81 protein-coding genes and 2 pseudogenes (1 of these 83 running past the window's edge) are annotated in these 90,344 nt (G+C 67.3%); 45 read left to right on the plus strand and 38 right to left on the minus strand.

Features of this window, described 5'->3' with window-relative positions; all coding sequences use genetic code 11:
* The 9 genes from MKP05_RS07715 to ubiU form a co-directional block, all read right to left on the minus strand.
* Positions 1–296, minus strand: partial view of a hypothetical protein gene (locus tag MKP05_RS07715; protein WP_240567776.1) — the 5' portion only. It extends 187 nt beyond the left edge of the window; only the first 296 of its 483 coding nucleotides appear in the window; the start codon lies at positions 294–296; its stop codon lies beyond the left edge, outside the window.
* The gene (locus tag MKP05_RS07720) at positions 293–598 is read right to left on the minus strand and encodes a nucleotidyltransferase domain-containing protein (RefSeq protein WP_240567777.1); all 306 of its coding nucleotides are present in this window, start codon (positions 596–598) and stop codon (positions 293–295) included. Before MKP05_RS07720 ends, MKP05_RS07715 begins: the two co-directional genes overlap by 4 nt.
* Before the next feature lie 121 nt (positions 599–719).
* Positions 720–1,466 carry an anaerobic ribonucleoside-triphosphate reductase activating protein gene (locus tag MKP05_RS07725; protein ID WP_240567778.1) on the minus strand — a complete coding sequence of 249 codons (747 nt, stop codon included), beginning with the start codon at positions 1,464–1,466 and terminating at the stop codon, positions 720–722.
* Positions 1,463–1,594, minus strand: a complete 132-nt coding sequence (locus tag MKP05_RS21755) for a hypothetical protein (protein WP_276316550.1) — start codon at positions 1,592–1,594, stop codon at positions 1,463–1,465. The genes MKP05_RS07725 and MKP05_RS21755 overlap by 4 nt, the downstream gene beginning before the upstream one ends.
* A gap of 102 nt (positions 1,595–1,696) precedes the next feature.
* Complete coding sequence (locus tag MKP05_RS07730) at positions 1,697–2,416, minus strand: anaerobic ribonucleoside-triphosphate reductase activating protein (RefSeq protein WP_240567779.1); 720 nt, start codon at positions 2,414–2,416, stop codon at positions 1,697–1,699.
* A gap of 46 nt (positions 2,417–2,462) precedes the next feature.
* Positions 2,463–2,627, minus strand: a complete 165-nt coding sequence (gene nrdD / locus MKP05_RS21760; RefSeq protein ID WP_110284225.1) for an anaerobic ribonucleoside-triphosphate reductase — start codon at positions 2,625–2,627, stop codon at positions 2,463–2,465.
* A 41-nt stretch (positions 2,628–2,668) separates the two neighbouring features.
* Positions 2,669–4,408 (minus strand): ribonucleoside triphosphate reductase, encoded by a 1,740-nt coding sequence (locus MKP05_RS07735; protein ID WP_338072343.1) that lies wholly within the window; start codon positions 4,406–4,408, stop codon positions 2,669–2,671.
* Positions 4,409–4,609: 201 nt separating this feature from the next.
* A complete protein-coding gene (locus MKP05_RS07740; RefSeq protein WP_240567780.1) occupies positions 4,610–5,521 on the minus strand; it encodes a U32 family peptidase in 912 nt (303 codons plus the stop codon).
* A gap of 8 nt (positions 5,522–5,529) precedes the next feature.
* Positions 5,530–6,525: a ubiquinone anaerobic biosynthesis protein UbiU gene (gene ubiU / locus MKP05_RS07745; protein ID WP_240567781.1), complete on the minus strand. Its 996-nt coding sequence runs from the start codon at positions 6,523–6,525 to the stop codon at positions 5,530–5,532.
* Positions 6,526–6,723: 198 nt separating this feature from the next.
* Here ubiU and MKP05_RS07750 point away from each other — a divergent pair, with 198 nt between their 5' ends.
* Positions 6,724–7,152 (plus strand): globin, encoded by a 429-nt coding sequence (locus tag MKP05_RS07750; protein ID WP_240567782.1) that lies wholly within the window; start codon positions 6,724–6,726, stop codon positions 7,150–7,152.
* A 71-nt stretch (positions 7,153–7,223) separates the two neighbouring features.
* Here MKP05_RS07750 and MKP05_RS07755 read toward each other — a convergent pair whose 3' ends face one another.
* Complete coding sequence (locus MKP05_RS07755; RefSeq protein ID WP_240567783.1) at positions 7,224–7,841, minus strand: hemerythrin domain-containing protein; 618 nt, start codon at positions 7,839–7,841, stop codon at positions 7,224–7,226.
* Between the two features lie 62 nt (positions 7,842–7,903).
* On the minus strand, positions 7,904–8,560 hold the full coding sequence (gene ytfE / locus MKP05_RS07760; protein ID WP_240567784.1) for an iron-sulfur cluster repair protein YtfE: 657 nt from the start codon (positions 8,558–8,560) through the stop codon (positions 7,904–7,906).
* A gap of 153 nt (positions 8,561–8,713) precedes the next feature.
* On the opposite strand from ytfE, the gene norR reads away from it, so the two are divergent.
* From norR to MKP05_RS07795, 7 genes are all read left to right on the plus strand, one after another.
* Positions 8,714–10,258, plus strand: a complete 1,545-nt coding sequence (gene norR, locus MKP05_RS07765; protein ID WP_240567785.1) for a nitric oxide reductase transcriptional regulator NorR — start codon at positions 8,714–8,716, stop codon at positions 10,256–10,258.
* Positions 10,259–10,462: 204 nt separating this feature from the next.
* On the plus strand, positions 10,463–11,167 hold the full coding sequence (locus MKP05_RS07770; protein ID WP_338072346.1) for a succinate dehydrogenase iron-sulfur subunit: 705 nt from the start codon (positions 10,463–10,465) through the stop codon (positions 11,165–11,167).
* Between the two features lie 36 nt (positions 11,168–11,203).
* A complete protein-coding gene (locus MKP05_RS07775) occupies positions 11,204–11,383 on the plus strand; it encodes a hypothetical protein (RefSeq protein WP_240567787.1) in 180 nt (59 codons plus the stop codon).
* Positions 11,384–11,419: 36 nt separating this feature from the next.
* Complete coding sequence (locus MKP05_RS07780; RefSeq protein ID WP_110284221.1) at positions 11,420–12,037, plus strand: TetR/AcrR family transcriptional regulator; 618 nt, start codon at positions 11,420–11,422, stop codon at positions 12,035–12,037.
* Positions 12,034–13,401, plus strand: a complete 1,368-nt coding sequence (locus MKP05_RS07785) for an efflux RND transporter periplasmic adaptor subunit (protein ID WP_240567788.1) — start codon at positions 12,034–12,036, stop codon at positions 13,399–13,401. The genes MKP05_RS07780 and MKP05_RS07785 overlap by 4 nt, the downstream gene beginning before the upstream one ends.
* A complete protein-coding gene (locus tag MKP05_RS07790; RefSeq protein WP_240567789.1) occupies positions 13,398–16,490 on the plus strand; it encodes an efflux RND transporter permease subunit in 3,093 nt (1,030 codons plus the stop codon). The genes MKP05_RS07785 and MKP05_RS07790 overlap by 4 nt, the downstream gene beginning before the upstream one ends.
* A gap of 106 nt (positions 16,491–16,596) precedes the next feature.
* The gene (locus MKP05_RS07795) at positions 16,597–16,989 is read left to right on the plus strand and encodes a ribonucleotide reductase subunit alpha (RefSeq protein ID WP_240567790.1); all 393 of its coding nucleotides are present in this window, start codon (positions 16,597–16,599) and stop codon (positions 16,987–16,989) included.
* An 86-nt stretch (positions 16,990–17,075) separates the two neighbouring features.
* Here MKP05_RS07795 and hmpA read toward each other — a convergent pair whose 3' ends face one another.
* The 3 genes from hmpA to MKP05_RS07810 all read right to left on the minus strand — a co-directional run bounded on the left by hmpA (position 17,076) and on the right by MKP05_RS07810 (position 19,943).
* Positions 17,076–18,245, minus strand: coding sequence for an NO-inducible flavohemoprotein (gene hmpA / locus MKP05_RS07800; protein WP_240567791.1), 1,170 nt, complete (start codon positions 18,243–18,245; stop codon positions 17,076–17,078).
* Positions 18,246–18,348: 103 nt separating this feature from the next.
* The gene (locus MKP05_RS07805) at positions 18,349–19,566 is read right to left on the minus strand and encodes a cytochrome D1 domain-containing protein (RefSeq protein ID WP_276316552.1); all 1,218 of its coding nucleotides are present in this window, start codon (positions 19,564–19,566) and stop codon (positions 18,349–18,351) included.
* A gap of 23 nt (positions 19,567–19,589) precedes the next feature.
* Positions 19,590–19,943: a c-type cytochrome gene (locus MKP05_RS07810; protein ID WP_240567792.1), complete on the minus strand. Its 354-nt coding sequence runs from the start codon at positions 19,941–19,943 to the stop codon at positions 19,590–19,592.
* Positions 19,944–20,290: 347 nt separating this feature from the next.
* Between MKP05_RS07810 and MKP05_RS07815 the strand changes: the two genes are divergently transcribed.
* The 16 genes from MKP05_RS07815 to MKP05_RS07890 all read left to right on the plus strand — a co-directional run bounded on the left by MKP05_RS07815 (position 20,291) and on the right by MKP05_RS07890 (position 35,337).
* Positions 20,291–22,012, plus strand: a complete 1,722-nt coding sequence (locus tag MKP05_RS07815; RefSeq protein ID WP_276316553.1) for a nitrite reductase — start codon at positions 20,291–20,293, stop codon at positions 22,010–22,012.
* A 57-nt stretch (positions 22,013–22,069) separates the two neighbouring features.
* The gene (locus MKP05_RS07820) at positions 22,070–22,549 is read left to right on the plus strand and encodes an AsnC family transcriptional regulator (RefSeq protein WP_240567793.1); all 480 of its coding nucleotides are present in this window, start codon (positions 22,070–22,072) and stop codon (positions 22,547–22,549) included.
* Positions 22,546–23,097: a siroheme decarboxylase subunit beta gene (gene ahbB, locus MKP05_RS07825; protein WP_240567794.1), complete on the plus strand. Its 552-nt coding sequence runs from the start codon at positions 22,546–22,548 to the stop codon at positions 23,095–23,097. Before MKP05_RS07820 ends, ahbB (MKP05_RS07825) begins: the two co-directional genes overlap by 4 nt.
* The gene (locus MKP05_RS07830) at positions 23,078–23,551 is read left to right on the plus strand and encodes an Lrp/AsnC family transcriptional regulator (protein WP_240567795.1); all 474 of its coding nucleotides are present in this window, start codon (positions 23,078–23,080) and stop codon (positions 23,549–23,551) included. Before ahbB (MKP05_RS07825) ends, MKP05_RS07830 begins: the two co-directional genes overlap by 20 nt.
* Positions 23,526–24,092, plus strand: a complete 567-nt coding sequence (ahbB, locus tag MKP05_RS07835) for a siroheme decarboxylase subunit beta (RefSeq protein WP_181422071.1) — start codon at positions 23,526–23,528, stop codon at positions 24,090–24,092. Before MKP05_RS07830 ends, ahbB (MKP05_RS07835) begins: the two co-directional genes overlap by 26 nt.
* A gap of 2 nt (positions 24,093–24,094) precedes the next feature.
* Positions 24,095–25,318, plus strand: a complete 1,224-nt coding sequence (gene nirJ / locus MKP05_RS07840; RefSeq protein ID WP_240567796.1) for a heme d1 biosynthesis radical SAM protein NirJ — start codon at positions 24,095–24,097, stop codon at positions 25,316–25,318.
* Positions 25,319–25,332: 14 nt separating this feature from the next.
* A complete protein-coding gene (gene cobA, locus MKP05_RS07845) occupies positions 25,333–26,181 on the plus strand; it encodes a uroporphyrinogen-III C-methyltransferase (protein WP_240567797.1) in 849 nt (282 codons plus the stop codon).
* Positions 26,178–27,749, plus strand: a complete 1,572-nt coding sequence (locus MKP05_RS07850) for a cytochrome D1 domain-containing protein (RefSeq protein ID WP_338072344.1) — start codon at positions 26,178–26,180, stop codon at positions 27,747–27,749. The genes cobA and MKP05_RS07850 overlap by 4 nt, the downstream gene beginning before the upstream one ends.
* A 137-nt stretch (positions 27,750–27,886) precedes the next feature.
* On the plus strand, positions 27,887–29,065 hold the full coding sequence (locus tag MKP05_RS07855; protein ID WP_338072345.1) for an NnrS family protein: 1,179 nt from the start codon (positions 27,887–27,889) through the stop codon (positions 29,063–29,065).
* Positions 29,066–29,270: 205 nt separating this feature from the next.
* Complete coding sequence (locus MKP05_RS07860) at positions 29,271–29,663, plus strand: SirB2 family protein (RefSeq protein ID WP_240567846.1); 393 nt, start codon at positions 29,271–29,273, stop codon at positions 29,661–29,663.
* A gap of 96 nt (positions 29,664–29,759) precedes the next feature.
* On the plus strand, positions 29,760–30,080 hold the full coding sequence (locus MKP05_RS07865; RefSeq protein WP_240567799.1) for a carboxymuconolactone decarboxylase family protein: 321 nt from the start codon (positions 29,760–29,762) through the stop codon (positions 30,078–30,080).
* 235 nt (positions 30,081–30,315) lie between these two features.
* Positions 30,316–30,768: a c-type cytochrome gene (locus MKP05_RS07870; RefSeq protein WP_240567800.1), complete on the plus strand. Its 453-nt coding sequence runs from the start codon at positions 30,316–30,318 to the stop codon at positions 30,766–30,768.
* A gap of 39 nt (positions 30,769–30,807) precedes the next feature.
* Positions 30,808–32,163, plus strand: coding sequence for a cbb3-type cytochrome c oxidase subunit I (locus MKP05_RS07875; protein ID WP_240567801.1), 1,356 nt, complete (start codon positions 30,808–30,810; stop codon positions 32,161–32,163).
* 53 nt (positions 32,164–32,216) lie between these two features.
* On the plus strand, positions 32,217–33,029 hold the full coding sequence (locus MKP05_RS07880; RefSeq protein ID WP_240567802.1) for a CbbQ/NirQ/NorQ/GpvN family protein: 813 nt from the start codon (positions 32,217–32,219) through the stop codon (positions 33,027–33,029).
* A gap of 105 nt (positions 33,030–33,134) precedes the next feature.
* Positions 33,135–35,084, plus strand: coding sequence for a nitric oxide reductase activation protein NorD (locus MKP05_RS07885; protein ID WP_240567803.1), 1,950 nt, complete (start codon positions 33,135–33,137; stop codon positions 35,082–35,084).
* 10 nt (positions 35,085–35,094) lie between these two features.
* Positions 35,095–35,337: a hypothetical protein gene (locus MKP05_RS07890; RefSeq protein ID WP_240567804.1), complete on the plus strand. Its 243-nt coding sequence runs from the start codon at positions 35,095–35,097 to the stop codon at positions 35,335–35,337.
* Positions 35,338–35,392: 55 nt separating this feature from the next.
* Here MKP05_RS07890 and MKP05_RS07895 read toward each other — a convergent pair whose 3' ends face one another.
* From MKP05_RS07895 to MKP05_RS07955, 13 genes are all read right to left on the minus strand, one after another.
* The gene (locus MKP05_RS07895; RefSeq protein ID WP_240567805.1) at positions 35,393–35,719 is read right to left on the minus strand and encodes a hypothetical protein; all 327 of its coding nucleotides are present in this window, start codon (positions 35,717–35,719) and stop codon (positions 35,393–35,395) included.
* 134 nt (positions 35,720–35,853) lie between these two features.
* A complete protein-coding gene (locus MKP05_RS07900) occupies positions 35,854–37,167 on the minus strand; it encodes an AAA family ATPase (RefSeq protein ID WP_240567806.1) in 1,314 nt (437 codons plus the stop codon).
* A 63-nt stretch (positions 37,168–37,230) separates the two neighbouring features.
* Entirely contained in the window at positions 37,231–37,410 is a 180-nt protein-coding gene (locus MKP05_RS07905) for a hypothetical protein (RefSeq protein ID WP_240567807.1), read from the minus strand.
* Positions 37,411–37,447: 37 nt separating this feature from the next.
* Positions 37,448–38,623: a beta-aspartyl-peptidase gene (gene iadA, locus MKP05_RS07910; protein WP_240567808.1), complete on the minus strand. Its 1,176-nt coding sequence runs from the start codon at positions 38,621–38,623 to the stop codon at positions 37,448–37,450.
* On the minus strand, positions 38,620–41,253 hold the full coding sequence (cphA, locus tag MKP05_RS07915) for a cyanophycin synthetase (protein ID WP_240567809.1): 2,634 nt from the start codon (positions 41,251–41,253) through the stop codon (positions 38,620–38,622). The genes iadA and cphA overlap by 4 nt, the downstream gene beginning before the upstream one ends.
* Complete coding sequence (locus MKP05_RS07920; protein ID WP_110284199.1) at positions 41,250–42,098, minus strand: cyanophycinase; 849 nt, start codon at positions 42,096–42,098, stop codon at positions 41,250–41,252. The genes cphA and MKP05_RS07920 overlap by 4 nt, the downstream gene beginning before the upstream one ends.
* A gap of 249 nt (positions 42,099–42,347) precedes the next feature.
* The gene (locus MKP05_RS07925) at positions 42,348–42,641 is read right to left on the minus strand and encodes a cytochrome C oxidase subunit IV family protein (protein WP_240567810.1); all 294 of its coding nucleotides are present in this window, start codon (positions 42,639–42,641) and stop codon (positions 42,348–42,350) included.
* Positions 42,642–42,672: 31 nt separating this feature from the next.
* Positions 42,673–43,242: a cytochrome c oxidase subunit 3 family protein gene (locus MKP05_RS07930; RefSeq protein WP_240567811.1), complete on the minus strand. Its 570-nt coding sequence runs from the start codon at positions 43,240–43,242 to the stop codon at positions 42,673–42,675.
* Positions 43,239–43,679: a DUF4870 family protein gene (locus tag MKP05_RS07935; protein WP_240567812.1), complete on the minus strand. Its 441-nt coding sequence runs from the start codon at positions 43,677–43,679 to the stop codon at positions 43,239–43,241. The genes MKP05_RS07930 and MKP05_RS07935 overlap by 4 nt, the downstream gene beginning before the upstream one ends.
* 176 nt (positions 43,680–43,855) lie before the next feature.
* Entirely contained in the window at positions 43,856–45,238 is a 1,383-nt protein-coding gene (locus MKP05_RS07940) for an MFS transporter (protein WP_240567813.1), read from the minus strand.
* A gap of 229 nt (positions 45,239–45,467) precedes the next feature.
* A complete protein-coding gene (locus tag MKP05_RS07945; protein ID WP_240567814.1) occupies positions 45,468–47,096 on the minus strand; it encodes an MFS transporter in 1,629 nt (542 codons plus the stop codon).
* 279 nt (positions 47,097–47,375) lie between these two features.
* Positions 47,376–48,041 carry a two-component system response regulator NarL gene (narL, locus tag MKP05_RS07950; RefSeq protein ID WP_240567815.1) on the minus strand — a complete coding sequence of 222 codons (666 nt, stop codon included), beginning with the start codon at positions 48,039–48,041 and terminating at the stop codon, positions 47,376–47,378.
* A gap of 6 nt (positions 48,042–48,047) precedes the next feature.
* Positions 48,048–50,000, minus strand: a complete 1,953-nt coding sequence (locus MKP05_RS07955; RefSeq protein ID WP_240567816.1) for a type IV pili methyl-accepting chemotaxis transducer N-terminal domain-containing protein — start codon at positions 49,998–50,000, stop codon at positions 48,048–48,050.
* Positions 50,001–50,180: 180 nt separating this feature from the next.
* Here MKP05_RS07955 and MKP05_RS07960 point away from each other — a divergent pair, with 180 nt between their 5' ends.
* The 10 genes from MKP05_RS07960 to MKP05_RS08005 all read left to right on the plus strand — a co-directional run bounded on the left by MKP05_RS07960 (position 50,181) and on the right by MKP05_RS08005 (position 62,453).
* Positions 50,181–51,479, plus strand: a complete 1,299-nt coding sequence (locus MKP05_RS07960; protein WP_240567817.1) for an MFS transporter — start codon at positions 50,181–50,183, stop codon at positions 51,477–51,479.
* Between the two features lie 218 nt (positions 51,480–51,697).
* Complete coding sequence (locus tag MKP05_RS07965; protein ID WP_240567818.1) at positions 51,698–55,465, plus strand: nitrate reductase subunit alpha; 3,768 nt, start codon at positions 51,698–51,700, stop codon at positions 55,463–55,465.
* On the plus strand, positions 55,462–57,018 hold the full coding sequence (narH, locus tag MKP05_RS07970; RefSeq protein ID WP_240567819.1) for a nitrate reductase subunit beta: 1,557 nt from the start codon (positions 55,462–55,464) through the stop codon (positions 57,016–57,018). The genes MKP05_RS07965 and narH overlap by 4 nt, the downstream gene beginning before the upstream one ends.
* Entirely contained in the window at positions 57,011–57,781 is a 771-nt protein-coding gene (narJ, locus tag MKP05_RS07975) for a nitrate reductase molybdenum cofactor assembly chaperone (protein ID WP_240567820.1), read from the plus strand. The genes narH and narJ overlap by 8 nt, the downstream gene beginning before the upstream one ends.
* Positions 57,782–57,793: 12 nt before the next feature.
* Positions 57,794–58,477, plus strand: a complete 684-nt coding sequence (gene narI, locus MKP05_RS07980; protein WP_240567821.1) for a respiratory nitrate reductase subunit gamma — start codon at positions 57,794–57,796, stop codon at positions 58,475–58,477.
* Between the two features lie 176 nt (positions 58,478–58,653).
* On the plus strand, positions 58,654–59,475 hold the full coding sequence (locus MKP05_RS07985; RefSeq protein ID WP_240567822.1) for a peptidylprolyl isomerase: 822 nt from the start codon (positions 58,654–58,656) through the stop codon (positions 59,473–59,475).
* A gap of 13 nt (positions 59,476–59,488) precedes the next feature.
* Positions 59,489–60,061 (plus strand): molybdenum cofactor biosynthesis protein B, encoded by a 573-nt coding sequence (gene moaB / locus MKP05_RS07990; RefSeq protein WP_240567823.1) that lies wholly within the window; start codon positions 59,489–59,491, stop codon positions 60,059–60,061.
* On the plus strand, positions 60,058–61,323 hold the full coding sequence (locus tag MKP05_RS07995; protein WP_240567824.1) for a molybdopterin molybdotransferase MoeA: 1,266 nt from the start codon (positions 60,058–60,060) through the stop codon (positions 61,321–61,323). The genes moaB and MKP05_RS07995 overlap by 4 nt, the downstream gene beginning before the upstream one ends.
* On the plus strand, positions 61,283–62,026 hold the full coding sequence (locus tag MKP05_RS08000) for a Crp/Fnr family transcriptional regulator (RefSeq protein ID WP_240567825.1): 744 nt from the start codon (positions 61,283–61,285) through the stop codon (positions 62,024–62,026). The genes MKP05_RS07995 and MKP05_RS08000 overlap by 41 nt, the downstream gene beginning before the upstream one ends.
* Before the next feature lie 22 nt (positions 62,027–62,048).
* Positions 62,049–62,453, plus strand: a complete 405-nt coding sequence (locus MKP05_RS08005) for a putative zinc-binding protein (protein ID WP_240567826.1) — start codon at positions 62,049–62,051, stop codon at positions 62,451–62,453.
* Positions 62,454–62,576: 123 nt separating this feature from the next.
* Here MKP05_RS08005 and MKP05_RS08010 read toward each other — a convergent pair whose 3' ends face one another.
* The 5 genes from MKP05_RS08010 to MKP05_RS08030 form a co-directional block, all read right to left on the minus strand.
* Positions 62,577–62,741 carry a hypothetical protein gene (locus MKP05_RS08010; protein WP_181422070.1) on the minus strand — a complete coding sequence of 55 codons (165 nt, stop codon included), beginning with the start codon at positions 62,739–62,741 and terminating at the stop codon, positions 62,577–62,579.
* Positions 62,738–64,093, minus strand: a complete 1,356-nt coding sequence (locus tag MKP05_RS08015; RefSeq protein ID WP_240567827.1) for an amidase — start codon at positions 64,091–64,093, stop codon at positions 62,738–62,740. Before MKP05_RS08015 ends, MKP05_RS08010 begins: the two co-directional genes overlap by 4 nt.
* Entirely contained in the window at positions 64,083–65,504 is a 1,422-nt protein-coding gene (locus MKP05_RS08020) for a TRAP transporter large permease (protein ID WP_240567828.1), read from the minus strand. The genes MKP05_RS08015 and MKP05_RS08020 overlap by 11 nt, the downstream gene beginning before the upstream one ends.
* A complete protein-coding gene (locus MKP05_RS08025) occupies positions 65,501–66,112 on the minus strand; it encodes a TRAP transporter small permease subunit (protein WP_240567829.1) in 612 nt (203 codons plus the stop codon). Before MKP05_RS08025 ends, MKP05_RS08020 begins: the two co-directional genes overlap by 4 nt.
* A 135-nt stretch (positions 66,113–66,247) precedes the next feature.
* Complete coding sequence (locus MKP05_RS08030) at positions 66,248–67,399, minus strand: TRAP transporter substrate-binding protein (RefSeq protein ID WP_110284179.1); 1,152 nt, start codon at positions 67,397–67,399, stop codon at positions 66,248–66,250.
* A gap of 327 nt (positions 67,400–67,726) precedes the next feature.
* Between MKP05_RS08030 and MKP05_RS08035 the strand changes: the two genes are divergently transcribed.
* Positions 67,727–69,796 carry a prolyl oligopeptidase family serine peptidase gene (locus MKP05_RS08035; protein WP_240567830.1) on the plus strand — a complete coding sequence of 690 codons (2,070 nt, stop codon included), beginning with the start codon at positions 67,727–67,729 and terminating at the stop codon, positions 69,794–69,796.
* Here the strand turns inward: MKP05_RS08035 and MKP05_RS08040 are convergent.
* On the minus strand, positions 69,793–70,248 hold the full coding sequence (locus tag MKP05_RS08040) for a thioesterase family protein (protein WP_110284177.1): 456 nt from the start codon (positions 70,246–70,248) through the stop codon (positions 69,793–69,795). The genes MKP05_RS08035 and MKP05_RS08040 overlap by 4 nt on opposite strands.
* A 238-nt stretch (positions 70,249–70,486) precedes the next feature.
* Here MKP05_RS08040 and MKP05_RS08045 point away from each other — a divergent pair, with 238 nt between their 5' ends.
* Positions 70,487–70,726: a hypothetical protein gene (locus MKP05_RS08045; protein ID WP_181422069.1), complete on the plus strand. Its 240-nt coding sequence runs from the start codon at positions 70,487–70,489 to the stop codon at positions 70,724–70,726.
* Between the two features lie 417 nt (positions 70,727–71,143).
* Here MKP05_RS08045 and MKP05_RS08050 read toward each other — a convergent pair whose 3' ends face one another.
* Positions 71,144–72,052: a LysR family transcriptional regulator gene (locus MKP05_RS08050; protein ID WP_110284175.1), complete on the minus strand. Its 909-nt coding sequence runs from the start codon at positions 72,050–72,052 to the stop codon at positions 71,144–71,146.
* Positions 72,053–72,196: 144 nt separating this feature from the next.
* On the opposite strand from MKP05_RS08050, the gene MKP05_RS08055 reads away from it, so the two are divergent.
* The 9 genes and pseudogenes from MKP05_RS08055 (at position 72,197) to MKP05_RS08095 (ending at position 84,191) form a co-directional block, all read left to right on the plus strand.
* Positions 72,197–73,330, plus strand: a complete 1,134-nt coding sequence (locus tag MKP05_RS08055; protein ID WP_240567831.1) for a 4-oxalomesaconate tautomerase — start codon at positions 72,197–72,199, stop codon at positions 73,328–73,330.
* 64 nt (positions 73,331–73,394) lie between these two features.
* The gene (locus MKP05_RS08060; protein WP_240567832.1) at positions 73,395–74,513 is read left to right on the plus strand and encodes a Bug family tripartite tricarboxylate transporter substrate binding protein; all 1,119 of its coding nucleotides are present in this window, start codon (positions 73,395–73,397) and stop codon (positions 74,511–74,513) included.
* A 77-nt stretch (positions 74,514–74,590) separates the two neighbouring features.
* Positions 74,591–76,540, plus strand: a complete 1,950-nt coding sequence (locus tag MKP05_RS08065) for a tripartite tricarboxylate transporter permease (protein WP_240567833.1) — start codon at positions 74,591–74,593, stop codon at positions 76,538–76,540.
* A 76-nt stretch (positions 76,541–76,616) separates the two neighbouring features.
* On the plus strand, positions 76,617–79,364 hold the full coding sequence (gene acnA / locus MKP05_RS08070; RefSeq protein WP_240567834.1) for an aconitate hydratase AcnA: 2,748 nt from the start codon (positions 76,617–76,619) through the stop codon (positions 79,362–79,364).
* 488 nt (positions 79,365–79,852) lie between these two features.
* Positions 79,853–80,110: pseudogene (locus tag MKP05_RS08075) on the plus strand (transposase); the annotation flags it as partial.
* Between the two features lie 211 nt (positions 80,111–80,321).
* Complete coding sequence (locus MKP05_RS08080) at positions 80,322–81,080, plus strand: sulfite exporter TauE/SafE family protein (RefSeq protein ID WP_240567835.1); 759 nt, start codon at positions 80,322–80,324, stop codon at positions 81,078–81,080.
* A gap of 149 nt (positions 81,081–81,229) precedes the next feature.
* On the plus strand, positions 81,230–81,643 hold the full coding sequence (locus MKP05_RS08085) for a PPC domain-containing protein (RefSeq protein WP_240567836.1): 414 nt from the start codon (positions 81,230–81,232) through the stop codon (positions 81,641–81,643).
* A 115-nt stretch (positions 81,644–81,758) separates the two neighbouring features.
* Positions 81,759–82,681 (plus strand): annotated as a pseudogene (locus tag MKP05_RS08090) (GTP-binding protein).
* A gap of 172 nt (positions 82,682–82,853) precedes the next feature.
* Positions 82,854–84,191, plus strand: a complete 1,338-nt coding sequence (locus MKP05_RS08095; RefSeq protein ID WP_240567837.1) for a serine hydrolase — start codon at positions 82,854–82,856, stop codon at positions 84,189–84,191.
* A gap of 419 nt (positions 84,192–84,610) precedes the next feature.
* On the opposite strand, the gene MKP05_RS08100 is transcribed toward MKP05_RS08095, so the two are convergent.
* The 4 genes from MKP05_RS08100 to MKP05_RS08115 all read right to left on the minus strand — a co-directional run.
* A complete protein-coding gene (locus tag MKP05_RS08100; protein ID WP_240567838.1) occupies positions 84,611–85,585 on the minus strand; it encodes a tetratricopeptide repeat protein in 975 nt (324 codons plus the stop codon).
* A 16-nt stretch (positions 85,586–85,601) separates the two neighbouring features.
* Positions 85,602–88,892 (minus strand): hypothetical protein, encoded by a 3,291-nt coding sequence (locus tag MKP05_RS08105; RefSeq protein WP_240567839.1) that lies wholly within the window; start codon positions 88,890–88,892, stop codon positions 85,602–85,604.
* The gene (locus tag MKP05_RS08110; protein WP_240567840.1) at positions 88,889–89,716 is read right to left on the minus strand and encodes a DUF4123 domain-containing protein; all 828 of its coding nucleotides are present in this window, start codon (positions 89,714–89,716) and stop codon (positions 88,889–88,891) included. Before MKP05_RS08110 ends, MKP05_RS08105 begins: the two co-directional genes overlap by 4 nt.
* Positions 89,701–90,344 (minus strand): bacteriophage T4 gp5 trimerization domain-containing protein (locus MKP05_RS08115; protein WP_439108972.1); only part of this gene is annotated, 644 nt, incomplete at its 5' end. The genes MKP05_RS08110 and MKP05_RS08115, both read right to left, overlap by 16 nt.

Below are 90,344 nucleotides of genomic sequence, written 5' to 3' on the forward strand. Positions count from 1 at the left end.
AATCCCAGCTTTTCCAGACGGTTAAGCTTGTCGATCATCGGGAGGTCTTCGAAGGGTTCTTGGAGATAGTCCAGCACCGAAGGGAGCAACCTGGTGCCGATAGCATCCTGAAGCTTGCCGAAACGAAGCACGAACTGGTCGAGATCCTGGATGCCTTCGTCGTCCATGGCGGCGAGCCCTCTTCCCGACAGCGGCAGCCGTTCCTGCAACGAGCGGAGTGCATGCCTGAGATGATGCAGATGTTTCCGGCATTGGCGCCAGGCATCCTGGAGGCGTTGCTGGGCGATATCGGTCATAGCGGCACACCCGTGCGCTCGGCGACGGCGAAGATCGGAGGATGCTCCCCGCGCCCCGGATAGTCGATGAGCAGATCGATCTTCTGCTCGCCCAACCTCTGCTGCACCTTGACCTGGAACTGGATCTCGGCCCTGACGATCTCGTCGACATCGGTCATCTCGGTCTCGATGAGCAGATCGATGTCGCCGCCGCGAGCTGTGTCATCGGCGCGGGAACCGAACAGATAGACGCGAGCCCCGGGGCCAAAGCAGTTGGCCACGGTCTGGCGGATGATCTGACACTGGTGCTTCGAAAGGCGCATCCCGAATCGTCCGCGGTGGATATCGTTACGGCCAGCTTAGCATAGGTCGGACTGCCGCCGGCCGGCGCCCGAGGCGGTGTCGTGGGGGGCCATGATGGCCCGGGAAGCGGAGTAGCAGGTCCTAGCCGCGCAGCTCGATATGCGCGAAGTGGGGACGCAGCCGCCGGACCAGGGTCTCCAGGGTCTCCCGGGAGGGGGCATCGGCCACCGGCCGGCAGTAGTCGGGATCACGGCAGCGCTCGAGGCGGGCCAGCTGGATGGCGTAGTGGCGCACGCCGCAGTCGGCCAGGGTCATGGCCAGTCGCTCCAGGGCCTCGAGGCTGAAGTCGCGCCAGTGCACCGTGGTGCGGCACTCGAAGGGGGTATCGCCCTCCAGCAGCAGCGAGAGGCTCCGGGCGTGGCGTTGCCAGATCCGCTCGCGGCCGGCGATGCGGTCGAAGTCGGCACCGCGCCCCTTGGTGTCCAGCGCCACCCAATCGAGTTGTGGCAGCAGGGCCTCGAGCCGCTCGGGATAGGGGCCGGCGGTGTGCAGCCCCACCGCCAGGCCCAGCGCCCGACAGGCCTCGGCGGCGGCCGGCAGGTCGGCGTGCAGGGTCGGCTCGCCGCCGCTGAACACCACCGCATCGAGCTGACCGCTGCCGGCGGCCAGCAGGGCCTGGAGGCCCTCCCACTCGCCGGGCTCGCCGCGGCGCGGGGTGGTCATCTCGCCGGTTTCGCAGTAGCCGCACTGTAGCGGGCAGCCCTGCAGATAGACCACGGCGGCACGCCGGCCCGGAAAGACTCGGGTGTCCAGGGCGGTGAAACCTGCTACCGGCAGGCGGATCGCCGGGGGCGACTCGGGGGCGAGGGGGATGATCCGGGCGCTCATATGACGTTCCCCGCTCGGCTGTGGTCCATGCCCGGGCGACCGTGCCAGTAGCCGTCCCAGCTCTCGGCGGCCTGGTCCACGGCGCGCTTCAGGGCGGGCAGGTTGCCGGCGGGGCAGACGAGCTCCATGGCGGACTCCTCTCGATGAAAACCCGACCATGCTAGTCGACCATTCGCCGGCGGCCCTTGACGCGGGTCATGGCGAGGCGGGATTGGGCGGCCGGCGGTGGCTCAGCGGCGCAGGATCAGGCTCTCGAAGGCCGGCCGCAGGCCCTCGACGAGGGCGTCCAGGGCCGCCGTGCCCGGGGCGCCTGGGACCGGTGCGGCGTAGGCGCCATCGAGGCTCTGCCCGGGGCGGGCGATCTGCAGCGCATAGCGGGTCACGCCGCGCTCGGCCAGGCTCAGTGCCAGCCGCTTCACCGCCGCCAGGTCGAAATCGCGCCAGTGCACGGTGGTGCGGCACTCCAGGTCCACCCCACTCGCCAGCAGCAGGGCCAGGCTGCGCCCGTGTGCCGCCTGGAGGCCGGGGCGGCCGCAGATCCGGTCGAAGGTCTCGGCGTCGCCCTTGACGTCCAGCCCCACCCAGTCGAGCCAGGGCAGCAGCTCGGCCAGGCGATGGGGGTAGACCCCGGCGGTGTGGAGCCCGACCTTGAAGCCCATGGTGCTGGCCTGGGCGATGGCGGCGGGCAGGTCGGGGTGCTGGGTCGGCTCGCCGCCGCTGAACACCACGGCCTCGAGCAGGCCGCGGCGACGCGCCAGGAAGTCGCGGACCGCCTGCCACTCCTGCGGATCGCCGCGTCGCGGGGCGAGCATCTGGGGGTTGTGGCAGTAGCCGCAGCGCAGCGGGCAGCCCTGCAGGAAGACCACGCAGGCCAGGTGGCCCGGGTAGTCGAGGGTGGTCATGGGCGTCAGGCCGGCCACCGGTAACCGGATCGTGTTGCTCTCGGACATGGCGAAACTTCCGGGCCGGGCATCCGTGGATGCCCGGCGTTGCGGGTCAGTGGCTCGAGGCCTGCTCGGTGAAGTGGCGGCGCTCGCGATGCTCGGCGCGCTTGCCGAGGTTGAACTGGCTGACCGGGCGGTGGTACCCCATCACCCGGGTCCAGACCTCGCAGCGCTGGCGACGCTCGGTGGGCAGGGTGTCGTGGTGTGCTTGGCTCATGTGATGCTCCTTCGTGCTTCGGGGGTGGGGGGAATGGCGCCTCAGGCCGTGGCATCGGCCGTCGAGGCCTGCTCTGCCAGCAGGGCGTCGTCGCACCTGGGGCAGAATTCGTGTTCGCCGGCCAGGTAGCCGTGTACCGGACAGATCGAGAAGGTCGGTGTCACGGTCAGGTAGGGCAGGCGGAAACGGGACAGGGCGGTGCGCACCAGGGTCCGGCAGGCCGCAGCGCTGGACAGCTTCTCGCGCATGTAGAGATGCAGCACGGTGCCGCCGGTGTAGCGGGTCTGCAGTGGGTCCTGGTGGATCAGCGCCTCGAAGGGGTCGTCGGTGTGACCCACCGGCAACTGGCTGGAGTTGGTGTAGTAGGGCGCCTCCGGCGTGCCGGCCTGGAGGATGCCGGGATAACGGGCGCGGTCCTCCCGGGCGAAACGGTAGGTGGTGCCCTCGGCCGGGGTGGCCTCCAGGTTGTAGAGGTGCCCGGTCTGCTCCTGGTACTCCTGCATCCGCCCGCGTACGTGGTCGAGCACCTCCAGGGCCAGTTGCTGCCCTTCCGGGTCGGCGATGTCATGGGTGTCGTCGCTGAAGTTGCGCACCATCTCGTTGAGGCCGTTCACGCCGAGGGTCGAGAAGTGGTTGCGCAGGGTGCCGAGGTAGCGCCGGGTGAAGGGGTAGAGGCCGCCGTCCATCCACGCCTGGATGCGTTCCCGCTTGAGTTCCAGGCTGTCGCGGCCCAGCGCCAGCAGCCGGTCGAGCTCGTCGAGCAGCCCCGTGCGGTCGCCGGCGAAGCGATGGCCCAGCCGCGCGCAGTTGATCGTCACCACCCCCAGCGAGCCGGTCTGCTCGGCGCTGCCGAACAGGCCGTTGCCGCGCTTGAGCAGCTCGCCGAGGTCGAGCTGCAGGCGGCAGCACATGGAGCGCACCATGTGCGGCTCCAGGTCGGAGTTGAGGAAGTTCTGGAAGTAGGGCAGGCCGTACTTGGCGGTCAGCGCGAAGAGTCGCTCGGTATTGTCGCTCTCCCAGTCGAAGTCGCGGGTGATGTTGTAGGTGGGGATCGGGAAGGTGAAGACTCGCCCCTGGCGATCGCCGGCCTCCATCACCTCCAGGTAGGCGCGGTTGATCAGGTCCATCTCGGCCTGTAGCTCGCCGTAGGCGAAGGGCTGCTCCTCGCCGCCGATGACCGGCACCTGCCGGCGCAGATCCTCCGGGCAGACCCAGTCGAAGGTCAGGTTGGTGAAGGGCGTCTGGCTGCCCCAGCGCGAGGGCACGTTGAGGTTGTAGATGAACTCCTGGATGGCCTGTTTCACCGCCGGGTAGTCCAGTGCCTCCTTGCGCACATAGGGCGCCAGGTAGGTATCGAAGGAGCTGAAGGCCTGGGCGCCGGCCCACTCGTTCTGCAGGGTACCGAGGAAGTTGACCATCTGGCCCAGGGCGCTGGTGAGGTGTCGGGGCGGGTCACTCTCGGCGCGGCCGGGCACGCCGTTGAAGCCCTCGATCAGCAGGGTGCGCAGCGACCAGCCGGCGCAGTAGCCGCACAGCATGTCGAGGTCGTGGATATGCAGGTCGCCCCGGCGATGTGCCTCGCCCACCGCGGCGGGGTAGACCTCGTCGAGCCAGTAGTTGGCGATCAGCTTGCCCGAGACGTTGAGAATCAACCCGCCCAGGGAGTAGCCCTGGTTGGCGTTGGCGTGGACGCGCCAGTCGGTGCGCTTGAGGTACTCGTCGACCGTGGCGGCGACAGCGACGCGATGCTTTTCAGTTTGACCGTTAGTAGAGGGGGGCACTGCGATCTCCCTATATATGCCATCTTTTTAACTATAAGACACTATATATTGTGTTTTGCAGGTTGGGGACTGACGAGATGGCGGGAGATGACCCAGGTCAGAAAAAGGGCGGGTAAGGATGTGGGTGGGTTGCGTCACCAACGAAAACGGGCTCCACCCGAGGTAGAGCCCGTAAGAGGCTGGCCGTGCCGTTGGCCGGGATCAGCCGGCGCGGGTGTTGTCCATGCCGGGACGGCCATGCCAGTAGCCGTCGCAGATCTCGGCGTCGACCAGGGCCAGCGGGTCGGGGGGCGGAAGCGCACCGCGCCGGGCCGCATCGAAGGCGGTGACCACCTCGGCCATGCCCTCGGCGCGTGGGCTCAGCCGTGCGATCCCGACGCCCATCCCGGCCATGCCCGGGATCTCGTGGCGCAGGTCCTGGCAGGCGCCGGAGAGGGTCTGGATGCCGTTGAGGGTAAACACCTCGCGGGATTCCTGGGAGCGCAGCGCCAGGCCCTCGGGGTACTGCTGGCAGACGAACCGGCAGCGGTCCTTGGGCTTCTGGTGGCGGCGCGCGGTGAAGCAGCGCGACGACCAGGCCAGCGGCAGGTGGCCGTAGGCGAACACCTCGCAGGGCTGTCCGAGGCCCTGGTCGCGGCAGTCGTCGAGCAGACGCGCCAGGTCGGCGCGGGACATCTCCACCGGGGCCTGCCAGCACTGCATGCCGGCGTGGGCCAGCACGGCCAGGGTCGCCGGGTTGTAGAGGTTGAGCGCCGCCCCGGCGACGAAGGGCAGGCCGGCCGCCGAGTGCCGCTGCACCGCGCTCTGGTCATTGGCCTCGACGGTGAATTCGCCGTTGTCGCACAGCCGGCGCAGGTCGCGCAGGTCGGCCTCGGACTCGATCAGGGTCTGGCTCGCCAGCACCACCTTCTTGCCGCTCTGGGCCAGCTCGCGGCCGATGCCCAGCCAGTCGTCGAGCTTCATGTCGCGGCGCCGCGAGCAGACCGATTCGCCGAGGGTGACGATCTCGATCGGCCAGTCGGCGGCCTCGCGGTAGAAGTCGGCGTAGCGCTCGCGGGTCCAGTAGAAGAGCACCGGGCCCAGCGACAGCTTGAGGGTGTCGGGGGTTGGCATGGGGCCTCCTATTTCCAGCGGCGCTCGTAGGCGCCCAGGGTGGTGGTGGCGCCCTCGGAGACCTCGCCGAGGCCGGCCATCCAGGCGGGGTCGGGGTGGAAGCGTTCGGGGCTACGCTCCAGGCGGTCGAGCGCCTGGCGCCAGATGCCGGCGACCTTCGACACATAGGCGGGGCTGCGCTGGCGGCCCTCGATCTTCACCGCGCTGATGCCGAGCTCGGCGAGCTCCGGGAGCAGCGCCAGGGTGTTGAGGCTGGTGGGCTCCTCGATGGCGTGGTAGGTCTCGCCGCCGACTTCGAAGCGCCCCTTGCACAGCGTCGGGTAGCCGGCCCGTTCGCCCTCGGCGTAGCGGTCGATCAGCACGCCGCCCAGGCGCGACTCCAGCCCCTCGGGGGTCTGTTCCCAGCGCACCTGGGCCGCCGGCGAGCAGACGCCGCGGGTGTTGGGCGACTCGCCGGTGAGATAGGACGACAGGTAGCAGCGCCCCTCGGCCATGATGCACAGGCTGCCGAAGGCGAACACCTCCAGCTCCACCGGGCTCTGCCTGGCCAGGTCGCGCACCTGGGTGATCGACAGCACCCGCGGCAGCACGGCGCGCTTGATGCCGAACTGCTCGTGGTAGAAGTGCAACGCCTCATGGCTGGTGGCCGAGCCCTGCACCGACAGGTGCCGGGGAAGGGAGGGATGGCGGCGGGCGGCGTAGTCGAGCAGGCCCATGTCGGCCAGGATCAGGGCGTCGACGCCCAGCTCGACGGCCTGGTCCACGGCGCGGGTCCACAGCTCCCAGCCGTCGGGCTGTGGATAGGTATTGATGGCGCAGAACACCCGCTTGCCGCGGGCGTGGGCATAGTCGATGCCTTCCCGGGCGCGCCGGTCGGTGAAGTTCAGGCCGGCGAACTGGCGGGCGTTGGTGGTGTTCTGGAAGCCGAAGTAGACGGCATCGGCCCCTTCGTCCACGGCGCGCTTCAGGGCGGGCAGGTTGCCGGCGGGGCAGACGAGCTCCATGGCGGACTCCTGTCGATGAAAACCCGACCATGCTAGTCGACCATCCTTGCCTGGCCCTTGACTGGCGTCATGGTGAGGAGGCATTCACGATTGGCGTGATCCAGGTCATGCCGGGGCCATGAGGAGGACTCCTGACGAGGCCTTGCGGGAGCCTCTGGCCTAGTCTGGGTATAGACACGCGCACCATGCGAGGTGGTCATGGACATTGAACGCCTGTTCGACGCGAGTTACGTGCGGGTACTGAGCCGAGAGGTCGAGGGACGGGCGTTCTTCGTGGCCTTCTATGAGCGCTTTCTCGCGGCTTCCCCCGAGGTCGCAGAGAAGTTTCGCCATACCGACATGGCTCGCCAGCAAGCCATGCTGAAAAAGGCCTTCTATCACCTTCTGGCGTTCTACGCGTCGAGCCATGCCGACTACTACCTGCAGGAGGTAGCGATCAGCCACGATCGCGCGCACCTCGACATACGTCCCGGGCTGTATGACCTCTGGCTAGAGACCCTGATCGACACGGTTCGAACCTTCGACGAGCAGTTCGATGACGAGGTGGAGCTGGCCTGGCGGCTGGTGATGACGCCGGGCATCGTCTTCATGACGTTCCATTACGACCGGGGTGTCCGCTCCAATTAGACCCGTGCCACGAGCCCCCCATGGGCGGTGCCCATGGGGGGCCGATGCGGTGGATTCATTTGATGGCTGAATCAAGAAGAGTGGGCCGGCCTGGCATCGCAGAGCGGGCAGAAGTCGGCCTGTTCGCCGTGGCCCAGGCGCAACCCAGTGTGGTGATCGGCGATCTGCCGGTAGAGCAGCTGAAAGCTCGGGCTGCCCTCGGCGGGGCTGTCCAGCGGGATTCCGGACGTCATGCCGTCAAGCTCCCCGGCAGGGACCTGTCGCTCGATGAGTGGGAAAATGTGCTGGTTTTCAGTATGCAGGTGGTGGTGGTAGAGCTCGCTGAAGGCTTGGCCCAAGTTGAGCAGGTTGGCGTCAGCCTCGGCGTCTGGCGTCTCGTCCGCCATTCGGTGGAACGCCGCCTCGAGTTCGCGGCCGTAGGTCGTGATGCGTCGGTGCTCCTCGACCAGCACCTCGAGGGTGTCGCGGCTGTCGGGATGGCGCGCGGCGAGGCGCTCGAAGAGGGCATCCTCCACCCGGTGATGCCACTCCTCAGGCTGCCGGGTGAGGTAGTGGCAAAGCCGTGCCAGCAGTCGGTAGTCGGGGATCTCCTCGCAGGCCGCGATATGCAGCTGGCGGTCGAGGATGCAGAGCAGCGCCTGGTAGCGGTAGTGGTCGACGTGCAGGCGTTCGAGCAGGATGGCTTTCATGGTGGCCTCCCAGGTGCGTCGCCGCCAATGCCGACGACGCGCCGTTCTCGGTGTGGCCGGGCTTAGCCGGCACGTTCGAACAGCAGGTTGTTCTCCAGGTGGATGTGTTGCATCAGGTCGTCGCGGAACTCGCGTAGCCCGGTGTAGAGGGCGCGCCAGGTGGTGCAGGCCCCCTTCGGCGGGGTGATGTCGTCGGTCAGCATCGCCAGCCTTTCAAGGTGCTCGCCGTGGTCGTCGTGCTCGTGGCGCATCACCGCGATGGGGCCCCGGGCCTGGGTGCCCATGCCCTGGCGAAGCATCGGGAAGAGGATCTGCTCCTCCTTCTGCATATGGCTCTCCATCTCCTGGTGGAGCAGCATGAGGAGATCGGCCAGGCCGTTGGGGCAGGTGACGCGCTCGCCATGGACCTGCTCGACGCGGCGGGCCATGCGCACCAGCTCGGGCAGCTGCTGGCGGTGGATATCGTGGTAGCGGGTGAGGATATGCCTGATCAGCTCCTCGTTGCTGGCCGACTGCCAGTCGCGCTCGTCGCTCGCGCCCGCCGGCAGCGCCTCGAGCTCGGCGACCAGGGCCTCGGGCGCCAGACCAACGCGATCGGCGGCCTCGCGCAGGCTGATACGGCCGCCGCAGCAGAAGTCGATATTGTGGTCATGGAAGACGCGGGTGGCACCGGGCAGGGTCAAGGCGGTACGACCGACGCTCTGTTCCAGCAGGCTCATGGTGTGGACTCCTCGATGAAGTTGGATGGCATTCTTGATAGGCAAGGGGCGTGCCAGGTTGCGAGCGCCCGTCTCTTGCGGTAATACCGGCTTGAGGGTGAAAATTACCCGGTTAAAATCGGGTAAATAGAACCCAGAAAGGTAAATATCACCATGCTTGATGAGACCCTGCTGGCGGACCTGGTCGCCGACCTGCCCAGCGCCGTGCGCCTGCAGCGATTGACGTGCACCCTGCGCGAGGGCTTTCGCTGCGGCGCCGTCTGCCTGCTGCGCCTGGAGGAGAATGCGCTGGTGCCGGTGGCCGTGGATGGGCTGGTGCGCGAGGCGCTGGGTCGGCGCTTCGAGGTGGCCCATCACCCACGCCTGGCCACCATCCTCGCCAGCCGGCGCACCACGCTCTTCCCGCCGGATGCCAGCCTGCCGGACCCCTACGACGGTCTGGTGGAGCAGCAGCCTGGCCAACCGCTGCACGTTCACGACTGCATGGGCATCAGCCTGCACGTGGAGGCCGAACCCTGGGGCGTATTGACCCTTGATGCGCTGGAGGCGGGCACCTTCGATGCCGCCGATCGCACGGCCCTGGAGAGCTATGCGCTGCTGGTCGAGGCGGCGGTGCGGGTCAGTCGCCTGGAGCGGGACCTGCGCGCCCTGCGCATGGCGCAGCAGGACGGCAGCGTGGCCCTCGAGGCGCCCGAGGCGCGCGACATCCTCGGCCACAGCGTGGTGCTCCAGCGGCTGCTGCGCGAGCTGGACGTGGTGGCGGCCTCTGACCTGCCGGTACTGCTGACGGGGGAGACGGGGGTGGGCAAGGAGCTCTTCGCGCGTCGCCTGCACCGGCGCTCCGCCCGCCGCGCCGCGCCGCTGGTGCAGGTCAACTGTGCCGCGCTGCCCGAATCCCTGGCCGAGAGTGAGCTGTTCGGCCACGTGAGGGGGGCCTTCTCCGGCGCCACCGCCGGGCGTGCCGGCCGCTTCGAGGCGGCTGATGGTGGCACCCTGTTCCTCGACGAGGTAGGCGAGTTGCCGTTGCCCGTCCAAGCCAAGCTGCTGCGTGCCCTGCAGGAAGGCGAGGTGCAGCGCCTGGGCGAGGACACCCCGCGCTGCGTCGACGTGCGGATCATCGCCGCCACCAATCGTCGCCTGGCCGACGGGGTGCGCGATGGCCACTTCCGCGCCGACCTCTACCACCGGCTGTCGGCCTACCCGGTGGCGATCCCGCCGCTGCGCGAGCGGGGAAGCGACGTGCTGGTGCTGGCCGGCCACTTCCTGGAGATCAACCGCACCCGGCTCGGGGTGCGCAGCCTGCGCCTCTCGCCCGCGGCCGAGGAGGCGCTGCTGGCCTACGCCTGGCCGGGCAACGTGCGCGAGCTCGAGCACGTGATCAGCCGCGCGGCAATCAAGGCCCTCAGCCACGGGGCGCGGCGCGACGATATCATCACCCTGGAACCAGCCTGGCTCGATATTCCCGGCCGTGCGGAGGTGTCCAGTGGCGCATGGGAGAGACCGGAGATGTCGGACGAGATTGCGCCACCGACGCTGCGTGAGCGAGTGGAACAGGCTCAGCGCCAGGCGATCCGCGAGGCCCTGGCCGCCTGCGACGGGCGCTGGGCGGCGGCGGCCAGGCGCCTGGAGGTGGACGCCAGCAACCTGCACAAGCTTGCCAGGCGGCTGGGGCTCAAGGCCGGGGGCGGGACACGCTGAAGGCCGACTTGATCCTCCTGACCTGACGGCTACCCTGTAAGAAGCAAAATATATACATCTTGATGCCCGTGCGTTGGTTCTGGCGGTTCACGGCAGTGGGTGGTCGCCACAGACGGGAGGAACTGAAATATGAACATGGGTCGTATCGCATCGATTTTCCTGATGCCGACCGGACGCCTGATGCCAGCCGGGGGCTAGCCCATGATCAAGGTGCATCTCTATCGCTATCATCCCGAGCAGGACGACCTGCCGAGAATGGCAACCTTTGAAGTCGAGGAGCGTTTTCGCCAGGCCATGGTGCTCGACGTCCTCGAGCACCTCAAGCAGCAAGATCCCACCCTGGCCTATCGGCGCTCCTGCCGGGAAGGGGTGTGCGGCTCCGATGGCATGAACATCAACGGCAAGAACGGCCTGGCCTGCATCACCCCGGTGGAAGCGGTGCTGGGTGACTCCGACACCCTGACCCTGCGTCCGCTGCCCGGCATGCCGGTGATCCGTGACCTGGTGGTGGACCAGTCGCTGTTCTTCCGGCAGTTCGAGAAGATCCGGCCCTGGCTGATCAACGACGACCCGCCCTCCGCCATCGAGCGTCTGCAGAGCCCGGAAGACCGCGAGAAGCTCGACGGCCTCTACGAGTGCATCCTCTGCGCCTGCTGCAGCTCGGCCTGTCCCTCCTGGTGGTGGAACCCGGACAAGTACATCGGCCCGGCCGGCCTGATCCAGGCCTACCGCTTCCTGATCGACAGCCGCGATACCGCCACCGACGAGCGCCTGGCTGAGCTCGACGACCCCTTCAGCGTGTTCCGCTGCCGCCAGATCGCCAACTGCACCTGGGTCTGCCCCAAGGGGCTCAACCCCATGCGTGCCATCGGCCAGATCAAGGCGATGCTGCTGGCGCGCGGCAGCTGACCGCAGTGATGCGATACCCACCGCAGGAGGTGCGAGATGGCCTTTCGACAGGTGAAAGATCTGCTCGAATGGCTGCACGACTTCCATGATCGGCTGTTCGACCAGTACACGGGCCTGGCCAACCAGCAGCCGGATGAGCGAATGAGGGTGGCGCTGGTGTTTCCGGTCGACCGCGTCAGGTCTTGGCCACTGGCGCGGGAGAGTGTCGTGGCATAAGATAGTAATCAATTACTATCTTTTGGCGGGGCGAGCATGCCAGCGAAACGTCACCTCACCGCCGAGGCGCGCCGGGAACGCACCGTGGAGACGGTCATCGCGCTGTGTGCCCGCGACGAGCCGGCGACGCTCACCACCGGCGAGATCGCCAGGCAGATGGGCGTCACCCAGGGGGCCCTGTTCCGCCATTTTCCGAGCAAGGACGCCATCTGGGAGGCGGTGGTGGACTGGGTCGGCACGCGGGTGATGCAGCGGGTGGACGCCGCGGCGGCCCGTGCCGACACCCCCCTCGAGGCGCTGGAGGCCATGTTCATGGCCCATGTCGCCTTCATCGCCGAGCATCCCGGGGTGCCGCGGCTGCTGCTGGGACAGCTGCAGCATGCCCGCCCCACGCCGGCACGGCGCATGGTGCGGTCGCTGCTGTTTCGCTACCGCGAGCGGATCGCCGGCCTGCTCGAGCAGGCGCGCGCCACGGGCGAGCTGCGCGAGGGGCTGGATCTCGAGGCCGCGACGATGCAGTTCATCGGCACCATCCAGGGGCTGGTGATCCAGTCGCTGATGGCCGGCGAGGTCACGGGCACCCTCGACCAGGCGCCGCGTGTCTTCGCGATCTATCGCCACGGCATCGCCGCCGACGGGGAGGCGCGGACATGACCCCCCGGCTCCGTCGCCTGGGCCGCGCCGTCATGGTGCTGGCCGGGCTGGCGCTGGGCATCGGCCTGGCCGTGCTGTTCGTGGCCAACCGCCAGGCCCCCGAGCGTCAGGAGGCGACGACCTCCGCCACCCCGGTCAGGATTGTCGAGGCCCGGCCCCTGGACTTCCGCCTCGAGGCCCGCGGCCACGGCGTGGCCCGCCCCACCGAGACCTGGCAGGCGGTGGCCAACGTGGCCGGCCGGGTGGTGGAGCGCCACCCGGGACTCGACAGCGGTACGCTGCTGCGCGAAGGCACCCTGCTGGTGGCGCTGGACCCCTCCCGCTATGAGCTGGCCATCGCCGAGGCCGAGGCCGAGCTGGCCACGCTGGCCGCCGAGCAGACGCTGCTCGAGACGGAGGAGGAGAACACCCGTCGCCTGCTGACGCTCGAGCGGGAGCGGCTCGGCCTGACCGAGCAGGAGCTGGCGCGCCTCGAGCGGCTGGCGGCCCGCAACGCCGTCTCGCGCTCCCAGCTCGACGAGCAGCGCCGCGCGACCCTGGCCCAGCGCCAGGCCGTGGCGTCGCTGGAGAACCAGCTGGCGCTGGTCCCCGCACGCGGCCAGTCGCTCCGGGCCCAGGTGGAGCGGGCCAGCACGCGCCTGGCCCAGGCCCGACGCGACCTCGAGGACACCCGCTTCGTGGCGCCCTATGACCTGCGCCTCGGTGAGGTCGAGGTGGAGATGCACCAGTTCGTGGGGGCCGGCCAGCGACTGTTCCAGGCCGACAGCCTGGCGGCCGCCGAGGTCGAGGCGCATGTGCCCTTCGCCCAGATGCGACGGCTGCTGGGCGTCGTGTCATTCCCGGAACTGCCCGAGGGGGCCCTGGATCTCGGCGAGCGGCTGGACTTCTCGGAGATTCGCGCCAAGGTGGAACTGGTCGGGACCGGGGACGTGGCCTGGACGGGGCGCGTGGTGCGGGTGGCCAGTGGCCTGGATCCCGCCACCCGTACCGCCCGGGTGGTGGTGCAGGTCGATCATCCCTATCGCGATGCCCGGCCACCCGATCGACCCCCGCTGCTGCGCGACATGTACACCCGGGTGACGCTGTCGGCCGCCGACGCCACTCCCAGGCTGGTGGTGCCGGCCGCGGCGGTGCATCGCGGCGAGGTCTACCTGGCGAACGGCGACGACCGCCTGGAGCGTCGCCCGGTCGAGGTCGCCTTCGAGCAGCACGACCTGGCGGTGATCGCGGCGGGGCTCGCGCCGGGGGAACGGGTGATCGTCGATGACCTGCAGCCGGCGATCGCCGGCATGGCGCTGGCGCCGCGGCATGATGATGCCCTGGCGCAACGGCTGCGGGCGCTGGCCGCGGGAGAGCGGCCATGATCCGCTGGTTCGCTGGCCATCCCACCGCCGCCAACCTGCTGCTGCTCCTGCTGCTGGCCGCCGGCCTGTTCGTCGCCCCCGGGCTCAAGCGCGAGACCTTTCCCGACTTCCGCGCCGTCGAGGCGAGCATCGAGGTGGTCTATCGCGGCGCCAGCGCCGCCGATGTCGAGGACGCCGTCTGCCGTCGGCTGCACGATGCGATCAAGGGCATCGATTTCCTCGACGAGTTCGCCTGCGTGGCCCAGGACAACCTGGCCAGCGCCACGGCGACCATGGAGGCCGGCGGCGACGCGATCCGCTTCATCAATGACCTGGATACCGAGGTCGATGCCATCACCGACCTGCCGGCCCGCGCCGAGCGTCCGGTGGTGCGCGAGCGGCACCGCAGCGACCTGGTGGCGGCGGTGGCGGTCCGGGGCGACATGCCCCTGATCCAGCTGGAGGACTATGCCCTGGCCCTCGAGGAGCGGCTGATGACCCTGCCCGGGGTGGCGGGCGTGGCCATCCAGGGCATGTCGCAGCGGCAGTGGCAGGTCGAGGTGCCCCGCGACGTGCTCGGCCAGCATGGCCTCTCGGCCCGCGAGCTGGCGGCACGGGTGGCGCGGCAGAGCCTCGACATGCCGCTGGGCACCCTGGAGACCCGCGACCGCGACATCCTGCTGCGCTTCACCGACCAGCGGCGTTCGCTGCGCGAGCTGGAGAGCCTGGTGGTGGTCTCCGACGCGGCGGGCGGGGAGCTGACCCTGGGCGACATCGCCACCCTGACGGAAGTCGGCGAGCATCCCGAGGAGCGGATCCGCTTCAACGGCGAGCCCGCCCTGGTGCTGGAGGTGAGCAAGACCCTGCGCGACGATGCCCTGGACGTGATGGATGACCTCACCGCCCTGGTCGAGGCCGAGCGGACGCGCTGGGATGGCGGGGTCCGGCTCGACCTGACCCGGGACATGACCGGCATCGTGCGCGACCGGCTGCGGATGCTGGTAAGCAACGGCCTGCTGGGCCTGGCGCTGGTGCTGCTGGTGATGAGCCTGTTCTTCCGGCCACGGCTGGCCCTGTGGGCGGTACTGGGGCTGCCGGCCGCCTTCATGGGGGCCTTCCTGGTGATGGGCCTGACCGGGTTGTCGCTCAACATGATCACCCTGGTGGCGCTGCTGATGGCCATCGGCATCGTCATGGACGACGCCATCGTCATCACCGACAACGTCGCTGCCCACGCCCTGGAGAGCGCCTCGCCGCTCGAGGCGGTGGTGGCGGGGACCCGCCAGGTGCTGCCCGGGGTGCTGTCGTCGTTTCTCACCACGGTGGCGGTGTTCGCGCCCCTGTCGTTCCTCGCCGGCGAGCTGGGAGCGGTGCTCGAGGTGCTGCCGGTGGTGCTGATCGCCGCCCTGGCCGCCAGCCTGGTCGAGGCCTTCTGGATCCTGCCGCATCACCTGAAGGGCAGCATCTCGCGGTTGGGCGAGGGGCATGACTCGCGTTTCCGCACCGTCTTCGAGCGCGGCTTCACCGGGTTCCGCAAGCGGGTGGGGCGTGTCACCGACGCCGCGATCCGCTGGCGCCATGCGGTATTGGGCGGCGTGCTGGCGATGCTGCTGGGGTCGGTCGGCTTCATGGCCGGCGGCCATATCGGCCGCGAGGCGATTCCCGACATCGACGGCGACGTGCTGGAGGCGCGTATCCTGCTGCCCCAGGGCACGCCCCTGGCGCGCACCGAGGCGGTGGCCGAGCGGGTCGAGGCGGCGATGTGGCGCCTCGACGAGCGCCTCACCCCCGACCAGCCCGGCGGCGCCCCCCTGGTCGAGGCGATCCAGGTGCGCTTCAACCACAACCCCAGCGCCCGCGAAGCTGGGGCCCATGTGGCCACGGTGATGGTCGACCTGCTCACCGCCGAGCGCCGGCGGGTCGCCCTGGACGAACTGACCGAGGCCTGGCGCGAGGAGATCGGCCGGATCGGCGGCCTGCAGAGCCTGATCATCCAGGAGCCGGGGCTCGGGCCCGCCGGGTTGCCGGTGGAGGTACGCCTGCAGGGCGAGGACCTGGAGGCCCTCGGCGCCGCGGCGCGGGAGCTGGGCGAGCACCTGGCCGGCTACCGCGCCGTCTACAACATCATCGACGACCTGCGTCCGGGCAAGCCCCAGCGCTCCTTCGCCCTGGCCGAGGGCGCCCACGGCCTGGGATTGACCGCCGAGGAGGTGGCCTCCCAGCTGCGGGCGGCGCTGCTCGGCGAGATCGCCGACACCCAGCGCATCGGCGACCGGGACATCGAGATCCTGGTGCGTCAGGCCGCGGAAGACCGCGACAGCCTCGACGACCTGCTCGACCAGACCATCACCCTGCCCGACGGCAGCCGGGTGCCGCTCTCGGTGGTGACCGAGGTGGCCGAGCGGCGCGACTGGGCGCGCATCACCCGCATCGACGGGCGGCGCACGGTGACCGTGGAGGCCAACGTGGATGCGAGGCTCTCCAGTGGCCAGGCGATCGTCGACGACCTGCGGGGCGGCTGGCTGGAGGGCTTCCGTGCCCGCCACCCCGGGGCCGAGGTGAGCTTCGAGGGGCAGGTGGCCAGCGCCGCCGAGACCGGCGGTTCCATCGCGCGCGGCCTGCTGGCCGGGCTGGTCGGCATCTTCGTGATCCTCTCCTTCCAGTTCCGCAGCTATGTGGAGCCGCTGATCGTGATGGCCGCGATTCCGCTGGCCTTCCTAGGTGCCATCTGGGGCCATGTGATCATGGGCTACTACCTGTCGATGCCCTCGCTGGTCGGCGCGGCGTCCCTGGCCGGCATCGTGGTCAACAACGCCATCCTGCTGATCCTCTTCATCAAGGAGCATCGCGAGGCGGGGCTCGATGCGGTGGCCGCCGCCGGCCAGGCCAGTCGCGACCGGCTGCGTGCCATCCTGATCTCGTCCTCCACCACCATCGCCGGGCTGCTGCCGCTGCTGGCGGAGACCAGCACCCAGGCGGCGGCCATCAAGCCGCTGGTGATCTCGGTGGTGTTCGGCCTGCTCACCTCCACCGTGCTGGTGCTGGTGGTGATTCCGGCGCTCTACGTGCTGTTCGACGACCGGGGGTGGACGCGACAGCCGCAGCGTTGATCGCCGGCCCCTCCCGGCCGTGCCTTCCCGACTTTCCCCTTCCCGCGAAGGGGGGCGGCCCGTTACGCTGCCATTTCCCCCCTTGCCATCAGCCGAAGGAGGCCCCGTGGCCATTTCCAGCTTTGCCGACCTGCTCGAGGAGGCGCGTCGTCAACCCGATCCGCAGCGCCTGCTGTTCGTCTGTACCCGCGCCGAACTGCCGGACCACCCCAGCGAGGAGCAGCGTCGCCGCTTCGAGCAGGGCGAGGGCGGGGTGCTGACCCCGATGCTCTGCGTCGACAAGACCCCCGATGAGCTCAGCGACATGGCGGCGCTGGTGGCGGAGTCGGAAGCGACCGATGTCGAGTGGGACATCGTCTTCGTGGCGGCCATGGCCGACCAGGGCGGTCCGGAACTCGCCGAACGGCACCTCCAGCGCATGGTGGAGTCGCTGAAGATGGGCAGCGTCGATCAGTTCCTGGCCTTCGACCGGGCGGGAGAGGTGGTGGGGTTCCAGTGAACCGGGCGTTCACCCGGTGCCAAGAAGCACGGGGCCCGGACGCCATGCGTCCGGGCCCCGTGCGTATGCATGCCGACGGGAGTCGATCAGGCCGCGTCGAGGGGGCGTGAGGGGCCGAAGTGCTCGTAGTGGCGGCGCTCGTCGGGCACGCCCAGTTCGGCCAGGGCGCGGTCCACGGCACTCATGAACCCCTGGGGGCCGACGAAGTAGCAGCGCGCGCCCTCGGGCAGGACACGGGCCAGCAGCTCGCGGTCGACCCGGCCGTTGTGGTCGGCGCCATCGCCGCGCTCGTGCACCGTCACCGTCTGCAGCCGTCCGGGGTGCTCCGCCGCCAGGGCCGCGACCTCGTCGGCGAAGGCGTGGTGCTCGGTGTCCAGGGCGGCGTGCAGGTAGACCACCCGGCGCCCCCGGGCCAGGGCATGGCGCGCCAGGGGCAGCATGGGGGTCTGGCCGACCCCGCCGCTGGCCAGCAGCAGCGGTTCGTTCCCCTCCGCCAGGGTCAGGTCGCCGGCGGGCGGCAGGAGCTCCAGGGTATCACCCACCTGCAGGACGTCGTGGAAGTGGCGGCTCGCCCGGCCGTCCGGCTCGCGCTTGATGGAGAGACGATAGCTCCTGCCGTTGGGGGCATCCGACAGGCTGTAGTGGCGATGGACGGGCTCGCCGTCGATGACCAGTCGCACGCCGATGTACTGGCCGGGCTGATGGTCGGCGACGGCACCGCCATCCTCGGGCTCCAGCACGAAGGAACGGATCACCGCGCTCTCCTGCCGGGTCGCGGCGATACGGAAGCGCCGCTTGCCGCGCCAGCCGCCCGGACGCTGCGCGAATTCCCGGTAACGATGATCCTCCAGCTCGATCAGCAGGCCGGCGAGCTCCTCATAGAGCGCGCTCCAGGCCGCGGCGATCTCCGGGGTCACCGCCTCGCCCAGCACCTCGCCGATGGCGGCCATCAGGCACTCGCCGACGATGGGGTACTGCTCGGGCCGGATGTCCAGGGAGACGTGCTTGCTGACCACCGTGGCCAGGGTGTCGCGGGCCTTCTGCGGGTCTGAGCGCAGTTGCACATAGGCCAGCACCGCGCCGGCCAGGGCGCGGGGCTGACCACCGCTCTGCTGGTGGGCGTCGTTGAACAGCGGCTTGACCTCGGGGTAGCGGTCGAACATCAATGGATAGAAGCGCTGGGTGATGGCGTCGAGGTGGTCGGCCACTACGGGGGCGGTGGCGGCGATCAGTCGTTCCTGGTCCTGGGTCAGCATGGGGCTCCTCGGGGGTCTTGTAAGATTCATTGCAAATGCATCTTATAGCCGAGCATGGCGGATATCACCCCCTCTTGGGTGCGACAACTCGTCGCACTCGGCGTTACAGCCCGATGCGGTGGGCCCGGTGGGTGAAGAAGATGCCGCTGGGTGACTCGGCCGGCAGGGTCGCCAGCTCCTCGAAGGTGCGGGTGTCGTAGACCTTGACGTGGCCGCTGTCCCGGGCCGAGATCCAGATGTGCTCGCCACGTGGAGTGAACTCCGTGTGCAGGATCGACTCGCCCGGCGAGAGGGTCTCGATCACCTCGTGGCGGCGGGTGTCGATCACCTGGACCACGTCGTTGTGCGGATGGGCGAAGGTGACCCACACCTGCTGCTCGTCGGGGCGGCTCATCACGAAGATCGGCTGGCCCTGGACCTCGATGCGATCACTCAGTGTCCAGTCACGGGTGTCGGCCACCAGCACCTCGTGGCGGCCCACCGCCGGGAAATAGGCCCGGTCGCCGGCCATGGCCCAGCCCTCCAGGTGCGGCATCTTGTAGACCGGCAGGCGCTCCTCGCCGCGGTCGTAGTCCGGCAGGATGCGCTGCGCCCCCGCCTCCGGGTGCCAGAGGTCGAGCAGGGCCATGCCGTCCTCGCCGAACAGGCCGGCGATGTAGTAGCGGCCGTTGGGCGTGATCAGGGCGTCATAGGGCAGGCTACCCACGTCGCGGTGCTTCTCCAGCACCGGTTCGTCGCCGGACGGGTCCAGCACCCAGATCTCGCCGGCCTCGAACAGGCTGAACACAAAGCGGTTGCCGGGGGCATCCACCAGGCCCACCACCTTGGCCCGGTCGCTGGTGCCGTCGGGCTTCTCGTAGGTGGCCGGCAGGTCGACCATCAGCTCCAGGGTCGCGGTATCGAAGACCTTCACCCCGCCCGGCTCGTAGTTGGCCACGGCGACGAAGCGGCCGTCCTGGGAGATGGCGCCGCCGATGCTGTTGCCCGACTGGACGATGCGCCCGTCGACCTCGCCGGTGAGCAGGTCGAGCCGGGTCAGGCCACCGTCGCGGCCGAAGACGAAGGCGTGACGGGCGTCGCGGGAGAACTTCACCGAGGCGTGGGAGAGATCCCCGAAGCCCTCGACGTGGCGCAGCACCGCCTTGCGGGTGGTGTCGACCAGCGCCACGCTGCCGGTGGCGCGCTCGATCACCACGCCGAGGTCCCCCGTGCCACGCAACTCGATCTCCCCCGCGGCCGGTTCGGCAAGGCTCTGGCCGGCGACCAGCAGGGCCAGGGCAACGCCGGCGAGCAGTGACTTGAGCAAAGGCAAAAGGGGCATGGCGGGTCTCCTGTGCCGAGAGATCAGTCTTTATCCAGCGTTTCCAGCCGGTTGTCGGTCTGCAGGTGGTCGGCCAGCCAGCGGGCGTCCGCCTCGCTGATCAGCGCCTTCCAGCCGGGCATGGCGCTGCCGGGGATGCCGTGCAGGATGACATGGCTGAGCGCATCCGCACCGAGCGCCTGCATGCGATCGCGGGGCAGTGCCGGCCCCAGGCCGCCGCGCAGCGTCATGCCGTGGCAGGAGCCGCAGTCCTGATAGAGCAGGGTCTCCAGTTCCGCCTCCCGGGCCGGGTCGATGGCAGACTGTTCCGCCGCGGTGGCCGGGCCGGCGAGCGGCCAGAGGGCACAGAGCAGCGCGAGACGATGGCGGCGAAGCATGGGGGGTTCCTCGGGTCGGTAGCGACCGGTGTCGTCGGGGCCCAGTGTCGGGCCCGCGGCTCCGGCTCGCCTTGACCGGCGTCAATGGAGCGTGCGACGGGTCGATGAGGATCAAGCTTTCCGGCGTCTGGCAACGTGTCTTTGGAGGTAGGTCGAGCTCGCGTTGACGCACGTCAAGGGGGAGTGCGAAAGCGGGGTGGGAGATGCAAAAGATGCATGAAAAATGACTTTTACTGGCCCAGTCTTGCTCCGAGAGTGCGGCGCCGGACCCCCGGCCACCCCCGCCGACAACAAGAATGTCACCGCCTGGCGATGCTGCTTTCGTGGATCACGACAGAGGTGGAACGATGATGAAGAAAGACGGGTATCTCAAGCCCCTGGCGGTGGCGGTAACTACCGTCGCCCTGGGAATCGGCGCGGCCCAGGCCCAGCACGCGGAAGATGAATCGAAGACCGCCTATCAGGGCTCGTCCTCGAGCGTGGATCCGGGGTCGGCCAAGGTGGTACGCACGCCCGGCGCGCCGGACCTGACCGACGAGGAGTTCGAGACGGCCAAGGAGATCTATTTCCAGCGCTGCGCGGGCTGCCATGGCGTGCTGCGCAAGGGGGCCACCGGCAAGCCGCTGACCACCGATATCACCCAGGAGCGCGGCCTGGATTACCTCAAGGTGTTCATCAACTACGGCTCTCCGGCCGGCATGCCCAACTGGGGCACCTCCGGCGACTTCACCGAGGACGAAGTCGAGCTGATGGCCAAGTACATCATGCACGAGCCGCCGCAGCCGCCGGAATTCGGCATGCCCGAGATGAAGGAGACCTGGGAGGTGCGGGTTGCTCCCGAGGATCGTCCCACCGAGCAGATGAACGACCTGGACATCGAGAACCTCTTCTCGGTCACCCTGCGCGACGCCGGCCAGGTCGCCCTGATCGATGGCGACTCCAAGGAGATCGTCAAGGTCCTCGACACCGGCTATGCGGTGCATATCTCGCGCATGTCCGCCTCCGGCCGCTACCTGTTCGTCATCGGTCGCGATGCCAAGGTCGACATGATCGACCTGTGGATGGAGGAACCGGAGATCGTCGCCACCATCAAGATTGGCATGGAGGCGCGCTCCGTGGAGACCTCCAAGTTCGAGGGCTACGAGGACGACCTGGCCATCGCCGGCGCCTACTGGCCGCCCCAGTACGTGATCATGGACGGCCAGACCCTGGAGCCGAAGAAGATCGTGGCCACCCGCGGCATGACCGTCGACACCCAGGAGTACCACCCGGAGCCCCGCGTGGCGGCCATCGTGGCCTCCCACCAGCACCCGGAGTTCATCGTCAACATCAAGGAGACCGGCAAGGTCCGCCTGGTGAACTACGAGAACCTGGATGCCCTCTCCACCGTCGAGATCGACACCTCCCGCTTCCTGCACGACGGCGGCTGGGATGCCTCGGGTCGCTACTTCCTCACCGCAGCCAACGAGTCCAACCAGATCGTGGTCATCGACGCGCAGGAGCGTGAGCTCGAGGCCATCGTCGACGTGGGCAAGATTCCGCACCCGGGACGCGGCGCCAACTTCGTCGACCCCGAGTTCGGGCCGGTCTGGGCCACCAGCCACCTGGGCGACGCCACCATCCAGCTGATCGGTACCGACCCGGCCGGGCATCCGGACAACGCCTGGCAGGTGGTGCGCACCCTGGAGGGTCAGGGCGGCGGCTCGCTGTTCATCAAGACCCACCCGGAGTCCGACAACCTCTATGTCGACACCGCCCTCAACCCGGGCGAGGCGATCAGCCAGAGCGTGGCGGTCTTCGACATCAACGACCTGGAGGCCGGCTTTGATGTCCTGCCGATCGCCGAGTGGGCCGACGTGGGCGAAGGGCCGAAGCGCGTGGTGCAGCCCGAGTACAACCAGGCCGGTGACGAGGTGTGGTTCTCCGTCTGGAACACCATGGACGAGACCTCCGCAATCGTGGTCGTCGATGACAAGACTCGCGAGCTGAAGCACGTGATCAAGGACGAGCGCCTGGTCACCCCGACCGGCAAGTTCAACGTGATCAACACCCAGCACGACATCTACTGATCGGGAACCGGCGGCGGGTGCAAGCCCGCCGCCACCCGCCGCAAGTGAGCTATGCCGATGTATTGCCAAGTTCAAGACCTCGATGCGCTGGACCGTCGCCTCATTGACTGCTACCAGCGCGGCCTGCCGGTCTCCACCCGCCCCTTTGCGGCCGTGGCCGAACGACTGGGTTGCCCGGAGGCCGAGGTGATCGCCCGCCTCGAGCGCCTGCAGTCGCTGGGCGTGGTGAGCCGCGTGGGGCCGGTCTTCGACCATGCCCGGGCCGGCGCCAGCTTGCTCGCCGCCGTGGCCGTGGCCGAGTGCGATGCCTGCGCAGAACTCATCAACGCCGCCCCCGGCGTCAACCACAACTATGCCCGTGAACACGACTACAACCTGTGGTTCGTGATGACCGCGCCGGACGAGCCCGAGCTCGAGGCGCGGCTCGAGGCCCTGGAGGTCCGCCTGGGCGTGCCAATCCTGCGCCTGCCGATGCTGGAGGGCTTCCATATCGACCTGTCCTTCCCCATTCCCTGGGCCGAACTGGAGCGCACATGAACACCGCGACCCCGCTGTCCCTCGAGGCCGCCCGCTCGCCCGGCGAGCCGGATGCCCACCGCCGCCTGCGTGCCCTGCTCGAGCAGGGGCTGCCGCTCACCCCCCGGCCCTGGCAGGCCCTGGCCGAACAGGCCGGCATGGCCGAGGAGGAGGTGATGGCCTGCGTGCGCCGCTGGCAGGCCGAAGGGCTGATCAAGCGCCTGGGGCTGGTGGTGCGCCATCGCCGCCTGGGTATTCAGGCCAATGCCATGGTGGTGTGGAACGTGCCGGACGAGCGGGTCGCCCTGGTGGGCCGTCGACTCGCCCGGGAGACCGCGGTGACGCTCTGCTACCGTCGCCCGCGGCGCCTGCCCGACTGGCCCTACAACCTCTTCTGCATGATCCACGGCACCCGCCGCGATCGGGTGCTGGCGGAGCTCGCGGCCATCGTCGAGCGCCTGGGCCTCGATGACCTGGAGCACCGGGCGCTCTTCAGCACCCACGCCTACCGCCAGTGCGGCGGCCGCTATGCCCGGGAGGACGAGCCCCGTGACCGCCTTGCGCCCTGACACGGCAGCGCTGGACGCTGCCGATCGCCGGATCATCAGCCGCCTGCAGGAGGGGCTGCCGCTGGTCGAGGCCCCTTTCGCCACGGTGGCCGCCGAGTTGGGCATCAGCGAGGGCGAGCTGCTGCATCGGCTCGAGCTGCTGCTGCGTGACGGGGTGCTGAGCCGCTTCGGCCCCATGTACCACGCCGAGCGCCTGGGCGGCGGCCTGACCCTGGCGGCATTGGCGGTGCCCGAGGTCGACTTCGAGCGCGTCACCGAGGCGGTCAACGCCTTCCCCGAGGTGGCCCACAACTACCGCCGCGAGCACGAGCTCAACATGTGGTTCGTGCTGGCCACCGAGACCCCCGAGCACATCGCCGAGACGATCGCCGGCATCGAGGCGGCCACGGGCCTGCCCATCTACAACATGCCCAGGGAGGAGGAGTTCCATGTCCGTCTCCATCTGCCCGTCTAGGCCGGCCCGGGGTTGCAACGTCCAGCATCGCGACGCCCAGGGGCTGGACGCCGCCGACCGTGCCATCGTGCTGGCCACCCAGGCCGGCCTGCCGCTGGTCCCCGACCCCTGGGGCGCGGTGGGTCGCGAGGTGGGCATGAGCGGCGAGGCGGTGCTCGAGCGCATGCAGGCCATGCAGGAACGCGGGGTGATCCGCCGGGTCGCGGCGGTGCCCAACCACTACCGGCTCGGCTACGTGGCCAACGGCATGACGGTATGGGACGTGGACGACGCCCAGATCGACCGCCTGGGCCGCGAGGTGGCCGCCATCGAGGGCGTCAGCCACTGCTATCGCCGCCCGCGCCACCTGCCCCTCTGGCCCTATAACCTGTTCGCCATGCTGCATGGCCGCAGCTTCGATGAGGTCGAGCGCCAGGCGGCGGTACTGCGCGAGCGCCTGGGCGAGGCGTGCCGCGACCACCGCATCCTCTATAGCTCACGCATCCTCAAGAAGACCGGACTGCGGCTCGCCGTTCGTCCCGAGGATCCGCCCAGGAGGTAGCCATGTTCCGCGTCACCCGCTACATCAAGTCGCTGATCGAGCCGGGGCCCCCGGGTCATGAAACAAGAGCGCCGGCCCGCAAGCCGCCGGGCCCGGTGGTGATCTGGAACCTGATCCGTCGCTGCAACCTGACCTGCAAGCACTGCTACACCACCTCGGCGGATATCGACTTCGCCGGCGAGCTCTCCACCGCCGAGGCCCATGCGGTGCTCGACGACCTGCACGCCTTCCGGGTGCCGGCGCTGATCCTCTCCGGCGGCGAGCCGCTGATGCGCCCGGATATCTTCGCGCTCTCCCGCCGCGCCCGGGAGCTGGGCATCTACACCGGGCTCTCCACCAACGGCACCCTGATCACCGAGGCGAACATCGATGCCATCGCCGAGGTCGGCTACGACTACGTGGGCATCAGCATCGACGGCCTGGAGGCCACCCACGATGCTATCCGCCGGCGCCAGGGGGCCTTCCGCGAGTCCATGCATGCGGTGAAGCTGTGCAAGGTGCGCGGCATCAAGGTCGGCCTGCGCTTCACGCTGACCCGCGAGAACGTCGAGCAGCTCGGCGACATCCTGGCGCTGCTCGACGAGCACGACGTCGACAAGTTCTACCTCTCGCACCTCAACTACGGCGGACGCGGCCGGCGCCACAGCAAGCAGGACGCCTGGTACCGCATGACCCGCGACGCCATGACCCGGCTCTTCGACCATTGCCGAGACGAGCTCTCGCGGGGCGTGGAGCGGGAGTACGTCACCGGCAACAACGACGCCGACGGCCCCTTCCTGCTGATGTGGGCCCGCGAGCGCTTCCCCGAGCAGGCCGAGGCCCTGGAGCGGCGCCTGGTGAACTGGGGCGGCAACGCCTCCGGGGAGCATATCGCCAACATCGACAACCTGGGCAACGTCCACCCCGACACCTTCTGGTGGGACCACGACCTGGGCAACGTGCGCGAGCGGCCCTTCTCGGCGATCTGGCGCGACACCCGCGACCCGCTGATGGTCGGCTTCCGCCAGCGCCCGCGACCGCTCAAGGGGCGCTGCGCCGAGTGCCGCTACCTGTCGATCTGTAACGGCAACACCCGGGTACGCGCCTGGAAGGTCACCGGCGACCCCTGGGAGGAGGATCCGGGCTGCTACCTGACCCACCGCGAGATCGGGGGCGAGGGCGCCGGGGAGCGCCGCATCACCGCTCCCTTCGATCCCATCCAGGCCGTCGAAATCCAGTCAGGCTGACGAGGAATTCCGCCATGCCGTCACGTCGCGTTTCCTATGCTCTGGCCGAGGCGCCCCTGGCGCCCGGCGAGGTGGCCATCGTCGGTGCCGGGCCCGGCGCCCCCGGGTTGCTGACCCTGCGGGCCCTGTCGCTGCTCGAGCAGGCCGACTGCCTGGTCTTCGACCGCCTGGTCTCCCGGGAGGTGCTGGCCCTGGCCAGCCCCGGGGCCCGGCGCTTCTACGTGGGCAAGGCCTCGCGCTGCCATGCCCTGACCCAGGACGAGACCAACGCCCTGCTGGTGCGCCTGGCCGGGGAGGGCAAGCGGGTGGTGCGGCTCAAGGGCGGCGATCCCTACATCTTCGGGCGCGGTGGCGAGGAGGCCGAGGTGCTGATCGACCACGGCATCGGCTTCCGCGTGGTGCCGGGGATCACCTCCGCCCAGGGCTGCGCCGCCTATGGCGGTTTCCCGCTGACCCATCGCGATCACGCCCAGAGCGTCACCTTCGTCACCGGCCACTGCAAGGGCGACGGCGACCTGGCCCTGGACTGGTCCTCCCTGGCGGTGCCCCACCACACGGCGGTCTTCTACATGGGCCTGGCCAATGCCGGGCTGATCAGCCGGCAGCTGCAGGACCACGGCCTGCCGGCCAGCCACCCGGTGGCCCTGGTGGAGCGGGGCACCACCCCCGAGCAGCGCCGGGTGATCACCTGCCTGGGCGAACTGGTCGAGACCCTCGAGCGCGAGGGGTTGAAGCCGCCCACCCTGATCGTGGTGGGCGAGGTGGTGCGCCTGGCCGACACCCTGGCCCAGCCGGCCCCGAAGGAGGCGACCTTCGCCGAGGGCGAGACCCTGGAGCTGGCGCGGGAGCGGATTGCCCTGTGAAGCGAGACGATTTCCTCCGGACGTCCCTGCAGGCCCTGGTCGCGGCGGGGCTGATCACGGCCATGGCGGCGGCCGGTGCCGACGACACCCGGGCGCTCTACCAGGCCCAGTGCGCCTCCTGCCACGGCGAGGCGCGTCTGGGCGGCATCGGTCCGGCGCTGCTGCCGGGCAACCTCTCGCGGCTCAAGCCGGAGGCCGCCGAGGCGGTGATCCGCGACGGGCGCCCGGCCAGCCAGATGCCGGCCTTCGGCGAGCAGCTCGACGACGGCCAGATCGCTTCCCTGGCCGGGTGGATCTACCGCGAGCCCGAGGTCGAGCCCGGCTGGGCGAAGGAGGAGATCCTGGCCAGCCAGGTCGTGCGGCATCCCGCGGGCAGCCTGCCCGATGTGCCGCGCTTCGAGGCCGACCCGCTCAACCTCTTCATCGTGGTCGAGACCGGCGATCACCATGCCAGCCTGCTCGACGGCGACACCTTCGAACGGATCCATCGCTTCGAGACCCGCTACGCCCTGCACGGCGGTCCCAAGTACACCCCCGACGGGCGCCATGTCTTCTTCGGTTCCCGGGACGGCTGGATCACCAAGTACGACCTCTACAACCTGGAGGTGGTGGCCGAGGTGCGCGCCGGCATCAACATGCGCAACATCGCCGTCTCCGGCGATGGCCGCTACGTGATGGCCGCCAACACCCTCCCCCACAGCCTGGTGCTCTTCGACGCCCACAACCTCGACCTGATGAAGGTCTACCCGGTGGTGGGCGAGAGCGGCGAGAGCTCGCGGGTCAGCGCCGTCTACGCCGCGCCGCCGCGGGGCAGCTTCATCGCCGCGCTCAAGGACCTCGAGGAGGTGTGGGAGATCCCCTGGCCGCTGCCCACCGAGCCGGTGGTCGCCACCGGTCATATGGCCACGCCACTGGAGCAGCAACGCGGGCATGACACCCCCAGCTTCCAGGTGCGGCGCCTCCCGGTGCCCGACTACCTGGACGATTTCTTCTTCGATCTCGAGTATGAGCACGTCATCGGTGCCTCGCGGGGTGGCCAGGGCGGCATGGTGGTCAACCTGGACAGCGGCGAGAAGGTCGCCGACCTGCCCCTGGAGGGGATGCCGCACCTGGGTTCCGGCATTACCTGGGAGCACGAGGGGCGCCGGGTGATGGCGCTGCCGCACCTGGCCAAGGCGGCGGTGTCGATCATCGACATGAGCGACTGGTCGCTGATCAAGACCCTCGAGACCGACGGCCCCGGCTTCTTCATGCGCAGCCACGCCAACTCGCCCTACGCCTGGGTGGATGTCTTCTTCGGCCCCCACCGCGACCGGGTGCACGTGATCGACAAGGCCAGCCTGGAGATCATCGAGACCCTCACTCCCGAGCCCGGCAAGACCGCCGCCCACGTGGAGTTCGACCGCGACGGCGAGAAGCTGCTGCTGAGCCTCTGGGAGGACGACGGTGCGGTGATCGTCTACGACGGCGATACCCTGGAAGAGGAGAAGCGCATTCCCATGAGCAAGCCGTCGGGCAAGTACAACGTCTGGAACAAGACGCGCTATGAAGAAGGGACGAGTCACTGACGCCGGGGGCGTCGATAAGAAGCATTCTTGATGCCAGTCATGGTTTCCAGGAGGTGGCTGACGCAGAATGGGCATATCCAAGCGTTCCGGTCGGGTATTGTGCCATGCAGCCATCCTCTCTCCCCGCGAGTTCCTCCATGCTGACGCGCCTGCCGGTGGCCCGCCTGGCCTTCCGGCCCTTCTTCCTGCTGGCCGCCCTGTTCAGCGTGGTCTCCATGGTGGTCTGGCTGGCCTTCTGGCATGGCGACATCCTGCTGCGCCCCCATGGCGGGCTGATGTTCTGGCACCAGCACGAGATGCTGTTCGGCTTCGCCGCCGCCGTGGTGGCGGGCTTCTTGCTCACCGCGGTACAGAACTGGACCGGCCTGCCGAGCCTCCGGGGCAGCCCGCTGCTCGCGCTGGTCGGCGTCTGGCTGTCGGGCCGGCTGCTGATGGCCTTTCCCCTGGGGCTGCCGGCCTGGCTGCCGATGCTGGTCGACCTGGCCTTCCTGCCGTTGGTGGCGGGGGTCATGGCCCGGTTGGTGATCGCCGCGAAGCGCTGGCGCAACCTGATCTTCCTGCCGGCACTCGCGCTGCTGACCCTCGCCAACCTGGCGATGCACCTGGGGGTGATCAACGGCGATGCCGAGCTGATCCGCCAGGCCGCCTACCTGGCGGTGCTGCTGGTCACCCTGCTGATGGTGGTAGTGGGCGGCCGGGTGATCGCCATGTTCACCGCCAACCGCCTGGGGCGCGCGAAGCCGGCGCCGATCCCCGCCCTCGAGGCGCTGGCCCTGGGCAGCACCCTGGCCGTGGTAGGGGCCCAACTGCTGGTGATGCTCGGCGTGTCGCTACCCGGCGCCCTGCTGGCGGCCCTGATGGGCCTGGCGGCCCTGGCCAATGCCGTGCGCCTGGGCCGCTGGGGCGGCCTCGCCAGCTGGCGCGAACCGCTGCTCTGGGGCCTGCACGGCAGCTACGCCTTCATCCCCGTGGGCCTGGCCATGTGGGCCCTGGCGGCGCTGGGCGTCTTCCGGGCCGAGCTGGCGGTGCACGCCCTGACCATCGGTGGCATGGGCACCATGATGCTGGCGATGATGTCGCGGGTCGCGCTGGGTCATACCGCGCGCCCCATCCGTACCCTGCCGGGCATCGGGGTGGCGCTGGGCCTGATGCTGGCGGGGGCCCTGCTGCGCTCACCGGTGCTGGCGCTCTTCCCGCAGATCACCCACTGGACCTACAACCTGGGCATCCTCTTCTGGTGTCTCGCCTACCTGATCTTCCTGTTCCACTATACGGGGCCGTTGCTGTCGGCCCGGGCCGACGGCAAGGACGGCTAGCCGGCGCTTTGCGCCAGCTGCGAGCCACGAGCACCGAGCTGTTGATAGTAAGCTTGAAGTTGGCGAGGCTGCCGCAGCCCGCAGCCCGCAGCCCGCAGCCCGCAGCCCGCAGCCCGCAGCCCGCAGCCCGCAGCCCGCAGCCCGCAGCCCGCAGCCCGCAGCCCGCAGCCCGCAGCCCGCAGCCCGATGCAAGGAGAGCGCCGTGATGGAGTACTACCTGCCGATCAAGCACCTGCATATCACCGCCGCCACCCTGAGCATCCTCTTCTTCGTGCTGAGGGCCTGGTGGTCGGTGCGCCAGGCCCCGCTCCTCCAGCGGCGGTGGGTGAGGGTAGTGCCGCACCTGGTCGACACCGCCCTGCTGGCACTGGGCGTCACCCTGATGGTGATGCTCTCGCTGTGGCCGCACCAGCATCCCTGGCTGGCCGCCAAGCTGCTCGCCCTGCTGGCCTACATCGGGCTGGGCACGGTGGCGATCAAGCGGGGTCGCACGCCGGTGGTGCGCGGTGTGGCGGCGTTGGCCGCAGTGGCCACCTTCCTCTATATGCTGGGGGCCGCCATCCGCCATAGCCCGCTCTCCTGGCTGGCCGGCCTCTGAGCCCCGGGTGTCTCCTATACTGAGGCGGCGAGCCTTCACTTCACGACGGCTTTCATCACGTCTCTCCATAGCCCTACCATGACGAGGAGCCCGACCATGAGTCCACAGGATCTTCCCTCCGGCGCCGGCAAGGTGGCGACCCAGTATCCCGAGGTGTGGGAGGCCTTTTCCCGGCTCGGCAAGGCCTGCTCCGAGAGCGGACCGCTCGATGAGCGCACCCGTCGGCTGGTCAAGCTGGCGCTGTCGGTGGGCGCCGGGTCCGAAGGGGCGGTGCACTCCCACATGCGTCGTGCCTTGCGCGAAGGCGTCGAGCCCGAGGCGCTCAAGCAGGTGGCCATGCTGGCCATCCCCACCATCGGGCTCCCCGCCGGTGTCGCCGCCCTGACCTGGATCGAGGACATTACTGACAAGGGGTGAGGGCCTGCCGTCGGCGCCTCGTCGCCGGCGGCGCCTTCTGCTGTCTGCCGCGATTTTCTGCGTTCGTCAAACCCTGCTGCGACATTCCGTCCATCGCAACTTGACCGGTGTCAAAGTCAAGGGCCGGTTCGAGCTGCTACTCTTTAACATGTATGTTATATGCATGTTTAGGGGGCAGGCAGCCGAGGCTATCCTGTTCCGAGGGAACATCACACCAGCAAGGGGGGAATGATTCATGGCCGAGGGTCTCACTCGATCGGCGGCCCGCAATATCTTCTATGGCGGGTCGCTGTTCTTCTTTCTGCTGTTCGCCGCGCTGACGGCCCACAGCCACTGGTACATGGTCAACACATCCACCGACAGTGCGGGACTCACCGAGTCCGTCAAGCACGGCAAGGAAGTGTGGGAAAAGAACATGTGCATCAACTGCCACAGCATCATGGGCGAGGGGGCCTACTTCGCGCCGGAGCTGGGCAACGTCTGGGAGCGCTACGGTGGCCACGAGAACCCCGAGGCGGCCCGTGCGGGCCTCGCCGCCTGGATCCGTGCCCAGCCGCTGGGAACCCCGGGTCGCCGCCAGATGCCCGCCTACGACTTCAGCGAGGAGGAGATGCAGTCGCTGATCGACTTCCTGGAGTGGACCGACGGCATCGACGCCCAGGACTGGCCGCCGCATCCCGCCGGCTGAGCCGCCTGAACGCCGGATGAACCAAGGAGAAATACACCGATGAAATACGAAACCCAGAAGGTGGCCCTGCCCTTCTTCATGGTGGCCATGGCACTGTTCGCCCTGCAGATCGTCTTCGGCCTGCTGGCGGCTACCGTCTATGTCGCGCCGAATTTCATGGCCGAGCTGATGCCCTTCAACATCATGCGCGTCAGCCACACCAACCTGCTGATCGTCTGGTTGCTGATCGGCTTCATGGGCGCCACCTACTACTTGATGCCGGAAGAGGCCGAGCAGGAGATCCACAGCCCCGGCCTGGCCTATGTGCAGCTGGCGATCTTCGCCTTCGCCGGTGCCGCCGCCCTGGTCGGCTACCAGTTCGGGATCCATGAGGGTCGCGAGTTCCTCGAGCAGCCGTTCTGGGTCAAGGTGCTGATCACCATCTCCTTCCTGATGTTCCTGTTCAACACCAGCTTGACCCTGGCCAAGGGCCGCAAGACCGCCATCAACCTGGTGCTGATGCTGGGGCTGTGGCTGGCCGCGGTGTTCTGGCTGTTCGCCTTCTACAACCCCACCAACCTAGCGGTGGACAAGCTCTACTGGTGGTGGGTCGTGCACCTCTGGGTCGAGGGCGTGTGGGAGCTGATCATGGCCTCGCTGCTCGGCTACCTGCTGATCAAGATGACCGGGGTCGACCGCGAGGTGATCGAGAAGTGGCTCTATGTCATCGTCGGCCTGTCGCTGTTCTCGGGTCTGCTCGGCACCGGTCACCACTACTACTGGATCGGGGCGCCGAGCTACTGGCAGCCCATCGGCAGCATCTTCTCCACCCTGGAGGTGATTCCCTTCTTCGCCATGGTGGTGTTCGCCTTCACCATGTTCTGGAAAGGCAGCCGGAACCACCCCAACAAGGCCGCCATGCTCTGGGCGCTGGGCTGCCCGACCATCGCCTTCTTCGGGGCCGGGGTGTGGGGCTTCATGCACACCCTGTCGTTCATCAACTACTACAGCCATGGCACCCAGGTCACCGCCGCCCACGGCCACCTGGCCTTCTATGGTGCCTACGTGATGCTGATGCTCGGCATCATCACCTTCGCCATGCCGCAGCTGCGCCGCGTCCAGCCCTACAACCAGGTGCTGAACATGTGGGGCTTCTGGATCATGACCTCGGCGATGTGCTTCATGACCTTCACCCTGACATTCGCCGGAGTGGTGCAGACCCACCTGCAGCGCGTGCTGGGCATGAACTTCATGGAGGTGCAGAGCCAGCTCGGCCTCTTCTACATCATGCGCCTGGGCGCCGGTGTGGCCGTGGCCGTGGGGGCGATCATGCTGATCTACGCCTTCTTCGGCCCGGCCCGCGAGCAGGTGCCGGGCGGTGGCACCCAGTTGACCGCGGGCGCCCAGCGCATCTGAACGAGGCGGCCCCACGGGCCGCCTGCCTCGAATCCGAACCGGGAGTGATCCCCATGCCCCTTTCCCCCGTGGCCACCTCCGCCAGCGAGCGCGAGCTGCCCTTCTACCAGAGCGTCGGCAACGAGTGCGGCATGTTCGAGCAGGCCTTTCGACAGCGCCTGCCGCTGCTGCTCAAGGGGCCGACCGGCTGCGGCAAGACGCGCTTCGTCAGCCATATGGCGGCGAAGCTCGGGCGACCGCTGTTCACCGTCTCCTGCCACGACGACCTGACCGCCGCCGACCTCACCGGCCGCTACCTGCTGCAGGGCGGCGAGACCCGCTGGGTCGATGGCCCCCTGACCCGTGCCGTGCGAGAGGGCGGCATCTGCTACCTCGACGAGGTAGTGGAGGCGCGCAAGGACGTCACCGTGGTGCTGCATCCGCTCACCGACGATCGCCGCCTGCTGCCGCTGGAACGCACCGGCGAGCTGCTCGAGGCGCCGGACGACTTCATGCTGGTGGTCTCCTACAACCCCGGCTACCAGCACATCCTCAAGTCGCTCAAGCCGAGTACCCGGCAGCGCTTCGTGGCCATGTCCTTCGACTTCCCGCCGCCGGCGACGGAACGCGACATCGTGGCCCGCGAGAGCGGCCTGCCCGCCGAGCGGTGCGCGGCCCTGGTCAACCTGGCGGCCAGCCTGCGGGCCATGAAGGGCCAGGACCTGGAGGAGGGCGTCTCCACGCGCCTGCTGGTCTACTGCGCGACCCTGATCCAGGCCGGCATGCCGATCCTGGAGGCCGCCCGCGCCACCCTGGTGGAGCCGCTCTCCGACGATGCGGACGTCCAGGAGGGACTGATGGAAGCCATCCACGCCACCTTCGGCTAAACAGGCACGGATGCCGCGCCACTGGATAAGCGGTAATTGCCCACGTGAGGGGCGTCGCAGGCCTGCCGACGGGTCAGCCCAGGCTATATTCCCAGGAGACGATGCATGCTGGACTTTCTCGAGGTCGAGGAGACCGTCGGCCGTGTGTGGCACCGCTGGGCCTCCGGGGCGGCGAGCTATCCGGACCACCCCGAGGCGGCGGTGACGCTGGAGTCGCTGCGCCCCATGCTGGGGGTCTTCTTCCGCGCCGGCGGCGGCGAGGCGGGCATCGAGGTGGCCGCCATCGCCCGGCGCGGCTCCGCCCACCGGCTGAGCCTGCGCCAGCGCCTGGGCCTCGACGAGGAGGATCTCGACCAGGCCCGTCGTGACGAGGAACACCTGCTGTTGCCGCCGCGCCTGGCGCTGTTCCCCGAGGCCGCGCTCAACCGCGACCTCTACCTGTGGCTCACGGCCTTCCTGGCCGAGGCTCGGCCGGTCGAACCGGCCGCCGACCCGCTGCAGGCCGACCTGTTGCGGCTGCGCGAGGCGCGGCGTGCCACCCGCGCGGCGCTGTCCCGCTTCCCCGGGTTCACCGATCGCTATGTGCGCCTGTGCGGCGAGCTACTGGCGATCCGCCCGAGGCGCAAACGGTTGCCGCCCCGCGAGGCGGCCCTGGAAAACGCCCTGTGTGCGGAGCTGGGCGCCCCCGACCCCGAGGGAGACTGGGCCCAGGCCATGCAGCGCGCCATCCGCGACGCGGCCTGCCCCCTCGACGGCTTCCTGGCACCGCGGGGCTATCGGCCGCCACTGCCAGTGCCACTGTGGGGCCAGGCCATGACCCTGGGGACCCGTGACGGGACCCGCGAGGCCACGGTGGACGACGACGAGGCCCCCCTTGCCGACGACAGGCCGCAGGCGGAGGACGACCATGGCAAGCGCAAGGCCGACCGCCGCGAGCAGGACCAGGCCGACCGCGACGATCCGCTGATCCTCAATGCCTCCGAGAAGATGCTCTCCTGGGCCGAGATGGTGAACCTCAATCGCCATGTGGAGGACGAGGAGGAGGAAGCGGCGAAACAGGCCGCCGACCAGATCGACGAGATCGTGCTCAGCCCCAACCGCCAGAAGGCCGCCTCCAGGCTCAAGCTCGACCTCGACCTGGCCCCGGACGAGGTCAGTGGAGGTCGCCTGCGGGGACGCCATACCTATCCCGAGTGGAACCATCGCAAGCAGGCCTACCTGCCCGACCACTGCGTGGTGCTCAGCGAGGTGCAGAGCGAGGAGGGCGAGAACTGGACGCCCGACGAGGTGACGCGTCGACGCATCCGTCGGGTACGGCGCGAGTTCGAGGCGCTGCGCCCGCGCCGCGAGATCCTGCGCGGCCAGCTGGACGGCAGTGACCTGGACATGGACGCCGTGATCCGCGCGCGCTGCGACCTGGCCGCCACCGGCGAGGCCAGCGATCGGTTCTACCTGGCCAGCCGCCCCCAGGCCCGCGACCTGGCGGTATCGATCCTGGTGGACGTCTCGCTCTCCACCGAGGCCTGGCTGGAGGACCGCCGGGTGCTGGACGTGGCCAAGGAGGCGCTGCTGGTGCTGGGCCACGGCCTGGCCGGCTGCGGCGACGACTACGCCATCCACAGCTTCACTTCCCAGCGGCGCCACAAGGTCTGGGTCAACACCCTCAAGGACTTCGACGAGCCCATGGGCGAGCGGGTGTCGCGGCGCATCGCGGCGCTCAAGCCGGGTTCCTATACCCGCATGGGACCGGCGATCCGCCACCTGACCGGCGAACTCGGCAAGCGCCCCAACCGCCATCGGTTGCTGCTGCTGCTCACCGACGGCAAGCCCAACGACAACGACTACTACGAGGGGCGCTACGGCATCGAGGACACTCGCAAGGCGGTGCTCGAGGCGCGCCGCCAGGAGGTGCGCGTCTTCGGCGTGACCATCGACCGCCAGGCGGGGCGCTACATCCCGCACCTGTTCGGCCGTGGCGGCTACGCCATCGTACAGCGCCCCGAGCATCTCTCCCTGGCCCTGCCGGGGATCTACCGCCAGATCATCGCCACCTGAGGAGGTTGCCGTGACGACCCGTTCCCGACTCGCCCTGGCCGTGATGGCCTGGTGCCTGGCCGCCGTGGCGGTGGTGCTGCCGCTGGTGTGGCTGATCAACAACCGTGACTGGGGCGTGGCGCTGATGCTGCCGGTGCCCTTCGTGGTCTACGGCCTGCTACGCCTGGGCCGGGCCCTGGAGGGCTGGGCCCGGGCGACGCCGCCGCCGTCTGGCCAAGGAAACCCTGGCGCCGGCAGGCCGCCCGGTTCCTGACAGGTAATGAATGGTTTGCCTGTATCCACCGTGAGGGCACCGTTTTCGTCGAGGCTCAAAGCCTCGCAGGCTGGTCATATCCGGACAGGTGGTCATCCAGTGACCAGATGTAGACACGGCGGCCGGCATTCTGGTCGCAGAGCCTTTGCCAGTCGTGAATGATCGACAGGTCGGCCAGGCCGCTGCCGCGTCCGGCATGGTCGGGAAACTCGTCCAGCCATGCCTGGAGTTGATCTGCCTTCAGGAAGCTGACCGGCTTGAAGGGGCTCTGGCCGCTCAGGGCAGCACCGACCTGCTGAACGAATCGTTCAGCGCAGGTGCGGCGCTGCCGGCCGTCACCGTTCTGTCCGATATGATTGCCGGTCTCCAGTATCGTGGCCATGGGCAGGAAGAGCTCCTCTCTTCGAGTGGCCAGTCGCTCTTCCAGGGCGCGAAGAACCTCGGCGTGCCGAGTGGCCTTGCCAGGCACCCTGAGAATCTCCACGAAGATCGAGGTATCAATGAGACAGATGGCACTCATCCTTGAGACTCCGTGTCCTTCTTGAGGGCCTCCAGCCACTTCAGGGCAGCAGCCTGGCGCTCTTCCGGGGTGCTATCGTCCTTGACGAAGCGCTCCAGCACTTTGCGAGTCATCAGCTGTCCCAGCGGTCCCAGGGCCACCAGTTCGCTGTAGCGCTCCATGTCGCCGAGGCGCACCAGGCGGCTGTCCCCCTCATGGGGATGGCGATAGCAGCAGAGCACGTCGGCCAAGGCGTTGTCGGGAAGGGCGTCCAGCAGAGCGGGGTTATGGGAGGTGAGCAGTACGCGCAGTTGGCGGCGGCTGGCCACATCGCGTATCTGCTGAACCAGCACGTCCGCACGGCTGGGATGCACCCCGTTATCGACCTCCTCGATGATGATCAGGGCGCCTTCCGGAGCAGATAGCAGGGCGGCGCCCACGGCCAAGACGCGCAATGTGCCATCCGACAACAGTGGGGCATCCACAAAGCGCTGCTGCTCTCCGAAGGTCTCTTCCAGGCTTACCATGACATCCTGTCGAGGCGTCTCGATGAACTGGATGTCGGTGATGTCCTGCTCGGGCAGGGAGCGGATGAAAGCCAGCAGCGCCTGCTTGCTCTCAGGTTGCTGGCACAGCTGATACAGCACCGCCGAGAGGTTACTGCCGTCTTCCTTGAGATATTTATCACCGGCGTATTCGTAATTCCGCATCTGGGCCGGGCGTGGGTCGAGAAAGACGATATTGCGTAACGTTTCACGCAGGGAACGCGTCACCTCGGGAATCAGTGCCTGGGCCTTGCCATGGGACTGCTGGAAGCGGCCGGGGGTCTCCAGCTGATAGAACACGGCCTGTCGGTTGGAGCAGGGGATATGCGGTTTCTTTGGCCCCTTGCGGAAGTTGTTATAGGCGATGCTGATTTCGTCGCTGTGCTCATTTGGCTCGCTGTCCACTCGGTAGAGCGGCACCTTCTGATCAGGGTGGGTAATCTGCTCACCGGCCACCACCAGCTGGTCGTTGAATTGGTCGATGCTGATGGAGAAGTCACTCCACCCTTCCGGCGCGTCGGCCAGGTGGGCATCCAGGCTGAAAGCCTGCTCGGGATCCAGGAAGAGGTCACGGGCTTGGCCCCGGACGACGGTGTCGCCTCCCTGGATATCCCGTTCAATATCGTCCAGGCGCTTGCCCTTGGCCAACCAGTTCAACAGCCGGATGGCTTCCAGAGCATTGCTCTTGCCCGAGGCGTTGGGGCCGATCAGGAACGTCAGGGGTGCCAGTTCCAGGGTGGCTTCCCGATAACTCTTGAAGTTGGTCAGCCGAATGGACTTCAGCATCTCGTATCCCCTTGACCGATTCGATTCCCCCGATGTTAGCGACATTTGGTTCCAGGGTCAGCGTCAGTTCACTAACCGCGCCACCAGGTAGCCGCCGGCGATCAGCGCCAGCATCAGCACCACCAGCCCCACGAAGGCCCCCTGCCAGGCCGGGGTGGCGGCGCGCAGGTTGAGGTAGACCATCAGCAGTCGGTAGGCCTTGAAGCCGGTGGCGAGCAGCACCAGGGAGTTGAGCCCACCCATCAGCGGGTCGAGGTGCCGCTGCGAGGCGCCGACGGCACTACGGCGGGACGTCCCTGGCGTAGATGCGCTTCCCTGCCACGAAGGTTTGTTGCGGCTGGAGGTCGCCGTCGAGCAGGGTCACGTCAGCATCATGGCCGACGGCCAGGCGGCCCTTGTGGTCATGCAGCCCCAGCACCCGGGCCACATGGCCCGAGATCAGGCCCAGGGCCTGATCGAGTGGCAGCACCTCCTCGCGTACCAGGCGCTGCCAGTCCGCAATGAGCGCGGTGTTGCGCGCCACCCGCATGCCGATGTAGTTGCCCTGGGTATCGAACTCGGGCAGGCTGCCGTTGCAGTCGGAGCTCATGGTGATACGGGTGACCGGCACGCCGCGCACGAGCAGCCGCGATACTGCATCGAAGCCGGAGAGGCCCTCCTCCCCGGGGTCGTCGAAGGCGGTCACATCCACGCTGGCGGCGAAGGCCAGCGCATAGTCGGCGGCCTCCTCGAGCAGGGCGCGGTGGCGGTTCACGTGGGTGGGGATCACCTGCTCGGCGGGAATCTCGGTTTCCGCGAGCAGCCGGCGCAGCGGCTCGATCCCCCTCTGTCCGTCGCCGACATGAAAGTGGCAGATGCCGCGCTTGCCGGCCAGCATGCCACCGACGCGCGCCTCGCTGACCAGCCGCGCGATCTCGTCCTGGCGGGGTTGGCTGGAGCGATGATCCGAGATCGCCAGCTCGCCCAGACCGATGACCTCGGGAATCCAGGCCAGGTCGCGCTGCACGTCGCCGGTGAGGGTCGGTGGCGGCACGCGATACGACCCCGTGTACATATAGGCCGCGATGCCCTCGGCCTTGAGCCCACGCACCTTGGCCAGCAGGTCCGCCGGCGAGCGGCTGATGCCGTCGGTGCCCAGCACCCCCACCACGGTGCCGATACCCATGGCGGCGATCTCCCGGGCGGTGATCGCCGGGCAGCGGGTACCGCAGCCGCCTTCGCCGCCGCCACCGGTCACATGCACATGCTGGTCGATAAAGGCGGGAACGGCGGTGAGGTCACGCGCCTCCACCAGGCGCACGGGCCACCCTTCCGGTACGGCGAGATCGCGCCCCAGCGCCGCGATCCGTCCGTCCGCGATCAGCAGATCGGTGGCCTCGAGGGGCGCCGGTGCGAAGATGCGGCCGACGCGCAGCAGGGTCAGCAGGGGGGCGTCCCGATCATCGAGGGGCATCATGGCGGCTCGCCGGTGGGTTCAGTCGACGCCGGCGGCGAGAAGCGGCGGCCCTTCAGGCGCTCGATGGTGCCCTCGACATCGTCGATCAGCAACACCAGCAGGTCACCTTCGCCGGCCTCCTCGAAGGCCCGGTCGACGGCCTGGTGCTCCTCCAGGACGATCTCGACCCGGCAGGCCCCCATCGACTCGGCACCGTCGCGCAACAGGCCGGCGGCTTCGCCGATGGCACGACCGCGGGCGTCGGTCTCGTAGATGAAGACGACATCGTGCATCCGGGCGAGCAGCGTGCCCAGGCTGAACAGGTCCTCGTCGCGGCGATTCCCGGGCGCGCTGGCCACGCTGATGCGTCGTCGCGCCGGGATACAGCTCACCAGCTCGCTGAGGGCTTCGAGCGCCGGCACATTGTGCCCGTAGTCGATCAGCACCTTCATGCCGTTGGCGTCAATGAGGTTGGTGCGTCCGGGATTCTGTCCGGGGCTGGGATGGAAAGTCTGCAGGCCCATCTGGATATCGGCGATGGAGAGCCCCAGGGCATAGGCGCCCGCGCTGGCGGCCAGGGCATTGGCGACATTGAAGCGGGCGTGCCCCTCGAAGGTGATCGGCACGTCCACCACCGGGATCACCTCGGCCTCGACATGGCCCTGACGCATCACGATACGCCCATCGTGGACCGTGAAGGCTACTCCGTGATCGCGAACATGTCGGCGGATGGGGCGGGAATCCGGGTCCAGGGTGAAGAAGATGATATCGCCCCGGGCCCACTCCTGGCCGGCCAGCACTCGTGGGTCATCGGCATTGAGCACGGCCGTACCGCCACGGCGCACGGCGTCGATCACCACGGTCTTGCAGCGCGCCAGCTCGTCGAGGGTGTGGATGTCATGCTCACCCAGGTGGTCGCTGGCGATATTGAGCAGCACACCCACGTCGCACTCGTCGAACCCGAGGCCACGGCGCATGATGCCGCCGCGGGCCACTTCGAGCACGGCGTATTCGACCGTGGGTTCGCGCAGCACGATGGCCGCCGCCTGGGGGCCACTGTAGTCGCCGCGCATGATGACATGGTTGTCGATCTCGATGGCGCCGGTACAGGCCATGCCGACGTTGCGTCCCGCCTGGCGTAGCAGATGCGAGAGCAGGCGCACCGTGGTCGTCTTGCCGTTGGTCCCGGTCACCGCAGTGATGGGAATGCGGGCGTCGGTCTCGCTGTCCGGGAACAGCATGTCGATCACATGCTGGCCGACATCGCGGCCGTTGCCGTGGGTGGGCGACAGGTGCATGCGAAAACCGGGCCCGGCATTGACCTCGACCACCGCGGCGGACTGTTCCTCCAGTGGCCGGGTCAGGGTCTCGGCCAGCAGGTCGATGCCGATGATGTCGAGCCCGATCAGGCGCGCGATTCGCTCCGCCGCGTAGCGTACCTCCGGATGGACGTCGTCGGTCACGTCCGTGGCCGTGCCCCCGGTGCTCAAGTTCGCCGTGGACTTCAGATAGACGATCTCGTTCTTCGGAATCACGCTGTGCAGGGTCAGGTTCTGCTGGTCGATCAGCCGCTGCGACTGCTCGTCCAGCTGTATCTGCGTGAGCAGGTTCTCGTGCCCGACGCCGCGACGCGGGTCCTGGTTTTCCCTGTCGACCAAGGCCTGCAGCGTGGCGACCCCATCGCCGATCACATGGGCCGGTCGCCGCCTGGCGGCGGCCACCAGCTTGCTGCCGATGACCAGCAGACGATGGTCCTCGCCCTCGATGTATTGCTCGACGATCACCGAGGGGTTGCGGTGGGAAGCGATGCCGAAGGCCTCGCGCAGGGCCTGGCCATCATCGATGTTGGTGCTCACGCCGCGGCCGTGGTTGCCGATCAGCGGCTTCACCGCGACGGGATAGCCGATGTCGCGCGCGGCATCGAGGGCTTCATCGACGGAGGCGCAGACCCGGCCGTGGGGAACCGGAATGCCGGCATCGCCGAGCACCTGCTTCGTCCAGGCCTTGTCGTCGGCGATGCCGTAGCCGATCAGGTCCGTATGGCAGGTCACCGTCGCCTGGATTCGCTGCTGGCGGTGGCCGTGACCCAACTGGATGTAGCTGTTCTCGTCACTCAAGCGGATGTGGGGAATGCCACGACGCTCGGCGGCCGCAATGATCGAGGCAGTGGAAGGGCCCAGCATGTGCGCGTCGCGCACTGCCTTGAGGCGGGCGATGATCGCCGGCATGTCGATCTCGGCGCCCTGGAACAGCCGGGTGACCAGCTCGACGGCTTCGACCCCGGCCGCCAGGCCGCAGGCTTCGTCCCGGTAGCGGTAGACGACGTTGTAGATCCCGGGCTCGTAGCTGTCGATGGTCTTGCCGTAGCCGACCGAGAAGCCGATCAGGTTCTGGAGTTCGATTGCCACATGCTCGACGACGTGACCGGCCCAGGTGCCTCGCTCCAGACGCTCCACGAAGCCGCCGGGTCGGCCGACCGAGCAACGGTGCTCCTGCAGGGTGGGCAGTAACCCGAGGAGGCGTTCGACGATGCCGGGAACGGTATCGCTGGGCCGTTCCTCGAGTTCGCCGATGTCCAGGCGCATGAAGATGGCCAGGTAGCGGCTGTAGTAGTTCGGGCCCCGCAGGGCCCGGTGCTCGAGGATATTCATCGGAGATCTGCCAGCGTGGTGACGAGCGCGTCGGCGGCAAGATAGCGACGCGCCTCGATATCGAAGCCGTGACCGCTGACCAGCGCATGCAGAATCAGGTGCTCGATGGCCACCGCCTCCCCCATCGACAGTTCGGCAATGTTCGAGTTCGCCAGGTCGCGGCTGTCGATAAGGATGACATGGCCCGGGCCGATGACTTCGAGAACCCGGTTCGCATGAATGATCACCGCGGCATCCTCGCCAAGCCCCACGCCCAGGTACTCCGGGTTGGTCGCCCCGACCTCCATCAGGCGCGTGAACCGTCCGCGCTCGAGAAAGTGGCTGTCGATGATCAAGCCTTCGACGAGCCCGAGGCCGAAGGTCATGTTGACGGCGCCCTTGCGCAGGGCATCGGCGGCAGCGCCGTTATAGATCATGGTGCCCGGCATGGCCGCCGCGCCGGCACTGGTCCCGGCCACTACCGCGCCCTCCTTCAAGCGGTTGCGGATGGCCTTCAGGGTCGCCGAGCCGCCCATCACGTTGGTCAGGCGGAGCTGGTCACCGCCGGTGAAGAAGATGACGCCGCTCTGCTCGATCAGGCGTACGGTGTCGGCCTCGGCCGCCTGGCGGCGGTCGCGGATGTCCAGGGAATGGACGCGGCTGGCACCCAGGCGCGAAAAGGCCGCTTCGTAGTCGGGCAGCACCTCGTCGGGAATGCTGCTCGCCGTGGCGATGACGGCGACCTCGCCATAGCCCTCGGGTGCCAGGGCAAAGACCTGTCTCAGGATCTCGAGATCGGAGGTCCTGTCCTCGGCTCCTCCGATGGCCACGATGCGGCCAGGTGCCACGGGGTGTTGGGAAGCCATAACCTGTTCGTCGCCCAGCGACGCTTTTGAGCAGACGCAGACGCCATGTCCGCGTGAGTCACTTGCCGAATGGCATGATGATTGCTGCCTACGCTTTCACTTATAACAGTCATCCCGGCGCGGGGCACGTTCTCGCTGCCTCTTGCGCAACGATAAGGGGCGAATCGATACCGCTGCCTGCCAGGAATCGCCACGGGCAGGCTCGAGCGTTCGATCCGCGGCAGGGGTACCTTGGGACTGGAGTCAGCGTCAGCCGGCCAGCCGCGCCACCAGGTAACCGCCGGCGATCAGCGCCAGCGTCAGCACCACCAGCCCCACGAAAGCCCCCTGCCAGGCCGGTGTGGCGGCGCGCAGGTTGAGGTAGACCATCAGCAGCCGCTGGGCCTTGAAGCCGGTGGCGGCAAGCACCAGGCTCGCCGACCACAGCGGCAGCGCCTGCCAGTCGCCCTGGTCCAGGCGTGCCGAGACCATCGAGATCACCGTCAGGGCCATCAGGGTGGCCCAGGTCGCGAGCAGTCGGCGGGTGCCAGGATGGGCGGTCATGATCACCTCTGCAGTCATCGGTCGGTTGCCGTCATCTGAGCAGATAGACGAGCGGATAGAGCAGGATCCAGATCAGGTCGACCAGGTGCCAGAAGGCGGCGGCGGTTTCCACGTTGTCCAGCGAGGTGCGCCAGGTCACCAGCGCCAGCAGTCCCAGGCCGAACAGCACATGGGCGAAGTGGAAGGCGGTCAGCCCGTAGTAGAAGCCGAAGAAGGCGTTGGTCTCCGGCGTCAGGCCGGCGGCCAGCTTGTCGGCGTACTCGACGACCTTGATCACGCAGAACCCCACCCCCAGCCCCATGGAGGCCGAGAGCCACTGGCGGGCGCGGCGGATCCGTTCGGCACTCGCTGCCTCCACGGCCAGGGCCACGCAGAGCCCACTGGTCAGCAGCACCAGGGTGTTGAGCCCGCCCATCAAGGGGTCGAGCTCGCGCTGGGAGACATCGAAGAGCGCCGTGTCGGCGGCACGTTGCCAGGCGTAGAGCGCGAAGAAGGCGGTGAAGACCAGCAGTTCGCTGAGGATCAGCACCCACATCAGCGGGTTGCCGGGCAGTGCCGAGAGGGGCCCCCAGCCGGGGTTGGGCAGCGCGCGGCCGCTCATCCGTCCGCCAGGGTCACCCGGGCGCCGCCGAAGGCCAGGCTGCGCGGGTTGTCGACCGGGCGGTTGTCGGTCAGCCGGGCGATGCCCACCCCGCAGCGGCCCACCATCCAGATCAGGCAGGCGGTGAAGTAGAGGTAGCCGAGCGCCCAGGGGGCCAGGGCGGGCAGGCCGACCATGCCCAGTAGCTGCCAGGCCGCCACGAACAGGCCGCCGCCCAGCACGCCCAGCCAGAAGGTGCGAATCTGGAACTGCAGGTGGGAGGCGACCCAGCCTTCGGCGTGGCGCCTTGCCAGGTGGGCAATCAGCACGCCCAGCGGGGCGGTGATCACCGCCAGGATGCTGCCCAGGAAGAGCATGTAGACGACGATGGCCGTGCCGCGACCGCGGTCGGCCTTGCTGCCCTGGGCGGGTGCGGAAGAGGAGAGGGCTGCGGACATGATGGTGACCTCGCATCCGAGGGTCGGCCGTCCCCGTCGTGAGATACCGACCTATTGATGTATTTGAAATACCACTATAGCGCGAAAGGCACCGAGATTTCCTGGCCTGGATCAAGTCTAACTCCATAAACGCGAATGCCACCCGGGGGCGGCATTCGCGGCGCAGTGCCGAGGGATCAGGCCTCGGCCTGGCGGCCAGGGCGTAGTGGGCTAGACTCGATGGCCTGCTCCTTCTGGCCGGCGGGATGGTCCCCCACATCCTGGATCTCGGGCAGGTAGCGATAGCGTTCCTCGCCGAGTTCCGGCAGGCGGGCGCGCTCCATGCGGCGGATGGCGCCATGCATCCAGATCAGCGAGACGGCCACCAGCACGAAGAGCACCATGTAGGAGCTGGTCCAGACCCCGGTGAGGTCGAGAACGGCGCCGAAGACGATCGGCAGGAAGAAGCCACCCAGGCCACCGATCATGCCGACCAGGCCGCCCACCGAGCCCACGTTCTCCGGGTAGTAGACCGGTATGTGCTTGTAGACCGCGGCCTTGCCCAGCGACATGAAGAAGCCCAGCAGCACGGTCAGGAGCACCACGCCCCACAGCGGCATGGCCAGGGAGAAGGCGATCTGGCCTTCCTTGCCCTCCACCACATAGTGGGTCTCGGGGTAGGCGAGCAGGAAGAGACAGACCAGGGAGGCGATGAAGGTCAGGTACATGATCGCCCGGGCCCCGTAGCGGTCGGACATCCAGCCCCCCAGGGCGCGGAAGACGCTGGCCGGCAGGGTGTAGAGGGCGGCCAGCGAGCCGGCCACGGCGATGCTGACGTCATAGGCCCCCACGTAGTAGCGCGGCAGGTAGGAGGCCAGGGCGACGAAGGCGCCGAAGACGAAGAAGTAGTAGAGGGCGAAGCGCCAGACCTGCAAGTGCTTGAGCGGCTCCAGCTGTTCCCGGGCGGAGGTGGGTTTGCCGCCCTGGCCGCGGCGGGCCCGGGTCAGCGGGTCCTCCGAGGCGAACACCCAGAAGCCCACGGCCACCGCGGCCAGCACGATGGCGTAGACCACCGCGGTCTGCTCCCAGCCCAGGGCCAGCAGCAGGAAGGGGGCCGCGAAGTTGGTGACCGCCGCCCCGGCGTTGCCGGCGCCGAAGATGCCCAGCGCGGTGCCCTGCTTCTCCTTCTCGAACCAGTAGGAGGTGTAGGCGATGCCGACGATGAAGGAGCCGCCGGCCAGGCCGACGCCGAGGGCGGCGACCAGGAACATCGCGTAGGACTCGACATAGGAGAGCAGGAAGACGCAGGCCGCGGTGACCAGCATCAGCACGCTGAACACCCGGCGGCCGCCGAACTGCTCGGTCCAGATGCCCAGGAAGATACGGCTGATCGAGCCGGTGAGGATCGGCGTGGCCACCAGGATGCCGAACTGGGTCTCGTTGAGCCCCAGGTCCTGCTTGATCTTGATGCCGATGATGGAAAAGATCGTCCACACCGCGAAACAGGTGGTGAACGCCAGGGTGCTGAGCGTCAGTGCCCGGTATTGCTGAGGTCGGGTCACGCCCTCGAGATGTTTCATGTCGAGCCTCCTTCGGCGATGCATGAATGGTCGCCTTCCAGACTGGCAGCTGGGGGGCGGAGGATATTGACGTACATCAAGTCCGTCTCGCCGCTACCCCTTGATATTCCGGGCCTATCCCTTTGGGGGTAGGGGCCGATGCTCCCTTCGACGATGCCGCCAACGACGACCGGGCCCGTCTCGGGGCCCGGTGGTCTTTGGATGGCGTGGTTTCAGGTCTCCGCGCGGTTCAGGGATTCTTCACGTAGGCGTTGCCGCGCAGGTAGAACCACCAGTTGATCACCAGGCAGAGCGCGTAGAAGACGGCGAAGCCGTACATGGCGAGCTCCGGGGTGCCGGCCTGGATCTGCTCGCCCATCACCCGCGGGGCGATGAAGGCACCGTAGGCGGCCACCGCGGAGGTCCAGCCGAGTACCGGGCCCTTCTGCTGGGTATCGAAGATCACCCCGATGCTGCGGAAGGTGGAGCCGTTGCCGATGCCGCTGGCGGCGAACAGCACCACGAACAGGATCATGAACAGGGCGAAGTAGCTGTTGGGGTCGGTGGCGTTGTAGGCCTGCATCATCACCCAGCCGGCCGCGGCGGAGGCCACCACCATCACCACCGAGATGATCTGGGTGACGATGGCGCCACCCACCTTGTCGGAGATCCAGCCGCCGACGGGACGGATCAGGGCGCCGACGAAGGGGCCGATCCAGGCCCAGGTCAGGGCGCTGGGGGCATCCGGATTGGCCACGCGGGTCACGGTGCCGTCGGCGGCCACGTCCATCATGTTGCCGAAGATGACGCTGATGGAGAGGGGCAGGGCCGCCGAGAAGCCGATGAAGGAGCCGAAGGTGAGGATGTAGAGCACCGTCATCGACCAGGTGTGCTTGTTCGAGAAGATCGCGAACTGCTTCTGGATGTTCGGCTTGATGTCACCGGGGATCAGGCGCAGCACCACCAGGGTCAGCACGATGGTGACCGGCAGGGCCAGCCACATGTTGAGGATGCTCAGGGCGACGACACCCACCACGGAGGTCACGATGCCGACACCGTAGAGGCCGAGGATCTTGCCGAAGGCGGCGCCTGGGCTACCCGGGTTGGGGGTGATGGTGCGCAGGTTGTTCATGCCGAACCAGCTGGCGAAGGCCAGGGGGATCAGGAAGACCAGCCAGACGAAGCCGGCATTCTGGATCCAGGTGTCGGTGCCCGCCTCGATGCGCCCGATCAGGGTGCCGCTGGCGCTTTCCAGCTCCATGGGGGCCCCGGCGATGGCGCCAAAGATCCCCACGGTCATCACCAGCGGGATCAGGATCTGCATGGTGGTGACGCCGAAGTTGCCCAGGCCGGCGTTCATGCCCAGGGCATAGCCTTGCTGCTTCCTGGGGAAGAAGGTCGAGATATTGCTCATCGAGCAGGCGAAGTTGCCGCCGCCGATGCCTGAGAGCAGCGCCAGGGCCTGGAACACCCAGAACGGGGTCCCGGGGTTCATCAGCGCGAGGCCGGTGCCCGCGGCGGGAATCATCAGCAGGGCGGTGGTCAGGAAGATGGTGTTGCGTCCGCCGGCGATGCGGATCATGAACGACGCCGGAATGCGCAGGGTGGCGCCGGAGAGGCCGGCGATGGCGCTCAAGGTGAACAGCTGGCTGACCGTGAACGGAAAGCCGAGGTTCTGCATCTGGGTGGTGATCATCCCCCACATCAGCCAGACGGCGAAGCCCATCAGCAGGCTGGGAATGGAGATCCACAGGTTGCGGTTGGCGACCTTCTTGCCTTCCCGCTCCCAGAAATCGTCGTTCTCGACATCCCAGTTTTCGATATCGGCATTCCTGCCGGGCCTGGCGATGCGACCGGTGTCGGCACTCGATTTAGCCATGGTGATTCCCCCTTGGGTATTACCGTTGCGCCCCGCCTTGCGGTCCACGGCGTGACACGGATCAACGCGCGGGGCTTTGAGGCGAAAGATACGCCGCGGCTCGAGGGGGCGAAACTGGCTAAAAATGCCGAAAAATCAGCGGAATACCTCTTGAGGGGTAGCCGGGGTATAAGGCCATCCGGTTGATAGCCAAGCGCTTTTTTCGCACGGGGGAAAGAGGCAGGGCCGCTTGCGCGGCCCGGGATTATTTGGAGGTATCCACAGAGAACCCGTTACCTGCTACCGGTCGACGCCTTCCTGGACGGCCCACACCGCGGCTTCGACCCGCGAGCGCAGGTTGAGCTTCTTCAGCAGGTGCTTGACGTGGACCTTGACGGTGCCCTCGGTGATATCGAGCTTGCGGGCGATCAGCTTGTTGGAGAGCCCGGCGGCGAGTTCGCGCAGGATCTCCCGCTCGCGTTGGGTCAGGCTGTGGATGTCCGTCGCCACCGGCCGGCTGCGCTGGCTGCGCAGTGCCTCGGCGAGCAGGGCGGTGAGGCTCTCGCTGATCACCATGCGCCCCAGGGCCACCTGGCGCAGCTGGCGGACCATCTCGTCGGGGTCCATGTCCTTGAGCAGGTAGCCGTCGGCGCCGCTCTGCAGCGCATCCACCACGTCCTCCTCGTGGTCGGAGACGGTGAACATCACGATGCGTCCGGTATAGTCCGTCTCGCGCAGCCGCTTGAGGGTCTCGATGCCGTTCATGCCCGGCATGTTGAGGTCGAGCAGGATCATGTCCGGGTCGAGCTCGGCGGCGAGCCGCACGCCCTCCTCGGGCTCGCCGGCCTCGCCGACCAGCTCGAGGTCGTCCTCCAGCTCGAGCAGCTGGGAGACGCCACGGCGCAGCAGCGGGTGGTCGTCGATGATCAGGATACTGGCGGGCGTATCGTGGACAGGCGTGGCCATCGTGACTTATTCCCTGTTGCCATTGTGTTTGAGCGCGATGCGATCCTCGGCGGCCCGGTGCTCAGCGACGGGGTCGGTGGCAGCATCCGGGACATGTGAAGCGGGTTGCTGGGTGATCAGGCGTGCGGTCTGGGGCGTGAAGACGAGCTCGACGAGGGTGCCACCGGCGGGGCGATTGCGCAGGCTGAGCTCGCCCCCCAGGGTGTCGGCACGGTCGCGCATGATCACCAGGCCGTAGTGCATGGGTGGCGAGCGGTCGTCCTCGAGGCCGATGCCGTCGTCCTCGATCCGCACCCGGATACGGGCCTCGGCGAAGCGCACCGAGACCCCCGCCCAGTGGGCCCGGGCGTGCTTGTGGATATTGGCCAGGGCCTCGCGGACCACCTGCAGGACGTGGATCTCCTCGTTGGGATTGAGCAGGTGGGGCGGCACGTCGAAGTCCAGCTCGATGGGCGCCGCCATGCGCTCGGCGAATTCCGCGGTGGTCTGGCGCAGGGCGCTCGAGAGTCCCGGCCCCTCGAGCTTGAGGCGGAAGGTGGTGAGCAGTTCACGCAACTGGCGATAGGCACTGTCGAGGCCGGTGCGCAGTTCGTCGAACACGGCGGCCTGGGCCTCCCGGGGCATGTCCTTCTGCTGCATGCGCTCGAGCCGTGCCACCTGCATCTTCAGGTAGGAGAGCGACTGGGCCAGGGAGTCATGCAGCTCCCGGGCGATGATGGTGCGCTCGTTCATCAGCGAGACCTGCTGCTGCTCCTCGATGCGCCGCTGCAGGTAGACCGCGGTGGCCAACTGGTCGGCCAGGGCGTTGAGCAGGCGCCGGGTGCTGCTGGTCAGCGGCTGTTTCCTGGGGTGCCAGACCTCCAGGGTGCCGAGCATCTCGTCACCCACACTCACCGGCAGCAGCAGGCACTCGCCTTGCTCGGTCTCGCGCAGGCGCAGGGGGCGCGGGTCGATCAGGCAGGCGTGGCAGTCGTGGTCGCGGCAGTACTCGGGGCGACGCGCCGAGTGGGTGGCGAGTATGGGGATCTGGCGGTCGTCGATGGGGTCATTGAGCGACAACCGGATGGGGCCGATCTCCAGCAACTGCTCGAGACGACGCAGCATGGGCGCGGCGCTGGAGCACAGGTCGTTGCCGCCGCCATAGAGCTGGCGGCTGCCGTCGTGCATGACCTGCATGGCCAGGTTGCTGCGCTCCAGCTCGGCCTTCTTGCGCGACACCCGCTCCTCCAGCTCGGCATAACTGGCGCCGAGCTCCTCGGCCATGGTGTCGAGGGTGCGGCCGAGCATTGCCAGCTCGTCGTGGCCCTGCAGGCGGGTGCGATGGCCGAAGTTGCGATGGGCGGCCTCCCGGGCCAGCACCATCAGCTGGCGCAACGGGGTGACCAGGTTGTGGCGGATATCGTACAGGGCGATGGCCACGACCACGGCGGTCAGCCCCAGGAAAATGATCTGCAGCACACTGAGCAGGCGGATCTTCGATTCGCTGCTCTCCTCCAGCAGGGTCACCAGGCCATCGATCTCGCCCACCAGGCCATCCAGGGTGGCACTGAGCTCGTTGGTCTCGAGCGGGGTCCCGGCGGTGGTCGCCTCGATCCGGGGGGTGAGCTCCTGGTCCCAGCGCTCCAGCAGCCGCCGGTACTGGACCTGCAGGGCGTGATCGGCCGCCCCGGGCATGGCGCCGGTCAGCTGTGGGCTGGTCAGGCGTTCCCTGAAGCGCTGCGAGAGCGCACGCACCCGCTCGCGGTGCTCGGCCTCCGGCTGCTGCTGGTAGCGCTGCAGGGCAGCGACGATCTGGTAGGTGTTCATGCGCAGCGAGCCGGCCATGTTGATGGCGGCGGCGTCGCCGCGGCTGTTGCTGGCCACGGTCATGGTGACCACGATGCTGATCAGGGCCATGGCGCTGATCGCCAGCAGGGAGGCGATGATGCGGGCCACCAGGGAACGTTGCAGCAGTTTCATCGGTGAGGGGGCCCTCCGGCATCGGGGCGGGCTGAAGGAGTCACGAAGCCATCATTATACCCTAGTAGGTAGGCCCTGCCCCCTCAAAGGTGTACCTCGCATGCCCTTTTGACCGGCGGGCCAAGGCTCACGAGAATTTTCCCATGCTTCCTTTCCCTTGTCTCGGAGCCCTGCCATCCCATGATGCCCCTCCGGGAAGACCCCGTCCGCGACACCGAAGGTGGTTACCGCTCGCTGGTGGTGGTGCTGCTCTCGCCGCTGGCCTTCGCCCTGGTCTTCGCCTGCTGGACGCTGTTCGCCGTGCTGGGCCTCGAGCTCAAGGCGGTGCTCGGCTTCGGCGAGCTCGCCTTCGCCGCCCTGCTGGCCGTGCCCATGCTGGTGGGGGGCCTGGCCAGCCTGCCCATGGCGGGCCTGGCGGTGAAGATCGGTGGGCGCCGGGTCATGCTCGGCTGCCTGCTGTTGATCTGCCCCTTCCTGTGGTGGATCAGCCAGGCGGGCCACTATCTGGAGTTCCTGCTGGCCGGGGCCGGCTTGGGGCTGGGGGCCGGGTCGCTGGCCGCCGGCCTGGTCTATGTGGCGACCCAGGGGCCCCGTCAGCATGCCGGCCTGGCGCTGGGGCTCTACGGCGCCGGCATGCTCGGTGCCGGGCTAAGCTACCTGCTGCTGCCGCTGATCAGCCAGGCCTATGGCTGGCGCCTGGCGCCGCAGCTCTACCTGTTGCCGGTGCTGCTGGTGGCGGGCCTGCTGTGGCTGTTCGCCGACGACCAGGCCGATGCCTCCAGCCGGGCGGTGGACGAGGTACTCGAGCTCGATGACGTGCCCCCACCGCCCGCCGGCTGGCGCCGGGCGCGGGAGCGCCTGGCTTGTTGGCAGCTGTGGCGGCTCGCCTTCGTCTACAGTTTCTTCTTCGGCGCCTTCGTGGCGCTGGCGCTGTGGTTGCCGGGCTACCTGGCGGCCCAGTACCGGCTGCCGCTCGGGAGTGCGGCGCTCTGGGCGCTGCCCTTCACCCTGGCGGTGGGCCTGGGACAGGTGCTCGGCGGCGCACTGGCCGACTGGCGCGACTTCCGGGCCCTGCGCTGGTGGGTCAGCGCCTTCGTGCTGGTCTGTCTCTTCCTGCTCTCCTACCCCCCCTTCACCATGCAGATCCAGGGGGTCCACGGCGAGCTGGCCCTGCGCTTCAGCGCCCCGCTGTGGTGGTTCCTGGCCCTGCTGGTGCCCATGGGGCTGGGCATGGGCATCGGCAAGGGTAGCCTGATGCGGTTGATCCACCGCGACCACGGCGACGACATGGCGCTGGTGGGCGGCCTGGCGCTGACCCTGGGGGGACTCTTCGCCGCGCTGTTGCCGATGATGTTCGTGCTCGGCAACGAGTGGGTCGGCATCCGCAGTGCCGGCTTCATGTTCCTCTACGGCTCGCTGGCGGTATGCATGCTGGTGATGCTCGCCGACCACGCCAGGGCGCCGCACTCGGCGGCCTGACGACCCTGCCGCCATCGGCTTATCCCCTCGTTTCACGGCCTCTATCCCCTTGGGGGTAGAGGCGCGGTATATGGAGGTAACCGGGCAGTAATTCGCCGATCGATCCCCCAGAATCCTCGCCATGAACCTGCCTGGCGTGCGGCACGAGCTCCACGCGGCACGGCGGGCCGGGTGGCCGGAAGCGGTCACACATCTTTCGAGGAGCCTGGAGAGCGACCATGAGTCACTTCATTGATCGGCTGAACTTCTTCCGCAAGACTCGCGAGCCCTTCGCCAACGACCACGGCGAGCTGCGCGAGGAGTCCCGCGGCTGGGAGGACGGCTACCGGCAGCGCTGGCAGCACGACAAGATCGTGCGCAGCACCCATGGCGTCAACTGCACCGGTTCGTGCAGCTGGAAGATCTACGTCAAGAACGGCCTTGTCACCTGGGAGACCCAGCAGACCGACTACCCGCGCACCCGGCCGGACCTGCCCAACCACGAGCCGCGGGGCTGCCCGCGCGGCGCCAGCTACTCCTGGTACCTGTACAGCGCCAACCGCCTCAAGTACCCGCTGATCCGCAAGCCCTTGCTCAAGCTGTGGCGCGAGGCCGTCGCCGAGAAGGGCGACCCCGTCGACGCCTGGGCCTCCATCGTCGAGGACCCGGCCCGGACCAAGCAGTACAAGCGGGCCCGCGGCATGGGCGGCTTCGTGCGCGCCGACTGGGATGAGCTCAACGAGCTGATCGCGGCGTCGAACGTCTACACCGCCAAGCAGTACGGCCCGGACCGCATCATCGGCTTCTCGCCGATTCCCGCCATGTCCATGGTCAGCTACGCCGCGGGCAGCCGCTACCTGTCACTGATCGGCGGCGTCTGCATGAGCTTCTACGACTGGTACTGCGACCTGCCGCCGGCCTCGCCCATGACCTGGGGCGAGCAGACCGACGTGCCCGAGTCCGCCGACTGGTACAACTCCGGCTACATCATCGCCTGGGGGTCCAACGTGCCCCAGACCCGCACGCCGGATGCCCACTTCTTCACCGAGGTGCGCTACAAGGGCACCAAGACCGTCTCCATCACCCCGGACTACGCCGAGGTCTCCAAGCTCACCGACGAGTGGCTCTCCGCCAAGCAGGGCACCGACGCGGCGCTGGCCATGGCCATGGGCCACGTCATCCTCAAGGAGTTCCACCTCGAGCGGCCCAGTGCCTACTTCACCGACTACGTGCGGCGCTACAGCGACATGCCCTTCCTGGTCGAGCTCGAGGCCCGCGAGGATGGCAGCTACGCGCCGGGCCGCCAGATGCGCGCCAGCGACTTCGAGGCGAGCCTGGGCCAGGACAACAACCCGGAGTGGAAGACCGTGGCCTGGGACGAGACCCGCGATCAACTCGTCGTGCCGCGCGGTTCCATCGGCTTCCGCTGGGGCGAGACCGGTGATGAGGTGGGCAAGTGGAACCTCGAGTCGCTCGATGCCGAGGGCACCGAGATCAAGCCGCTGCTGACGCTTGCCGACCACCACGACGAGGTGGCCAAGGTCGCCTTCCCCTACTTCGGCGGCATCGCCCACGAGCACTTCGACCATGTGAAGAGCGAGGGGGCCAGCGACGACCTGCTGTTCCACAGCCTGCCGGTCAAGCGTCTCAAGAAGGCCGACGGCAGCGAGGTGCTGACCACCACCGTCTTCGACCTGATGTGCGCCAACTACGGCATCGACCGCGGCTTCGGAGAGGACGACGGCGCCACCTCCTACGACCAGGTCAGGCCCTATACCCCGGCCTGGCAGGAGAAGATCACCGGCGTGCCGGCCGAGCAGGCCACCCGTATCGCCCGTGAGTTCGCCGACAACGCCGACAAGACCCGGGGGCGCAGCATGATCATCGTCGGTGCCGGCATGAACCACTGGTACCACATGGACATGAACTACCGTGGCCTGATCAACATGCTGGTCATGTGCGGCTGCATCGGCCAGAGCGGCGGCGGCTGGTCCCACTACGTGGGCCAGGAGAAGCTGCGCCCGCAGACCGGCTGGACCCCGCTGGCCTTCGGCCTCGACTGGCAGCGCCCGCCGCGGCACATGAACTCCACCTCCTTCTTCTACAACCACTCCTCCCAGTGGCGCTACGAGAAGCTCCAGATCAAGGAGATCCTCTCGCCGCTGGCCAGGGTCGAGGACTACCCCGGCAGCCTGATCGACTTCAACGTGCGCTCCGAGCGCATGGGCTGGCTGCCCTCGGCCCCGCAGCTGGGCGTCAACCCCCTGAGCCTGGCCAGGGACGCCAAGGCGGCCGGCCTGTCCACCGCCGACTACGCCGTGGAGCAGTTGAAGCGTGGCAAGCTCGCCTTCGCCGCGGAGGACCCGGACGACCCCCGGAACTTCCCGCGCAACATGTTCATCTGGCGTTCCAACCTGCTGGGCAGTTCCGGCAAGGGCCACGAGTACATGCTCAAGTACCTGCTGGGGACCCGCCACGGCATCCAGGGCAAGGACCTGGGCGAGGTCGGCGGCCAGAAGCCCGAAGAGGTCAAGTGGCACGACGAGGCGCCGGAAGGCAAGCTCGACCTGCTGGTGACCCTGGACTTCCGCATGTCCACCACCTGCCTCTACTCGGACATCGTGCTGCCCACGGCGACCTGGTACGAGAAGGACGACCTCAACACCTCCGACATGCACCCCTTCATCCACCCGCTGACCGCGGCGACGGACCCGGCCTGGGAGTCGCGCAGCGACTGGGACATCTACAAGGGCATCGCCAAGGCGTTCTCCAAGGCCTGCGTGGGGCACCTGGGCGAGGAGACCGACCTGGTCACCCTGCCGCATCAGCACGATTCCCCCGCCGAGCTGGCCCAGGTCGAGGTCAAGGACTGGAAGCGCGGCGAGTGCGAGCCGATCCCCGGCAAGACCATGCCGGCGCTGATCGAGGTCAAGCGCAACTACCCCGAGACCTATGAGCGCTTCACCTCCGTGGGCCCGCTGCTGGAGAGCATCGGCAACGGCGGCAAGGGCATCAGCTGGAACACCGAGAAGGAGGTGGACCTGCTCGGCAAGCTCAACCACCGCAAGCTGGACGGGCCGCACCAGGGTCGGCCGCGGATCGAGTCCGCCATCGACGCCGCCGAGATGATCCTGGCCCTGGCGCCGGAGACCAACGGCCAGGTGGCGGTGAAGGCCTGGGGCGCGCTGTCGAAGATCACCGGGCGCGACCATACCCACCTGGCGCATCCCAAGGAGGAGGAGAAGATCCGCTTCCGCGACATCGTTGCCCAGCCGCGCAAGATCATCTCCAGCCCGACCTGGTCCGGCCTCGAGGACGAGCATGTCTCCTACAACGCCGGCTACACCAACGTCCACGAGCTGATCCCGTGGCGCACCGTCAGCGGCCGCCAGCAGTTCTACCAGGATCACCCCTGGATGCGTGCCTTCGGCGAGAGCCTGCTGGTCTATCGTCCGCCCATCGATACCAAGGCGGCGATCAGCCTGGCCGAGACGAAGGGCAACGGCAACCCGGAGATCGCCCTGAACTGGATCACCCCGCACCAGAAGTGGGGCATCCACTCCACCTACAGCGACAACCTGCTGATGCAGACCCTGTCGCGGGGCGGTCCCATCGTCTGGATGTCCGAGGATGACGCCAGGGCCATCGGCGTCGAGGACAACGACTGGATCGAGCTCTACAACGCCAATGGCGCCATCGCCGCCCGGGCGGTGGTCAGCCAGCGGGTCAAGAACGGCATGGCGATGATGTACCACGCCCAGGAGCGGATCCTGAACATGCCGGGCTCCGAGATCACCGGCACCCGCGGCGGCATCCACAACTCGGTGACCCGGGTATGCCCCAAGCCGACCCACATGATCGGGGGCTACGCGCAGCTGTCCTACAGCTTCAACTACTACGGCACCGTCGGCTCCAACCGCGACGAATTCGTCATCGTACGCAAGATGAAGAAGATCGACTGGCTGGATGGCGAAGGCAATGACACCGTGCAGGAGGCCGTGAAATGAAGATTCGTTCCCAGGTAGGCATGGTCCTCAACCTCGACAAGTGCATCGGCTGCCACACCTGCTCGGTGACCTGCAAGAACGTCTGGACCAGCCGCGAGGGCGTGGAGTACGCCTGGTTCAACAACGTCGAGACCAAGCCCGGTATCGGCTATCCCAAGGAGTGGGAGAACCAGCACAAGTGGAAGGGGGGCTGGCTGCGTCGCAAGGACGGCAAGATCGAGCCGCGCATCGGCGGCAAGTGGCGGGTGCTGGCGAACATCTTCGCCAACCCCGACCTGCCGGAGATCGACGACTACTACGAGCCGTTCACCTTCGACTACCAGCATCTGCACACCGCCAAGCAGAGCGACCACCAGCCCACCGCGCGGCCGCGTTCGCTGATCTCCGGGGCGCGCATGAACAAGATCGAGTGGGGCCCGAACTGGGAGGAGATCCTCGGCACCGAGTTCGCCAAGCGGCGCAAGGACGCGAACTTCGAGCAGATCCAGGCCGACATCTACGGCCAGTTCGAGAACACCTTCATGATGTACCTGCCGCGCCTGTGCGAGCACTGCCTCAACCCCACCTGCGTGGCGTCGTGCCCGAGCGGGGCGATCTACAAGCGCGAAGAGGACGGCATCGTCCTGATCGACCAGGACAAGTGTCGCGGCTGGCGGATGTGTATCTCCGGCTGCCCCTACAAGAAGATCTACTACAACTGGAAGACCGGCAAGTCGGAGAAGTGCATCTTCTGCTACCCGCGCATCGAGGCCGGCCAGCCGACCGTCTGCTCCGAGACCTGCGTGGGGCGCATCCGCTACCTCGGCGTGCTGCTCTACGATGCCGACCGCATCGAGGAGGTGGCCAGCTCGGCGGACGAGCGCGACCTCTACCATCGCCAGTGCGAGATATTCCTCGACCCCAACGACCCGGAAGTGATCGCCCAGGCCAGGAAGGACGGCATCACCGACAACGTGATCGCCGCCGCCCAGGCCTCGCCGGTCTACAAGCTGGCCATGGACTGGGGCCTGGCGCTGCCGCTGCACCCGGAGTACCGCACCCTGCCGATGGTCTGGTACGTGCCGCCGCTGTCGCCGATCCAGTCCGCCGCCGAGGCGGGCAAGGTCGAGTTCGACGGCGTGATGCCCAGGATCGAGTCGCTGCGCATCCCGGTGAAGTACCTGGCCAACATGCTCACCGCCGGTGAGGAGGCGCCCGTGGTGCTGGCGCTCAAGCGGTTGATGGCCATGCGCCTCTACATGCGCGGCAAGCACGTGGAAGGCCAGGCCGAGACCGAAGTGCTGGAGAGCGTCGGCCTGACCGAGGCCCAGGTGGAGGACATGTACCGCTACCTGGCGATCGCCAACTACGAGGACCGCTTCGTGATCCCCACCAGCCACCGCGAGATGGCCACCGAGGCCTTCCCGGAGCGCGGCGGGTGCGGCTTCAGCTTCGGCGACGGCTGCCACGGCGAGAGCGGCGAGAGCCTGTTCGGTGGTCGCAAGACGACCACCACCCTGGTCAAGCCGGTGGAAACCTATGACCCGCAAGCCGAGGAGGTCCGTCATGGCTGAGGCCGCGATGCAATACCCCGCGACGGAGCCGGACATGCTGAGCCTGCGCGTGCTGGCCCGGTTGCTCGACTACCCCACCGAGGCGCTGCAGGCCGCGGCGCCGGAGATGATCGAGATCACCGATGCCGAGCTCCGGCTGCCGGCGATGCTGCGCACCGCCCTGATGGACTGGTGCCAGCGACTGCTGGATGCCGACCTGATGGACCTGCAGGCCGAGTACGTGGCGCTGTTCGATCGCGGGCGCAGCACCTCGCTGCTGCTCTTCGAACACGTCCACGGCGAGTCCCGCGACCGCGGCCAAGCCATGGTCGACCTGCTGGCCGAGTACAGCGCCGCGGGCTTCGAGCTCGACGCCCGTGAGCTGCCGGACTACCTGCCGCTGTTCCTGGAGTACCTCTCCACCCGACCGGAGGCCGACATCGGCCGCTGGCTGGGCGAGATCCGCCACATCCTGGCGCTGCTCGCCGCTCGGCTGGAGGAGCGCGACGCCGACCACGCCCTGGTGCCCCTGGCGCTGCTGGCGCTGATCGGTGCCGAGGCCGACGTCGACGCCCACCGCGAGCGGGTCGTCGAGGAGCCCCGCGACGACACCCCCGAGGCGCTGGACGAGGTCTGGGAGGAGGAGGCGGTGCGTTTCTCCGCCGAGTCCGACCAGGACTGCGCCCTGCAGTCCGCCGAGGGACGCCGCCTCGCCGAGCGCAAGCGTGAGGTGCCCAGTGACCCCGTACGTATCATGCCTGGCACCGGCCCGGCTGCCAGCTGAAGGAGAATCGCCATGTTTTCCGAATACCTGCAACACCTGATCTACGGCTACTATCCGTATCTGGCCGGTACGGTGTTCCTGGTCGGCAGCCTGCTGCGCTACGACCATGGCCAGTACACCTGGAAGACCGGCTCCAGCCAGATGCTCTCGTCGAAGAACATGCGCCTGGCCAGCAACCTCTTCCATATCGGCATCCTGGTGATCTTCTTCGGCCACCTGTTCGGCATGCTGACCCCCCACTGGGCCTATGCGCCCTTCCTGTCGGCGGCTGCCAAGCAGATGCTGGCTATCGTCATCGGTGGCATCGCCGGGGTGATGTGCCTGGTGGGCGGCGCCATGCTGCTCTACCGCCGCCTGACCAACCCGCGGGTCAAGGCCTCGTCGAGCGTCATGGACAACGTCATCCTCGGGCTGATCGTCTTCCAGGCGGCGCTGGGCGTGATCAGCGTGTACTTCTCGCTGGGCCACCTGGACGGCGAGATGATGCTCACCCTGGCCGCCTGGGCCCAGGCCATCGTCTTCTTCGGCGGTGGTGCGGCGGACTACATGACCGAGGTCTCCTGGATCTACAAGCTCCACGTCTTCCTCGGGCTGACCATCATCCTGCTGTTCCCGTTCTCGCGCCTGGTCCATGTCTGGAGCGTGCCCTTCGGCTATGTGACGCGCCGCTACCAGCTGGTCCGCAAGCGGGGCTGAGACAGGCCTTGCCCACACCTCCGGCAGGGGCGCCGGGGGCAGGGCGAAGAGGAGGTCATTTGCCATGGATGGCAAATGTAGCGCCCAGGGAGGGGTTCACAGCGCCTCCTCGCAGCCCTGCCGCCGGAAAAGCCCCCTCCTACCGGACCGTTGAGAAGAGCTCCAAGGATTTAGCCATGCAAAAGATCGATATCGAGCAGATCCCGGGGGGCGCCAGCCCCCCGCCCATCCGGGTCGGCGAGGCCACCATCGAGGAGGCCGCCATCGCCCAGGAGATGCAGTACCACCCGGCCGACAGCGCCGGCAGTGCCCAGCTCAAGGCGGCCCGTGCCCTGGTGGTGCGCGAACTGCTGCGCCAGCGCGCCGCGGCCCTGGGCCTGAGTGATGCGGCCAATGGCGAACTCGACGAGGCCGATGCCGCCATCGCCGAGTTGCTGGAGCAGGAGCTGGACGTGCCGGACCCCGCCGAGGCGGATTGCCGGCGCTTCCACGCCGCCCATCCCGAGCGCTTCAGCGAGCCCACTCGCCTGCGGGTACGCCACGTGCTGCTGGCCGCGGCCCCGGACGATGCCGAGGCCCGCGATGCCGGCTATCGCCTGGGCGAGACGCTGATCCGCGAGCTGCAGGCAGTGCCCGAGCGCTTCACTGAGTTCGCCCAGCGTCACTCCGCGTGCCCATCGAAGGAGCAGGGTGGCGAGCTGGGCTGGCTGGCCCCGGGACAGACCGTGGCCGAGCTCGACCGCGCCCTGCAGCACCTGCCAGAGGGACTCCATGAACGGCCGCTGGCCTCGCGCTACGGTTGGCACCTGGTCAGCATCGACGAGCGCGTCGAGGGGCGCGAGCTGTCCTACGAGCGGGTCGCCGAGCATGTCCGTCACAGCCTGCGCGAACAGGCCACCCGCCGTGCCCTGCGCCACTACCTGCTGGCGCTGGAGGCCGAGATCGGCGTCGAGGGGGTCACCCTGGACGACGATGCCGGCCGCTCATTGATGCAGTGACGGAGGATTCCCGATGGCCCATGTGCATGCCGATGCCCCCTTCGAGCCGCTGGGCATGGCGGTGCTGACCGTTTCCGATACCCGCGGCTTCGACGCGGACGGCAGCGGCGACCTGCTGAGCGCGCGCCTGACCGAGGCCGGCCACGGCCTGGTCGAACGGCGCATCGTGCCCGATGACGTCTACCGCATCCGCGCGGAGGTCTCCGCCTGGGTGATGCGCGACGACATCCAGGCGATCCTGGTCAACGGCGGCACCGGTTTCACGCCCCGCGATACCACGCCCGAGGCCCTGACGCCGCTTTTCGACAAGGCCATCGACGGCTACGGCGAACTGTTCCGCCAGCTCTCCCTCGCGACCATCGGCAGCTCGACAATCCAGTCCCGGGCCGTGGCCGGGGTGGCCAACCGCACCCTGATCTTCGCCATGCCGGGCTCGCCGAAGGCCTGCGCCACGGCCTGGGACGGCATCATCAAAGCCCAGCTCGACGCCCGCACCCGGCCGTGCAACTTCGTCGCCATGGTGCTGCCCGAGGCCGAGCCTTGCGCGAGCCGCCAGTCGGCCGGCCCGGCCGGAGCGACGACATGAACTGCGGCTGTGCGGAGGTCGTCACCCCGGGCCTGCTCGATCTCTTCGATGCCCGTGCCCGGATGATCGACGCGGCGGTGCCGGTGGCCGGCCGGGAGCGCCTGGCGCTGGACGAGGCGGCCGGGCGGGTGCTGGCCGGGGACGCCCTGGGCGATCTCGACCTGCCGGGCGTCGACAACAGCGCCATGGACGGCTACGCCCTGCGCCTGGCCGATCTCGAGGACGCCAAGGCGAAGGGCCGTGGCCTGACGGTGGCACAGCGGGTGCCCGCCGGTGCCGGGGTGCTGCACCTGCCGCGAGGCGGCTGCGCGCGGATCTTCACCGGGGCGCCGGTCCCGCTGGGCGCCGATGCCGTGGTGCCCCAGGAGCGCACCCGGATCGATGCCCAAGGGCACGTGCATGTCGAGGGGGAGGTGTCGGCCGCTGCCAATATCCGCCGCCGTGGCGAGGAGGCCCGTGCCGGCGAGCGGGTGCTGGCCGCCGGCACGCGCCTGACCCCGGCGGCCATCGCCCTGCTGGCCAGCCACGGCATCGCCGAGGTGGTGGTGCGCCCGCGCCTGACGGTGGCGCTGATCTCCACCGGCGACGAGCTGATCGAGCCGGGTTCGCCCCGGGTGCCGGGCCAGGTCTACAACAGCAACGCCGCCATGCTGCGTGCCCTGCTGGCACAGCAGCAGTGCCGGGTACTCGACCTGGGCATCGTCGACGACACGGCCTCGGCCGTGCAGGAGGCGTTGATCGTCGCGCGGGACAGCGCCGACCTGGTGATCTGCACCGGCGGGGTCTCGGTGGGCGAGGAGGATCATGTGCGCCCGGTGGTCGAGCGCCTGGGTGGCATCGCCTTCCACGGCGTGGCCATCAAGCCCGGCAAGCCCTTCGTCTTCGGCTGGCTCGGCGCCGGTGCCGCGAGTGGCACGCCGCTGATCGGCCTGCCCGGCAACCCGGTGGCCTCGCTGGTCGGCTGGCAGTTGCTGGCCCTGCCCTTCGTGCACGGTCGCCAGGGCCGTCCCCCGGCACCGCTGCAGCACTACCCGGTGGCGGCCGGTTTCTCGCGGCGTGGCCCGCGCGGACGCCGCGAACTGTTGCGGGTGGTGCTGGACTGGACCGGCGGCGCCCCCGTCGCGACCCTCGCGGGAGGCCAGGGCTCCCATATGCTCGGCGCCGCCAGCCAGGCGAACGGCTACCTGATGATCGATGCCAATACCCATGTGGAGGAAGGCCATGTCTACGGATACTGCCCCGGCACCCAGTTCCTCGGCTGAGCTGCTGTTCCGGCCCCGGCAGCTGCGTGACCTGGTGCGTGGGGTGCCCTGGCTCTCCACGCTCGACGACGACGAGGTCGACGCCCTGCTGGAAGACACCGAGGTGCGCACCCTCAAGACCCGCGAGTGGCTGTTCCGCCAGGACGCCCCGGCGCACTGGCTCTACATCGTCATCAGCGGGGTGGTCAGGCTGGTGCGCGACACCATCGACGGCCGCCAGGCGACCATCCGCTGCGTGGAGCGTGGCGGGCCCCTGGGCCAGCTGAGCATGGTGTCCAGCGAGGGCGTCTACCTCTATTCCACCGAGGCACTGCGCCGCACCCACGTGCTGGCGATTCCCGCCCCCCGCTGCCGTGCGCTGATGGACAACCGTCCGGCTTGCCGGGCGGAGTTCATGAGCCGCCTGGCCCTGGAGCTCACCGAACGCCTGGAGGACATGGCGTTGCTGACCCAGGCCGATGCCATGGCGCGGCTGGTCAGCTACATCCTGCGCCAGTTGCCCGGCAGCCGCGCCAAGGGACCGCGGGTGGTGCGGTTGACCATTCCCAAGCGCTGGCTGGCCGCCCAGCTGGCCATGACCCCGGAGACCCTGTCGCGCCTGCTCGGCAAGCTGCGCGACAGCGGTGCCATCAACATCGACCGTCAGCGGCTGGTGGTGCTCGACGAGCAGAAACTGCGCGACACCCTGCTGGCCGACGACTGAACCCCGCAACGAGGGAGGCGAGATGTCCCGCAAAGCGAACCAGCCACGCACCCTGGTCTATGCCTGCTCCGGCTGTTCCGACGTGGCCCAGCTGGCCAACGAGGTGGCCCTGCGCCTCGACCACGGCGGCGTGGCGGAGATGTCCTGCATCGCCGGGGTGGGCGGCGGCGTGCCCGCCCTGGTGCGCGTGGCTCGCTCCGGCCGGCCCATCGTGGCCATCGACGGCTGCCAGCTGCACTGTGCCAGCCACTGCCTGGCCAGCGCCGGGGTGACGCCCACCGAGCACGTCAGGCTTTATGAACAGGGCCTGCGCAAGCGCAAGGGCCGGCTCTACGACGAGGCCACCATCGCCTCGGTCACCCAGGGCGTCGGCGAGCTGATTGCCCGGCTGCCCATGGACGGGCCGGCGGCGGAGCGCCCCTCATGACGTCTCAGGTCGACGGCTTCGGCCGCGCCATCCGCTCCCCCTGCGATGCCTGCAACCGCGTGCGGATCACCGCCGGGGTCGGCGGTTCGAGTCTAGCGGCACCATGCAGACTCAGGGGAGAGATCAACGTTTACCGCGAAACAACTCGCGCCAGAAGTCGAAGGCGGCCAGCAGCACGCAGAGGACGGTGAAGATGATCAGGTCGATATGCGGCACGAACAGCGGCACCGTGATGAGGAAGGCGATCAGCCCGAGCAACGCCGCGATGGCCAGAACCTTGTCGGTCATTCGTCCCCCTCCCCCGAGAGCGTGCGCACCAGCCACCGCGCGGTTCTGAGCAGCCGGGCGTCCTGTCCGTGCCGGCCGACCAGTTGCACCCCCAGCGGCATCCCGTTCGACCCCGTCATCAGCGGAAGACTGATGGCCGGCAATCCGCAGAAGGTCCAGAGGCTGCAGAATATCGCATCGCCGGTGCTCTCCAGCCCCGCCGGCGCCTCGCCTGGCGCTGCCGGCGTGACGATGGCGTCGAAGCGGTCGAAGATGGGGCCGAGCGAGTCGTGCAACACCTGGCGCATATCGCGTGCCGCCAGGTAGTCAGGCGCCCTCATCGACCGCCCGTCGGCGATCAACTCGCGGAACGTCTCGCTGGTCTCCTGTGGTGCGCGGTCGACATAGTGGCCGAGATTGCGCGCCATCTCGGCCGCCATCACGCCGCCGAGCCAGCCGGCGCCGCGGGCGAAGACCTCGGGCAACTCGACCTCGTCGGCCTGCTCGCCCAGCGCCTCGCCAAGCTCGCCAAAAGCATCCCGTGTCGAAGCATCCGCACGCTCCCAGAAGGGTGTCTTGACGAAGGCCAGCGCCGGCGTCACCGGCGGCTCGGCCAGCGCGGTAGCGGTGAGCGGCCCCGGGCTTTCCCGCGCGTCCGCATCCTGCCCGTCCGGCCCCATCAACAGTTCGGCCAGCGCCGCATCCTCGAGCGTGCGCGCGAAGACGCCGACCTGGTCGAGGCTCGGCGCCAGGGTCAGCACACCGCTGCGCGGGATGGCGCCGAAGGAAGGCTTGTACCCGACCACGCCACAGAACGCGGCCGGTCGGATCACCGAACCATTGGTCTGACTGCCGAGCGCCAGCGGCACCATGCCGGCCGCCACGGCGGCCGCCGAGCCGCTCGACGAACCGCCGGGCGTCCGTCCCGGGTCGTGCGGGTTGCGCGTCTTGCCCGGCTGGTAATAGGCAAACTCGGTGGTCACCGTCTTGCCGAGGATCACCGCCCCGGCGGCCCTCAACCGCCGGGTCACCGTGGCGTCCACGGAGGGCCGCTTGCCGGCGTCGATGGCGGTACCGTTCGCTGTCGGCATGCCCTTGACGTCGATGATGTCCTTGAGCCCGACGGGCACCCCGTTCAGGGGCCCGAGTGGCAGCCCGCGCCGGCGGCGCCGGTCGCGCTCCTCGGCCTCGGCCATCGCCTTGTCGCGGTCGATGAATTCCCAGGCCTGGATCCGTTCCTCCTCCGCCGCGATGCGCTCCAGGCAAGCCGCCACCAGTTCGGCCGAGGTCAAGCCCCCCTCGGCGATGCGCCGGGCCGCCTCACACGCCGTCAGCGCGGCAAGCTCCTGCGTTGAATTTTTCTTAACGCCCATAGATCAACTCCGGCAGCCAGAACACGATTTGCGGCAGGTTGTACAGCACGATCATGGCCAGGAACACCATGGCCAGGAAGGGCATGCAACCGCGGAAGATCTCGACGAGTTGTACGTGGGGCGGTGCGATCCCCTTGAGGTAATAGGCCGACATCGCCATGGGTGGCGTCAGGAACGAGGTCTGCAGGTTGAGCGCCACCAGGATGCCGAAGAACAGCGGGTCGACGCCGAAGTGCGGCAGCAACGGCAGGAAGATCGGCACGAAGATGATGATGATCTCCGACCACTCCAGCGGCCAGCCCAGCAGGAAGATGATGAACTGCGCCAGGATCAGGAAGGTGAGCGGGGTGATGTCGAGCCCGGTGACGAACTCGGTGATCAGGTGCTCGCCGCCCAGGTAGGAGAACACCGAGGAGAAGGTCCAGGAACCGACGAACAACCAGCACACCATGGCCGTGGTCTTCATGGTCAGGTAGACCGCCTCGCGCAGGCGCTGCCAGGTCAGTGCACGATAGGCCACCGCCAGCATCAGCCCGCCGAGCGCACCCGCCGAGGCCGCCTCGGTGGGCGTCGCCAATCCGAACAGGATCGACCCCAGCACCGCCATGATCAGCACCGCCAGTGGCACGAAGGAAGTGAAGATCATCACCACCAACTTCAGCGTGGGGATGTCGCCGGCCTCTTCTTCCGTCGGCTTGGGTGCCACTGAGGGCTGCAGCACCGAGCGTCCGATGATGTAGAGCAGGTAGAGCCCGGCGAGCAAAAAGCCGGGAAGCAGCGCCCCGGCGTAGAGCCGCACGATCGATTCCCCCGACGCCGCCGCATAGACGATCAGCATGATCGAGGGCGGGATCAGGATGCCGAGCGTGCCGCCGGCGCAGATCACGCCCGAGGCGAAACCGGTGTTGTAGCGCGCCTTGAGCATGGCCGGAAAGGCCAGCAGGCCCATCAGCGTCACCACCGCACCCACGATGCCGGTAGCTGTGGCGAACAGCGCACAGGTGATCAGTGCCGCCACCGCCATGGCGCCGGGCAATCGCTTGGCGGCAATGTAGAGCGTCGAGAACAGCCGGTCGACGATGTTGGCACGCTCAACGATGTAGCCCATGAACAGGAACAGGGGCACCGCGGTCAGCACCTCGTTCGCCATCACCGAGTAGGTCTGGTTGACGAACAGATCGAAGATCCGATTGTTGAAGAACCCGCCGACCCAGGTCTCGACTAGTTCCCAGTTACCGGCACCAGCCTCTAGCGCGCGGTCGTGGTCGCGCCACATGCGGCCCGGATTGAAATAGGCGTAGTAGCCGAAGATGATGCCCAGCGCCATCAGGGTGAAGGCGATCGGGAAGCCGAGAAAGATGATGAGGATGAAGATCCCCAGCATCATGATGGCGATCTGCGGATCGGTCATGTATCGTCTCTCCCGTGTGCGAACTTCTCGGCCTTGTCGATCTCTCCGGCAGCCGCCTGCTTGATCAGTTTGTCCTCGAGTTCCTCGACATCCTCCACGCTGGGCGGCCATTCATTGGTGCGGATACAGAGGATGCAGCGGCAGACCTGGGCAATGCCCTGGATGAACAGCAGGATCCCGGCCACCATGAGCATGGTCTTGAAATGGAATACCGGCACGCCCGCCGGTGAGAAAGTGCTCACTTCCATATAGCGCCAGGAGCGCTCGGCATACTTCCAGCCGGCGACCACCAGCGCGGTGATACCGGGGTAGAAGAAGATGAAATAAAGCACCAACTCGACCTTGGCCTGGGTGCGCGGTTGCCACAGCCGATAGAGGAAGTCGCCACGCACATGGGCGTTGCGCGCCAGCGTATAGGCGCCCCCCACCATGAACAGCGTGCCGTAGAGGATATAGGACATGTCGAAGGCCCAGGCGGTGGGCGCATTGAAGACATAGCGCGACACCACCTCATAGCCCATGCCGAATGCCATCAGCAGGATCAGCCAGGCAAAGGCTCGGCCGAACCAACTCGTGAGGCGATCGATGAAACGAATGACGTTGAGCATGATACGCGAGCACCTGCCGGATCGGGTCGCGCGGCGATCAGGCGACCGTCGCACGGGGGATGGAGAAACCTGATGTATGCCGCGTCATCCCGCCCTTCCCCGGCGCATGGCCGAGGAAGGGTGCAGGCGACGCCATCAGAGCTTCAGCTTGCCCGGGAAGTAGTGCTCGTAGGCTAGCTCAAGATCGGTCGCGTTCATCAACTCATAGAAGACAACGCGCTCGACCCACTCGCGCTGGCTCTCCATGCAGCGCTTCATGAAGTCGTCCTCTTCCAGTTGAGGAATCAGCTTGTCCCAAGCCTGTAGCTCGGCGTCGAGGATCTCCTGCGAGGTGCGGTGTACGGTGACACCGTGCTCCTCCTGCAGCGCCTGCAGGTCCTTGGAGTACTGATCGAGCGCCAACGCCGTGTTCGAGGTCGATGCGGCCTCGACGCCATACTGCAGGATCGCCTGCAGGTCCTCGTCGAGGTCGTCGAAGAAGTCCCGGTTGAACAGGAACTCGAACGACTCGCTGGCCTGGTGATACGAGGAAAGGATGTAATTCTTGGCCACGTCCTGGGCACCGAAGCGCAGGTCGGAGGACGGGTTGTTGAACTCGAAGGCATCGATGACGCCGCGCTCCATCGCCGGCACGATTTCACCACCCGGGAGTTGGGTGACGCTCATGCCGAGCTCCTGCATGAGGTCGGCGGCAAGCCCCACGGTGCGGTACTTGAGGCCCCGGACCTCCTCGACCGTAGTCACCGGCTCCTTGAACCAGCCGAAGGGCTGGGCCGGCATCGGGAAGCCGTAGAAGCCATAGACGTCGAGCCCCAGGATATCCTGGGTCAGTTCGCGATAGAGTTCCTTGCCACCGCCCTGGTAGAACCAGGCCAGCATGGTGGTCGCGTTGCCGCCCCAGACCGGACCGGTGCCGAACAGCGACGCAGCCTTGTGCTTGCCATACCAGTAGACCGGCACGGTGTGGGCGGCGTCGAGGATGCCGTCATGCACGGCATCGAGTACCTGGAAAGCACCGACCACCGCGCCCGCGGGCAGCAGGTCGATCCGTAGCCGGCCACCGGACATGCGGTGGACGCGATCGACATACTCGCGAGCGAAGTCCATCCAGATGTCGCCCGAGGGCCACGAGGTCTGCATTCTGATGACGATCGGGCTCTGCGCCAGCACCGCCGGGGCGCCGATGGTACTGGCTGCCACCCCGCCGGTGGCCAGCAGGCCGCCCTTGAGGAACTGGCGGCGCGAGGTCGGCTTCGTGTCTATGCTGGCGGCTGTTGCATTTTTCATTGTCGTGTTCTCCCATTGCACGCAACGTCGTTATCGTTCGCGGTCCGATCGCCGCGAGGCCGGCGGGCCACTTACGTCCCTGCAATGCCTCGAAGTATAGTCAAGAACATCGTAATAAAAAGTTCCCCCTCCCTCTCGCCACGACCGGGTCAGCCCCGCCTTTCCCCCGGCGGGTAATGACTACATGTCGTATGCCGGGGTGGTGCCCGTTGCCGTTTTGTCTCCGGTGCATCGCCCCCGTCTTGGTCGCCATCTCGCGACGGCGCCGCACCGTGGATTGGCAACTCTGCTAATGTGATTCGATCGGGCAACGTAAGGAGAGTCGACATGTCCAGCCAACCCACCCGGGGCCCGGAAAGCGAGGCGCTCGACCCATATCGCTGGCTCGAGGAGGTCGAAGGCGAGCGGGGACTGGAATGGGTGCACACACACAATGCGGTGGCCCAGGCCCGCCTCGAGGCCGATCCCGGCTTCGCTGCCCTGCAGGCCGACCTGCTGGCGATCCTCGAGGCCGACGACCGCATCCCCTTCGTGGTCAAGCGTGGCGCGCACTACTACAACTTCTGGCAGGATGGGGCGCATCCGCGGGGGCTGTGGCGGCGCACCACGCCGGCGGAGTACCGCCAGCCCCGTCCCGCCTGGGAGGTGCTGATCGACCTCGATGCCCTCAATGCCGCCGAGGGCGAGAACTGGGTCTGGCATGGTGCCCATTGCCTCAAGCCACGCCACCCGGACGCGCCGTGGCGACACTGCCTGATCTCGCTGTCGCGGGGTGGCGCCGACGCCGACGTGACCCGCGAGTTCGATCTCGTCGAGCAGCGCTGGGTCGGCGACGGGTTCTTCCGCGACGAGGCCAAGGGTGGCCTCGCCTGGATCGACCACGACAGCGTCTACGTCTATACCGACTTCGGCGAGGGATCGCTGACCGCCTCGGGCTACCCCCGCATCGTCAAGGCGTGGCGGCGCGGCACCCCGCTGGCCGAGGCCACCACCGTCTTCGAGGGCGAAGCCGATGACATGGTGGTGGGCGCCATGCGCGACCACACCCGAGGGTACGAGCGTGATTTCGTCAGCCGTGCCCGGGCCTTCTACGATAACGAACTCTACCTGCGCGAGGCCGACGGTACCCTGCATCGGGTCGAGGTGCCGAACTCGGCCCGCAAGCAGGTGCACCGGCGCTGGCTGACCCTGGAGCTGCGTGAGCCCTGGACGCTCGACGGCACGACCTACCCGGCGGGGGCACTGCTGGCCGCCGATCTGGAGGCCTTCATGGCGGGGGCCCGGGGCTTGCAGGTGCTGTTTACGCCGACCGAGCGGACCTCCCTGGCGGATGCCACCTGGACCCGGCACTACCTCGTGCTCAATGTCCTCGACGACGTCAGGAACCGGCTCTACGTGCTCACGCCCGGCGACGGCGAGTGGCCGTGCGAGCCGCTGGCCGGGGCGCCCGAACTCGGCACGGTGAGCCTCTCGGCGGTGGACGACGAGGAGTCCGACGAGCTGTTCATGGTGGTCACCGACTACCTCACGCCGACCACGCTCTACCACGGTCGGGTCGGCGAGGTACCGCAGCCACTCAAGCAGGCGCCGGCGCTGTTCGATGCCACGGGGCTCGCCGTCAGCCAGCATTTCGCCACCAGCCGGGACGGTACCCGGGTGCCCTACTTCCTGGTGGGCAGGGAGGGTATCGAGGCCAACGGCGCCAACCCGACCCTGCTCTACGGCTACGGTGGCTTCGAGGTGTCGCTGCTGCCGTCCTACAGCCCCGGCGTCGGCCGCGGCTGGCTCTCCCGGGGCGGCGTCTATGTTGTCGCCAATATCCGCGGTGGCGGCGAGTACGGGCCGCGCTGGCACCAGGCCGCGCTGCGGGAGAAGCGCCATCGGGCCCATGAGGACTTCGCCGCGGTGGCCGAAGACCTGATCGCCCGCGGCATCACCTCGCCGCGGCACCTGGGCATCCAGGGTGGCTCCAACGGTGGCCTGCTGGTGGGCAACATGCTGGTGAAGTATCCACGGCTGTTCGGCGCCGTGGTCTGCCAGGTGCCGCTGCTCGACATGCGCCGCTACCACGAGCTGCTCGCCGGCGCCTCCTGGATGGCCGAGTACGGCGATCCCGATGGCGACGACTGGGCCTTCCTGCGCGACTATTCGCCCTACCACAACCTCGACGCCACGGCGGACTACCCGCCGCTGCTGCTGATGACCAGCACCCGCGACGACCGGGTCCACCCCGGCCACGCCCGCAAGATGACGGCGCGCATGCGCGAACAGGGGCACCCGGTGCTCTACTACGAGAACATCGAGGGCGGCCACGGCGGCGCGGCCGACAACCGCCAGCGGGCCCATATGCAGGCGCTGGCCTTCACCTTCCTCGAGCAGACGCTGTTCGGCGGCTAGCTTCTAATCCCGATCCGCCGCCCGGCGAGCTCCGGCCAGTCATCCCGGTCGGCGCGGGGCAGGGCGGCGATGGCCTCGGCCACCGGGGCGGGGAAGGCGGCGGGGCGGCCGCTCTCCTGGCTCATGCCCATCAGCATCTGCTCGCTGGTGGCCAGAAGGCCTCCCTGTGCATCGCGCATGTCAAAGTAGACGTGCAACCGCTTGGCATCATGGTCGAGCAGGATGACATCCACCGCCAGCGGCTGGCCCTCATGGGCCTCGCGGCGGTAGCAGAGGTGGGTCTCCAGGGTGTAGAGCGTATAGCCGTGGCGGGCCCGGCCCCCGACATCCAGGCCGATGCGGTCCATCAGCGCCTCCACCGCCAGGGAGAAGACCCGGGCGTATTCGGCATCGTTCATGTGTCCGTTGTAGTCGACCCACTCCGGGGCCACACGGGTTTCAAGCAGAGGCATGCGGCGTCTCCTCCCCGGTCTTGCCAGCCAGGCCCGAGTATCCCTGTGCCGGGTTGTCGGCTGCAAGGTTGCACGGGGAGGCGTTGGCATTCTTGTCTATGGTGTGGGAGAAACGGTCACAAGGGCTGCGCCTTCCCGCGCTGCCCGCGCGAGGTGCCGCGGCTGATCGCCCGCGATGACGGCAGCGAGGTGGCCAGTCACGCCGTAGAGGAGGAGGGACGAATCGAGTGATCCGTTCATGATGCTGGAATGGCTCTCACCGCTGTCGGCTAGCCTGAACCTGGGCTTGGTGCTGCTCTCGGCGCTGACCTCGGGGCTCTCCGCCGCGGCCGGCATCGGCGGTGGCACCCTGCTGATCATGGTGATGGCCCAGGTGATGCCGGCCACCGCCCTGATCCCGGTGCAGGGCTTAGGAGGACCAAAACCATATTGTTCATGCTGTATATGCTTGTGGCTGGGGAGGTTCAGGTATATCTAGGCTTGGGAGCTACAGGTACGTGTATGGTTCGGGATGATCGGATCGCCTGCGACCGCCAGCAGGATCAAAAACACGTCAAGCATGGACTGAGTCCCCCCTTTCCTCTACAGCTGTGGCGAATCATGCCATGAACCCCTCAACAACTGGAATCCGTGAGCCATGGAACAAAGGCAAACTGGTCGGTTGGAAAGTACCAGTTCGACTTAAAGTCATTTGATCCATACGTGTTCGGCAAAATTTTCCGGGAAGACACACGATCTATCGCAATTTAATCTAGCGATAGATAGCAAGCTGCGGGCCTGTGATCTGGCCACTCTGCATTTTCGTGATAAAGCTCGTGGTGAGTGAGTATCGCCAAGAGCCATTGTCATGTAGCAGAAGGCACAGCGGTCAGTGCAGTTTAAGACCGCCGATCGTTCAGGAGCATGTGGAGCTTCCCCAATGCTCGAGGAGCATATCGATAAACAGCTGGGCTGTGCTGGAAATACTGTGCGAATTACTTCTCACCAGACCGATGGTGCGCTGAATGTGTGGTTCAGGCAGCTCACGTGAACACAGGATGTCATGGTCGGGGCCAGGCATTGTCATTTTGGGCAGGATCGCCACTCCGAGACCAGATTCGACAAGGCCAAGGGAGGTGGAAAGGTGCTGGACTTCGTAGAAACTATTCAACCGGATGCCCTCAGCCGAGAGGGTATTGTCCAGCAGCATCCGGTTGCCACTGTCTCGGCTCACGGTGATCAACCTGACCTGTTCGAGATCCGACCACTCGATGCGACCTTTATCCGCAAGAGGGTGGTCGGAACGTAGTGCCAGGACAAAGGGATCTCGTAATAGTGGTGTGAAGGAGACTTCAGGACTCTGGGCGCTGAACATATTGATACCGAAGTCGGCCTCGCCGCTGATCACCTTTTCCAGGCCTTCCTTGGCACTGACATCGAGGATCCTGATGCGGATCCTCGGCCATGCCTCGCTGAAGCCACGGATCACACTAGGCAAGAAATAGAACGCCGCAGTGGGAATGCAGGCGATGGTGACCGTCCCCTTCTGATGTGTGGCCAGCTCACGGATGCCCAGGATCGATGATTCGTACTCCTCGATCATGCGTCTCGCGCGGGGAAGGAAGTCCGTGCCGATGGGGGTCAGCCGCGTCCGCCGGGTGGTGCGTTCCAGCAGCTCGATCTCTAGGAGTTCCTCGAGCTTCTGAATGCGGCGAGAAAGCGCTGGCTGAGAGAGGTGCAGACGTTGCGCGGCCTCGTGGAAGGAGCCCAGCTCTGCGACCTGAATAAAGGCTTGCAGATCAAGAAATTCTAGCCGATGTTGCATATCCTCACTCTTGCATGGAGTAGTGACGATTAATAATTATAGCACATTAATGCGATTATGACATTGATAGAGATCTTTGTTTGCATTTGAAGCATCAAATACCCCCTGACATGCTCATATCACAACTTTGAAACGCGATATGGCATGACGATGATGAACAGCATTCCCTGCATGATCATGCGCGGCGGCACCTCCCGAGGCCCCGTCCTGCGCATGAGAGACCTTCCCGACAGCCAGGAAGCGCAAGCCGAGATCCTGCTTAATCTCATGGGATCGGGCCACGCTCTCCAGATAGATGGCATCGGGGGAGGGGATCCGCTGACTAGCAAGGTAGCCATCGTGGAGCGCTCCTCCCATCCCGAGGCGGATGTCGACTACCTGTTCGCGCAGGTCGATGTGCTCAACCGGCGCGTCGACTTCAATCCGAATTGCGGCAACATGCTGTCGGCCGTGGGGCCTTATGCCATCGAGACGGGGCTGGTGGAGCCTCAGGAAGGGACCACCGTCGTGCGTGTTCGCAACCTCAATACTCAGCGCCTGATCGAATGTCGCGTGCCGACGCCAGGGCGCCAAGTTTCCTACGAGGGCGATACGACCATCAGCGGCGTCCCGGGGCGTGCCGCCGGCATTCAGCTCAGCTTCCTGGATATCATTGGCACCAAGACGGGCGCGCTGCTGCCGACCGGGAACGCCATCGACACGATCGATGGTATCGAGGTCACCTGCCTCGATGCCGCCACTCCCATCATGATGGTCAACGCGGCCGATCTGGGCCTCAGCGGCCGGGAGTCCGCGGCGGAGTTAGACGCTCATCCCGCCATGCTCGAGCGGCTGGAGCTGATTCGTCGCCAGGCCGGACTACGAATGGGGCTGGGGGATGTTAGCCAGAGTGTCTTGCCCAAGCCCGTATTGGTGTCAGCACCGTCCGACAACACCAGCACGCTGTGCACCCGCTACTTCGTGCCTCACCGCTGTCATAAGGCTATTGCCGTTACGGGCGCCATCGCGGTGGCCACGGCCGTCAGTGTCCCTGGCACCGTGGCAAACCGAATCGCGCTTGAGGCAGGAAAATTGGAGGCCGATGGTCAGCTGTCGAAGGTAAGGCTGGAACACCCCTCTGGATTCATCGAACTGGACGTCGAGCACCGCAATGGAAATCCCGTCGACATTGCCCGCGTTTCCCTCATCCGCACCGCCAGGAAGATCATGAGTGGGACCATCTTCTACTCGCTTCCTGCCACGCCCAGTCGAGATACGCTGACTTCAAAGGCCAGCTGAGTCCTCGTATCGACAGGGCCCTCATCAACCACCATGACAACGACAACACGCCAGGAGAAATACCATGATGATCAACAAGATTGCGACTTCTAACCCCACGCTCGGACGGCTTAAGAAAGCCGCACTGCTTGGGCTTGCGATCTCCGGGCTGAGCCTGACGGCCGCCGCTCAGGCTCAGGACGCCGAAGTGCCCGGTAATATCAAGTGGACCATTCCATTTGGCGTTGGCGGTGGCACGGATGTCTGGGCGCGCTTCTTCTCCCCCTGGCTTAGCGAGTCCCTGCCGGGAGAGCCGACCATCATGATCGATAACGTACCCGGTGGCGGCTCCATCAACGGTGCCAATCTGTTCGCCGTACGTGCCAAGTCGGATGGTAGCGACTGGTTAGGGACCTCGGCCTCGACCCAGTATCCGGCCATGCTCGACGATCCTCGCGTCCGCTATGACTACAGTGAATGGACCCCCATCCTGGCCACACCGACGGGTGGGGTGGTCTATGCCCAACCCAGCCTCGGTGAGACGGCCGATACCGCGCTGGACGCCCTGCTGGAACAGCCGGTCAAATTGGCAGCGCAGAACCCCACTGGCCTTGAGTTACCGGTCTTGATCGCCCTGGACATGCTGGGGGCCGATGTCCAGGCGGTGTTCGGCATGCGCAGCCGCGGTGAGGGCCGTCTGGCATTCGAGCGTGGTGAAGCCGATATCGACTTCCAGACCACCTCCGCCTATCTGAGCAACGTAGAGCCGCTGGTGGATGCTGGCAAGGCAGTGCCTCTCTTCTCGCTAGGCGCGCTGAACGACGAAGGAAAGATTGTCCGCGACCCGGCTTTCCCTGAGTTGCCTACCTTCAATGAGGTCTATCAGGCTCGGCATGGCGAGGCACCGTCGGGTAATGCCTACGAGGCGTTCCGCAAGTTCTTTGCCTCCGGCTATTCACTGCAGAAGCTGATCATGGTGCCCAAGGACACCCCGCAAGCCCTGATCGATACCTATCGTCAGGCGGCCCGTGACTTCGTTGGCACCGAGGAATTCAAGGAGGCGGCAGCCGCCCAACTGGGGCCGTACACGCCAGTTGTAGGCGATGCTGCCCAGCGCCACCTTGATGATGCCATGTCTATCGATGACGCCACCCGCGACTGGCTGGCCGACTGGCTGCAGTCCGAGCACGGCGCCAAGATCTAACGCGCAGAGGGATGTGCCGGCCCATGGGGCCGGCAGCCCCGGCTCCTCCTGATCACACAATATAAGAGCCAGACGCCATGCTCGATATTTTTCTCTCCAGTCTGGGACAGCTATTTACCTTGTCCCATCTGCTCTTCATGGTGCTGGGCGTGCTGGTCGGCCTCGTGGTCGGCATCATTCCCGGCCTCGGGGGCATCGCCGGCATGTCGCTGCTGCTGCCCTTCCTCTATGGCATGGAACCGACCGTGGCCCTTGGCATGCTGATGGGCCTGGTTGCCGTGATTCCCACCGGCGATACCTTTGCCTCGGTGCTGTTGGGTATACCCGGCTCCAGCGCTTCCCAGGCAACCGTCATCGATGGCTTCTCGCTGGCCAAGCGCGGGCAGGCGGCACGCGCGCTATCCAGCGCCTTCCTGTCCTCGATGATTGGCGGCCTGATCGGCGCCATCGTGCTGACGGGGTTCATCCTCATCGCGCGTCCCCTGGTGCTGTCGTTCTCTTCCTCCGAGCTGTTCATGCTGACCCTGCTCGGCCTGTCGATGGTGGCTGTGCTCTCCGGGCGCGACCTCTTCAAAGGACTGGCCGCCTGCGGGCTGGGCCTGCTGGTGGGCGCCATTGGCATGGCGCCGGCCACCGGCGAGTTCCGCATGAACTTCGGTCTCGACTATCTCTACGATGGTTTGCCGCTGGTGGTGGTCGGGCTGGGGATCTTCGCGCTCCCGGAGATCATCGACCTGCTGGTCAAGCGGGGGGCTATCGCCGAAGAGCCCTGCAAGCTCGGTGAGGGCTGGCGGCAAGGCATACGAGATGTTGGCCAGCAGCGCGGACTTGTCGCGCGATGTGCGGCTATCGGAAGCCTGATTGGCACCATTCCCGGACTGGCCGGCTCGGTGGTCGATTGGCTCACCTACGGTCACGCCGTGCAGAGCGCCAAGGATAAGGGCGAGTTCGGCAAGGGCGACATCCGCGGGGTAATTGCCCCTGAATCCGCCAACAATGCCTGCGCCTGCGGTGCCATGGTCCCGACCCTGTTGTTCGGCGTGCCCGGCTCGGGCACGGCCGCGGTCTTCCTGGGCGGGCTCTTGCTACTCGGCCTGCAGCCCGGTGTCGGCATGATCGAGACTCACCTGGACCTGACCTACACCATCATCTGGTCACTGGCCCTGGCCAATATCCTGGGGGCCGCGCTGTGCCTGGTGCTCGCTCGCCCGGTGGCCAGCCTGACCCGAGTGCCCTTTGTCATCCTGGCCCCGCTGATCACCGTCCTGATCATGTTTGCTGCCTTCCAGGCCACGCGTTCCACGGGTGACCTGCTCGCCCTAGGGGCAGTCGGCGTCTTAGGCGTCCTGTTCAAGCAGGCGAAGTGGTCGCGCCCTGCCTTCCTGATCGGTTTCGTGCTGGCTCCGGGAGCGGAGGGGTACTTCTATCAGGCGGTGCAGTTCCAGGGTACGGACGCCTTCATGCGCCCCGGCGTGATGATCATCGGTGCTCTGATCCTCGGCGCCATGTTCATTCCCATGATCACTGCCGCGTGGCGCAAGCGCGGGGAAGCCGTCTCCGTGGGCGCGGCGGCCACCCAAAAGGCCGCCCCCCCCACCCTGGGCGTCATCGATGTGGTGCTCTTCGCCGCACTGCTGGGTACCGCGGTCGTCGCCTGGGTGGATGTCGCCGACCTGACCTTGATTGGTGGCATCATGCCGCGGCTGGCCATCGCGATCTTGGCCCTTTCCTGTCTGGCGGAGATCGTCCGCTGCGTGATTCGCCGGCCCCGTTGGGAGCATCAGGCTATCGGTCTGCAGGGCCTCTGGCTGGTGGGCTTCTTTACCTTGGTAGGTGCCATGTTGCTACTGGGCTTTATCACTGTGGCGACGCTGTTCTGCTTCGTTTTCCTGCTGACCATTGCGCGACTCAAGCCTTGGGTGGCAGCTGTCATGGCGCTTGGGGTCACAGCTTTTCTGGTTGGCATGGCCGAGTTCCTGACCTTGACCTACCCGAGCGGATTGATCGATCCCTGGCTGTTCGGCTGAATCAGTCCTGTCATGAACGTCCACCGCGGGCCGACGACCATTAGCGACATCGGCCCGCGCAACGAAAGGAGACAACATGAGCACCTCGTCCCTACCGGAGACACTGCAGACCCTCGAGGCCGGTGGCCACACCTACCACTACCACAGCCTGGCGAAGGCCGCCGACGCGCTGGGCAACATCGACCGCCTGCCCAAGACCCTGAAGATCCTGCTGGAGAACCAACTGCGCTTCGCCGACGACCCGAGCGTCGCCCGGGAGGACATGCAGGCGCTGGTGGACTGGCAGAAGCAAGCGCGCTCCGACCGCGAGATCGGCTACCGTCCGGCGCGGGTCCTGATGCAGGACTTCACCGGCGTGCCCGGGGTGGTGGACCTCGCCTCCATGCGCGCCGCCGTGGAGAAACTCGGCGAGGATCCGGCGCGCATCAACCCGCTGTCGCCGGTGGACCTGGTCATCGACCACTCGGTGATGGTCGACAAGTTCGGCAACCCCACGGCGTTCAAGGACAACGTGGCCATCGAGATGGAGCGCAACCGCGAGCGCTACGAATTCCTGCGCTGGGGGCAGCAGGCCTTCGACAACTTCCGCGTGGTACCGCCCGGCACCGGCATCTGCCACCAGGTCAACCTGGAGTACCTGGGCAGGACGGTATGGACCCGGGAGGAGGACGGCAAGACGCTCGCCTACCCCGATACCCTGGTGGGCACCGACTCCCACACCACCATGATCAACGGCCTGGGCGTGCTCGGCTGGGGCGTGGGCGGCATCGAGGCCGAGGCCGCCATGCTCGGCCAACCGGTCTCCATGCTGATCCCCGAGGTGATCGGCTTCAAGCTCACCGGCAAGCTGCGCGAGGGCATCACCGCCACCGACCTGGTGCTGACGGTCACCGAGATGCTGCGCAAGAAGGGCGTGGTGGGCAAGTTCGTGGAGTTCTACGGCGACGGCCTCGCGGACCTGCCGCTGGCCGACCGCGCCACCATCGCCAACATGGCCCCGGAATACGGCGCCACCTGCGGCTTCTTCCCGGTGGACGACGAGACTCTCACCTATATGCGCCTGACCGGCCGCGACGACGCCCAGGTGGCGCTGGTCGAGGCCTACTGCAAGGCCCAGGGGCTGTGGCGCGAGCCGGGCCATGAGCCGATCTTCAGCGATACCCTGGCCCTGGACATGACCGAGGTGGAAGCCAGCCTGGCCGGCCCCAAGCGGCCCCAGGACCGCGTCGCCCTGAAGGACATGCCGACGGCCTTCGCCAAGGTGCTGGAGGACGACGGCAAGCAGCCCTCCTCTGCCACCGAGAACGGCAAGCTGATGTCCGAGGGCGGCCAGACCGCCGTGGGCGTCGAGGAGAGCTACGAGCATCACGACAGCCAGGAGGTCGACCTGGACGGCGAGGCCTTCAAGCTCAACCCCGGCGCCGTGGTGATCGCCGCCATCACCTCCTGCACCAACACCTCCAACCCCAGCGTGATGATGGCCGCCGGCCTGCTGGCCCGTAACGCCCTGGCCAAGGGGCTCACCACCAAACCCTGGGTCAAGACTTCCCTGGCCCCCGGCTCCAAGGTGGTCACCGACTACCTGGCCGCCGGCGGCGTCCAGGACGACCTCGACGCCCTGGGCTTCAACCTGGTGGGCTACGGCTGCACCACCTGCATCGGCAACTCGGGGCCGCTGGCCGAGCCCATCGAGCAGGCCATCAACGACGGCGACCTGGCCGTGGCCTCGGTGCTCTCGGGTAACCGCAACTTCGAGGGCCGCGTGCACCCGCTGGTCAAGACCAACTGGCTCGCCTCGCCGCCCCTGGTGGTGGCCTACGCCCTGGCCGGCAATGTCCAGCTCGACCTGACCCGGGATCCGCTGGGCGTCGATCGTCACGGCAAGCCCGTTTACCTGCAGGACATCTGGCCCTCCCAGGCGGAAATCGCCGAGGCCGTGGAGAAGGTCAAGACCGAAATGTTCCGCAAGGAGTACGCCGAGGTGTTCGACGGCGACGCGACCTGGAAGGCGCTCGAGGTCCCCGAGAGCCAGGTCTATGCGTGGTCGACGGACTCCACCTACATCCAGCATCCGCCCTTCTTCGCGGGCATGGGCAGGACGCCCGAGGCCATCGAGGACGTCAGGGATGCCCGCATCCTCGCCCTACTGGGCGACTCGGTGACCACCGACCACATCTCGCCGGCCGGCTCGATCAAGCCCGACAGCCCCGCCGGGCGCTACCTGCAGGAGCGCGGCGTGGGGCCGGTGGACTTCAACTCCTACGGCTCGCGCCGCGGCAACCACGAGATCATGATGCGCGGCACCTTCGCCAACGTGCGCATCAGAAACGAGATGCTCGATGGCGTGGTGGGCGGCGAGACCCGCCACGTGCCCTCCGGGGAGCAGATGGCGATCTATGACGCCGCCATGAGGTACCAGCAGGAAGGCACGCCCCTGGTGGTGATCGCCGGCAAGGAGTACGGCACCGGCTCCTCCCGCGACTGGGCCGCCAAAGGCACCCGCCTGCTGGGGGTACGCGCGGTGCTGGCGGAATCCTTCGAGCGCATCCACCGCTCCAACCTGATCGGCATGGGCGTGGTGCCGCTGCAGTTCCCCGAGGACGAGAACCGCAAGACCCTGGGCCTGACCGGCGACGAGCGGGTCTCCATCGAGGGCCTCGACGAGCTCACCCCGGGCGGCAGGGTCACGGTGACCATCAAGAGCGACAAGGGCGAGAAGAAGCTCGAGGCGCTGTGCCGCATCGATACCGCCAACGAGCTGGAGTACTATCGCCACGGCGGCATCCTCCACTACGTGCTGCGCAGGATGATCGGAGTTGTTTAATAGGTTAAAAGGGGATCACGCCGAGACTGTCGGTGTTGGGTATGTTTATGCGCCGGCTCAATGGCTTGACATTTATGCGGGTTATAGGCGTCATTCTTTACCTGGCGTTGGTGCCGAATACAGCAATGTTAATGTCGCTATGTTGGGATCGCACATAAAGTTCTAGAGGCTTAGTGTCTGTTTTGATCGTTTGTTGCGGCCTTATATAGGCCGCTTTTTTGTGCGCCGCGCATGGCGTTAAGTTCCTGACTGGTGCTGCTCTCGAGAGCAGTGCCCCGGGGTGGAAGTCGCTGAACGCTAGGCAAGGGAAAGTATTAGCCGATGGTAAGGATGTCTCCAACAAGGGGAAGTCTGAAGGAAGCCTGAGGAAAACGCTGGCTATTAATTCGGCAACCTTTCGTATATGCCTTGAGCCCGTTGTTCATGGGGCCTATAGGCTGAACCGTACCGGGATTCCTGGAAGCTCCAAACCTTGAGAGGATGGAGTCATGAACACTTCCAATAGATATGCTTCTGAGGTCCGTCAGCGGGCGGTCTTCGACTACGAGGCCGATTAACCCTTCCATTGGGCGACCATCGGTGCCATTGCCCCCAAGATCGGTTGCAAGCCGGAAACCCTTCGGAGCTGGGTCCGGCAGGCCGAGCGTGACGTGGGGCGCCGGGAAGGCACGAACACCACCGAGCGCGAATGGATCAAGGCGCTGGAACGTGAGAACCGCGAGCTGAAGCAAGCCAACGAGATCCTGTGCAGCTCTGGAGGGGGGCACTTCAGGGCGGGCAGGTCGGCATGGGGAGGAGGTCAGGATCTGACCACGAGATCCCACCGCCGTGCAGCCGTTATACTGGGGCCGGTCCAGGGAACGGAAGAGGAGCGAGAGCGGATGACAGGCAATCGGGGGAGAACACTGAGCGTCGCCGCGGCGGCATGCAGCGCGCGGCGAGCGGCGGGGGGCGACGATGCTTGAAGCGCTCTCGCCGCTCGCGGGGCCTGTCAATCTGGGCCTGGTGCTGCTCTCGGCCTTTACCTCGGGACTCTCCGCCGCGGTGGGCATCGGCGGCGGCACCCTGCTGATCCTGGCCATGGCCCAGGTGATGCCGGCCACGGCGCTGATCCCGGTACACGGCATGGTGCAGCTGGGCTCCAACGGCGGCCGGGCGCTGATGACCTGGCGGTACCTGGACCGCGGCCTGCTGGCCGCCTTCCTGCCCGGGGTGGTGCTGGGCGCCCTGGCCGCCGCCTGGCTGCTGGTGCGCCTGCCCGCCGGCGTGCTGGAGCTGTGCATCGCCGCCTTCGTGCTCTACTCCTGCTGGGGGCCGGGCTGGCCCCGGGGGCTGCTCGGCCGGGGCGGCACCCTGCTGGCCGGGGCCCTGACCACCTTCCTCTCCAGCCTGGTGGGGGCGACCGGCCCGCTGGTGGCCGCGGTGATCAAGCAACACTTCAGCGAGCGCCTGCCGCGGGTGGCCACCTTCGCCGCCTGCATGACCTTCCAGCACCTCACCAAGGCCTTCGTGTTCGGCGTCGCCGGCTTCGTCTTCCACGCCTGGCTACCGCTGATGCTGGCCATGGTGGCGGCGGGCTTCCTGGGCACCTGGCTGGGCCTGCGGCTGCTGCACCGGCTCTCCGACCGCCGCTTCGATACGCTGTTCAAGGGGGGGTTGACCCTGTTGGCGCTGCGCCTGATCTGGCTGGGGGCGGGACGCCTTGGCGGGGCGTGACATGGCCGGCGAGATCGGGTGCGGCACTCTTCGGAAGCGGCGAGAGCTCCGCGACGGTGTCCCGCCGGCCAGCTAGGCTCAAGGGTAGCACTCCTCCGCTGCCAGGGAGGCGGCGGTGCGGCTCGTGTGTCCGGGAAGAGGAGCTTGTCATGCGTCGTTGCGTATTTCTCCTGTGCGCCGCCTGCTTGTGGGCACTGGCCGGCTGTGCCGGCGTGCACGACCCGCGGGATGGCGCCATCGAGCTGGTGCCCGGCCGGCCCTACCAGGTAATAATGGCGGGGCAGCGCTATTTCACCTTCACCCTGGAGGCTCCCGCCCGCGTGGTGCTGGAGAGCCGCACCTTCCCCGCGGACGTGGGCTTCGTCTCTCCCGCGGGGCAACTGCTCGACAGCGAGGGGCGGGTCGTGGCGCGCGACTGGACCATCGGCGCCGACAGCAACTTCCGGATCGAGGAGCGCCTGGCGGCCGGCACCTGGTATCTGAGGGTCAGCAATCCCCATGCGTGCCGCTCGGTCTGCGACTACCGCTATGAGGTGCTGCTGACCCTCGAGGATGACTCCTGAACGCGTTTGCGCGCGGCAATGATCGACGAGTCATGAGGCGTTGCCGGAGCAGAGGGTTGCGCGATCAATGCAATAATATAACATTTCGTTCTTCATGCCCCGCAGGAGACCGGTGATGACCACCGCGCCCGATACCCTGCCCGTCACCGTGCTGTCCGGCTTTCTCGGCGCCGGCAAGACCACCCTGCTCAACCACATCCTCGCCAACCGCGAGGGGCGGCGTGTGGCGGTGATCGTCAACGACATGAGCGAGGTCAACATCGATGCCGCCCTGGTGCGCGGCACTCTCGACGGTGACGGCGAGGTCGCTCTCAACCGGGCCGAGGAGGACGAGCGCAACGTCGCCGACCTGCTGGTCGACCAGATCGAGTTCTGCGACGTGCTGCTGATCAGCAAGACCGACCTGATCGATGCACCCGGCTCGCGGAACTCCAGGTGGTGCTGCGCTCGCTCAACCCCGACGCCGAGCTGATCCCCATGGCCAAGGGCCGGGTCCCGCTGGACAAGGTGCTCGACACCGGCCGCTACAGCTTCGAGCGTGCCTAGCAGGCCGCCGGCTGGCTCAAGGCGCTGCGCGGCGAGCACGTGCCGGAAACCGAGGAGTACGGGATCTCGAGCTTTGCCTATCACGCCCGCCGGCCCTTCCACCCACAGAAGTTCCATGAGCTGCTGCACGGCGACTGGTTCGGCGGTCGGCTGCTACGCTCCAAGGGATTCTTCTGGCTGGCCTCGCGGCCGCAGTTCGCAGGGCAGTGGAGCCAGGCCGGGGGCATCGCCCATCACGGCTTCGTCGGCCTGCTCTGGAAGGCGGTGCCCGAGTCGCGCTGGCCCGACGACTCGGCGTATCGGGCTGCCATCATGGAGAAGTGGCAGGAGCCCTTCGGCGACATGCGCCAGGAGCGGGTGTTCATCGGCCAGCACCTTGACCGGAAGCGGATCTGCCGAGCCCTCGACGACTGCCTGCTGACCGACGGGGAACTGCTGGCCGGCAAGGCGGTGTGGAGGACGTTGCCGGACCCCTTTCCGGCCTGGCAATGACGGATTACACAATGTAACCGGCAAAAACTGCCCTTGTTCCACGTTTAGCATCCTGTACAGTGCGGAAATCCTGTTCATAATGCTCTATGAGAAGCCGCCTTTTGGGCTCGCAGGGAATTCAGAGGGAACGCATATGGTGACCGCAACCATAACCACAATACGGCGCCATGGCATGGTGGCATTCGTGCTGCTGGCGTGCCTGGCCGTGTCCATCGCCACGACGGCCCAGGCCAATCCGCGCTATGCGGCGATCGTGGTCGACGTCGAGAGCGGCGAGGTGCTGCACGCCGCCAATGCCGACGAAACCCGCTATCCGGCGTCACTCACCAAGATGATGACGCTCTACCTGCTGTTCGAGGCCCTGGAGAATGGCTCCATGAGCCTGCACCAGGCGTTGCCGGTGTCGGCCCAGGCGGCCGCCATGCCGGCCTCGAAGCTGTGGCTCAAGGCCGGCTCCAGCATCGCGGTGAAGGATGCCATCCTCGCCCTGGTGGTGCGGTCGGCCAACGACGTGGCCGTGGTCGTCGCCGAGGCGCTGGGCGGCAGTGAACGCCAGTTCGGCCAGATAATGACCGCCAAGGCCCGCGAGCTCGGCATGCCGGCCACCCAGTTCCGCAACGCCTCGGGCCTGCCGGACAACGACCAGACCACCACCGCGCGGGACATGGCGACCCTGTCGATCCGCCTGATGCAGGACTTCCCGCAGTACTATCATTACTTCTCCACCCAGAGCTTCACCTACCGCGGGACCACCCACACCAGCCATAACCGGCTGGTGCGCAACTATGACGGGGCCGACGGCCTCAAGACCGGCTTCATCCGCGCCTCCGGCTTCAATGTCGCCACCTCGGCGATACGCGACGGCCGCCGCATCCTCTCGGTGGTGATGGGGGGCTTCACCGCTCAGTCCCGCGATGCCCATATGGCCGACCTGCTCGACCGCGGCTTCGTGCGTGCCTCGCTGCTCGACCGCGGCGACTGGATCGCACAATCGGATTTCTCCGGCGACTTCATTGCCAACAGCGGCGGCAGGCAGGCACCGGAGACTCCCGCGGCACCCGGCGGCGGGTCGTCAACCCTGCTGGCCAGCCTCGAGACCTCCACGATCGACAGCCAGGCGGCCACCTCGGCACCTCCCGCCGTGCGCTCGGGTACCGAGCAGGGGTCCGCGGAAGACCCGATCCGCGACCTGATCGCGCGCTCCGAGCCGCCGGCCGCCTCTTCCGAGCGGGTGGTGCATCGCCTCGAACCGGTAGGGCCGAGCGGCGGCTGGGGCGTGCAGGTGGGCGCCTTCAGCAATGCCGACAATGCCCGCAGCCTGGCCACCCGTGCCGCCGATCGCCTGACCAGCGAGCTGGCCGGTGCGCGTATCGACGTGGACGAGACCGCAGGGCCGCAGAAGGTCTTCCGCGCCCGCCTGGTCAACCTCGACGAGAACCAGGCCTACCGCGCCTGCCGCAGCTTGGTACAGGAAGGCATGGACTGCATGGTGATCAACGCCGGGCTCTAGTGGCTGCCGCACGCGAGCCGCTGACGGGAAGCGGGCCGTGGCCTGATCCCCGGAGCGAATTCAGGCTGAGAGCAGGCGTTGCCGCGAATTGAAGAGCCCCCTCCAGAACTGCATAGGCGATCATGCAGCTCTGGAGGGGGCTCTTCAGTATAGGGCTCAGTCCGGGCATACCACTCCACTGCCTTGGTGGAATATCCTCGAGCCAGGCGTCGATTGGCTTCACCCCAGTAGTATATGGACCCCACATCACCCGCTTCCGCTGCCTGACGAAGATAAGGTAGAGCTGCCGTTGAATGACCAATGTTATAGAATCGCATCCCCTCATCCTTGGTGGCTTGTACCTCGGGCTCCAGTGCCCAAGCCTGAGACGACAGGGCCAGCAAGCCGATCAACAAGGCGATAACGGTACGCATGCCGACCTAGTAGCCAAAGCGCGGAGGAAAGTTAGAGAGTGGAGGCTCGCGGCCGATCCATTCACGTTCTGCCAGAGCTTTAGCTTCTTCTAGCTCTTCCAACGTTAGTTTGGAACGCTCCTGCTCGAGTATGTGCTTCGCCGTATTGTCGCCTGTTTCTTCCACAACAGCGTAGAGCATTGCCCAGCCTTGAACAGGATCTGCTTCCGTGCGGCAGTACTCTGCCCTTTCTGGAACGATAAGGCATTCGCCATGCACAACTCTGGCAATTCGAGACCCAAGCAAAGAGGCACGTTCTCCCCAGGACCATAGCTCGGAATATTCACCTTCTTTCTCCAGCACTGAGGTTAAAGCTACCATCGCAGGCACATGCTCCTGGTCCACTGCCTTGCGGAGCCATTCCTCAGCAGCGCTGAGCCGGCGGCCGTTGGTCAGGTACCAGCCGCGTCCCTCGAGGGTCTGGTTACCTAAAATGGTCTGGGCCTCGGGCTGGCCCGCCTCGGCGGCGCGTTCCAGCCAGTCGCCGGCCCAGTGCGGCTGATCGAACATACGGTACACATGAAACATCGCCAGCATGGCATCCGGGTCGCCGGCCTCGGCTTGGGGCTTGGCTATGGCCAGGGCGGCTTCACGCCAGTCTTCGTGTTCCTCGGGACAGACATCGCCAGCGATGCAGGCCCCGCCCTGGAATAGCCGCAGCATGGCGTAGACGTCATTCTGCTCGGCGGCCTGCAGATACCACGCCATAGCCCTTTGTGACAGGCCGCGATCCAGCAGGCGGGTCGCCTCCCCCAGGTAATACATGGCTTCCACGTCACCGGCGTCGGCGGCTTGCTCCAGATAGGGCTGCATCTCGATCCACTCTGAAATGCCCCATAGCCGCATCCCCTCGTCCTTGGCCGCTTGCACCGCGGGCTCCAGGGCCCAACTGCTAGTTGATAACACCAGTAATGCTATTGCCAGAAACGTCTTGATTAACATGCTGTTCGCCACTGAGTTAGCGTTCTTCATAGCGGATTCGGGTGCCGCGTCGTGTGGATACGACCTGACGGTATTCGTCAATATCTGTCCCCATCCGGTTAGCGATAAGGCGATACTTGTCACGTGCCATCGCAGCATCTCTACCAGCAAGCCCAGTCGACCCAATTTGCTTCATAAATTGATCCAGTCGCTCACGGTTATGGCAATACGCCTGCACCCAACTTTGGAACCTGTCGTATGTGCCATCCATCGACATCCGCGCCACCGCGCGCTCGAACAGGTGCTGGGTCTTGGTGCGGTCGTAGTGACCGCTGGCGGTATAGCCATCCTCCAGCCAGCCCAGGCAGTTGGCGATGGCGATCTGCTGCAGGTCGGTGGCTTGGCTCCGGTCGAAGTGCACGCCGTCGATGGTATAACCGCGCCATCCGGGCGGGGTCGCCAGCGTATTGAGTAGCGGCCCCAGCGCTTCCGGGGGCAAATGCTGTATCCAGGCGCACATTTCATCACGCCGGGGATCATTGACGATGGCATGGGCTACCATCCCCGCGCGCTCGCTCTGGGTCATCAGGTCGTAGAGGCGCTGGATACCGTCCAGCCCCTGGGCGGCGAGCAGGCCCACGTCGAGCAGGGTGGTGGTGGCCAGGTAGGCGAGGCGGCTCATGCCCTCGAAAGCGTCGCGGTCCACCCAGTCGATGAAGCCGTAGTCGTTGTCGCGCAGCGCCTGGCTGAGCATCATCAGCCACAGGTTGAGCTGCTGCAGGTCCAGTTCCATGGCGATCTGGCCGCCCACGCCCTTGCCCGCCACGACCCTGCCCTTGAAGTAGGCCACGAACTTGCCCTGGTGAATGCCCAGGCGCAGGCCGAGCTCGCCGCCGATCCCGCCGGCGGCTTCCAGCCCCAGCACGGCATGGCCCAGGGTGCGCCAGGCGGTGAGTTCGGCCTGCTGGTTGCTCAGGGTCAGCCAGTCGCGATCGGCCAATTGTGGCAACTGCCGGGTGATGTCGGCCGGCGGCTGCCAGCGCATGCTGCAGCGCGTATTGACGCCCACCGTGGCACCGGCAAAGGCCTTGAGGGTGGCCCCTTGGGCCTCGCGCTGGGCCCACTCGAGCCCGGTGAGCTTGACACCATTGTGGTCGAAGCCCAGCCCGGTTTCGGCCGTCATCGCCAGGGTGGCGCCCGCGAATCCCTTGGCGACCGCCACCACTTGCAACGAGTAGCAGCCGAGATCGCGTAGCTCGTTCTGGCGTTGCGTCAGCACCGCGGCGAATGGTACGGCATCGCTCTCGTGAGGAAGGTGAAGCGTACCCAGGCTGATCTCACCACGTGCCAGGCTGTAGGTGCCTTTCAATTCCAACTGGTATTTGGCCCCTGCACTGGGACGCGGCGTGCTGCTTGAGCCCTCGGTGGCACGCCAGGGGCCGTGGCGAGGGCCGCCAATGTTACGCTCGCCGGCGACTTCGCGACGCTGCTGCATTTGCGCCGATACCGAGCCTTCCTCCTTCGATTTTTCTTCCCACTCGAAGAGTTCCAGCGAGGCCTCACGCTCGATCAGGGTCACCGGTTCGTCGAGGTGGGTATCCAGTGCGTCGTTCAGCGAGGCATGTGGCATGCCCACCAGGCGCAGCATCTGCGCCTGGGCGCTGGCATCGAACAGGCGAAGGCGCTCGCGGCTGGGGCCGGTGAAGAGGATTCGCTGCAGCGTTTCCGCCCAGACGCGCTTGGCGTCCTTCTGCTGCAGGGAGGCCACCTCGTGGCCCTGGGCCTCGAGCCAGGTGAAGAAGGCGTCGGGCACGAAGAAGCCCAGGCGCTCCTCGAACCATTCGGCGCGTCGCTCGATGCGCTCGCAGCCGCGCCGTGCCAACCAGTTGGAGAGGGCGGTTTCGTTGGCCTCCCAGAGCGTGGCGGGCAGCACGCCATCCTGCTCGAGGTCGCGCAGCAGCGCCGGCCGGTCCGCTTCACGTACCTCTTGCATGAGATGGCGGAGGCTGACATGGCTCAACGCCTGCTCGGCACGGGGCGAGCTGAACTCGCGCAGTGGAAAGTCCTTGCGCACTAGGACATCGATGGTTTGCCGTTGGTAGCCAAGCGCATGACGCTGGTCATCAATATCCGCTTGCCAGAACAGCACCCGCTGCGGGCGCATGCGCTGTACCTGCGCTTCGGCCAGTTGGTAGAGAACGTCCAGTTGCTCCACTAGTCGGTTGAAGGCCTGTCGTTCCGCCTCGAAGAGGTGAATCGGCAGTGCCGATCGATGCGCGGTGGCCGTGGCCCACTGCCCGAGTTTCGCTTCCACCTCGCCGAACAGGTCCGCAGCTTGCTGCAGCACGCGGTTGTAATGGTCGAAGGCCTCGATACCGGGCTCGAGTCCGGCGCCGGAAACGTTTGCCGGGGCATCGGCCAGGGCCCACTCCGGCGTGGCGACGCCCAGGGTGGCAAGCGCGAGAATGCTGTCGCAGTAGGCTCGCAGGTCGGCATCGAGCCGCTCGGCTTCGTGACTGATGAACTCGCCGATGGCGGTGCAGCGTGAGGAATCCCTGGGCGACATCGATTCGCAGTCGGCGAGGAAGGCCTGGTATTCCACCAGCGCCTCGCGTACCGGGAGCAAGGCGCCCGGCTGGTCGACGGAGGCTGTCGTACGCATGATGGTGGCACGGCGCTGCCGATAGGTTTCCAGTGCCGATTCGATCTCCGCTTCCCAGGGGCCGTAGTAGCCGCCGCCTTCGATCACATAGCCTTCCTCCCTGGCGAGCTCCATGCCCCGGCGATAGAGGACATGAAGCTCCTCCACCAGGCGGGTCTCCTCGTCGTTCCAGTTCCAGAGACGGGAGGCGCCGACAGGAAATGGAAAGACCCAGAACCAGGGATTCTCGCTCAGGGGGGTATGGGCGCTGACGCGCTGAGCCGGATCCGCCTCCTCGTCGCCGCGTTCCTGCATCAATTCGCCCAGGCGCTTCAGCTTCTCGCCTGCCTGCTCGCGCTCGGCCTCATCCAGGAAGTTTTCCGGGCGCGCGGGCAGGAAGCACTCCATCACGCCGGCATCCTTGGAGAGGTGCTCCATGCGCTGGATGGGGTCCTCCACTTTCACCCAGCCGGCAAGCTCCTCGGCGGCTTCGTGCAGGGCGTCGGCGACCTCCTCGGTGAGCAGCCAGAAGGTGCCGGTTCCGGTCAGATAGAGGATGTCGGCCCAGGGGGCCGCCTCACAGGCCATCGGCGCGGGGGCTTCGCGGCCTCCCTCGTAGGCGGGGAGCTGGAATTCGGGCAGGATCAGCGGGGAGTGCAGGCTACCGGGCCGGGAGTTCGAGGTCATGAATGGCGCTCCAGTTCGCTGATTTTCTGCTGCACGGTGAGGCTCGCGTCGAGCAGGGTGGCTTGAGCGTGACGCCACTCTCCATCGTCGGCGTGGCGAACCAGCGGCAGCAGGCGCTTCCTGTCCCGCCAGCGTGCGATGTCGGCCTCGGCGAGCTGTGTCAGCCGCTCCAGCCATTCCGGGGGCAGCTCCTGCAGCGGTATGACGGTCGCTTGGCTGAGCCACCAGGCGCGCTGGACCTCTTTCAGGGCCCGTTCCAGTTCGTGGGTCAGCGGCGGTGCCTCGGCTTCGCCGTCGTGGGCGGCAGGCTGCCAGGCCTGCCAATGCCGCTGGGGGGCCGGGGTGGCCACTTTCCCGAGCGGCCCGATGCAGTGGGCGTAGCTGGTGTCGCTGCCGGCGGCGAGCAGGGCCGTCCAGGCGGCCGGGTCCTGCACGTTGACCAGCGACTGTCCTCCGTGGGGGTCGTCGAGCACGAACAGGCGGCGCAGGTGGTCGGCCAGGTCAGCGAGGCGGGCGTCCTGCGCCGGCTGGAAGGCCCAGCCGATGTGCTGCTCGCGGCACAGGGCCTCGGCGGCCTGCCAGGCCTCGCTGCCGCTCTTCAGCTCCAGCAGCCAGGGGCTCGCTTCCAGTAGCGGCGCCAGGGGCGTGCCGGCGAACAGGGTCAGGAAGTCGTGCCAGCCGGGCTGCCCCACGAGCATGGCGCAGCGCTCGGGGGCGCGGCGCTGGTCGAGTACCACATAGACGGGGCGAAGGGCGGCGAAGCAGGCGGCCACGGCGTCGACACGCTGGCTGCGCTCGCCGATCCGGTTCAACCAGCCAGGCATGGACAATCCCCCCGGCTGCAGGTGGTATCGCTCAGCTTGCCGCACAGCGGCATCAGCGTCGCGTCGGAGAGCTGGTAATCCTTGAGCTTGGGCAGGGCAGTGGGCGGTATCGCCTCATGCTCCTCGGGCACCGCCCGTCCCGGCAGCAGCGGCGTCTCGGCGGCTTGGCCGGAGCCGCTGCCGGGGCTGCCGCCGGCGTTGACCTTCACCGTGGGGCCGACCAGGGTCACGCCGCTACCGTCGAGCTTGAGGAAGCTGCCGCCGGCGTTCAGCGTCAGTTCGCTGCCGGCTTCCAGCACCACCTTGTGGCCGGCCTTGATGTGCAGCTCGCGGCCGCTCTCAGTGAGCCAGGCCTGGCCGGCCTGGACATGCAGGCTGCCCTGCACGATCAGGTGCTGGCTGCCGTCGGTCTGCTCATGGCGGTTGCCGCGCACGGTGTGGTGCTCGTCGTGGTCGATCTCGCTCACTCGGTCGTGGTGTACGGTGAGGTGGCTGTCGTTGCCGATCTCCTCGGTGCGGTCGTGGTTGGTCAACAGCTCCAGGTCCTTCTGGGCGTGCAGCCAGATCTGCTCGCGCTCGGCCTGGTCCTCGAAGCGCAATTCGTTGAAGCCGTCGCCCTGGTGGCTCT

Origin of the sequence: Halomonas flagellata (assembly GCF_022487945.1) — a bacterium.
In the GTDB taxonomy this organism is placed as follows: domain Bacteria; phylum Pseudomonadota; class Gammaproteobacteria; order Pseudomonadales; family Halomonadaceae; genus Halomonas; species Halomonas flagellata.

Bases quoted from the DNA above. Each gene is read 5' to 3' on its own strand.
- MKP05_RS08060 (WP_240567832.1), top strand. From the start codon at position 73,395: ATGATGATCAACAAGATTGCGACTTCTAACCCCACGCTCGGACGGCTT.
- MKP05_RS07880 (WP_240567802.1), top strand. From the start codon at position 32,217: ATGCCCCTTTCCCCCGTGGCCACCTCCGCCAGCGAGCGCGAGCTGCCC.
- MKP05_RS07935 (WP_240567812.1), bottom strand. From the start codon at position 43,679: ATGTCCGCAGCCCTCTCCTCTTCCGCACCCGCCCAGGGCAGCAAGGCC.
- MKP05_RS07755 (WP_240567783.1), bottom strand. From the start codon at position 7,841: ATGAAAGCCATCCTGCTCGAACGCCTGCACGTCGACCACTACCGCTAC.
- MKP05_RS07820 (WP_240567793.1), top strand. From the start codon at position 22,070: ATGTATTGCCAAGTTCAAGACCTCGATGCGCTGGACCGTCGCCTCATT.
- cobA (WP_240567797.1), top strand. From the start codon at position 25,333: ATGCCGTCACGTCGCGTTTCCTATGCTCTGGCCGAGGCGCCCCTGGCG.
- MKP05_RS07875 (WP_240567801.1), top strand. From the start codon at position 30,808: ATGAAATACGAAACCCAGAAGGTGGCCCTGCCCTTCTTCATGGTGGCC.
- MKP05_RS07860 (WP_240567846.1), top strand. From the start codon at position 29,271: ATGGAGTACTACCTGCCGATCAAGCACCTGCATATCACCGCCGCCACC.
- moaB (WP_240567823.1), top strand. From the start codon at position 59,489: ATGGCCCATGTGCATGCCGATGCCCCCTTCGAGCCGCTGGGCATGGCG.
- MKP05_RS07785 (WP_240567788.1), top strand. From the start codon at position 12,034: ATGACCCCCCGGCTCCGTCGCCTGGGCCGCGCCGTCATGGTGCTGGCC.
- ahbB (WP_240567794.1), top strand. From the start codon at position 22,546: ATGAACACCGCGACCCCGCTGTCCCTCGAGGCCGCCCGCTCGCCCGGC.
- narJ (WP_240567820.1), top strand. From the start codon at position 57,011: ATGGCTGAGGCCGCGATGCAATACCCCGCGACGGAGCCGGACATGCTG.
- MKP05_RS08065 (WP_240567833.1), top strand. From the start codon at position 74,591: ATGCTCGATATTTTTCTCTCCAGTCTGGGACAGCTATTTACCTTGTCC.
- MKP05_RS08035 (WP_240567830.1), top strand. From the start codon at position 67,727: ATGTCCAGCCAACCCACCCGGGGCCCGGAAAGCGAGGCGCTCGACCCA.
- MKP05_RS07790 (WP_240567789.1), top strand. From the start codon at position 13,398: ATGATCCGCTGGTTCGCTGGCCATCCCACCGCCGCCAACCTGCTGCTG.
- MKP05_RS07775 (WP_240567787.1), top strand. From the start codon at position 11,204: ATGGCCTTTCGACAGGTGAAAGATCTGCTCGAATGGCTGCACGACTTC.
- nirJ (WP_240567796.1), top strand. From the start codon at position 24,095: ATGTTCCGCGTCACCCGCTACATCAAGTCGCTGATCGAGCCGGGGCCC.
- MKP05_RS07720 (WP_240567777.1), bottom strand. From the start codon at position 598: ATGCGCCTTTCGAAGCACCAGTGTCAGATCATCCGCCAGACCGTGGCC.
- MKP05_RS08095 (WP_240567837.1), top strand. From the start codon at position 82,854: ATGGTGGCATTCGTGCTGCTGGCGTGCCTGGCCGTGTCCATCGCCACG.
- ytfE (WP_240567784.1), bottom strand. From the start codon at position 8,560: ATGAGCCTGCTGGAACAGAGCGTCGGTCGTACCGCCTTGACCCTGCCC.
- MKP05_RS07865 (WP_240567799.1), top strand. From the start codon at position 29,760: ATGAGTCCACAGGATCTTCCCTCCGGCGCCGGCAAGGTGGCGACCCAG.
- MKP05_RS08085 (WP_240567836.1), top strand. From the start codon at position 81,230: ATGCGTCGTTGCGTATTTCTCCTGTGCGCCGCCTGCTTGTGGGCACTG.
- MKP05_RS07905 (WP_240567807.1), bottom strand. From the start codon at position 37,410: ATGGGTGGGCTCAACTCCCTGGTGCTGCTCGCCACCGGCTTCAAGGCC.
- MKP05_RS08100 (WP_240567838.1), bottom strand. From the start codon at position 85,585: ATGTTAATCAAGACGTTTCTGGCAATAGCATTACTGGTGTTATCAACT.
- norR (WP_240567785.1), top strand. From the start codon at position 8,714: ATGCTTGATGAGACCCTGCTGGCGGACCTGGTCGCCGACCTGCCCAGC.
- MKP05_RS08110 (WP_240567840.1), bottom strand. From the start codon at position 89,716: ATGCCTGGCTGGTTGAACCGGATCGGCGAGCGCAGCCAGCGTGTCGAC.
- MKP05_RS07960 (WP_240567817.1), top strand. From the start codon at position 50,181: ATGATGCCCCTCCGGGAAGACCCCGTCCGCGACACCGAAGGTGGTTAC.
- MKP05_RS08000 (WP_240567825.1), top strand. From the start codon at position 61,283: ATGTCTACGGATACTGCCCCGGCACCCAGTTCCTCGGCTGAGCTGCTG.
- MKP05_RS08020 (WP_240567828.1), bottom strand. From the start codon at position 65,504: ATGACCGATCCGCAGATCGCCATCATGATGCTGGGGATCTTCATCCTC.
- cphA (WP_240567809.1), bottom strand. From the start codon at position 41,253: ATGAATATCCTCGAGCACCGGGCCCTGCGGGGCCCGAACTACTACAGC.
- MKP05_RS08105 (WP_240567839.1), bottom strand. From the start codon at position 88,892: ATGACCTCGAACTCCCGGCCCGGTAGCCTGCACTCCCCGCTGATCCTG.
- MKP05_RS07740 (WP_240567780.1), bottom strand. From the start codon at position 5,521: ATGCCAACCCCCGACACCCTCAAGCTGTCGCTGGGCCCGGTGCTCTTC.
- narH (WP_240567819.1), top strand. From the start codon at position 55,462: ATGAAGATTCGTTCCCAGGTAGGCATGGTCCTCAACCTCGACAAGTGC.
- MKP05_RS08015 (WP_240567827.1), bottom strand. From the start codon at position 64,093: ATGGGCGTTAAGAAAAATTCAACGCAGGAGCTTGCCGCGCTGACGGCG.
- MKP05_RS21755 (WP_276316550.1), bottom strand. From the start codon at position 1,594: ATGGAGCTCGTCTGCCCCGCCGGCAACCTGCCCGCCCTGAAGCGCGCC.
- MKP05_RS07855 (WP_338072345.1), top strand. From the start codon at position 27,887: ATGCTGACGCGCCTGCCGGTGGCCCGCCTGGCCTTCCGGCCCTTCTTC.
- MKP05_RS07885 (WP_240567803.1), top strand. From the start codon at position 33,135: ATGCTGGACTTTCTCGAGGTCGAGGAGACCGTCGGCCGTGTGTGGCAC.
- MKP05_RS07940 (WP_240567813.1), bottom strand. From the start codon at position 45,238: ATGAAACATCTCGAGGGCGTGACCCGACCTCAGCAATACCGGGCACTG.
- MKP05_RS08030 (WP_110284179.1), bottom strand. From the start codon at position 67,399: ATGAAAAATGCAACAGCCGCCAGCATAGACACGAAGCCGACCTCGCGC.
- MKP05_RS07930 (WP_240567811.1), bottom strand. From the start codon at position 43,242: ATGAGCGGCCGCGCGCTGCCCAACCCCGGCTGGGGGCCCCTCTCGGCA.
- MKP05_RS08055 (WP_240567831.1), top strand. From the start codon at position 72,197: ATGACGATGATGAACAGCATTCCCTGCATGATCATGCGCGGCGGCACC.
- MKP05_RS07895 (WP_240567805.1), bottom strand. From the start codon at position 35,719: ATGGCCACGATACTGGAGACCGGCAATCATATCGGACAGAACGGTGAC.
- acnA (WP_240567834.1), top strand. From the start codon at position 76,617: ATGAGCACCTCGTCCCTACCGGAGACACTGCAGACCCTCGAGGCCGGT.
- narL (WP_240567815.1), bottom strand. From the start codon at position 48,041: ATGGCCACGCCTGTCCACGATACGCCCGCCAGTATCCTGATCATCGAC.
- narI (WP_240567821.1), top strand. From the start codon at position 57,794: ATGTTTTCCGAATACCTGCAACACCTGATCTACGGCTACTATCCGTAT.
- ubiU (WP_240567781.1), bottom strand. From the start codon at position 6,525: ATGGAGCTCGTCTGCCCCGCCGGCAACCTGCCCGCCCTGAAGCGCGCC.
- MKP05_RS07925 (WP_240567810.1), bottom strand. From the start codon at position 42,641: ATGACCGCCCATCCTGGCACCCGCCGACTGCTCGCGACCTGGGCCACC.
- MKP05_RS07900 (WP_240567806.1), bottom strand. From the start codon at position 37,167: ATGCTGAAGTCCATTCGGCTGACCAACTTCAAGAGTTATCGGGAAGCC.
- MKP05_RS07730 (WP_240567779.1), bottom strand. From the start codon at position 2,416: ATGTCCGAGAGCAACACGATCCGGTTACCGGTGGCCGGCCTGACGCCC.
- MKP05_RS07870 (WP_240567800.1), top strand. From the start codon at position 30,316: ATGGCCGAGGGTCTCACTCGATCGGCGGCCCGCAATATCTTCTATGGC.
- MKP05_RS07965 (WP_240567818.1), top strand. From the start codon at position 51,698: ATGAGTCACTTCATTGATCGGCTGAACTTCTTCCGCAAGACTCGCGAG.
- MKP05_RS07815 (WP_276316553.1), top strand. From the start codon at position 20,291: ATGATGAAGAAAGACGGGTATCTCAAGCCCCTGGCGGTGGCGGTAACT.
- MKP05_RS07805 (WP_276316552.1), bottom strand. From the start codon at position 19,566: ATGCCCCTTTTGCCTTTGCTCAAGTCACTGCTCGCCGGCGTTGCCCTG.
- iadA (WP_240567808.1), bottom strand. From the start codon at position 38,623: ATGATGCCCCTCGATGATCGGGACGCCCCCCTGCTGACCCTGCTGCGC.
- MKP05_RS07810 (WP_240567792.1), bottom strand. From the start codon at position 19,943: ATGCTTCGCCGCCATCGTCTCGCGCTGCTCTGTGCCCTCTGGCCGCTC.
- MKP05_RS07945 (WP_240567814.1), bottom strand. From the start codon at position 47,096: ATGGCTAAATCGAGTGCCGACACCGGTCGCATCGCCAGGCCCGGCAGG.
- MKP05_RS07725 (WP_240567778.1), bottom strand. From the start codon at position 1,466: ATGAGCGCCCGGATCATCCCCCTCGCCCCCGAGTCGCCCCCGGCGATC.
- MKP05_RS07780 (WP_110284221.1), top strand. From the start codon at position 11,420: ATGCCAGCGAAACGTCACCTCACCGCCGAGGCGCGCCGGGAACGCACC.
- MKP05_RS07920 (WP_110284199.1), bottom strand. From the start codon at position 42,098: ATGGCTTCCCAACACCCCGTGGCACCTGGCCGCATCGTGGCCATCGGA.
- MKP05_RS08045 (WP_181422069.1), top strand. From the start codon at position 70,487: ATGATGCTGGAATGGCTCTCACCGCTGTCGGCTAGCCTGAACCTGGGC.
- ahbB (WP_181422071.1), top strand. From the start codon at position 23,526: ATGTCCGTCTCCATCTGCCCGTCTAGGCCGGCCCGGGGTTGCAACGTC.
- MKP05_RS08010 (WP_181422070.1), bottom strand. From the start codon at position 62,741: ATGACCGACAAGGTTCTGGCCATCGCGGCGTTGCTCGGGCTGATCGCC.
- MKP05_RS07750 (WP_240567782.1), top strand. From the start codon at position 6,724: ATGGACATTGAACGCCTGTTCGACGCGAGTTACGTGCGGGTACTGAGC.
- MKP05_RS08005 (WP_240567826.1), top strand. From the start codon at position 62,049: ATGTCCCGCAAAGCGAACCAGCCACGCACCCTGGTCTATGCCTGCTCC.
- MKP05_RS08025 (WP_240567829.1), bottom strand. From the start codon at position 66,112: ATGCTCAACGTCATTCGTTTCATCGATCGCCTCACGAGTTGGTTCGGC.
- MKP05_RS08040 (WP_110284177.1), bottom strand. From the start codon at position 70,248: ATGCCTCTGCTTGAAACCCGTGTGGCCCCGGAGTGGGTCGACTACAAC.
- nrdD (WP_110284225.1), bottom strand. From the start codon at position 2,627: ATGAGCCAAGCACACCACGACACCCTGCCCACCGAGCGTCGCCAGCGC.
- MKP05_RS07995 (WP_240567824.1), top strand. From the start codon at position 60,058: ATGAACTGCGGCTGTGCGGAGGTCGTCACCCCGGGCCTGCTCGATCTC.
- MKP05_RS08050 (WP_110284175.1), bottom strand. From the start codon at position 72,052: ATGCAACATCGGCTAGAATTTCTTGATCTGCAAGCCTTTATTCAGGTC.
- MKP05_RS07955 (WP_240567816.1), bottom strand. From the start codon at position 50,000: ATGAAACTGCTGCAACGTTCCCTGGTGGCCCGCATCATCGCCTCCCTG.
- MKP05_RS07985 (WP_240567822.1), top strand. From the start codon at position 58,654: ATGCAAAAGATCGATATCGAGCAGATCCCGGGGGGCGCCAGCCCCCCG.
- hmpA (WP_240567791.1), bottom strand. From the start codon at position 18,245: ATGCTGACCCAGGACCAGGAACGACTGATCGCCGCCACCGCCCCCGTA.
- MKP05_RS08080 (WP_240567835.1), top strand. From the start codon at position 80,322: ATGCTTGAAGCGCTCTCGCCGCTCGCGGGGCCTGTCAATCTGGGCCTG.